This window comes from Cellulosimicrobium sp. AB352 (assembly GCF_049538415.1).
Classification (GTDB): domain Bacteria; phylum Actinomycetota; class Actinomycetes; order Actinomycetales; family Cellulomonadaceae; genus Cellulosimicrobium; species Cellulosimicrobium funkei.
This window is the reverse complement of record NZ_JBMVFX010000005.1, coordinates 1-115,343: the sequence shown is the minus strand read 5'-3', so window position 1 is coordinate 115,343 and position 115,343 is coordinate 1. Positions and strand designations below refer to the sequence as shown.

The following is a 115,343-nucleotide window of genomic DNA, read 5'->3' as shown; positions in this document are numbered from 1 at the left end:
CTCCTCGTCGGCACGGACTCACGAGACCCGGCCGACCTCACGGGCAACGCCGACACGATCCTGCTGATCCACGTGCCCGCCGACCGGCAGAACCTGTACCTCGTGTCCTTCACACGGGACATGTGGGTCGACATCCCGGGGCTCGGCGAGGGCAAGATCAACGCGGCGTTCTCGCGCGGCGGGACGGACACGCTCGTCCAGACGGTGTCCGGCCTGCTCGGCGGCGCGGAGATCGACTACGTCGTCCAGTCGAACTTCGCGGGGTTCATCGCCCTCACGCGCGCCCTCGACGGGTTCGAGGTGGACAACCAGCACGCGAGCACGGTGACCGTGCAGAGCACGGGACGCGTCGTCGACTTCCCCGAGGGGCGCATCACGCTGTCCGGCACGGACGGTCTCATCTACGTGCGCGAGCGCAAGCGGCTTCCCCTCGGCGACCTCGACCGCACCGAGCGCCAGCGCGCCGCGGTCGTCGGGATGCTCGACCGCATCGCCGAGCGGGCGGACGAGCCGGAGGTGCTCGCCGAGCTCGTGCCGATGCTCGTGCGCAACGTCAAGATCACCGGCGACCTCGACGTGGACGACGCGCTCGCGCTCGTCCCGCTCGCGGCCGAGCTCGAGCGCGAGGACGTCGTCGGGCTCATGGTGCCGATCACCGGGTTCGGCGAGAGGGGCGGCGCGTCGGTCAACCTCGTGGACGCGGAGCAGACCGCCGCGCTCGGTGACGCGGTGCGCACGGACACGCTCGACGCCTACGTCGCGACGTACGGCACGGCGTACGCGCCGACGGGATCCTAGGATGCCGCGATGACCGGAGAGACGAGCACCACCGAGAGCAGGTCCCCTCGCGGGGACCTGTACTCGATGCTGTTCGCAGGCCCGCCGTCGACGACGGAGGTCGTCTCCGCGGGTCGGCTCACCCGCGTCGGGGCACGTCCGCCGCTCGGGGTGTACCTCGGGCAGCTGTGGAACCGTCGGCACTTCCTGTGGGCCGAGGCCCGCGCGAAGGTGACGAGCGGGACGCGCGAGAACCTGCTCGGCACCGTGTGGCTCGTGCTCAGGCCCGTGCTCGACGGGCTGACCTACTTCCTCATCTTCGGCCTGCTGCTGCAGTCCTCGCGGGGGATCGACAACTTCCTCGGCTACCTCATCGTCGGCGTGTTCCTCTTCTCGTTCACGACGAAGGCAGTCACCGCCGGGGCGAACTCGATCAGGGGCGGGCGGAACCTCATCCGCGCGTTCGCCTTCCCCCGGGCGTCCCTGCCCATCTCGGTGATCTTGCGCGGGATGCTCGACATGATCCCCGTCCTCGCCGCGATGGTCGTGATCCTCGCCGTCCTTCCGCCCGCAGAGGTGTTCACCTGGCGCGTGGCACTCGTCCCGGGAGTGCTCGCGCTCCAGGTGCTGTTCACGACCGGCCTAGCGTTGTTCCTCGCACGCTGCGTCACCGTGGTGCCGGACCTCAACCAACTCATCAGCTTCGCCATGCGGCTCTGGCTCTACGGGTCGGGCGTCTTCTTCTCGTACGACCAGTTCATCGACCACCCGACGGCTCTCGCCCTCATGGAGGCGAACCCGATGTTCATGGTCCTGAGCATGTCCCGGGACTGTCTGCTGTACGGCGTGACGCCGGCGCTGTCGTCGTGGCTCGGGCTGGGCGCCTGGGCGGTCGGGACGCTCGTCGTGGGCTTCCTCTTCTTCTACCAGGGGGAGGAGTCGTATGGCCGAGCCTGACCCCTTCGCGTCCGCGACGGTCGCCGTCCAGGACGTGCACGTGCGCTACCGCGTCCCGTCGACGGACGCGGCCGAGCGTCGGCGCTCGAACCGGCTCGTCCGGGCCGCGAAGACCGTGCTCGGTCAGCAGCCCATGGTGCTCGTGCGGGCGCTCTCCGGGATCTCGTTCGTCGCGCGCTCGGGCGAGCAGATCGGCCTCGTCGGCCAGAACGGCTCCGGCAAGAGCACGCTCCTGCGGATCATCGCCGGGCTCGAGCGACCCGCCCGCGGGCGGGTGCTCGCCGAGAGCACGCCGGTCCTCATCGGGGTCAATGCCGCGCTCGTCCCTGACCTCTCGGGAGAGCAGAACGTCCGGCTCGGCTGCCTCGCCATGGGGCTCACCCCGGAGCAGACGGAGAAGGCGATCCCCGACGTCGTCGAGCTCGCCGGACTCGGCAAGTCGATCTACCTGCCGATGAAGACGTACTCGTCCGGCATGGGGGCACGGCTGCGGTTCGCCATCGCGACCGCCGCGAACCCGCACATCATGCTCATCGACGAAGCCCTCGCCACCGGCGACGCCGCGTTCAAGGAACGCAGCGAGGCCCGCATGAACAGGCTGCGGGAGAACGCCGGAACAGTGTTCCTCGTGAGCCACGCGGCGAAGACCATCGAGGAGACGTGCACGCGCGCGATCTGGCTCAACTACGGCCGTCTCGTGCTCGACGGCCCGGCCGAGGACGTCGCGCTGCGCTACCGCAAGTGGGCCTGGGCGATCGCCAAGGAGAAGCCCGACGAGGCGAAGAAGATCATCGAGGACGCCCTCGCGGAGAAGACCGAGACGCACGTGCAGGTGGAGGAGTCCCCTGGGCGCAACTACCGCGCCCGGCACGTCCGGGGACACGGCCGAGATGCGGCCGCAGCAGAGAAGAGAGAAGCATGACCGCTCGCATCATGACCGTCTACGGCACCCGACCGGAGGCGATCAAGGTCGCGCCCGTCATCAAGGCGCTCGAGGAGAGCCCCGACTTCGAGTCGGTGACCGTCGTGACCGGCCAGCACCGCGAGATGCTCGACCAGGTGAACGAGCTCTTCGACATCGTCCCCGACCACGACCTCGACATCATGAGCCACGGGCAGACGCTGGCGCAGATCTTCGCGCGGGTGATCGAGGGCCTCGACCCGATCCTCGAGAAGGAGAACCCCACCGCCGTCGTCGTCCAGGGCGACACCTCGACCTCGACGGCCGCCGCCCTCGCCGCGTTCTACCGGCAGGTCCCCGTCGTGCACCTGGAGGCAGGCCTGCGCTCCGGGAACATCCACTCTCCGTTCCCCGAGGAGGCGAACCGGAAGATCACGACCCAGCTCGCCGCCCTTCACCTCGCCCCCACCGAGACCAGCCGGGCGAACCTTCTCGCCGAGGGAGTGGACGGCTCCACGATCGTCGTCACCGGCAACACCGTCATCGACGCGCTGCTCGCCACGGTCGGCAAGGAGATCCCCTTCACCGACCCGCGCCTCGAAGACCTCGCCGCGTCGGGGCGGCGCGTCCTCCTCGTGACCACCCACCGCCGCGAGAACTGGGGTGGCGCGATGGAAGGCGTAGGGCGAGCGCTGGCACGCATCGCACGGTCGTTCCCCGACGTGGAGATCGTCCTCCCGGCGCACCGCAACCCCGTCGTGCGGGAGGCCGTCCTCCCCCAGCTCGAAGGCATCGGGAACGTGACCGTCACCGAGCCCCTCCCCTACGGCGAGTTCGCGCGCCTAATGGCGCTCAGCACCGTCATCCTCTCCGACTCGGGCGGCGTCCAGGAGGAAGCCCCGAGCCTCGGCAAGCCGGTACTGGTCATGCGGGAGAACACCGAGCGCCCTGAAGCGGTGGAGGCCGGCACCGTGAAGCTCATCGGGACCGACGAGGATCGCTGCGTGACCGAGGTCAGCAGGTTGCTGACCGACGACCGCGCGTACCGTGCCATGTCCACCGCGAGCAATCCCTTCGGCACTGGTGCAGCGGCGGCATCGACGCTCAGGGCGCTCACCACTCTCCGCCCGTGCCCGCAGGCAGGCGACACGGGGCGCGACCGGTGAACGTCTTCGCCTATGGGAGCAGCACAGCGCTCGAGACAGCACGCCACCTCTCGTCGGCAGACGCTCGGGTGATCGCCCACGTGGAGCGTCAGTCTCTTGTGAGCGCGTACAGCCCTCCGATCCCCAGCATCGACGACGGCGCCGAACCGCTCGCCGACCACGTCCTCGGCGACAGGCGCTCAAGCCTCATGCCTACCATCGCCGAGCACGCTTCCGACCTCTCCATCCTCCTGTGGGATCTCCACGACGAGATCTGGGGGGTGGCCAGAAGCGCCGGATCCACCACGACGCTGAACGAGATCCCTCCGGATGCCGGCGGCGCGGACGGGACGGTCCTCCGTTTCGGTGCGGAAGACCATTTCGTCGCGTGGCGGACGGCGGCGGAGTCCTTCGTCCGCGACCTCCGGGCTCTCGGAGTACTCTCTCGAGTTCGCGTCCTCGCCGTGGGACTCGCGCGCCGACGGGAAGACGGCCATCCCACGCTCGCACCCGAAAGCCTCGACATCGAGGCGGTCAACACGCACCTGAGTCGGTACCACGAGCATCTTCGCGCCCTCGATCTCGCGGTGATCACCGTTCCGGAGGTCGTCGTCCGGTCGTCCTCGCAGCACCCACGAGGTGACGGACCGACGAGCTATGCACCGGCCGTCTATGCCCATCTCGCCCGCCAGGTCGAGGCTCTTTCGGCAGCGCCCGGCCCGCGGCCTCACGGATGGGACTCACTGGTCGATCCTTGGGTCGACGCCTTGCCGATCAAAGCCGAGAAGCTGCCGAGCGCCTATCGCATCTGGCAGTCCGCGCACCGGTACTTCTTGGCCGGGGACCTGGAGCGGGCGGAGCATTGTGTGCAGCTCAACAAGCTCATTCACAACTCCCAGGTGCCCGCGGAACTCCGACTGGGCAAGGATGTGCTGTTCGGGTACGGGGGTATGGGAGTCGTGCTCCACAAGGACTGCGAGATCGAGGACGGCGTGACCATCGCCTCCCAGGTGACCCTGGGAGGCAACGGCCATCCCACGCGGTGGGACGAGCGCCTCGGACGCAGAAGCACCGTCCCGTCGATCGGCAGGTACGCCGTCCTCTCGGCGGGAGCCCGAGTTCTCGGAGGGGTTCGGGTCGGCGCGTTCGCCATCGTGGCGCCGAACTCCGTCGTGACGCGTGACGTCGCAGCGGGGTCCATCGTCGCGGGTGCTCCGGCACGGGAGATCGGCAGAGTCGATGCTTCGAACGCCCTCCGGTATCGCGCCAAGTATCTCCCTCTGCGGCGGACGGACGACGCCACGTTCATGTCGCTCTTCTCGGCAGAAACGCAGGGTACCGAGCTTGCAGACGGGGACGAGCCCACCTGAGCTCGTCATTGCCGGGCCTGGTGCGTCTCGGCTCAGACGAATCCATCGATCGACGACCCGGTCCGACGACGGCGAGCGCTCTCGGCACGCCTTCGGACGAACCAAGGAGAATCCGCATGACGGGACTGCCGTTCGTTCCGCACTACGACCCTCAGTCCGACTTCCTGATCACGCGCAGCGATTCCCCGGAGATCCGGGAGCGGATGCTGTCACTCGGTGCCACAGCGGCCGTGCGCGACGGGTTCACCGCCTACCTCTGGAACAGCCGGCTCGGCGACCGGTTCCTCCTCGGGGTCGGGGTCCTGGACGGTCAGCTCCTGCTGGGTCCGAGGCGCCTCGGCGTCTTCCCCGCACGCCTCGGTGCAGGGAACTACACCGTCGTCGAGCTGTCCGAGAGCGGCGCCGTCGTCCAGCCCGATCTCTTCGGGATGAACACGGTCTACTACTCCGAGTCCCTGGTCACGAACCGGCTGCATCTCGCGGCCATGGTGGCACGGCGTGTCGACGCGGACAACGCATTGTCGTCGACATACAACGACGGCGGCTTCTCGTTCAGCTTCAACACCTTCAAGACGCCTGTCCAAGGAGTCTCCCTGCTGCCTGCGGGCGCCCGGGTCGCCGTGTCTCGCGCTGCGCTGAGCGTTACTCGAACGGATTCGAGCGATGAGTTCGTCACCTGCGAGCCGGAGGACTACTGGGCGCTGATCGAACGCGGGGCCCAGGAAGTCGTCGACAACGTCGTGGCGGTCGTTGACTCCGGGCTCCCGGTGTTCGCCGACATCACCGGAGGCCGGGACAGCCGGGTGGTCTTCGGCGCGCTCGTCGCTGCGGGGAAGCAGCGGGAAGTCGTGTTCAACACGATCGCCAACCCTGCCACGGAAGGGCTCCGAGCGGATCTCGAGATCGGAACGGGCCTGGTCTCGCACTACGGCGGCACCTACTCGGAGCGACCGCGGGCGGCCGGGTATGCCGAGCACAGCGTCGACCAACAGCTCCAGCGCAGAAGGAGTCAGGTCTTCGGGGCATACCACTGGATCGTCCCGACGGATCTCCGCACCGTGACCTCGCTCGGCACATCACGGACGATACGAATGCTCGGCGGTGGCGGCGAGCTCTACCGCGACTACTGGAGGCCGATGCTCTTCACGTCGGTCGACCCCGATGAGCGCGCGAACGATGAGAACGTGTACGCGATGCTCTCTCGGCATCGGACCGGGGCACTAGGGCTACGGCACTTCGACAGATACTCCCGAGACCTCGTGGAGACCTTCCGAGATCTTCCGGGCGAGACGATGGGCCACAAGCTAGACGCTCACTACCTCAACTTCCGCAACCGTTTCCACTTCGGAAGCCGTCAAACCTCTGCCGAGTCGATGAGCACGCTCAACGTCGCGACATCTCCCGCCCTGCTGGCGGCCTCTCGGGCTCTCCCTGCCCGCGAGCGGGCGTCCGGGCGGGTGCTCTTCGACGTGATCAAGGAACTCGACGAGGAGTTGGCCTACCTGCCGTTCGACAAGCCCGAGGATCCAGCGATCCGCTCATCACGATTCCATCGACGATCGCGCTACGACACGACCGTGCTAGATCTCGCACCGGCAGTCCACCTGGCCAAGGACGTCGCCGACCGGCGTGGATTCCTGCGTCCTCGCCATCCGAACGTGGAGCCGTTGGACTTCGAGAGTGTGCTCGATTCCGAGATCACGGCGGCCGTCGGCATCATCTCCGACCCGGCGTCACCATTCTCGTTCGTCGTGGACGAAGAACTCGAGTCCTCTATCGAGTGGGCGAGGGCATACAGCCCTCGAAACCGCTCGTCGTTCGCTTCAAAGCTCAGGGCGTTCGCCGACTTCAGCCTTCTCTGACGGAGGGCGTGGGTCTCCACGCAACTTCGACCGCCGGGCGGCTCAAGACACCCACGGCGAACCGCCCGAGTCGCTCTCGTCAGCACCAGGCGGCGGTAGATCCACGGGGAGGATCGGTCACCGCCGGGAGAAAGACGCTGCGGACGGGATCCATGGCGATGCCCTCGCGCGATGTGCGGACCACCCAGCGGACCCGCGGCTCGGGGCAGATCCCGTCCGAGCCGCAGGCGCGGCCGCTGAGCGGGCGTCGCCGCCCCGCCACGTCCTGGCGGGTCGGGCGGCTACTCCATGGTCCCGAACCGGATCTCGACGGCCATCACCGTCTCACCCTCGCGAGGAAGGATCTCGAGCGTGCGGCACTGCTCGATCTGGTTCCACGCTCGAGACACCCAACCTCGAAGAGGATCGCGCGCACCGCAGAATTCTCGTGCAGCGCGTGCCGGGTCGTAGCCGATCTCCATCCATGCCCGACCATCAGCCGTCTCCACGCGGATGCGTCCGGCCGAGATCTCCAGCGATGCGCCGAGTGGTACGAGAAACCTCTGCAGGGCCCGCTCACCGTTCGGCGCACGGAACGTGTCGACGACGCTGAGCTGGCCTTCCTTGACGGCGACGACACGTTCGACCACATGAGATCCGTCGATCTCGACGGAGCACTTGATCCGATCCTCCTCAGCGCCACCCTCGAGTCGCTCCATCGTGCTGCGGACGCGTTCCGCCCCAGGACGGTAGAGAGTAGCCGGATAGAATCGGTCGAAACGCTCGAAGAAGACGCCGGAATGCCCGCGCTGCGACTTTACTACGGCAGTCCTCTCGTCCTTCCAGTCATAGTTGTACATGCCGCCGTCCAGGAGCAGCTCGCTTCCCGCGACCCTCAGGGTGAGGGCAGTATCGTCGCAGTGCTTGTGCACGATGCTCGAGTAGCCTCCACGAATCGAGAGGTATACCTCGTCCTCTTTCTTCACGAAGATCCCCGCGTCCGGCGCGAAGAGCACCCCGTCACGAGAACGCACCGAGCTCTTCTCCGCCCCGGAGTCGCCGATGGGCGGCAGCGTCCCGTCCTGCCACACCAGCAGCTCGATCACCTCGCTGGCCTTGGTCATGAGCGGGGCCAGCAAAGAATGTAGTGACCCGGCGGGGTAGTACTCTGCGGCGAACGGCAGCAGGTCGCGCATGAACCGCAGGTAGAACGCGTGATAAGAAGGCGTGTTCTCGAGACATACGCCCTGGTCGTCGAACGCACCCAGGATGATTCGGGCCAGGTCGTCCTCGGCCAAGCCGCTCTGTTCCTCGTCAACGAATCCTGGGAAGACGACACCCGCATGCAGCACCGCAGCGCACAGCATCATCCCGTGATTGTTGTTCTTGACGTGCCCGGGCTGACGGGCCCACTCCAGATCGGTCCGAACGAGTCGCAGAAGCTCCGGTGGTACGCCTCGGCCCGCGCGCTCCAGCATCACCGCAACCATGCACGAGGTTCGGAGCCGGACTGCGACGCAGTGGTCGTACGAGGTCATGAAATCGCGGACGTCCTTCGACACTGCACTCGTCATGAACGCCCAGTACGAGCTCAGCAGTGCGACGGCCTCTTCCGCGGCACCGTCGCGCTCGATCATCGACGGCAAGAACCCGAGGGAGTGCAACCACAGCAGCGAGCTCTGCGCCTGCTCACGGTCGGTTCGTCTCCAGCCCTCAGCATTCGCGGGGAGCTCCACCGTGACACGGTTGGGCAGCGTCACCTCACCGCGAGAACTGTCGATCACCCAACGTCCCGGTGCTGCACGAAGGGTGGGATCGCCGTGCCGCTCGAGGAAGTCGACTCCGAGGGGACGCAGCGCGAGCCCCTGGGTTCCCCGAACGGTCGCCGCAGCGTGCGCTGTCAGACCGAGCAGTACTGCGGAACCCGCAAGGTTCGCGAACCGTCGATATGTCGTCGTCACCGGTGTTCTGTCGGGGCGCTTCGACGTCTCGCCAGGATCTCCGACCGGGTCGATCCCTTCGAGGTGGTCGAGGGCCGCGTCGATCCCGCTCTCTGGGTGCCTACGGGGAAGAGCCCACGCGATCTCAGGTATCCGCACCCAGTCGCGCGACCACGACGGGGTCTCGAGGCGCTCGTCGAAGTCGGCGCTGAACGCGGTCGCGACCTGTTCAGAGGCCGCAAGGAGCACACCGGCGAGACGGTCTCGTCTCGTGTCGTCGACGTGAGGCAGGAGGAGGAGTCCGCACCCGACGATGGTCGCCTGGTAGGCCAGGCTCGTGCCCACGGCGTCCGATGTCGAGCCGAGTCCGACGCTGTAGGGCCACCAACCGGCAGAGGCGATCCCGAACTGCTGGATGAGACGTTCCACAGCAGCCTCGATCGGCTCACGCCGATCTGACGTCGGCGACACCTCCGCCGCACACGCGAGGGCAAGTGCCGCGTACGCGTCGGCGTTGAGGATGTCCTGCTCGAGCGCGTCGGCGTTCTTCATGAACGACCCCGGGACATCGCCACGTTCCTTGGCGCGGACGAAGTCAGCTCCCCGGAGGAGCGCGCCTCGAGCGACCTCGATCCCTGACCTTGCTGCCAGCAGCAAGGCAGGCGCAGCGGCGCCTACCTCGGCCAGGTCCCACCACTCCACCTCTTGCGGAGCCCGGTTGTACGGCAGGGCGAAGTGCCCGTCGGTGCCGACCGCGTCGCCCAGCGCTGAGGCCAGACGAGGCTGGAGAACACTCTTCACGTCGGCTGGCAGGCTCGGCGTTGAGACGACGTACCCGAGGAGTTGCGCCAAGGAGCAGGCGCTGGCGGGTCCGTCCAGCTCCTCGTCGTACGCGGCGTCCATACCTGACGCGGCTGTTCGCAGAAGCCACGCATCAAGCCTGGGCACCGGCCGCGTGGTGCCCAGGTCCGCCGGCTCGGGCGCCACCTGCGCCCACTGCGACGTCGTCACGAGCGCGTGCCCTGCGCTTCGAGCACGATGCGCCGAAGAACCCGGGCCGCACTCGCGCTGTTACCGAGCTCGCTCTTGTAGGCCACCTGCTGGCCGTCGAGAGCCGAGCCTGCCTCGACGAGCGCCCACACGGGGACACCCGCACCGCGGTAGTCCGAGATCTTCGAGGGAAGGAAGACGTTGCGACTCCCGTTCTCTGTCTGCACGTCGCTGACCACCAGAGCATCGAACTGTCGGGACAGGTCCAGGAACTCGGCATACGGGACGTAGTTCCTCGAGTGGACGTTCGACGTCAGGCCGAGCTCGGCCACCCGCTCCGTCACAGCGTCCTTCGCGTTGCTGAAGACGTGCACCCTGACCTTCCTGCGCAGGTCGCCGCCTAGATTGGCGAGTCCCACGAAAACCTCGTCGATGCCCCTGTTGGGATAGAAGGCTCCGAAGTACCCGATGTTCGTCTTGTCGGAGGGCAGCTCCACCGAAGACGTCGCGAGCTTGTATGCGTGCGGCGGAGGAGCCGGGTGTGGACGGACGGTCGACTTCGCGTGCGCTGCCGCTCGCAGCTTTCGGTCGGGGACCGCGTCCAGCATCGTGTCGCGCTGATTCACGTTCGTGAAGATCAGTTCGTCGGCGACCGCGTAGGTCGCGAACTCCACGAGATCGAACAGCGTGCTGACACCGCTGGTGGAGTAGCCACGCCGCTCGATGGCGCTCAGTAGCGTGGCACTGACGTCGTCCGGCACGATCTCGCCTGCGCGCGGGCTTCCGTCGACCCCGGTCCGCAGCGGGTCGGAGAACTCTGCCGACCATCGAACGGGCCAGTGTCTCGACTTGAAGAGCAGGGCAGCGACATGGGAGCCGACCCACAGTGCACGCGAGTAGAGCGATTCGTAGCCACCACGTCTCGCATGCATCTTCTCGGCCTCGGCCAGGGCTTCGGTCCCGAACTGGGCGATCCGCCGCCAGTCGTTGAATGCCACGGGAACAGAAAGCTCGTGGAACTCGTCGACCCACTCGGCTGCGATCCCCCAGAGCCGTGGGTCTGCGGAGCGCACCTTTGCCATGTCGTTCGAGATGACGTCGACCATCCGCGCACGGTCCGCCACGATCTTGGTCGCGACCACGGCGCTGGTGTCCATGTACGGCGCGAAGCAGTAGCAGATCACCAGCTCGCGCGCCGGGCCCCGTTGCAGCATGCCCCACGGAAAAGAGCTCACCCCGGATTCGTGCACGGCCGCCTTGACATCCGACAGCCGGTCCGGCATCTGCTCCAGATACCGCGAGACAAAACCCGCCTGCGCGCGGACGAGCTGGCTCCGCGCCTGTACGGCAGCCTTGTCGGTGAGGGAGAGCTTCTCGAGCTCGGCGATGACCGCCAGCCGCTGGACGACGTCGAAGTCGAAGCTCCCCACCCTCCGTGATACGGAACCTGGCCTGACCGTTCGCAGATAGGTCGCTCCCGGCGACTCGGCAGCACGAGCGACCTTGACGTCAGCATGCTGCAAGAGGTGGGCGAAGAATGCGACGTCCTCGCCGCTGCGCAGGTGGGTCTGATAGCGCGCATCGCGCAGGAGATCCCGGTGCACGAGCTTGCAGGCGTTGAAGCCGAGGACCCATGGGAACTGGTTCAGCGCGGTCGGCACCTCGGCAGGTAAGGCATCGATCCGGGCCTCGAGGGCGCTCTGCTCCACAGGCTGACCTTCCGCGTCGACAGAGCGGAGCTGGGCGAGCGCGATCGTCCTCGGAGTCGCCTGGTCGAGCAGCGCCTCCAGGAAGTGCGGCGTGACCCGGTCGTCATCGTCCACGAAGGTGATGTAGTCGTACTTCGCCGCGAGCAGGCCGATGTTGCGCGCACGCCCGGCGCCCGGTCGATCCGTCCGGACGACGCGCACGTCCACGTGACGGAGTGTGGCGCTTCGCGCGGCATCGATCGCCTTCGTCGTCCCGTCGTCCGGGCCGTTGGCGATGACGATGACCTCGAAGAGCTCACGTGCGAGGGACTGGAGGGCGAGAGCGTCCAGGCAGGCGATGATCCGGTCGTGGCCGCCGAACGTCGGCACGACGACAGTGACACCGAACCGGCCAGGGCGCGACGGTGGGGCGACGGGTTGCGAGAGCCTGGCGCGTTCCTCGGCCAGCGCCTCCGGGTCCTCGAGCAGCGATCGCGCAAAGTCGGCGTAGTTCTCGGGCTCAACGGTCTTCATCGTGCTCCTCGCCCGAGCTTCTTTCGTGCGCGCCAGTACGTTCGTGTGAGCCTGCCGAGATGTGAGCTGGCCAACGCCTCGTGCCGACGCTGAACCACCTGAAGCTCGCGACGCGTCGCGTCGAGCTCTGCCTGCGTCCGGGCCAGTCCAGAACTCGCGCTGTCCTGCGACGCCGTCACGGCGCGGATGCCGCCGTACAACTCCTCGAGCAGGTCGAGGAGGGACAACACCTTCTCGCGCAGCACGGCCTGCTCGTCAGGGTCTCGGCGGTTCCCACCGTCTCCGCCCCGCCCGCCGCCGAGCCGCGCACCCAGAGCCATCCCTTCCATGAAGACGGAAGCCGGGAGCCCTTCCGACGAGGGTCGCCGGAGGCGCATCCCGTGCAGGCCCTCTTCTCCCCACCACACCAGGTCGAGCATCACGCGAGAGTCGTGGAGAACAACCTCGAGAAGTGCCTGGAACGACGGAGCGTCGGTAACGACGGTGATCGTCGTCGTCCCGATCGCCGAGACCGAGCCGTCGATGAGGCCCAGCAGCTGTTCAGGCACCGTGGTGAGGATCGAGACCGGGACGTCCGCCTGAGGGTCGTACCGATCTACCGCATCGATGAGCGCCACACTGTCTCCTAGCGACCCCAGGCCCAGTCGCTGAGCGTGCCACTCGTCGCAGATCACCACCCCGTCGGCACGGGGCGCGCCGACGACGACACGGAGATTCGGCGACACGCACGAACGGTCCAGAGTCATCGCCAGACGCCCTTGGTGTCGATGACGATCTTCTCCCGCAGACGGAGCGGCTTGCGGTCCGCCTGCTTGAACTCGGTGTGGTCGACGAGCACCAGGACGATGTCGGCGTCGTCGACGGCGCTGTTGAGGTTCGTCAACCGGACGTCAGCTCGGTTTGCGAGCACGCGCGGCAGCTCAAGGATGTGCGGTTCGACCGCGTAGATCGTCGCGCCCTCGATCTCGTCGGCCAGGCGGGTCGTGATCGCGAGCGCGGGCGACTCGCGAAGGTCGTCGATGTCCGGCTTGAAGGCCAGGCCGAGCACCGCGATGCGCGGCGCCTTGAACCTGTCGGCGTGCGCCTTGACCCGCGAGATCACGTACTCGGGCTTGGCGTCGTTGACCTCGCGCGCCGTCCGGATGAGCTGTGCTCGCTCGGGGGCGGCGTCGACGATGAACCACGGGTCGACCGCGATGCAGTGGCCGCCCACGCCCGGGCCGGGCTGGAGGATGTTCACGCGCGGGTGGTGGTTGGCGAGGCGGATCAGCTCCCACACGTCGATGCCGAGGTCGGCGGAGATGAGGGAGAGCTCGTTGGCGAACGCGATGTTGATGTCGCGGTACGAGTTCTCCACGAGCTTCGCCATCTCGGCGGTGACCGCGTCGGTGAGCAGGATCTCGCCCTGGCAGAAGACCTGGTAGAGCTCCTTGGCCCGCTCGGCGGCGTCTGCCGTCAGACCGCCGACGATGCGGTCGTTCGTGACGAGCTCGATCATGACCCGGCCCGGGAGCACGCGCTCGGGGCAGTGCGCCACGTGGATGCGCGCGCGTCCCTCGGACCCGTCGAGCGACAGGTCGGGGCGCGCCGCGAGGATCCGCTCCGCCATCTGCTGCGTCGCCTGGGGCGGGGACGTCGACTCGAGGATCACGAGGGCCTCGGCGGACAGGTGCGGCGCGATCGCCTCGGCCGCGGCCTGGATGTAGGAGAGGTCCGGCTTGTGCCCGTCGGTGAACGGGGTCGGCACGGCGACGATGAAGGCGTCGGCCGGCTCGGGCTTCGTCGTCGCACGCAGCGTGCCCTGGGTGACGGCGCCGGCGACGTAGGTCGCGAGGTCGGGCTCCACGAAGGGCACGTCGCCACGGTTCACCGCCTCGACGGTGCGCTCGTTGATGTCGACCCCGATGACCTCCACGCCGTTCGACGCAAGGATCGCTGCGGTCGGGAGCCCGATGTAGCCGAGCCCGACGACGCACACGCTGGTGCTGCTCATGTTTCCCCTTAGATCAGGGCGTGCTGGTCGGCACGCCCGTAGAACTGGACCTCACCGCTCGCGAGCAGCTCGGCGTCGGACACGTCCCAGGTGTGCGCCGCTCCCGCGCGCACCTGCACGAAGTTGTACCGGTCGGCGGAGAAGACCCGCGCCCCGGCGTCGATCGCCGACCGGAGGAACCCGGTGTCCTCGCCCCGGCCGACGGACGCGAACGGCACCCGCTCGGCGAGACCGCGGGCCGCGACGATCGTCGGGCCCATGACGAAGTCCGTGTACCGGTGCTCCCGCTCGGCGAAGCGCAGCAGCGTCGCGTCGAGCGACGCCACGTACAGGTAGTGCGCCTGCTTGCCCACCACGTCGGCGTCGGAGTAGGCCAGGGCGTCGAGCTGGTCGGACAGGTAGTGCTCGCCGTACAGGTCGTCGTCGTCCATCTTCGCGACGACGTCGCCCTCCGACGCCGCGACGAGGCGGTTGAGGCACTCCCCCAGCGGCACGTCCTCACCTGCCGTGAGGAGGACGAGGTCCTCGACCCCGGCCTCCTTGGCGCGCAGCCGCACGTCCGCCTCGTCCACGGCGAACCCGTGCGTGAGGAGCGCGAGCTGCACGTCCACGTCGCGCTGCGCGCCGACGGTCCGCAGCACGTGGTCGAGCTGGCCCGGGCGGTTGGTCGAGACCAGGGCCGACACGCTCGGGCGGGCGACCGTCGCCGAGTCGGCCAGCCCGACGTCGTGCAGCACGCGCTGGACCCGCGCCCCGTACGTGTGCTCGCGCCAGATGCGGCGCTGCCCCCGGTGCGTGGCGCGGTCGCGCAGCTCGCGCGAGCGGACGAGCGCACGGATCGTGTGCGCCGCCTCGGCGCGCTCCCCGACGACGAACACCTCGTCGGGCGGGAAGAACTCGCGGATGGCAGCGCTCGGCGTCGTCACCACGGGCGTGCCGCACGCCGTGATCTCGAAGACGCGGCGAGCGCACATGCTGGGCGAGTCGACGACCGAGTTCACGTTGAGGAACACCTTGTACTCGCGGTACGCGGTGAGCATCCGGTCGTAGTCGAGCGACCCGACGACGCGCGACCCGAACGGCTCCGGAAACTGGTACCGCTCGTCCCCGCCCTGGAACCGGGAGAAGATCTCGAGACCGTGCTCCATGCGCGGCGAGACGTCGACGGCCGCGCCCAGCAGCAGGTCCATCTGCGCCCGACGCTTCCGGTACTTGTGCGCGAAGTACATGCCGCCGAACGCGACGTCGCCGGACGGCCCGTCTCCGTGCGCTCGCACCGGGTTGTGGATGGCGGGCTGCGCCCCGAACGCGAGGACGCCCACGCGGTCGTGGCCCAGCCGCTCGCGGTACGCGTCGACCCGCCCGACGTCGGTCGTGTACACGTGGTCGAACAGCGCCGCCGCGTCGAGGAAGTCCTCGAAGTGCGCGGGGTCCTCCTTGTTCCAGAAGACCGTGGGCACGCCGAGCTCGCGGCACGCGGCGACGAGCTCGACGAACGCGGGGCGGGGGGCCGAGGTCCCCGTGAGGTGGTACTGCCAGGCGCCCCCGTTCCCGTTCCACGCGGACTCGACGAACAGCAGGTCGAGCCCAGGGCGGCCGCCGCGGTCGCGGTCGAGCTCGTCGCGCCACGACGTCGGGGTGAGGGCGACCTGGTCCCACTCGAACCCGAAGGCGAGCCGGGAGAAGTCGTCGAGGATCACCCCGACCCGCAGGGTCGGGCGCGCGGTCGCGCGGTGCGAGACGGTCCAGGGCTCGAAGGTCACCCCGTGGTCGGAGCGGATCGCCCCCGAGGAGCCCGCGGGACGCGGCACGCCACGACGGCGGAGATACGTACGGAACTGGGACAAACCACCCCGGCGAAGGTGCCAGAGGGCTCTGCGTGCGTCATCGAGGCGAGAGCCCCCCCGTGCGTCCATGCCACCGTCTCGTCCGTTCTCAGCCGGCGCTCACATCGCACTCCGGCCGCGCACATGGTACGCCACCCGGTCCGCTTCGGTCCCGATCTACGGTGCCCTGCCATAGCCGCAACCACGCGCCGCGACACCTCGGGCACGGTCGCGCGCGCTCACGGGCGGCGCGAGTGCCACGACGGCGATGGCGTGCTCCGGCAGCAGCGCACCCCCTTCGCGGCATGCTCGAACGGCTCACCAACGCCACGAGGCTGTGTCGAGCACATGAGACACGCGACGAGAGGCGCGCCGCGACCGACCGCGTCGCGCGGACACGTGGAGCCTGCTCCTCCGAGGTGCGAATCGGCACGGCTGCTCTTCCCCCACGGGCTCGGTCGGTGACCCGCTCACGTCGCAGGCGTGTGCGGGACGCGCGGCGCGGAGCCTCACCACCTGAGCGCCTGGGGCTTCCCAGAGGTGCGGGCGCACCAGGAGCAGCGACCCGGACGAGCACGGGCGCCACTCGGGGGTGTGGCCCGGCGAGAGCGGTACCGCCTCTCGGCATACGCTGTGCGGCATGAGCGAGCCGAACGACAACGATCGGGTCCTTGCCGAGGTGGCCGAGCTGCGCAGAGAAGTCGCCCTCCTCCGCGACAGTCTCGGCGTCACAGCAACGCTGGCGGCGTTCGAGCAGCGCCCCCACGTGCACCTCGGCGAGGGGTGCAAGATCGCCCCGGGCGTCCGGATCATGGCTGACGACGACGCACACGCCGTGCACCTCGGGAACTACGTCAGCCTCTACCGCGGCAACGAGATCTGCGGACCAGTGGTCATCGGGGCGCTCTCGTACATCAATAGAGACGGATACGTCCGGTCCGGCACAGTGATCGGTGAACGTGTGTCGATCGGACCTTTCGTTCGTCTCGTGACCGACAACCACGAACTCGGCCCGTCCAGGCAGCGCGCTGGCCGCTTCCACACCGTCCCCCTCACCATCGAGGACGGAGTCTGGATCGGTGCCGGCGCCACCGTCATCGGCGGCGTCACGGTCGGCTCCGGAGCTGTGATCGCCGCTGGCGCCGTCGTGGTACGTGACGTCCCTCCGAACACGCTGGTCGCCGGTGTTCCCGCTCGCGTCGTCAAGCACCTCGACGACTCCGAGGCGAGGGGGAGGCCCGCCCCCTACAGAGCCGATACCCTCCGGCCCGTGCTCGTCGCTGCTGGTGTGCTGTCGGGGGCCAGCCCACGAGAAGCCGAAGTCACCGCCGATCGATTGTTGGCCGAGGCCTCGACCACCTCGGTGGGAGAGATGGTCGATCGCGCCCGAGACCTCGTCACGGAAGCCACCCCGTCGCCGACCACGGCGCCTGGACGCACCTCTTCGGGAGCTCGCCGCTGGATTCCAGGATGGGCTTTCCGGAGTCAGTGACGCATGCCCGACGGACGCTGGCCCATTGCGGGCCATCGGACCGCGTCGATGGAGAGCAGGGCTGCGGTGTTCGGTGCCCGGTGCTTGGTGCTCGCGAAGACACGAGCGGGACGCTGTTGACCTTTCATCATTGCGTCGCGGTTCAGTCGCCACACCGCACGTGAGGACATCCCGACGGCGCCTCCGCGCGCGAAGACGTGCGTCACAGGTCTCCGGCCCCGTTCAGGCGAGGTCGCCCCGCGATCTCGAGACGAGTCAGGGCACGTACGCGACGACGACGTCACCCTCGCCGCGCACGACGACGGCCCCCGTGCCGTGCGGGACGAACACGGACTCCCCCCGCACGAGCCGCGTCCCGGCCCCGGCGTCCGCGCGGTCGGCCGCGAGCGTCACCGCGCCGTCGAGGCACAGCACGACGCGCGGACCGGCGGCGGGCAGCGGCACCGCGCCCGCGACCCGGCCGGCCCGGAGCGCGAACTCCGCGACGGGCGGGCGGTAGGCGACGAGGCCGGTGCCGTCGTCGACCAGCCGCGGTCGCGCGGCCGGACCGGGCGTGCACGTGGCGCACTCGAGCAGGGCGTCGACGTCGACGAGCTTGCTCGTCAGCCCGGCCCGCAGCACGTTGTCGGAGCTCGCCATGATCTCGACGGCGCACCCGGACAGGTAGGCGTGCACGTGCCCCGACGGGACGAACATCGACTCCCCGGGCTCCAGGGTGACGCGGTTGAGCATGAGGGACACGACGGCGCCCGGGTCGCCGGGGTGCTGCTCCGCGAGCGCGAGGACGGTCGCGTCGGCGCGGCGCGACGTGCGTCGGCCGCCCGGCGCGGGCACCGCCGGCTCGCGCTCGGCGCGGGCCCGCACGGACGCGACGGTCAGCGCGAGGTCGGCCGCGACGTCGGGCTCCGCGCGGGCGTGGAGCGCGAGGGTGAACGCCTCGCGGACGCCCGCCTCGGTGGGGCGGGCGCGCAGGGTGTCACGCATCCGTCCGGCGAGCGCGCCGTCGAGCCCGTCGAGCAGCTCGAGGATGCGCGCGGGCCGGCGGAACCCGGAGAGGCCCTCGAAGCGGGAGACCGCCACGACCATCTCGGGCTTGTGCTGGTCGTCGTGGAAGCTGCGCAGCGGCGAGTCGCGCGCGACGCCCTCCCGGTTCTCGCGGTTGAAACCGGCGCGCGCGAGGTGCGGGCGCGGGTGGACCTGCAGCGAGAGCGCGCGGTCGGCGGCGAGCACCTTGAGGAGGTACGGCAGGCGGGGCCCGTACTGGTCGAGGACGCGCTGGCCCAGCACCCCCACCGGGTCCGCGCGCACCAGGTCCGCGAGCGTCGTGCCCGACGCCGTCTCCGCGCCCGGGTGCGACGTCCCGCCCGGGCGGGCGCCGCCGTCGGGCACGACGCGCGACGGCGCGAGCGGGTGCGCCCCCATCCACAGCTCGGCCGCCGGACGACCGTCCGGTACCACCCCCAGGAGGTCCTGGATCGCCGACGTCGAGCCCCAGTCGTACCGCTGGACGGTGTTCTCCAGCCGGTAGAACGCGGACGGACGAGCGCCGGGGAGGGCGTCGTCCACCGACGCCTCCCCCGACCGCTCGTCCGCCGCGCTCGTCATGGGCCGAGCCTAGAGGCCCAGGGCGTCCCGGATGGGGCCGAGGAGGAAGTACACGACGAACATCGCCGCCGCGACCCACATCAGCGGGTGGATCGCCCGGACCTTGCCGAGCGCGAGCTTGATGAGCACGAAGGCGAGGAAGCCCGCCCCGATGCCGTCCGCGATCGAGTACGTGAACGGCATGACGATGATCGTGAGGAACGCGGGGATGCCGATCTCGACGTTCTTCCAGGAGATGCCGGCGATCTGCGTCATCATGAGGAACCCGACGAAGACGAGCGCGGGCGCCGCGGCCTCGTACGGGACGAGGGCGACGAGCGGCGACAGGAACGTCGCGAGCAGGAACGCGACACCCGTGACGACCGACGCGAGGCCCGTGCGGGCACCCTCGCCGGCGCCCGTCGTCGACTCGACGAAGCTCGTGTTCGACGACACGGACCCGGCACCACCGGCCGCCGCGGCGATCGAGTCGACGACGAGGATCGCGCGCGAGCGCGGCGGGACGCCCTCGGCGTCGTTGAGGCGCGCCTCGGCGCCGACGGCGACCATCGTGCCCATCGAGTCGAAGAAGTCGGCGAGCAGGAGCGAGAACACCAGCAGGATCACGGTGACGGTCGCGATGTTCTGGAACGAGCCCAGGAGCGAGAACTGACCGAGGAGGCCGAAGTCCGGGACCTGCACGACGCCGTCGAACGTGGGCGCGTTGAGGTTGAAGCCGTCCGGGTTCGAGCCGTCGGGGGCCTTCGCCCCGATGTGGAGCGTGTTCTCCAGCACGACGGCGAGCAAGGTCGCCGTGAGGATCGCCACGAGCAGCGCGCCCTTGACCTTGCGGACCCACAGCACGATCGTCAGCACGAGGCCCACGACGAACACGAGGATCGGCCACGTGCCGAGGTTGCCGAGCGCGAGGAGCGTGCCGCTGCCCGCGGTGACGAAGCCCGCATTGACGAGGCCGATGAGCGCGATGAACAGGCCGATGCCGACGCTGATGGCGGTCTTCAGCTCGAGCGGCACGGCCCGGAAGACGGCCTCGCGGAACCCGGTCAGCACGAGCACGAGGATGATGAGGCCCTCGATGACGACGAGGCCCATCGCGTCCGCCCACGTGACCCCGGGCAGCGACGCGATCGAGTACGCGACCACCGCGTTGAGGCCGAGGCCGGCCGCGAGACCGAGCGGGAAGTTCGCGAAGACGCCCATGGCGAGCGTCATGACGCCCGCGACGAGCGCGGTGGCCGCAGCGATCTTGCCGAAGTCCGGCTCGGCGCCCCCGCCGAGGAACTGGCCCGTGCCGTCCTGGACGGTCCCGATGATCAGCGGGTTCAGCACGATGATGTAGGCCATCGCGAAGAACGTCACGAGACCGCCGCGGATCTCGGTGCCGATCGTCGAGCCGCGCTCGGTGATCTTGAAGAAGCGGTCGATCGCGCCGCGCGCAGGCGCGGGGGCGTGCTCGTCCTCACGGACGGAGGTGGGGGTGGACATGGGGAGAATGCTGCCAGAACCGTGTGACCGCGCGGTAACGCGCCGGACACGGTCGGGCATCGCCCGCCGGGGTCGTCCGTGCACGTCAGGCCGCGCCGACGGCGTCGGGCGCCGTCCGGGGTGTGCTCGACGCCACGTCGGTCCGCCCGGGCGTCGCGGCGACGTCGTGCGCGCGGGGCGCCCCGTGACCGTGCCCGAGGGACTCGGCCGTCGCGAGGTCGGTGACGCTGCGGGGCGCGCCCGAGGCGAGCTGGACCGCGTGGAGCACGTCAAGGATCGCGTTCGCCCGCTCCCCGGCGGGGCCCGCGGGGACGCCGTGCACGACCCGGGCGGGGTGCAGGAGGTCGACGACGGCGTGGCCCGGCCGGTGCTCGTCGGGCACCCAGGCGACCGTGGCCGGGACGCCGTCCGCGGCGAGGCACGCGGCGAGCAGCGCGGCGGTGCCCGCCGGGACGCGGGCCCGCCCGACGACGAGGTCGCCGGGGCCGAGGTGCGGGGCGAGGCCGTCGAGCGCGTCCCGCAGCGCCGCGACGCGCGCCGCACCGCCGGCGTCGGGCGTGGCCCCGGCGCCGACGCAGAGCAGGTGCACGCGCGCACCGGCCACGGCCGTGCGGTCGGTCGTCGGGCGCAGGCGCCCGCTCACGAGGCCGAGCGCGAGGAGCCGGGGCAGCCGCGGCTCAGGGGTCCTCGGACCCGACCGGAGCGCGGCGAGCGCGCGCGGGTCCGGGTCGAGGAGCACGACCTCGTGCCCGGCGGCGGCGAGGCAGGCCGCGTGCAGGACGCCGCGGCGACCGCCTCCCGAGACCGAGACCCGCACGACGCACCTCCTCCTGCCCGCCCCGACGTCCCGGCGGGCCTCAGTAGGCCCCGGAGCCGGAGAACACCGCGCGCGCCGTGCGCGCGAGGATGAGGAAGTCGCCGAACATCGTCCAGTTCTCCACGTAGTACACGTCGAGGCGGACGCTCTCCTCCCACGACAGGTCCGACCGGCCGCCGACCTGCCACAGACCCGTGAGGCCGGGCTTGACCAGGAGCCGACGGCGGACCTTCTTCTCGTACTTCTGCACCTCGCGCGGCAGCGGGGGCCGCGGGCCGACGAGGCTCATGTCGCCGCGCAGGACGTTGAAGAGCTGCGGCAGCTCGTCGAGCGAGTAGCGGCGCAGCACCCGGCCGACGGGCGTCACGCGCGGGTCGTCGCGCATCTTGAACAGGAGGCCGGAGCCGTCGTTCTGCTCCTCGAGGTGCTCGACCTCGCGGTCGGCGCCCACGCGCATCGAGCGGAACTTGTACATCGAGAACGTGCGGCCGTTGCGCCCGACGCGCTCCTGGCGGAAGAGGACGGGCCCGCGGCTCGTGAGCCGGACGGCGAGGGCGACCGCGACGAGCACGGGCAGGGCGGCGAGCGTGATGAGCGCCGCGCCCGTCCAGTCCACGACCGACTTCACGGCGAACTTGGGCCCCGTGAAGCGGGGCGCGTCCACGTGCAGGAGCGCGACGCTCTCGGCAGGCGTGATGGTGATGCGGGGGCCCGCGACGTCGGCGAGCTCCGCCGTGAGCATGAGGTCGACGCCGAACGGCTCGAGCTCCCAGCCCAGGCGGCGCACGACCTCGGCCGTGATGGCGTCCGAGCCGGAGACCGCGACGACGTCCGCGCCCACCCGGGTCGCGACCTCGCCCGCGTGCCGGAGCTCGCCGAGCACCGGGACGCCGTGGATCTCCTCGCCCGCCCCGAACCCGCCCGACGGGACGCACACGCCGACGACGCGGTAGCCCGACTCGTCGCGGGAGTTGAGGTCGCGGATGAGGCGCTCGGCCTGGTCGCGGTGCCCGATCGCGAGCACCGCGGACCGCATGCCGCCGTGGGCGCGCTGACGGTGCAGCCACTGACGCCACGCGTACCGGCCCGCGAGCAGCCCGCCGAGGCCGAGGGGGAACGCGAACGCGAGGTAGCCCCGGGTCTCCGGGAAGCGGAGCAGGAAGGCGAGGACGGCGAGCACCGCGAAGAGGCGCCACGACGCGTCGAACACGCGGTGGTACTCGGTAGGCCCGCTGCCCATGACGCGGGGGTCGCGCGTCCGGCTGGCCACGAGGGACACGGACCAGGCGACGCCCACGAGCACGGACAGGACGACGTAGGGCACGCGGGCCCGGCTCACGGGCTCGTCGATCACGGCGTCCCAGCGCAGGAAGTAGGCGACCAGCACGGCCACGACGATCACCACCGTGTCGGTGACGAGCAGCCGGCGGCGGTAGGCGACCTCCCAGCCCTGCGCGGCGAACGCGGCCCGGGCGGCGCGGATGCGCGCCGCGGGCGACGCGGTGAGAAGGGTGCGCAGACCTCGTCTCGTGTCGTCGGTGACGCTGTGGGACATGCGTCCACCTCCGGTCGGCTCCACACCCTGCATGGCGACTCATCCTAGGTTCGAGAATGTGCGATAACGAGGGTTGACGAGGGCTTTCACCCGGGTGAGAAGGCGTTCCGGACGACGGCTGTCCGGAAGGTCCTGAGCCGCAGGATCCTGCGGTTGGTGCACCGCTCGCAGGCCTCGGAGGAATTCACTGGACAGGTGTCCAGGTTCGACGTTCCCCCGCACGCGACGCAGCGTGCGGAGAAGTCACGGAGGAGTGCCCGCCCGGATTCCGGGGCGGTTCGAGCTGGACGGGCGACCACGAGCGGGAGAGCGTGGTGGGCCGCTTGCATCGTAGCGCGCGGTTGCGGGTGCTCCGGACGTGTGCTCACACGAGAGGGGAAGAGACGCAGGTCACGCCTGTGACGCGCCGTGGGGGTGAAAAAACCGGCGCGTCGCTACGATGCTCGGGTGCCCTCGGTCGTGACCCTCCTCCTCCACCCCGAACGCCGGCGCCCCGACCCGGCGCCCTGGCGGGTCGACCTGCGCGTCGTCATCCTCGCCGGCATGGCGCTCTGGACGGTCGCGCTCGTCGTGTGCGCCGTCCTGCTCGCCACCGGGACGCTCGCGCCCCGCGCGGTCGCGACGTGCGCCGTCGGGCTCGCGCTCGGCGCCCTCGGGCTCGGCTGGGAGCGGCGGAACCGGACGCGCTACCGTGCGTCCGCCGACGACTGAGGGTCGTCCCAGGCCGTCCGCGCCACCGCGCCCTGCGCCCCGCGCGGGTCGCGGAGCACCTCCTCGAGCACGTGCCGCGCGCCGTAGCGTCCCGCGACGACGACGGCGAGCGCCGCCGCGAGCCCCGCCGGGCCTGTCGCGTGCACGACGACGTCCGCTCCCGCACGACCCTCGACCCACCACGGGACCGCGACACCGTCGACACGGAGGTCGTCGTGCCGCTCCCAGGTGCGCGGCAGGGGCTCGCCGACGACGGTCCCCACCTCGGACGGGACGTCCTCGCGGTGCCCCGAGTCGTCCGGCGCGGGCGCGGGGCCCGTGACCGTCGCGACGTCGAGCAGGTCCGCGACCTCCTCGACCAGGCCCCGTCCGGCGGGCACGAGCGGTCGCAGTGGCGCCCACATCGGGTCCGGGGCCACCGCGACGTCGTCGGCCGCCGCGACGACGACCGTCCCGCCGTGCAGCGCGGGCACCCGCGCGGGGGCCGGGTCGAGCCGCACGCCGCTCTCCGCCAGCGCCTCCAGGGCGCGCCACAGGGACAGCGCGGCCGCGGCGTCGACCGGTGACCCGACGGGCGGCAGCCCGTCCAGCAGATCGGCCCACTCCTCCGGGTCGAGCTCGGCGAGGTCGTGCACGCCCCCGACGGCGGCGAGCGCCGCGTCGTCGAGCCCCGCCACCTCCGGCGGCGCCGGACGCAGGAACGCGGCGGCGGGGCCGCCGTCGAGCGCGAACGGCCCGCCCAGCTCCTCGCGCAGCCACCACGCCGTGTACGACCGGGCCGACGCCGCACGCCCGCCCTCCGCGCGCACAGGCGTGAGCATCGCCTCCCGCGCCGCGGGGTCGCCCGCGAGCCGGACGAGCACGTCGGGCCACGCGCCGTCGGCCACCGCGTCCAGGTCCGCGACGGCGAGCACGTCCCCCACGTACGCCTCGGGGCCGAGCGTCGTCGTGAGGTGCTCGAGGTACCCGGTCCAGTCGGAGAGCCAGCCCTCCGGCGCGTGCGGGTCCAGGTCGGGCTCGTCGTCGTCCGGCGCGGGTGTGAGCACGTCGCGCACCCGCAGCACGGTCGGTCCCGCCGCCGCGCCCACCGCGCGCAGCGTCGGCTCGCCCCAGCGGGCGACGATCCCCGGGTCGACGACGTCGAGCCCGTCGAGCACGTCCGCCGCCCAGGTGCCCGGCAGGGCGCAGCCGCGCGCGGGCGACCAGCCGCCGTCCGTCGTCGGGACCGGGAGCTCGCCCCACCAGAACGGCAGCACGTCGCCCGCCGGGTCCCGGACGTCGCGGAGCGCGGCGGCGACCAGCGCGAGCAGCCGCTCGACCTCCGCCGCGGGGTCGTCGCCCGCGTCCGCGGCGTCGGCAGCGGCGAGCACGCGCTCACGCACCGCGCCGTCGGCGAGCACCGCGCGCAGGTCCGTCGCGCGGGCGCCCAGCCGTTCGAGCAGCGGGTGCGCGGCCCGCGGGTCGACGACGCGCAGACCGAGGTCGACGGCATCCCGGGGGTCGAGCGCCCCGCCGTCCGTGCCGTCGTCCGTACCGTCGCCGATCAGCAGGAGGCCGCGGGCCCCGCGCACGACCTGACCGCCGAGGAGCGGGACCGGGAGCGCGCCCAGCGCCTCGAGCACCGACCGGTCCCCCGCGTGCGGCGCGAGCGCGTCGTACAGCGCCCGCCAGCGCTCGGGGTCGGCGACGAGCGGGAGGTCGTCCACGACATCGGCCAGATCCACGACCTGCGCCCCGAGCGACCGCGCGACCGCGCGCAGCGGGCCCGGCACGTCGACGAGGTGCGCCGCCCCGAGCTCGACACGCACGCGCGCATCGCCCACGTCCCCGGCGAGGACGCGCGCCTCGGCGGGCGCGAGGAGCCGCCGCTCGGCCCGCTGCGGCGCACCGTGCTCGTCGTGCTCGTCGTGCTCCCCGAGGATCCGCGGGTCTTCCCAGGTCTCGGCGAGCGCGAGACCGGGCTGGTCGGGCGGCAGGTCGAGCGGGAGGAGCGGCGTGCGGGCCAGGGCCGCCGTCGCCGCCGTGCGGACCGCCTCGTCGACCGCGCTCGCCGGCAGCCCGGTCGGGACGAGCGCGAGCACGTCGGCGCCGCGGTCGGCCGCGAGCGAGCCGAGGAGCGCCGCGAACGCACGACCCGCCTCGTGCGCGACGTGGTCCGTCACGGGACCGCGCGGGACGTGCCGGCGCGCGGGGTCGAGCGGGAACGTCGCCAGGAGCAGGGCCGGGAAGGTGAGCCGCTCGTCCGTCGGGGTGGGGGCGTGCAGCACGGTCGGTGCCACCGCGTCGTGGGGCAGCGCCCAGGTCACCGACCAGCGGCCCGCGCCGCGCTCCTCGACGGGACGGTCCGCGAGGAGCGCGGGGTCGAGCGTCCCCTCGCGCCGCAGCACCGTCCAGCGCTCGTCGACGTCCGCGACCCGGCGCTCCGCGACGCCGTCGCCCGCCACGACGACCTCCGTGAGCGCGGGCAGGGCGAGCAGCAGCGGGTCGCCGACGTCCGCGAGCTCGGCCCGCACGGCGTCGAGCGCCGCGTCGTCGCGCAGCTCGACCTCGACCACGGTGTCGTACCCCGCCGGCACCTCGACGCGCGCCGGGAACGGGAGGCGCAGCACCGGGAGCCGGTCGCCGCGCCCCGCGACCTCGGCGGCGAGGTCCGGGCGGTCCGCCACGACGTCGTCGAGCGCGGCGCGCGTGCGGTCGAGCGAGAGCTCGACGGCGTGGTCTCCCGCGCCGACGCGCACGCGGTCCGCGACCGAGCGGACCGCCGCGAAGCCGACCCCGAACCGACCCACCGTGCGCGGGCCACCGGCTGCGCCCGCGCCCCGACCGGTAGCCGAGGCCCGCATCGCGACGAGCGACGCGACGCCCGCCGCGTCGAGCGGCTCGCCCGTGTTGGCCGCGCGCAGCACCCAGCGCCCGTCGGGGTCGGACGGCGCGTGCAGGCTCAGCCGGAGGCGACCGGGGACACCTGCGCGGACGGCGGCGTCGGCGGCGTTCTGCGCGAGCTCGACGACGACCCGCCCCCGGTACGACCCGTGGGCGTGGTCCTCCTCCGTGTTCGCGTCCTCGCGCAGGCGCGTCGGCGAGGACCGCCACGCCTCCAGGACCGCACGACGCAGCGCGGCCGTCCCGAAGACGTCCTGCGTCACTCCCGCGGCTCGTCCGGCGCGGCGTCGACGGCGGGGTCCGGCGCGGTCTCGGGCTCGTCCGGCGTGGCGTCGGGGTCAGGGGTGGTCTCCGCGTCGTCCGGCGCGTCGTCGGGGACCGGCGCGGTCTCCGCGTCGTCCGGCACGGCGTCCGGCTCGACGGCCACGGCCGCGGGGGCCTCCGGCGCGGTGTCGGTCGGCGTCGGGGCGTCGGCCACCGGCGTCGGCTCGTCCTGCGCCGCCGGAACCGTCTCGTCCGGGGCGGTCTCGTCCGCGGCAGTGTCCGTCGGCGCGGCCCCGTCCCGGGCCGCCTCCTTCCGGGCGACCGCGGACTCGAGGAGCGTGACGATCTCGACGTGCAGCTCGTCGACGAGCGGGTCCGGGTCCGGCCACTCGCTGCGCTGCGGCTCGACGTCCGTCTCCGAGTGCGCGCCGCAGCCGTGGTCGAGGCTCACGACCTTGCCGTCGTCGGGCGACCACTCGTTCGCGCACACGCCGAAGACCTGGCCGAGGCTGCCCTGGAGCGGCACGAGGAAGCCGCACGACCCGCAGTCGGCCGCGGCGGCGACGGCGCCGCGCGTCGTCGGGCCGCGCGACCCGCGGTACCAGCGCTCCGCGGCCTCGTCGCGGCCCTGCGGCGACAGCACGCGGGCACGCGCGAGCGCGAGCTCCTCGATCGCGACGGCGTCCTGCTCCTCGTCGCCCGTGGGCACGTAGCCGGGCTCGAGGCGCGGGTCGTCGGCGCGGAAGGGCAGCACGTCGCCCGGGCCGACGTCGCCCGGGCGCAGGCGCTCGGACCACGGGAGCCACGACGGCGCGAGCAGCGCACCGTCACCGGGCAGGAGCTCGACCTCGCACACCGTGGCCGTCCGGCCGCGCGGCACGCGCGCGAGCGTCACGGTCCAGTGCCAGCCGCGGTAGCCGCGCATCGTGCACGCGAAGCGGTGGGAGATGAGCCGGTCCGCCTCGGCGACCGTGCCGAGGTGCTCGCCCACGTCCTCCGGGCTCTCGGCAACCTCCTGCGCCGCGGCGCGCGCGAGCTCGACCGCGCCCGTGAGCACGGCGTCCCGCGCCGCGCGTGCGGAGACTCCTCGGACGCGCTCCTCTGCGGCTGCCACGGCGGACATCGTCAGGCCTCGATCTCGTCCGCGACCGCGCGCAGGACCGCGGCGACCTTGGTGGCCTTGCCCTTCTCCGGGTAGCGGCCGCGGCGCAGGCCGTTGCCGATCCCGTCGAGCTCCTTGATGAGGTCCTCGACGATGACCGCCATCTCGTCCGCCGAGCGACGCTTCGCCTTGACGACCGAGGGCGCCGGGTCGAGGAACGTGACGGCGAGCGCCTGCGGGCCACGGCGCCCGTCGGCGACGCCGAAGTCGACGCGAGCGCCGGGCTTGGGCGCGGGGGCGTCCGCGGGCAGCGCGGAGGCGTGGAGGAAGACCTCGCCGCCGTCGTCGTTGGCGATGAAGCCGAACCCGCGTTCGGTGTCGAACCACTTGACCTTGCCGGTGGGCACGTGGACCTCGTTCGTGCTCGTAGGAACCAGAACCCCCAGGTTACCGGCCACGCGGCGGCAAAGCCGCATCCATACCGCGGGCGAGCCCAGGGCGAGCCCGGACGACCGGCCGCGTCCCCGCCGTCGTCCCGGTCAGCGCGGGGCCGACCGCGGGACCACCCCGGCGTCCGCCCCCACCCGCAGCGCGACGGCGTCGAACCAGTCGGCGTAGTCGGCGACCGTGCGGTGGAGGTGGCCGAACAGCTCGAACGACACCGTGCCGAACAGGGTCGTCCACGCCATGAGCGTGCGCACGACGGCCTCGGGCGGGACGTCGGGCGCTGTGAGCCCGCGGGCGCTCACGTACGCGACGGCGGGGGCGACGAGCACGGCCGCGTCCCCGCCCGACGGCGGTGCGGGCGCCGGGCCCTCGCCGTCCGCCCAGGAGTCGGCGACGACCCGGACCAGGGTCCGCACGACGCGCGTCGCGGGCTCGACCGTGTCCTGCGGCGCCGCGTACCCCGGCACGGGGGTGCCGTAGAGCAGCCCGAACTCTCCGGGCCGCGCGACGCACCAGGTGCGCAGCGCGCGGCACGCGGCGAGCCAGCGGCCGGGCAGGTCGTCCCGCGCGACGGCGACCTCCGCGGCCTCGACGGCAGCCCCGAGCTCGTCGTAGCACTCGACGAGGAGCGCGGTGAGCAGCGCGTCCCGGCTCGGGAAGTAGCGGTAGACGGCGGACGACACCATGCCGACGTCGCGCGCGACGGCCCGCAGCGAGAGCGCGGCGGGCCCGTCGGCCACGAGCCGCGCGCGGGCAGCGTCGAGGATCTCGCGCGTGAGGGTCTCGCGCGCCAGGGCGCGCGCCGTCCGAGGTGCCGTCATGCCGTCAGGGTCGCAGACGAGAGCGCCGCCCACCAACGAGAGCGGTGCTCTTGCTTTGTCATGGCCGTCGTGCCAGGCTGGCTCTCGGAACGAGAGCACTGCTCTCGGAAAGGAGTCCTCGTGTCCAGCACCTCGTCCTCCGACGACCGGCATGTCGTCGTCGGCGCCGGCCCCGTCGGTCGTCACGTCGCCGCCGAGCTCGCGGCCCGCGGGTCGCACGTCACCGTCGTCACCCGCAGCGGGCGTGACACCGGGCTCGCCGGCGTCACGCACCTCGCGCTCGACGCGTCCGACGCCGACGCGCTGACCCGCGCCGCGGACGGTGCCGCCGTGCTCTACAACTGCGCCAACCCCGGCGACTACACGCAGTGGGAGAAGGTCTGGCCGCCGCTCGCCGCCGCGCTGCTCACCACGGCGGAGCGGACGGGAGCGGTCTACGCGATCACGGGCAACCTCTACCCCTACGGGCCGGTCGACGGACCTATGACCGAGGACCTGCCGGACGCCGCGACCGACCACAAGGGCGTCCTGCGGGCCCGGCTGTGGGCCGACGCCCTCGCCGCGCACCGCGCTGGCCGTGCGCGGGTCGTCGAGGTGCGCAGCTCCGACTTCGTCGGGCCCGGCGTCGGCGCCAACGGCCACGTGTCGCGCGTCGTCCCTGCTGCGCTGCGCGGCCGGGCCGTGACGATGATCGGCCGCACCGACCTGTCGCACTCGTTCACCGACGTGCAGGACGCCGCGCGCACGCTCGTCGCGGCGGCCGCGGACCCGGGCGCGCTCGGCCGCACGTGGCACACCCCGAGCAACCCGCCGTGCACCCAGCGCGAGGCGCTGACCGACGTCCTCGCGAGCGTCGGGCAGCCGCCGGTCCGGGTCCGCTCGCTGCGCGGCCCCGGGCTCGCCGTCGCCGGGCTGTTCTCGCCGCTGCTGCGCGAGCTGCGCGACCTCGCCTACCAGTGGGAGCGCCCGTACGTCCTCGATGACACCGCGGCCCGCGACCGCTTCGGCATCGAGCCCACGCCCTGGGACGAGGTCTGCCGTCGGACCGCCCGCGGCTGACCGGTCGCGGCCCTCCGGGCGCGCGAGTCGGCACGTCGTGCGCTGTTCGGCACCTGGGGTTGCCGAGGTCCCGCACGCGGTGCCGAACCGCGTCCGCATCGCCGAAGCGTCTGACCGTCGCGCACAGGCGCCGTCGACCGGGGACCGTCCACAGGACCGGTCCGGACGACCCGCGCGCGCTCCCGGACCGGGCACGCTCGCCCGGTGCACGACGACGACCCTCTCGCCCCCGGCGGCCCTCGACGACCCGCGTTGCTGCTCGCGGCGGAGCACCCGCCCCAGCTCGTGCGGCAGGCCGCGTCCTCCGGGTCCTGGGAGCGGGTGCGTCGGGGCGTCTACCGCGAGACCGGCACCGGCAGGAGGATCGGGCCCGCCGACGAGCGCGACCTCGTGCTGGACCGGGCGACCGCGCTCCATCGCACCCTCCGCGCGGACCACGTCCTCAGCCACACCACCGCCGCCCTCGTCCACGGCCTGCGCCTGTGGACGGCGCCCCGTGACGTGCACGTGGTGCAGCCCTACCGGCGGTCCGGGCGCGCGGACCCCACGGTCGCGAGGCACCTCGGACTCGTCGACGCCGTCGACCGGTGCGTCGTCGGCGGTCTGCCGGTGACGACGCCCGCCCGCACCGTCGCCGACTGCCTGCGCACCCTGAGCCCGCTCGAGGGGCTGGTCGTCGCGGACGCGGCGCTCGCGCGGGGTCTCGCCCGCGAGGACGTCGCGGCCTGCCTCGCGCGACAGCCCCGGGCTGCCGGGGCACCTCGCGCCCGGCACGTCCTCCGGCTCGCGGACGCCGGCGCCGAGTCGGCCTGGGAGACGTGGTTGCGGTACCTCGTCCTCCGGCTCGGCCTCCCCCGCCCGTCGACGCAGGTCCCGGTCCGTACCTCGGTCGGCCGGGTCCGCGCGGACCTCGGGTGGGAGCCGTGGCGGCTGCTACTGGAGTTCGACGGGCTGGTGAAGTACCGCACGACGGGCGACGGCCTCGCTCCCCGTGAGGACCCGGGCCGCGTCCTCGTCGCGGAGAAGCGACGGCACGAGGCGATCGAGGCGACCGGACGTCGCGTGCTGCGGTTCACCGCGCGGGACGCGCCCGACGCCGTCGGCGAACGGGTCCTGCGCTGGGTGCCGTCGGACGTCGTCGCGTCGCTGCGCCCTGACCGTCACCTTCCCCCGCTGCGCTGACCGGTCGGCACCCCGGCGGCGGTTCGGCACTCGCAGCACTCGTCGGCACCTCGAGGTGCCGACGAACGACAGGAGGTACCGAACCGTCAGCACAACCCGCGTAGCATCGGACGGATGGCCACCTCCCGGCCCGAGCGGGCTCCGACGTACAGCGAGTCGCTGCGCCAGCGCGACGACGCCGCGCTGGTCGCCCTGCTCGCGGGGCGTCCCGACCTCGCCACGCCCTCCCCCTCGACGCTGCTCTCGCTCGCCGCGCGCGCGATGAACCGCACGAGCCTCGAGCGCGCGCTCGCCGGTCTCGACGAGCTGACGCTGCACGTGCTCGAGTCGGTGCTCGTGCTCGACTCGGTGGGCACGCCCGCGACGGCGGCCGCGGTCGCGCGCGCGACGGGCGTGGACCGTGCGTCGGTCACCGCGGCGCTCGCGCGCCTCGACGAGCTCGCGCTCGTGTGGTCGCCCGGCACGCGCTCGGCCGGGTTCCGCCCGGCGCCCGGGACGGCCGAGGTGCTCGGCCCGCACCCCGCAGGCCTGGGCCCGGTCTTGGGCGACGCGCGCGACGCCCCGGCACCGTCCGCCGTCCTGCCCGACGACGCGCCCCCGGGCGCGCGCGCGATCCTCGACGCGCTCGCGTGGGGGCCGCCCGTGGGCGTCGCGCCCCGCTCCGACGCGTCGGCACGCCGGGCGACGGCCTGGCTGGTCGAGCGGGGGTACCTCCGCACGACCGACGAGCGGCACGTCGTCCTGCCGCGCGAGGTGGGGCTCGCGCTGCGCGGCGGCCGCACCCACCGCGACGTGCGCACGGCGCCGCCCGTGCCCGACGTGCGCGAGCTCCCCGCGGCGACGGTCGAGGCGGAGTGCGCGAGCGCCGGGCTGGAGGCGGTGCGCCTCGTCGCGCGCCTCGTGACGCACTGGACCGAGCACCCGCCCGGCGTCCTGCGCGCGGGGGGCCTCGGGGTGCGCGACCTGCGCCGCGCGGCCCTCGCCCTCGAGGTCGACGACGCGACGGCGGCCGCGGTCGTCGAGGTCGCGGCGGCGGCGGGCCTCGTGGCCGACGACGGCGACGACCCGCCCACGTTCGCCCCGACCCCGACGGCCGAGGACTGGCTCGACGACGACCTGGGCGACCGGTGGGCCGCGCTCGCGCGCGGGTGGTGGCGGTCGCGCCGCACGCCGTGGCTCGTCGGGAGCCGTGACGAGAGGGGCGCCCTGCGCGCCGCGCTCGACCCCGAGCTGTGGCGGCCCTGGGTCCCACGGCTGCGTCGCTCGGTCCTCGACGTGCTCGCCCTCGCGCCCGACCGGCCGCTCGGCCCGGCGGACGTCGTCGCGGTCCTGCGCTGGCGCACGCCGCGCGCGGTGCCGCCGGAGCAGGCCGTCGCGGGGCTGCTGCGCGAGGCCGCGCTGCTCGGCGTGACGGGCGCGGGCGCGCTCGCTCCCCCGGGCCGCGCGCTCGTCGCGGGCGACGACCCCGCGCCGTCGTCGGAGCCCGTGGACCTGGGGGCCGCGTTCGAGGCCGTGCTCCCGCCCGAGGTGGACGACCTCCTGCTGCAGGGCGACCTCACCGGCATCGTGCCGGGCCGGCCGTCGCGCACCCTCGAGCGTCTCGTGGAGGTCGCGGCCGACGTCGAGTCGCGCGGCGCCGCGACCACGGTCCGGTTCACGCCGGAGTCGGTGCTGCGCGCGCTCGACCGGGGCGCGACGGCCGACGAGCTGCTCGCCGAGCTCGCGTCGCACTCCCGGACGCCCGTGCCCCAGCCGCTGGAGTACCTGGTGCGCGACACCGCGCGCCGCCACGGGCGCGTCCGGGTCGGGACGGCGTCGTCGTACGTGCGCGCCGAGGACCCGGTGCTCCTCGCGGGCATCGCGGAGGACCCCGCGCTGCGCGGCCTCGGCCTGGTGCTCCTCGCGCCGACCGTGCTCGCGTCCGGCGCACCGGCCGGGGAGCTGCAGGACGCGCTGCGGGCGCGCGGCGTGCCGTCGGTCGTGGAGGGCCCGGACGGGCGCGTGCTCGTCGCGGACCGTGCAGGCCGTCGCGACCTGCCCGACGCCGCGGGCCCGGCCCGGCGTGGACGGGCCGGGGCGGTCGTCGGGCGGCGCGGGAGCCGCGCCCGGACCGGCGTCGTACCGGGCTCCGGGGCCCGCGTCGACGAGGCGCGGGACGGGGCCGGGCGTGGCGAGCAGCGGTTCGCCGACCTCGTCGCCCGGCTGCGCGCCGCCGACGCGCGCTCGGCGGAGCAGGCCCGGTCCCGCGCGACCGGAGGGGTACGCGCGGACGGCGACGGGTCGCGCCGGGGCGGGGGGACGCCGTCGGGCAGGGCGGGACGCGGGGACGACGGCCCCGAGGGAACAAGCGACCCGGTGGCGGCGTTGGGGCTGCTGCGCGAGGCGATCGCGGACGGCGCCATGGTGTGGCTCGAGGTCGTCGGGTCGACGGGCGCGCCGGACCGCCGCCGCGTGCGGCCCCTCACGCTCGACGCCGGACGGCTGCGCGCGCAGGACCCGGCACGCGACGCCGAGCTCACGGTCGCGGTCCACCGCATCGCGTCCGTGACCCCGGACTGACCCCGGCCCGCCCCGGCACTACCCCCGGACCGTCACCCGACCGAGCCCGGACCACCACCGGCCCGCCCGGCGACCGCCCGGACCGCACGACCCTCGGCCACCCACGGCAAGGAGAACGCATGACCGACGGACCTCTCATCGTCCAGAGCGACAAGTCGCTCCTGCTCGAGGTCGACCACCCCCGTGCCGACGACGCGCGGCGGGCCATCGCGCCGTTCGCCGAGCTCGAGCGCGCCCCCGAGCACGTCCACACGTACCGGCTCACGCCGCTCGGCCTGTGGAACGCACGCGCGGCCGGGCACGACGCCGAGCAGGTCGTCAACACGCTCATCGAGTACTCGCGCTACCCGGTGCCGCACGCGCTGCTCATCGACGTCGCGGAGACCATGTCGCGGTACGGGCGGCTCACGCTCGCGCAGCACCCGACGCACGGGCTCGTGCTCGAGGCGACGGACCGCGCCGTCCTCGCCGAGGTGCTCAAGTCCAAGCGCACCGCGGGGCTGGTGGGCGACCGGGTCGACGACACGACCGTCGTCGTGCACCCGTCCGAGCGCGGCCACCTCAAGCAGGTCCTCGTGAAGCTCGGCTGGCCCGCCGAGGACCTCGCGGGGTACGTCGACGGCGAGAAGCACGCCATCGCGCTCAGCCCGACGACGCCGCCGCGCGCCGAGGGCGAGGAGCCGAAGCCGTGGGAGATGCGCCCGTACCAGGCGCAGGCGGTGGACGGGTTCTGGCACGGCGGGAGCGGCGTGGTCGTGCTGCCGTGCGGCGCGGGCAAGACGATCGTGGGCGCGGGCGCGATGGCGAAGTCCGGGACGACGACGCTCATCCTCGTGACGAACACGGTGAGCGCGCGCCAGTGGCGCGACGAGCTCGTGCGGCGCACGACGCTCACCGAGGACGAGATCGGCGAGTACTCCGGCGCGCGCAAGGAGATCAAGCCCGTCACGATCGCGACCTACCAGGTGCTGACGACCAAGCGGAAGGGCGTGTACACGCACCTCGAGCTGCTCGACGCCCGCGACTGGGGGCTCGTCGTGTACGACGAGGTGCACCTGCTGCCCGCGCCGATCTTCCGCATGACGGCGGACCTGCAGGCGCGCCGCCGCCTCGGGCTCACCGCGACGCTCGTGCGCGAGGACGGCCGGGAGGACGAGGTGTTCTCGCTCATCGGGCCCAAGCGGTACGACGCCCCGTGGAAGGACATCGAGGCGCAGGGGTACATCGCGCCCGCCGACTGCGTCGAGGTGCGCCTCACGCTGCCCGAGTCCGACCGCATGACGTACGCCGTCGCCGAGCCCGAGGACAAGTACCGGTTGGCCGCGACCGCCACGGGCAAGAACCGGGTCGTGGAGCAGATCGTCGCGCAGCACCCGGACGACCAGGTGCTCGTGATCGGCCAGTACCTCGACCAGCTCGAGGAGCTGTCGCAGCACCTCGACGCGCCGCTCATCACGGGCGCGACGACGGTCCGCGAGCGCCAGCGCCTGTTCGACGCGTTCCGTACGGGCGAGATCTCGCGGCTCGTCGTGTCGAAGGTCGCGAACTTCTCCATCGACCTGCCCGAGGCGTCCGTCGCGATCCAGGTCTCCGGGTCGTTCGGGTCGCGCCAGGAGGAGGCCCAGCGCCTCGGTCGCGTCATGCGCCCCAAGGCCGACGGCCGCACCGCGCACTTCTACGCCGTCGTCGCGCGCGACACGGTGGACCAGGACTTCGCGGCGCACCGCCAGCGGTTCCTGGCGGAGCAGGGGTACGCCTATCGCATCGTCGACGCGGAGGACCTGGGCGTCGTGCAGTGACGGGTGGGAGTCCCGCGACGTAGGAGCGCGGCACCCGCCCGGCACGGAACGACGCCCAGGGCCGACCAGGAACACGAAGGACCTGGGCGTCGTGCAGTGACAGAGGGCCCCGCGGCACCGATTGCGGGTCCTGGGCGGCTGGGAAAGGATCGGGCCGTGAGCACGGCCGATCGTCCCTGGCACCCCCGCGCGGCCGGGGGCCGCGGCGCCCGCGCGTTCCTCGCCCTCGTCGTCTCGACGCTCGTCGGGCTGCTGACGTGCGTCGCCCTCGTCGCCCCGGCGGGCCTCGCGCACGCCGTCCCGCCGATGGACGTGACGGACGAGATCACCGACCCGTCCGGCGTCCTCGGGGACCGCACGGACGACGTGCGCGCGGCGCTCGACCGCCTGGCCCAGGACACGGACCTGCAGCTCTTCGTCGTGTACGTGGACGACCTCGACGGCATGGACGGCGTCGACTGGGCGAACGCGACGGCGAACCAGTCAGGGCTGGGGGTCGACGACCTGCTGCTGGCCGTCGGGACGCAGGACCGGCGGTACGGGCTGTCGTACGACAACAACGTCCCGCTGTCGGACGCCGAGCTGGACCGGATCACGTCGGCCGTGGAGGACGAGCTGCGTGCCGACGACTGGGCGGGTGCGGCCATCGCGGCGGCGGAGGTGGCGCGGGATGCGAGCCAGGGCTCGGGCGGCGTGTCGTGGTTCTGGGTCCTGCTCGTCGGCGGCGTGCTCGTGATCGTGGTCGTGGTGGTCGCCCGAGCGGCGGGACGACGACGTCGGGCCGCGACCGCCGTCGGGCCGGCGGGCGACCCGCTCGCGGCGCTGCCCACGGCCGAGCTGGACCGCCGCGCGAGCGCGGCCCTCGTGGCGATCGACGACGCCGTGAAGACGTCCGAGCAGGAGCTCGGCTTCGCGCAGGCGCAGTTCGGGATCGAGGCGACGCAGCAGTTCTCCGCCGCGCTCGCCGAGGGCAAGCAGCGGGTCGCGGAGGCGTTCGCGCTGCGCCAGCAGCTCGACGACGACCAGCCCGAGGCGGAGCCCCAGGCGCGGCAGATGATGGCGCGCATCGTCGCCCTGTGCGACGAGGTCGCGGACTCGCTCGACGCCCAGTCCCGCACGTTCGACGAGCTGCGCGACCTGCAGGCCCGCGCGCCGCAGGTGCTGGACGAGACCGACCAGCGCGCGACCGAGGTGCTCGCCCGCGTCGAGCCCGCGCGCGCGACGCTCGAGGCGCTCGGGCGCTCGTACCCGTCGACGGCGCTCGCGTCCGTCGCGCAGAACCCCGAGCAGGCGCAGGCGCTCCTCACGGGCGCGCGCGAGTCGGTGGCGCGCGGTCGGGAGGCGCTCGCCTCCAAGGACCGGGCGACGGCGGTCGCGCTCGCCCGGGCCGCGCAGAACGCCGTCGGGCAGGCGGTGACGCTGCTCGACGCCGTCGACCGCGCGGGCACCGACCTCGCCGAGTCCGGTCCGCGCCTGGACCGGGGCGTCGCGTCGATCACGTCCGACATCGCGGACGCGGGGCGGCTCGCCCCCGGGGATCCCACGGTCGCGCCCGCGCTCGCGGAGGCGCAGGCCGCCGTCGCGGTGGCCGGGGCCGCGCGCGACGGCGGCGACCCGCTCGCCGCGCTCCGTCGCCTCACGGACGCGGAGGCGGCGCTCGACGCCGTCCTCGCCCCGTTCCGCGAGCGTGCCGAACAGGCGGCGCGCGCGAACGCGCTGCTGCGCGAGACCCTCGCGCGCGTCGACTCGCAGGTCCGCGCGACGAACGACTTCATCGAGACCCGGCGCGGCGCCGTCGGGCCGGAAGCACGGACCCGGCTCGCGGAGGCGATCCGCCTGCTCGGCGAGGCGCGCGCGCTCCAGCCGACCGACCCGGTCTCCGCGCTCCAGCGCGCGCAGCAGGCCGACGCGCAGGCGCAGTCCGCGGCCCAGCGCGCGCAGCAGGACGCGTCGAGCTGGCAGTCGTCCCAGGGTGGCGGGTTCGGCGGGGGTGGCGGCAGCAACGTCGGGGGCATGGTCCTCGGCGGGATCCTCCTCGACTCCATCCTCCGCGGCGGGGGTGGCGGCGGACGCTCCGGCGGGTTCGGCGGCGGCAGCTTCGGCGGCGGCTACGGGGGTGGCGGGTTCGGCGGCGGACGCTCCGGCGGACGGTCGGGCGGACGGTCGTCGGGCGGACGCTCCGGCCGCGGCGGACGCTTCTGAGCACGGCGGCACCTGACGCCCCGCACCACGGGACGACGGCACGACGGACACGACCAGCACCAGACGGCTCACGAGAGAGGGACGACCATGGCGGAGAAGCAGAGCATCTTCGGACGGATCGCGCAGCTCGCCCGCGCGAACATCAACGCGCTCCTGGACAGCGCCGAGGACCCGCAGAAGATGCTGGACCAGCTCGTGCGCGACTACACGAACAACATCGCCGAGGCGGAGCAGGCCGTCGCGCAGACCATCGGCAACCTGCGCCTCGCCGAGCAGGACTACAACGAGGACGTCGCCGCCGTCCAGGAGTGGGGCCAGAAGGCCGCGGCCGCGTCGGCGCAGGCCGACCGGTACCGCCAGCAGGGCGACGCCGCGAACGCCGACAAGTTCGACAACCTCGCGAAGATCGCGCTCGGCAAGCAGATCGCCGCCGAGAGCGAGGTCCGCCAGGCCGAGCCGCTCATCGCGTCGCAGCGCGAGTCGGTCGAGAAGCTCAAGTCCGGCCTCGCGATGATGAAGGACAAGCTCGGTCAGCTGAAGTCGAAGCGCGACTCGCTCGTGGCGCGGCAGAAGAGCGCGCAGGCGCAGCAGACCGTGCAGGGCGCGCTCAGCTCGATCAACGTGCTCGACCCGACGAGCGAGCTCTCCCGCTACGAGGAGATCGTCCGCCGCGAGGAGGCGCAGGCGCTCGGCCAGGCGGAGGTCGCCGCGTCGAGCATCGACGCCCAGTTCGCCGAGCTCGAGACGTCGGGCGAGGCCGTCGAGATCGAGGCCCGCCTCGCCGCGCTCAAGCAGGGCTCCGCCCCTGCCGCGCAGGTGTCGCCCACCCAGGTCACGCCCGCGATCGGTTCCGGGACGACCACCCAGGACGCCCCCTCGACCGACTGGTGACCTCGGTCCGGGTCAGGCGGGGACGCGTCGTCGGCTGACCCGGACCGCGGTGACGAACGACTCCGCGAGCCGGCGCCCGCCGTCGAGCAGCGCGGGGGCGTTGTCGTCGAACCCGGCGAGGGCCGCAGCGGTGTCGACGTCCTCGTACCGGTCGCACCAGGCCGCGAACCCGGCGCGCGACGCCTCGGGGTGGAACTGGACGCCGAGCGCGGACCCGAGGCGGAACGCCTGGTAGGGGTACATGTTCGACGACGCGAGCCAGACGGCGCCGTCCGGGAGCTCGACGATCGCGTCGCCGTGCATGCTCGTCACGCAGCGCACCGGGTCGTCGCCGGTCGCGAGCGGCGCCAGCACCGGGTCGGTGTCCGCCTCGGCACGCCAGAAGACGCGGGTCGCGCCGACCTCGCGCCCGGGCGGGGCGGCGACCGCCACCTGTCCCCCGCCCGCGACGGCGAGGAGCTGCGCGCCGAGGCAGATCCCGAGCGTGGGGACGCCCTGCGTCGCGGCGGCGACGAGGGTCTCGCGCAGGGCGGGCAGCCACGGGGCGCGCGCGTCGTCGTACGCGGACACGTGGCCTCCGAGGACGACGAGGCCGTCGCCGAGCTCGTCGAGCCGGTCCGCGGCGGGGACGGGCTCGCCGTCGTGCGCGCGGACGACGCGGAGCTCCGCGTCGAGGAGGTCGGCGTAGGCGTCGAGCGTGACGTCCGGGGAGTTCTCGACGACCGTGAGCCGGACGGGCCCGGTCGCGGTCGTGGCGTCGGTGTCGTGCGTGGTCACGAACCCTGACGGTACCCACTCGGGGGTGGGAGGACGCAAACACCCACGTCGTGGACAGTGCGGCGGGCGCACCGGGACGGAGCGCGGCGGGACGCGCGCGGATAGGCTGACCGGCATGTCCGACCTCCAGACCTCCGACGGCCGAGCGCTGACGACGCCGCGCCGCACCTACCTCGTCGTCGACGGCGAGAACATCGACGCGACGCTCGGTATGAACGTCCTCGGCCACCGCCCCGCCCCGGAGGAGCGGCCGCGCTGGGACCGCATCGTGGACTTCGCGCGCCAGGCCTGGGGCCAGGACGTCACGCCCCTGTTCTTCCTCAACGCGTCGTCGGGCCAGATGCCGATGTCGTTCGTGCAGGCGCTGCTCGCGATGGGCTACCGCCCGATCCCGCTGTCGGGGTCGAGCAACGAGAAGGTCGTCGACATCGGTATCCAGCGCATGCTGGACGCGATCGCCGGCCAGCCGGGCGACGTCCTCCTCGCGAGCCACGACGGCGACTTCCTGCCCCAGGTCGAGACGCTGCTCGACGACGAGGACCGGCGCGTGGGCGTCCTCGCGTTCCGCGAGTTCGTCAACGTGCGCCTCACCGAGCTCACGGGCCGCGGTCTCGAGATCTTCGACCTCGAGGACCACGCGGGCGCGTTCACGGCCGTGCTGCCGCGCGTGCGGATCATCCCGCTCGACGAGTTCGACCCGATGCGCTACCTCTGACCGCCCGTACCGCGGGCTCCGTCGCTCACGCGTGGAGCTCGCGGTACAGCGGCGTCGGGAACGACGCCGTCACGCCGTCGCCGCCGAGGAGCCCGGCGATCCGCTCGGCCTCGGCCGCGACGGCCCGCTCGCCGTCGGCGCCGACGTCGTCGAGGAGCCGCCACGCGGGCTCGCCGCCCGGCCGCACGACCCAGGCCCCGACGATCCGCCCTTCCCACCAGACGGTCGCGCCCGCGTTGCCGATCGTGTCGAAGACGGCGGCCCTGTGCGCCCCGAGGTACCAGTCGCGCGCGGTCCAGCCCATCGTCGTCGGGTCGAGCGACGGCAGGAGCGCGACGTGGCCCTCGATCGGCACCTCGTCCGGACCGGGCAGGTCCGTGCCCCGCAGCATGACGCCGGGTCGGGCGTCCTCGCCGTCCTGTGCACCGACCTCGACCTCCACCTCGACGACGTCGAGACCCGCGAGCGCTGCGAGCGTGTCGCGGCGGTTCCAGCCGGTCCACCACACGAGGTCCTCGACCGTCGCGGGCCCGAACACGTCGAGCCAGGCCCGCGCCAGCGCGGTGCGCGCCGCGGCCTCGTCGAGCTCGGGGATGCCGCCGGGGAACCAGTCCTCGACGGGTGACCAGACGTGCCGGTTGGACGACCACGTGCCCCGCGGCTCGCCGCGCACCACCACGCCCTCGGCGGAGAGCAGCGAGAGCAGCGGGGACGTCATGGTGCGGCGCACGTCCCACGTCTTGGTGGTCGTGGGCAGGAACGCCGTCCGCAGCAGCGGCGCGACCCGCGACAGGCTGGCGCCGTCGAGCGGGCCGTGCTCGGCGAGCGCCGCGTGCACCTGGGCCTCGACCGCGGCGAGGAAGGTCGCGGCGTCGTCGACCGGCGGGTCCGTGGGCAGGGTCGCGAGCTCCTTGAGCAGGCGCGTGCGCAGCCGTCGCGCGACGGCGAGGGCCGCCGCCGCGTGCACGACGGGCACCGTCTCGCGGCGCACGACGAACATCGTGCGTCGCATGGCGAGCACCTTGACGAGCGAGCGCCGCCGGAAGACGGCGTCCCGGACGTCGTCGAGCACGAGGCCGGGGACCCGCGCGAGCACCGACAGGTAGACGCTCGGGGCGTCGGTCGCGTGCAGCGCGAGCAGCCGGTCGACGACGTCCTCCGGGCTCCGGGCCGCCGGTCTGCCGGGCAGGTCCGCGGCGAGCGCGAGCTGCTGCGCGACGAGCCGACGCCGCCTCTGGTCCACCGTGATCCGCACGGCCGCCATCCTGCCCCGGACCGCCCACGGGCGCCCGGTGCCGCCGGGGTCGAGCACGTTCCCAGGCGTCTCCCAGACCGCGGGAGCACACTGGACGTATGAGCACCACCCCCGAGGCACGCCTCGTCGTCGTCGACGACGAGCCGAACATCCGCGAGCTGCTGGCCACGTCCCTGCGCTTCGCCGGGTTCGAGGTGCACGCCGCCGCGGACGGGCAGAGCGCCCTGCGGCTCGTGCGCGACGTCGAGCCCGACCTCGTCGTGCTCGACGTGATGCTCCCCGACATGGACGGGTTCACCGTGACCCGCCGCCTGCGCGAGAAGGGCCAGCACACGCCCGTCGTCTTCCTCACCGCGAAGGACGACACGCGCGACAAGGTCACGGGGCTCACCGTGGGCGGCGACGACTACGTGACGAAGCCCTTCAGCCTGGAGGAGGTCGTGGCGCGCATCCGGGCCGTGCTGCGCCGCACGCACGCCGAGCCGGTCGACGACGCGGTCCTGCGCTTCGCCGACCTCGAGATGGACGAGGACTCGCACGAGGTCCGCCGCGCCGGCGTCGACATCGACCTGTCCCCCACCGAGTTCAAGCTGCTGCGCTACCTCATGCTCAACGCGGGCCGCGTGCTGTCCAAGGCGCAGATCCTCGACCACGTGTGGCAGTACGACTGGGGCGGCGACGCGAACATCGTCGAGTCGTACATCTCCTACCTGCGCCGCAAGATCGACAACCTCACCGTGCCCGGCCCGGACGGCGAGCCCGTGACCCTCCCGCCGCTCATCCACACCAAGCGCGGCGTCGGCTACCTGCTGCGCCAGCCGCCCGCGGCGTCATGACGGCCGGCCCCGACCGCACGGCGGCCGGGTCCCCGCCGGTCCCGCCCCCTCCCCCGCCCCCCGGGGCGGCCTCGCAGCCCGGCCGCGCTCCGTCGGGCGAGCGCGCGACGTCCGCACCCGTCCCCGACGGCCCGACGGCGGAGCGCCCCTTCGGCCGGCCCGTCCCCACCGAGGGGTGGGGCTGGTTCGCGCGCGTGCCGCTGCGCGCGCGCCTCGTCGCGATCACCGTGCTCCTGCTCGCGGCGGGGCTCGGGCTGGCCTCGGTCGTGACGACGACGGTCGTGTCGAGCTACCTCGTCGAGCAGGTCGACCAGGACCTCCAGGGGTCGGCGACGACCGTCGCCCGCTCCTCGCTGCTCAGCAACCCCGAGACCGCGAGCCAGATCCCCAGCGAGTACTTCGTGCTGCTGCGGGAGTCGTCGGGTACCGAGAGAGGCATCGGCTGGGGCGAGACCGTGTCGCGGTACGGGAAGCCGGACATCCCGGCGCTGTCCGACCAGGAGATCGAGCGCCTCGCGGGCGAGCCCTTCACGGTGCGGTCCGTCGGAGGGTCCGACCCGGCGCAGTGGCGCGTGGTCGGGAGGTTCCTCTTCGTGGACGGCCAGCAGGCCGGGACCGTCTTCGTCGCCCTGCCGCTCACGGGCATCCACGAGACGGTCGAGGTGCTCGGCCGGGCGCTCGCGCTGTCGGCGCTCGGCATCGCGCTCGTCGGGGGTGCGGTCGCCTACCTCGCGGTCCACCGCGCGCTGCGCCCGCTGCGAGAGATCGAGGAGACCGCCGCCGACATCGCCGCGGGCGACCTGTCGCGTCGCGTGCGCCCCGCGCCGCCGACGACGGAGGTCGGCTCGCTCGCGGCGTCGCTCAACGCGATGCTCACCCAGATCGAGGAGGCGTTCGCCGTCCAGGAGGCGTCCGAGGAACGGATGCGGCGCTTCGTCTCGGACGCGAGCCACGAGCTGCGCACTCCGCTCGCGACGATCCGCGGCTACGGCGAGCTGTACCGGATGGGCGCGCTCGACACCCCGGACAAGGTCGACGACACGATGGGCCGCATCGAGGACTCGGCGACCCGCATGGGCATGCTCGTCAACGACCTGCTCGCCCTCGCGCGGCTCGACGAGGGCCGGCCGCTGCGCCACGAGCCGGTCGACCTCGTCTCCCTCGCGCGGGACTCCGCACAGGACCTGCACGCGCTCGACCCCGCGCGCGACGTGCGGGTCGTCGGGCTCGCGCCGGGTGCGGACGCTCCGGCGGCGCTGCGCGTCGTGGGCGACGAGGACCGGCTGCGGCAGGTGCTCGCCAACCTCGTCGGGAACGTCGCGCGCCACACGCCGTCGGGCACGCCGGTGGAGATCGCGCTCGGTGCGGCGCCTGCGCCCCGGTCCGACGACGCGCCGTCGGGCGACGGCGCGGGCGGGAGCGGCGCCCCGGCCGGCGACGCCGCGCGCGACGTCGCGGTGCTCGAGGTCCGCGACCACGGCCCGGGCGTCCCGACGACCCAACGGGGCCGTCTGTTCGAGCGGTTCTACCGGGCGGACACGTCGCGCAACCGCTCGTCCGGCGGGTCCGGGCTCGGTCTGGCGATCGTCGCCGCGATCGTCGGGGCGCACCGCGGCCGCGTGTCGGTCCGTGAGACGCCGGGCGGCGGGCTCACCGTCCGCGTGGACCTCCCGCTCGGCTCCTGACGGCCCGCACCCCGCCCGACCTGCGGGTTCGTCGACGACCGTCCGCGACGTCGCGTGGGAGCCCGCCGGGGCGTCCCGACGCGCCGCCGGCTGGGGCTACGATGGCGGGTCGTCCCGCGAGACCTAGGCTGAAGACGAGGCCGCGCGGCGACGCGGGGGCCTCCGCGCCGGGCAGCACGCCCGGCGACGACGACCTCCGTCCTGCTCGTCTCCGTCGAAGAAGGCTGAAGTTCATGGGCGTCAACAGCGCCGACGCACCGCAGTGGTTCCTCTCCTCGTTCGTCCGCAGCGCCCGGGGCGCCGGGGCGACCGCCCCGGACGACGAGATCCGCGCCGTCGGGCAGGGGCTCCTCGACCGCTGGGACCAGCCGGGACGCCACTTCCACAACCTGCGCCACCTGGCCGACGTCCTGGGCCGGGTCGACGAGCTCTCGCAGGAGACGCACGACCCCGACCTCGTCCGGCTCGCGGCCTGGTACCACGGCGCCATCTTCGACGCGAAGGGCCGCGCGACCTACGCCAACAAGGGCGGCGAGGACGAGACCGCGAGCGCCGCGCTCGCCGTCGCCGAGCTCACGCGGCTCGGCGTCCCCGAGCCCGCGGTGCGGCGCGTCGCGCACCTCGTCAACGCGCTCGTCCGCCACGCCCCGGACGCCTCCGACTTCGACTGCGCGGTCCTGTGCGACGCCGACCTCGCGATGCTCGCGGCCGAGCCGCAGCGCTACAAGGAGTACCTCAAGGACGTGCGCGACGAGTACGCGCACATCCCCAAGCCCGACTACGTGCGCGCCCGCATCGCGATCCTCACGAAGCTGCTCGACCGGCGCACGCTCTTCTCGAGCCCGCTCGGCGCGGCCTGGGAGGAGGCCGCGCGGCAGAACCTCGACGCGGAGCTCCAGCGCCTGCGCAAGGAGCAGGCCAAGCTCGCGGAGGCGTCGACGGCGTCCCCAGCCTCCGGCGCCTGAACCGCCGTCCACAGGCCTGACCGCCGCCCCTCCGGACCCGGGGAGGTCCGCCTACCGTCGTCGCCACGCCCCGGTGCTCACCGGGGCGAGGGACGGCCCGCGGGCCGAGGGACGACGGAGGTTCGGATGAGCCGGTACGAGGTGGACAGCGCGCGCGTCGCGCAGGCGAGCGCCGCGGTGCACGGGTCGGTCACGGCGATCCGTGCGGAGGTCGGCGCCATGATGCGGCACCTCACGGACCTGCAGACGTCGTGGCGTGGTGGGGCGGCGACGTCGTTCACGGGCGTCATGGCGCAGTGGCAGACGACGCAGACCCAGGTCGAGGTCGCGCTCGACGACATCACGGCCGCGCTCGGCGCCGCCGCGCAGACCTACGCCGACGCCGAGTCGCAGGCCGCGCGCCTGTTCACGGCGCGGTAGGCCCCGCCCGGGAGCTCTCTTCAGGGCACGACGAAGGCCGCCGGCCGGGCGAACCCGGCCGACGGCCTTCGGTGTCCTACGACTCCCCGTGAGGGGAGGCGGGTCGGCTCAGAAGTCCATGCCGCCCATGCCACCGGTCGGGTCGCCCGCGGGGGCGGCCTTCTCCGGCTTGTCGGCCACGACGGCCTCGGTCGTGAGGAACAGCGCCGCGATGGAGGCGGCGTTCTGCAGCGCGGAGCGCGTGACCTTGACCGGGTCGTTCACTCCGGCGGCGAGGAGGTCCTCGTACACACCGGTCGCGGCGTTGAGGCCCTGGCCCGACGGGAGGTTGCGCACCTTCTCCGCCACGACGCCACCCTCGAGGCCCGCGTTGACCGCGATCTGCTTGAGCGGGGCGTCGATCGCGGCGCGCACGATCTGCGCACCGGTCGCCTCGTCGCCCTCGAGCTCGAGCTTCTCGAACGCCACGGCACCGGCCTGGATGAGCGCGACGCCACCACCGGCGACGATGCCCTCCTCGACGGCAGCCTTCGCGTTGCGGACGGCGTCCTCGATGCGGTGCTTGCGCTCCTTGAGCTCGACCTCCGTCGCGGCACCCGCCTTGATGACGGCCACGCCGCCGGCGAGCTTCGCGAGGCGCTCCTGGAGCTTCTCGCGGTCGTAGTCGGAGTCCGACTTCTCGATCTCGCCACGGATCTGGTTGACGCGACCCTGGATCAGGTCGGCGTCGCCCGCGCCCTCGACGATCGTGGTCTCGTCCTTCGTGACGACGACCTTGCGCGCCTGGCCGAGCAGGTCCAGCGTCGCGTTCTCGAGCTTGAGGCCCACCGTCTCGGTGATGACCTGGCCGCCGGTGAGGATCGCGATGTCCTGGAGCATGGCCTTGCGGCGGTCGCCGAAGCCCGGGGCCTTGACGGCGACGGACTTGAACGTGCCACGGATCTTGTTGAGCACCAGGGTCGCGAGCGCCTCGCCCTCGACGTCCTCGGCGATGATGAGGAGCGAGCGGCCGGCCTTCATGACCTGGTCGAGGACCGGGAGCAGGTCCTTCACGTTCGAGATCTTGGACTCGACGATGAGGACGTACGGGTCCTCGAGCACGGCCTCCTGGCGCTCGGGGTCCGTCTCGAAGTAGCGCGCGAGGAAGCCCTTGTCGAAGCGCATGCCCTCGGTGAGCTCGAGCTCGAGGCCGAACGTGTTCGACTCCTCGACCGTGATGACGCCCTCCTTGCCCACCTTGTCGAGGGCCTCGGCGATGAGCTCGCCGATCGCGGGGTCGCCGGCGGAGATGGCGGCCGTGGCGGCGATCTCCTCCTTGGTCTCGATGTCCTTCGCGGCGTTGAGCAGCTGCTCCGTCACCGCGTCGACGGCCTTCTCGATGCCGCGCTTGACGGCGATCGGGTTGGCGCCGGCCGCGACGACACGCAGGCCCTCGCGCACGAGCGCCTGGGCGAGCACGGTCGCGGTGGTCGTGCCGTCACCCGCGACGTCGTCGGTCTTCTTGGCGACCTCCTTGACGAGCTCCGCACCGATCTTCTCGTACGGGTCCTCGAGCTCGATCTCCTTGGCGATGGAGACGCCGTCGTTCGTGATGGTCGGCGCGCCCCACTTCTTGTCGAGCACGACGTTGCGGCCCTTGGGGCCGAGGGTGACCTTGACGGTGTCGGCGAGCGTGTTGAGCCCGCGCTCCATGCTCCGACGAGCCTCCTCGTCGAAGGCGATGATCTTGGCCATGGGGAATGATCCTCCGCTGGTGGCGTATGGCGGTCGGCCGGCGCCCGCGACGGACGGCCCACGACGGCGGCGTTCATGTCACGCCGCCAGGGCGGGCCTCACCTGTCGACCTGGTGGGTTGCGCCGCAGCCGCCTGAGCGGCTGCCTGCGCTGGTCACTTCTGTCACTCTCGTGACGAGAGTGCTAACGCCATTATTGGCACTCGCACGGTGCGAGTGCAAGACAGCGGCGCGCCACGCCGCCGCGTATCGCGAGGGGCGAAACCGAGCGCCGCGCGGCTCGCTCTAGGATGCGCGGTGTGATCCGCGCAACACCGTCGTGGCGCTCCCTCGCAGCCCTGGCCGGCTTCGTGCTGGTCCCTGCCCTCGGCCTGACCGCCGCGACCGCGGTCGCGGCGCCCTCGGGCGAGCACATCGACCTCTACCAGGACGGCGTCGCGGTGACGACCGGGCCCGACGGCGGCCCCGCGGTGCTGCGCCTCGCGCCCGGCGTGGGCGCGACCTACCTCGAGGGCAGCCGCGTGCTCGACCCGGCGGCGCTCGACCCCGGCGCGCTCGCCGCGGGCGTCGACCCCGCGGACGGCGAGGCGGACCGGCTCGCGCAGGTCGCCGGGGCGCGCCTCGACGCGACGGCCCTCCTCGACCCCGGTCTCGCCCACCAGACCGCCACCGCGTCGCGGGCCTGGCTCGCGTCCGGCGTCGTACCGGGGACAGGCGGGCCGTTCGCCGCGCTCGGCGAGGCGGCCCTCCTCGACCTGCGCGCGCTGACGCTCGACGACGGCGCCGCCCTCGCCGCGCCGTCGCCCAGGTGGCGCTACGTGTGGCCGCGCGACGCGTCGTTCACCGCGGCGGCGTTCGCACGCACCGGTCACGTCGACGACGCGCGCGCCGTCCTCGGCTTCCTCGCCCGGGTCCAGGAGGACGACGGCTCGTTCCACGCGCGCTACCTCCCCGACGGGTCGGGGGTCCCGGACGACCGGGGCATCCAGTCCGACGGCGTCGGCTGGGTCCTGTGGGCCACCGACGTCGTGCTGGAGGAGACGCCCGCCGCGGACCGCCCCGAGGTGGCCGCCGAGCTGCGCCCGCTGGTCGACGCCGCGACGGACCACGCGCTCGGGCTCGTCGACGGCGAGGACCCGCTGCCGCCGCCGTCGAGCGACTACTGGGAGGTCGAGCCCACGTCCCTCACGCTCGGGACCGCCGGACCGCTGCTCGCGGGCCTGGAGGCCGCGGCGGACGTGTACGCGGCCGCGGGCGAGGCGCCGCGCGCGCACGAGGCGACCCTCGCCGCCGCCCGTCTGCGCATGGCGGTCGAGCGCTCGTTCGGGTCCCAGGGCTACCCGCGCCACGTCACGGGCGGCGCGCGCGACGCCTCGACCGCGTTCGTGCTGCCGCCGTTCCAGCCGGAGCCGCTCGCCGGGGCGGACGAGGCCTGGCGCGCGTCCGTGCGCGAGATGCTGCGCCCGGCCGGCGGGCTCGCGCCGGGCGCGGGCTGGCGCGCCGACGGCATCTCGTGGACCCCCCAAACCACGCTGTACGCGCTGGCGGCGGCGTCGTCGTCCGACCCCGAGGACCGCGCCGACGCCGAGGAGTGGCTCCGCTGGGTCGACGACCACCGCACCGCGTCCGGGGCCATCCCGGAGAAGGTCCTCGCCGACGGCTCGCCCGCCGCCGTCGCGCCGCTGTCGTGGAGCTCCGCGCTCGTCGTGCTCGCGCTCGTGGAGCTCGGCAACCAGGGCACGCCGGGCGGCGCGGGCTGACGGTCCTCCTGGGCTCTCCCGGTCCGCCGCGGCCGGCGCGCCGGGGCTACCGGGTGGTCGCGCCGCTCGTCGCGACGGGCGCCAGGTCGGGCGCGTCGCGCACGTCGAACTCGCGCCTCAGCACCCGTTGCGCGGCGTACCAGCCCCCGAGGCCGTGCACGCCCGGCCCGGGCGGCGTGGACGCCGAGCACAGGTAGACGCCCTCCAGCCCGACGGCGTAGGGGTCGAACCGGGGCGTGGGCCGCGCGACCATCTGCCACATGCTCACGGCACCGCCCGCGATGTCGCCGCCCACGTAGCTCTCGTCGTGCGCCGCCATCTCCGCCGCGGGCACGCAGCGCGACGCCACGACGACGTCCCGGAAGCCCGGCGCGAACCGCTCGACCTGCGCGACGACGTCCTCCGTCACGTCGCGCGTCGACCCCGCGGGCACGTGCGCGTAGGTCCACAGCGGGCGCAGCCCGCCCGCCCCGCGCCCGGGGTCGACGACGGTCGGGTCGCTCACGAGCACCACGGGCCGGGCGGCGTGGCGACCGGCCGCGACGTCGGCCTCGCTGCGCGCCATCTCGGCGCGCGTCCCGCCGAGGTGCACGGTCCCCGCGCGCCCCACCTCCGGGTCTGCCCAGGGCACAGGCCCGGAGAGCACGAGGTCGACCTTCGCGGCGGCGTCGCCGTGCCGGAACCGGCGCAGCGCGTCCTCCGCGCGCGGCGGGAGCCGGTCCGCGAACACGTCCGCGACGACGCGCGGCGTCGTGTCGAACACGTAGGCGCGAGCCCGCGGGAGGTCGGCGCGCGAGCCGACCCGGTGGCCCGTGACGACGTCGCCCCCGTGGGCGCGCAGGTCGTCCTCGAGCGCGGCGACGATCGCGCCGGAGCCGCCGCGAGGCAGCGGCCATCCGCCCGGCGCGTGGCCGAGCGACGCCAGCAGCACCGCCGTCCCGGCCGCGGCGAGCGACGGGAGGCGGGAGATCGCGTGCGCCGCGACGCCCGTGAGGAGCGCGCCCGCCTCGTCGGTGCGGAAGCGCCGCGTCCACGCGGGGCTCCCCTGCTCGAGCACCGCCGCGCCGAACCGGGCCGTCACACCGGCGCCGCTCGGCGTGAGCACGCGTCCCGGCACCGAGCGCTTGTCGCCGAGGGCGACCGCGACGACGTCGCGCCACCCCTCGGAGAGCGGGCCGAGCAGGGCGCGCCAGGCGGCGCCGTCGACCCCGAGCCGTTCGACCGTGCGCTCGAGGTCGTGATAGGCCACGCCCGCGCGACCCCCGTCGAGGGGGTGGGCGTACGAGACCTCCGGCGCGAGCAGCTCCACGCCGCGCGCGCCGAGGTCGAACGCCTCGAAGAACGGCGAGGCCCACGCCATCGGGTGCACCGCCGAGCACACGTCGTGCACGACGCCGTCGGCCAGCCCGAGGTCGAGCGTGCGGGCTCCGCCGCCCGACGTCGGCTGCGCCTCCAGCACGCGCACGGAGAGACCGGCGCGTGCGAGGGTCACGGCGGCGGCCAGGCCGTTGGGGCCCGAACCGACGACGACGGCGTCGAGATCCTCCGTCACGCGACCCTCGGAGCCGGGCTCAGAGCGGCCGCACCTGCTCGGCCTGCGGGCCCTTGCTGCCCTGGCCGAGCTCGAACTCGACCTCCTGGCCCTCGTCGAGCGTGCGGTAGCCGTCCGTCTGGATCGCGCTGAAGTGCACGAAGAGGTCCTGCCCACCCGCTGCGGGCGTGATGAACCCGTAGCCCTTCTCGGCGTTGAACCACTTCACGGTCCCCTGAGCCATGTACGTCTCCTCGTGCATCGTCACCCGCGAGGCGACCGCCGCCCCGTGGTAGCCCGAGCCTAGCCCGCAGGCGGCGTGCACGGAAGGTCGAACGGCAGGTGGCGCTCGTCGGACTCCGGGCCGAACGAGCAGGTCACGCGGGTGCAGCGTCAGGTCGTGGTGCCACGGCCGGGGCGGCCCGGGGGTCCGGGTCAGCCGACCGGCGCCAGCTCGGACTTGATGATCACCGCGACGTCGCCCTCGCGCAGGCTGTCGACCTGGACGACGTTCTCCGCGGGGATGCCCAGCGTCGCGGCGACGGCGGCGGCGGTGTCGCTCCGCTCGGGCACGTACCAGACCGTGGTGACGTCGACCGGCGCCGGCCCGTTCGTGTAGTCCGTGGCGACGGTGTTGCTGAAGCCCTGCGCGTCGAGGGCGTCCTTGCCCTTGGCCGCCTCGCCGCCGATGCCGCTGTCGTTCAGCACGCGGACGTAGGCGCTCGGGTCGGCCGCCGCCATGAGCGTCGCGAGGTCCGGGGTCTCGGGCGTCTCCTCGGTCGCGGGCGGCTCCTCCGCGGCCGGCGGCTCCTCGGTCGCGGGCGGCTCCTCCGCCGCGGGCGGCTCCTCGGTCTCCGCGGGCGGCGGCTCCGTGGACTGCGCCTGCGGCGGGTCGTCCGTGGCACCGTTGTCGGACAGCAGCGCGACGCCCCCGTACGCGAGGCCGGCGAAGACGACGGCGACCAGCAGGAACGGCCACGTCTTGCTCCACCCGCTGCGCGGCGTGCGGTGCACCCCCACGGGCGCACCCTGCGGCGCGGGCGCGTCGAACTCGTCGGGCGCGTACGGGTAGCGGCTCTTCGTCACGGCGACAGGGTAGCCCGGTCGGGGCTCTCGGCTAAACGCCCTGTTCGCCCGGACTTCACGCGCGGCCCGTCGTCCCGGGTCAGAGACCCTCGAGCCGGCGCGCCGTGCGCGCCCGCTGCCGGGTGGACCGCATCCGCCGCAGCCGCTTGACGAGCATGGGGTCGTGCGCGAGCGCGGCCGGGGAGTCGATGAGCGCGTTGAGCACCTGGTAGTAGCGCGTCGCGGACATGTCGAACAGCTCGCGCACCGCCTGCTCCTTGGCGCCCGAGTACTTCCACCACTGCCGCTCGAACGCCAGGATCTCCTGGTCCCGCTCGCTCAGGCCCGACGCCGGCGCCTCCGAGGTGGTCGGGTCGCCGACCGCGTCGGGTCCGTCGAGCACGTACGCCGCCTCGCTCATCGTTCCCTCCCTGCACTCTCTCGTCACCGGACCTGCGCACTCCCGCGCGCGGCCGCCTCCCAGCCTACGCACGAACCACACCCGTGTCATTCGTCCTCGCCGCACGCTCCGGACGTGCCGAGGACGCCGGTTAGGCTCGGGGCCGTGGAGAGCGCACCCGCCCAGCCCGTCGCCGTCGACCCGGTCGCGACCGCCTCGACGGCCGACCCCCGCCCGGCCCTCGCGAGCATCATGGCGCCCGACTGGGCCGAGGCCCTCGCGCCCGTCGAGCCGCAGCTGCACGCGCTCGGCGACTTCCTGCGCGCCGAGGTGGCGGCCGGACGGGAGTACCTCCCCGCGCCGTCGGCCATCCTCAACGCGTTCTCGCGCCCCCTGGCCGAGGTGCGGGTGCTCGTCGTCGGGCAGGACCCGTACCCCACGCCCGGGCACCCGATGGGGCTGTCGTTCTCCGTGCAGCCGCACGTGCGCCCCGTGCCCCGCTCGCTCCAGAACATCTTCGCCGAGCTCGCGGACGACGTCGGCGCCCCGACCCCCGCGAACGGCGACCTGTCCGCGTGGAGCGACCAGGGCGTCATGCTCCTCAACCGCGTGCTCACGGTCCGTCCGGGCGAGCCCGGGTCTCACCGCGGCCAGGGCTGGGAGGCCGTCACCGAGGCGGCGATCCGGGCGCTCGTCGCGCGCGACGCCCCGCTCGTCGCGATCCTCTGGGGTCGCGACGCCGCGACCCTGCGCCCGATGCTCGGCGACACCCCCGTCGTCGCGAGCGCCCACCCGAGCCCGCTCTCCGCGCGCCGCGGCTTCTTCGGGTCGCGCCCGTTCTCGCGGGTCAACGAGCTCCTCCTCGCCCAGGGCGCCGCCCCCGTCGACTGGACCCTCCCCACCACCTGACCTCCGCCCGCCCCCCGTCTCCGCCGAGCAGGTGGTCCTGGCTCGTCCGCGCCGCGTGACGCGCCAGGACCGCCTGCTCGACCCGCCAGGATCGCCGGGTCGACGGCGCACCGCCCTGCAGGAGCACAATGGGGCGGGTGACGACGCAGAACCCGACGACCACTCCCCTGGCCGGTGACACCGCCGACGCACGCCGACCCGACGACCCCGCTCCGCGCTGGACGAGCTACGTCGCGATCGGCGACTCGTTCACCGAAGGGCTGTGGGACCCGTACCCCGGCGAGGAGGACCACCAGCGCGGGTGGGCCGACCTTCTCGCTCAGCACCTTGCGACCCGCCGCGTCGCCGCCGGCGAGGACCCGCTGCGGTACGCGAACCTCGCCATCCGCGGGCGCAAGCTGCGCTCGATCCTCACGGAGCAGGTGCCGGCGGCGCTCGAGCTCCGGCCGGACCTCGTGAGCGTCATCGGCGGCGGCAACGACATCCTGCGGCCGAACGCCGACGTCGACCGCCTCGCGCGCAACCTCGAGCACGCGGTCTCGCGCCTGCGCGGCGCGGGGATCGACGTGCTCATGGCGACCGGCTTCGACGCCTCGCAGTCGCCGCTGGTCGGCCTCACGCGCCCGCGCGTCGGCGTGTACAACGCCCACATCTGGTCGATCGCGCGTCGGCAGGGCGCGTACGTGCTGGACCTGTGGGGCATGCGCGCGCTCCAGGACTGGCGCGTGTGGTCGGAGGACCGCATCCACCTGACGCCCGCGGGGCACGCCCGGGTCGCCCAGGCGGCGCTCGTCGCGCTCGGCCAGGCGCCCGACGACGCCGCGTGGGACGACCCGCTGGCTCCCCTCCCGCCCGCGCCGGCTCTCGACCGCGCCCGGCAGAACGCGCAGTGGGTGCGCACGCACGTCGTGCCGTGGGCGCAGCGGCGGCTGCGCGGGACGTCGTCGGGCGACGGGCGGCTCCCCAAGGCGCCCGAGCTCCTGCCCGTCCCGCTCGCCGACCGCTGAGCGCGGGCGACCTCGGCAGCACCTGCCGAGATCGGCTCGCGCCACCACCGATCCGGGCAGCGACTGCCGACCGACTGCTGACCCCGCGGTGCGCACCGGCACGACGACGCCCCCGGCTCCGTGGAGCCGGGGGCGTCGTGGTGGAGCCGCCTGTCGGATTCGAACCGACGACCGTTCGCTTACAAGGCGAGTGCTCTACCGGCTGAGCTAAGGCGGCGTTCCCGGGGCTGCCGGGCGAGCGAACAGACTACCTGCTCGCCCGGCGCGCCCCGGTCGGCGGCCCGCGCCGGTCACGGCGTGGGCGGCGCGGGTCAGGACACCGACGACGTGCCGGTCAGCCCTGGGCGGCGGTGACGGCCTGCGGGAGCGCGTTCGGGTCGCTCCAGTTGCCGTCCCACCGCTCGCCGTTGATCGTGATCGTCGGCGTGCCGAACCCGCGCTCGCCGTGCAGCGACGTGTCCTGGTTCACCAGGCTCGACGCCGTCGCGACCCAGTCGCCGAACGTCTCGACGGCCGTCCCGTCCTCGATGCCGGCAGCGACGTCGGCGGGCACGCCCGCCTGCTCCGCGATGTCGGCGATCTGGGCGTCGGTCAGGGTCTCGCTGCCCTCCTGGGGCTGGTTCTGGAACATCGCGGTGTTGAAGTCGTTCATCGACTCGGGCGCGCGGTCGGCGACCCAGGCCGCCGCGGCGGCGGAACGCGTCGAGAACTGCTGCGACTGCGCGACGCGGTCGAGGATCGAGATCGGGTGCAGCACGACGGTCACGTCACCGGACTCGCGGAGCTGGTCGAGCGTCGCGCCGTTCGTCTCCTCGAACTGGCCGCAGATGGGGCACATGTAGTCGAGGTAGACCCCGACCTCGACGGCACCCTCGTTCTGCGTCCCGGCGGCGCCGTCCGCACCGATCGGGATGCCGCCGTCCTCGGCGTCGCTCGTGGCGGGGCTCGTGACGTCGGCGAGGTTGCCCGCCGCGACGGCGTCGATCGTCTTGTTCCGGTCGTTCATGGCCGGGATCCACACGGCGAGGAACACGCCGACGAGGACGAGGACGCCCGCGACGAGCGCTCCGATCGTGATGAGGCGGTTGCGCTTGTCGCGCTTGGCCTGCGCCTCGCGCAGCGCGAGCGCCTCCGCGCGTGCGGCCTCGCGACGCTGGGCCTTGGTCTGGGTTTCGTTGCTGGGCATGGTCGTCCTCCGAGGGAGTGCCGAGAGCTGGGGATGTGGCAGGGTGCGCGCCGACGGGGTCGCGCGGGCCGTGCGTCCGACGACGTCGTCAGACGAGCGCGACCTGCGGAGGCCCGCGCCGGGTGCGCACCACCGTGTCGGCGAGGTGGTGCAGCGCGGTGGGGACGGCGTCGGGCACCGGGCGCACGACGCGGCGCGCGACCCCGACGAGCGACCCCACGGGGCGCAGCGCCCCCCGGAGCACGGCGCGCAGCGCACGCCCGGCCCCGGTCACGACGGCGCGGGAGCGCTCGTGCGCGCGTCGCGCCCACGCGGAGAGCCCCCACGCGACGGCAGCCGCCGCCGCGTGGGCAACGACGACGGGCAGCGCGAGCGCGCCCACGACGGTGACCATGGCGGCCGGGTCGCCCCCGAGCGCGGTGCCCGACGGGCAGTCCGGCACCTCGTGGACGAGCGCGAGGTGCATCCCGGCGGCTCCCCACACCCCCGGCACCGTCACGCACTGGTGCACGACGGCGTACCCGCGGTCGGCGAGGTGCGTCACCACGGCGGCGAGGAGGGTGAGGAGCAGGAGCGCGGGGCCGAGCAGACGGCCGGCTGCGGGCACGACGGACGTGCGCGTCACGCCGCGCGACAGGGCGCGCGGCACCGTCGTCCGGAGCACGGCGCCCATCCTACGCGCGCGGCCTGGCAGCGGGCTGGGAAGGGCCGGTGCCGGCTCAGCGCAGCGACGGCGGGCCGGGGAACGGCCACCAGGTGACGCCCGGGTCGCCCCCGAGGAGCACGAGGGACACGACGGTGAGCACGAGACCCAGGCCGGCGAGCACGAGCGTCCCCGTGCGGCCGGGGGCGAGCCGCGCCAGCGCGGTCCGCGTCCCGTACCGCGTGAGGTGCGTCAGGGGCCCGACCCAGGCCAGGGTCACCGCCGCGACCGCCGCGAGGCACAGCAGCGCGGTCGTCACGACGGGCGCGTTGCCGCCGTCGGGACCCTCGACGACGACCCAGCGGTCGGACTCGAGCAACCACCACCCGGCCACGACCACGAGCACCGCGGCGCACGCCGCGACCAGGAGGGACGGGAGCGCGCCGACGAGCGCGCGCACGACGTACCACGGCGACGCCGCGACCGCGCGCACCGTGTCCCGCGACGAGACGCCGCGCCGCTCGCGCCGCGCGTGCAGCGACTCGGTCGTCACGCCGACGACGCGCGCGAGCACGACCAGCACCGACAGCACGACGAACGCCACGCCGGGGTACGTCCCGCCGAGCAGCACGAGCGGCACGGCGAGCAGGAGCAGCGCGGTGCGCCGTGCCGCGGGCACGGGGCGCACGTAGAGCGGTTCGCCGTCCTCGCCGAGGGGAGGGGCGCCGAGGTCGTCCATGAGGTCGTGCCCGACGGGGACGGCCATCGTGCGGCCGTCGTTGACCTGCGCCTGCGACGTGGGCAGGGGCGGCGGCACGACCTGGGCCTGGCCGGTCCACGCGGACGCGCCGGTCCACGCCTGGGCCCCCGTGCCGCCGGGCACGACGGCGACGGGCGGCACCACCTGGGTCGGTCCGGTGGGCGGCGCGACCACCTGGGTCGCGGGCGCGGCGTCGCCGGTGTCGGCCGCGTGCCGCAGGGCGGCCACGACCTCGGTCGGCCCGAGGCGCTGTGCCGGGTCGGCGTGCAGCGCACGACCGATCGCGTGCGCGGTGACGGGCCCCAGGCCGGCGAGGTCGGGGCGTCCGCTGCGCGCGCGGGCGAGCACGACGTCCGTCGGGCGCACGCCGAACGGCGCCCGTCCGGTCGCCGCGTAGGCGAGCAGAGCAGCCCACCCCCACCAGTCGGTGTCCACGCTGGGGGCCGCGCCCTCGAGCAGCTCGGGCGCCAGGTACCCCGGGGTGCCCATGACGAGGCCCGTGGACGTGACGCGCGCGTCCTCGAGCCCCTGGGCGATGCCGAAGTCGATGAGCACGGGTCCCCGGGAGGACACCATGACGTTGCTCGGCTTGAGGTCGCGGTGCACGACGCCGGCCGCGTGCACGGCCTCGAGCGCCGCGGCGAGCTGGTCGGCGAGCTCGTAGAGGTCCCAGGCGTCGAGCGGCCCGCCCTCGGCGATCTCGTCCTCGAGCGTGGGTCCGTCGACGAGCTCGGTGACGATGAACGCGTCCGGGCCGTCGAGCTCGACGTCGAGGATCTGCGCGACGGCGGGGTGCCGCAGGCGCTGGAGGGCGCGGGCCTCGCGGCGCAGCCGTTCGCGGCCCTGCGCGGCGGCGTCGAGGTCGACGTGCGCGTGCAGGAGCTTGATCGCGACGAGGTTGCCGCCGCCGTCGTGCGCGCTGTGGACGGTGCCCATGGCGCCGGACCCGAGCCGCGCACCGATGTGGTAGCCCCCGACCTCGCTGCCGGGTGCGGGTCCGCGCGACGGCCCCCCGGCGACGTTCCGTGCCTCGACGCGCTGCGTGGGCTCCTCCATGGTGACAAGGTAGCCGCAGTGGACGGGCCGGCGCTGGAGGGTGCGGCCCCGACGGGACCGGTGGGCGACCCGGCCCGGGGCGGCGTCCGGCACGCGACCGGCACCGGACGACCCGTCCATGCGCCCGACGAGCGGACTACCCTGGGCCGCCCAGGCGCGATTCATCGAAGCTCAAGGAGAGGTCCATTGACAGGCAAAGAGGGATTCGATCTCGTCGTGGTGGCCAACCGGCTGCCCGTGGACTTCACGGTCGGCCCCGGCGGTGAGATCGAGTGGAAGCGGTCGCCCGGAGGCCTGGTCACGGCGCTCGAGCCCGTCATGCAGGCGTCCGACGGCGCCTGGGTCGGCTGGTCCGGCGCGCCCGACCTGGCGAGCGAGCCGTTCGACGCCGACGAGATGCGCCTCGTGCCCGTGACGCTCTCGGCCGACGAGATCGAGCGGTACTACGAGGGCTTCTCGAACGACACGCTCTGGCCGCTCTACCACGACGTCATCTCGCCGCCCACGTACCACCGCACGTGGTGGGACGCGTACCGCCGCGTCAACCAGCGCTTCGCCGACGCCGCCGTCGCGCAGGCGGCGCCGGGCGCCGTCGTCTGGGTGCACGACTACCAGCTCCAGCTCGTGCCGCAGATGATCCGCGCCCAGCGCCCGGACGTGCGGATCGGGTTCTTCAACCACATCCCGTTCCCCCCGCTCGAGCTGTTCCAGCAGCTGCCGTGGCGCCGCCAGGTGATCGACGGCCTGCTGGGCGCGGACCTCGTGGGCTTCCAGCGCGCGGGCGACGCCGCGAACTTCATCCGCGCGGTGCGACGGCTGCGCGCCCACACGACGCGCGGGCCGATCATCACGGTCCCGGGCGAGGACGGGCGCGACCGCCACGTCCGCGCCGCCGCGTTCCCCATCTCGATCGACTCGCGCCGGTTCGACGAGCTCGCCCGCACGCCCGAGGTCCAGCAGCGCTCGCGCGAGATCCGCGCGGACCTCGGCGACCCGGACATCATGATGCTCGGCGTCGACCGCCTCGACTACACCAAGGGCATCCGGCACCGCATCAAGGCGTACGGCGAGCTGCTGCAGGACGGCCGCCTCGACGTCGAGCACGCCACGCTCGTCCAGGTCGCGAGCCCGAGCCGCGAGAACGTCGACGCCTACCAGGAGCTGCGCGAGCACGTCGAGGGCGCGGTCGGGCGGATCAACGGCGAGTACGCAGAGATCGGGCACGCCGCGATCCACTACCTGCACCACTCCTACCCGCCCGAGGAGATGGCCGCGCTGTACCTCGCGGCCGACGTCATGCTCGTCACGGCGCTGCGCGACGGCATGAACCTCGTCGCGAAGGAGTACGTCGCGGCCCGCTCGGACGACCGCGGGGTGCTCGTGCTCTCCGAGTTCACCGGCGCCGCCGACGAGCTCTCGTCCGGCGCGCTCCTCGTCAACCCGCACGACATCGACGGGATGAAGGACATCATCGTCGCGGCCGCGCACATGGACCACCGCGAGCAGCGCAAGCGCATGCGCCGGCTGCGCCGCAAGGTCCTCACCGACGACGTCGCGCGGTGGTCGGAGTCGTTCCTCGGCGTCCTCACCGCGATGCCGTCCCGCGTGCCGCGCCGCCGCCCGGAGGACGACGAGCCGGGTGCGCCGCAGGACGCCCGCCAGGCCGCTGACGAGCCCGCGGAGCAGGGCGCGTGACCGCGACGCACCACCCCGCGCCCGTGCCCGGGCCGGTCGCCGACGCCGTGCGCGCCTTCGCGGCGGACGCGGACGGCGCACCCGCCGCGCGGCTCGTCGCGCTCGACTTCGACGGCACGCTCTCGCCGCTCGTCGACGACCCGCTCGCCGCGCGCATGGCGCCGTCCGCCCGGGCCGCCGTCGACCGGCTGGCCGCCGCGCTCGTCGGCACGACGACGCGCCTCGCCCTCGTCTCGGGCCGCAACCTCGCGGACCTCGCCGAGCGCAGCGAGCCGCCCGTCGGCACGTACCTCGTGGGCAGCCACGGTGCCGAGACCGGGCACGTGACCGAGGACGGGCTCGACGCCGTCCCGCTCGACCTCACGCCGGAGCAGGCCGACCACCTCGCCGCCCTGCGCGCGGGCATGGCCGAGGCCGTCGCGGGGCGGGAGGGCGCGTGGGTGCAGGAGAAGCCGAGCGCCGCCGTCCTGCACACGCGGCTCGCCTCGGCGGCGGACACGCAGGCCGCCGAGGACCTGGCCGACGCGGTGGCCGAGCGGCTCGGGCTGCACGCGATGCACGGGAAGGACGTCGTCGAGGTCGCGGTCGTCGAGACGTCGAAGGGCGAGGCGGTGGACCGGCTGCGGGACGTCGTCGGGCAGGACGCCGGGTGCCCCGACGCGCGCACGCGCGTGCTCTACGCGGGCGACGACACGACCGACGAGACGGCGTTCGCCGTGCTCGGCCCGGGCGACCTGGGCGTCAAGGTGGGCGACGGCGACACGCTCGCCGAGCAGCGCGTGCCCGACGCCGACGCGCTCGCCGCGGTGCTCGACCTCCTCGCGGACCTCCTGGAGCGCCGGGAGCGCCGGGAGGGCTGACCCCGGGGCGGGGTCCGCCGGGCGCGCGCCCGGCGGGCCCTGCCGCCCGCACCGAACCGCTACCGGATCGTGACCGACGCTGTGACGAAGCACTCAGGACCGGGAGTAGGATCGGGTCACGATGACGTCGGGTCCCCTGCTCGTTCCGGAGGGGGTCCGACTTCTTCTGTGTCGTCGAAGACACGCTCGTCCGCCATCGCGAACAGCTACGTCGACGTGGCACGTCACTGCACAACGGATCGTCCGGCACGTACCTGCCGGTGGAGGGATGTACCAGTCATGGCTACGGTCACCTACGACCACGCAACCCGCGTCTACCCCGGGACCGAGCGTCCTGCCGTGGACCAGCTCAACCTGCACATCGAGGACGGCGAGTTCCTCGTCCTCGTCGGCCCCTCGGGCTGCGGCAAGTCGACCTCGCTCCGCATGCTCGCGGGCCTCGAGGACGTCAACGGCGGACACATCTACATCGGCGACCGCGACGTCACGGACGTCCAGCCGAAGGACCGCGACATCGCGATGGTGTTCCAGAACTACGCGCTGTACCCGCACATGTCCGTCGCGGACAACATGGGCTTCGCGCTGAAGATCGCCGGCACGCCGAAGGCGGAGATCCGCCAGCGCGTCGAGGAGGCCGCGAAGATCCTCGACCTCACCGAGTACCTCGACCGCAAGCCGAAGGCGCTCTCCGGTGGTCAGCGCCAGCGCGTCGCGATGGGCCGTGCGATCGTCCGTCAGCCGCAGGTGTTCCTCATGGACGAGCCGCTGTCGAACCTCGACGCCAAGCTCCGCGTCCAGACGCGCACCCAGATCGCGTCGCTCCAGCGCCGCCTCGGTGTCACGACGGTCTACGTCACGCACGACCAGACCGAGGCCCTCACCATGGGCGACCGCATCGCGGTCCTCAAGGACGGTCTGCTCCAGCAGGTCGGCACGCCGCGCGAGATGTACGACACGCCGGCCAACGTCTTCGTCGCGGGCTTCATCGGCTCGCCGGCGATGAACATCGGCACGTTCGCGGTCAACAACGGCGTCGCCGAGGTCGGCCCCGCGCGCATCGCGCTCGAGCGCGAGACGGCCGCCAAGATCACCGAGGCCGACAACGGCAAGGTGACGATCGGCTTCCGTCCCGAGGCGCTCGACGTCGTGTCGCAGGCCAACGAGGCCGCGTTCCCGGTCGAGGTCAACATCGTCGAGGAGCTCGGCTCCGACGCGTTCGTCTACGGCACGCTCAAGGGTGACCTGGCCTCGCAGGCCGACGTCCACTCGGGCGCCGGCGACAACCAGGTCATCGTCCGCGTCGACCCGCGCAACGTCCCGGCCAAGGGCGAGCGCATCTACGTGACGATCCGCCCGGGTCAGTCGCACGTCTTCGGTGCCGCCTCGGGTCAGCGCATCAGCTGACACCTCGCACCACCGCCGCAGGGCGGGTCCTCCCGGTCGGGAGGGCCCGCCCTGCGGCGTTACGGGCTCGCGACGGCGAGGCACGCCCTCCCGCCGACCCGTCGGGTCCGTGCCCTTGACAGGGTCATGGGGGACCTCAAGACTGCTTTTGCACACACGACGCCAAAAGTCGTCTGTTCGTCACCCAAATCGACAACGCTGTCAATTGGAGCCTCATGCAGATCCCGTCCCCCTCCCCGCGCGCCCGGCGCCTCGGCGCGGCGCTGGCCACCGGCGCGCTCGTCGCGACCGCGCTCGCCACCGCGCCGGCCGTCGCAGCGCCCGTCGGGCCCGCGCCGTCCGCGGGTCCGTCGACCACCGCCGCCGTCACGTGCGACGCGGACGACGGCCTCCCCGACGCCAAGATCTCGATCCAGCTCTACACGCACGTGGGCGAGCTCGGCGGCTCGGGGACCCCGTCACCGGAGACCCTCGACCGCGTGCTCGGCGAGGTGGCCGCGGCCGGGTTCACGAACGTCGAGCCGTACAACCAGCCCTACGCGATGCCGGTCGACGACTACCGGGCGATCCTCGACCGGCACGGCCTCCAGGTGTCGTCGAGCCACGGCAGCACGGACCGGGCCACGTGGCCCGCGACGGTCGCGTACGCCGTCGCGCTGGGCCAGGACTACATCGGGACCGGCGGCATGGCGGGCGGCTACGGCACCTACGACGAGGCGGTCGCCACCGCGGCGTACGTGAACGAGCTCGGGAAGTACGCGCACGAGAACGGCGCGAACAAGATCGTGCTGCACAACCACCAGAGCGAGTTCACCACGCGGTACACCCACCCGGGGACGGGCGAGACGGTCAGTGCCTGGGAGGTCATCGAGGAGAACACCGACCCGCGCTACGTCACGTTCGAGCTCGACGTCGGCTGGGCCGCCGACGCCGGCCTCGACGTCCCGGCGTGGATCGAGGAGCACGGGGACCGCATCGAGCTGCTCCACATCAAGGACGCCGTGAACGTCGACGCGCCGGGCGACATGCGGCAGGTCGCGCTCGGCCGCGGCGAGCTCGACCTCCCGGCGATCATCGCCGCGGCCGAGCCCTACGTCGAGTACTTCACCTACGAGTGGGACTGGGCACCGTCGTTCGAGACCTCCGCGGAGTCCTACCAGTACCTGCGCTGCTTCCGGTCCGACGACGGGGGCGGCGAGGAGGACGAGGACTCGCTCGCCCTGGGCCGGCCCGTGACGGCCTCCAGCATCGACGAGGCCGGCCACGAGCCCGAGAAGGCGGTCGACGGCAACGCCGGGACCCGCTGGAGCAGCGCGTGGAGCGAGCCCGAGTGGATCGCGGTGGACCTCGGCGCGAGCTACGACCTGAGCCGCGTCGTCGTCGACTGGGAGACGGCGTACGGGTCGGGCTACGAGGTCCAGACGTCCCACGACGGCGAGACCTGGACCACGGTCCGCACCGTCACCGACGGTGACGGCGGGTTCGACGACCTGGAGATCACCGGGACGGGCCGGCACGTGCGGCTCTACCTCACCGAGCGCGCGACGCAGTGGGGCTTCTCCCTCTACGAGCTCGAGGTCTACGGCGCACCGGCCGGACAGCTCGACCTCGACGTCGAGGTGCAGGCCCGCTGCCTCGCCGGCCAGGCGTACGTCGCCGTCCGGGCGACGAACGGCGAGGACCAGCCCGTCGACGTGACGCTCGCGACGCCGTACGGCACCCGCGAGGTCGCCGACGTCGCCCCGGGCGCGAACGCGTACCAGTCGTTCGCGGTGCGTTCCACCTCCGTCGATAACGGGTCGGTGACCGTCACCGGCACCGCGACGGTCGACGGCGAGGACGTCACGTCGACGGTCGAGGTCGACCACGACGCGGTCGCCTGCGCCTGACCTGCGGCACCTCGTCGCGGGGCGGGTCCGACCTCACGGGTCGGGCCCGCCCCGCCCGGGCCCCACGACCATGGACAATGGACCCGTGACGGTGCACAACCTGCAGATCACCGCGTCGGCCCCCGACCCGGCGCTCCTCGACCTGCCCTGGGACGTCCCGCTCGAGGAATGGCCGGCGGAGACGCTCGCCGCCCTCCCCCGCGGCATCTCGCGGCACATCGTGCGGTTCGTCCGCCTCTCCGGGCGGGTGATCGCGATCAAGGAGATCGGCGAGACGGTCGCGTACCGCGAGTACGAGCTGCTGCGGCAGCTCCGCCGGCTCGAGGTGCCGAGCGTCGTCCCGGTGGGCGTCATCACCGGACGCCAGGACGCGAACGGCGAGCGGCTCGAGGCCGTGCTCATCACCGAGCACCTCCAGTTCTCGCTCCCCTACCGCGCGCTGTTCAGCCAGTCGCTGCGGCCGGACACGGCCACGCGCCTCATCGACGCGCTCGCCGTCCTCCTCGTGCGCCTGCACCTCGTGGGCTTCTACTGGGGCGACGTGTCGCTGTCGAACACGCTGTTCCGGCGCGACGCGGAGACGTTCGCCGCCTTCCTCGTGGACGCCGAGACGGGTGACCTGCACCGCGAGCTCTCCCCCGGCCAGCGCTCGTACGACGTCGACCTCGCGCGCACGAACATCATCGGCGAGCTCATGGACCTCGCCGCCGGCGAGCTGCTCGACGAGGACGTGGACGAGGTCGCGATCGGCGACGCGCTCGTCGCGCGCTACGAGGAGCTGTGGGAGGCGCTGACGACGTCCGAGTCGTTCGACGCGAACGAGCGGTGGCGCGTCGCGGCCCGCATCGAGCACCTCAACAACCTCGGGTTCGACGTCGACGAGCTCGCGATCACGACCGACATCGACGGCACGACCGTGCAGATCCAGCCGAAGGTCGTGGACGCGGGGCACCACTCGCGACGCCTGCTGCGCCTCACCGGCCTCGACGTGCAGGAGAACCAGGCCCGCCGTCTGCTCAACGACCTGGACTCGTTCCGCGCGGCGGCCGAGCGGCAGAACGACGACGAGGAGTTCGTCGCGCACGACTGGCTGAGCGGCGTGTTCGAGCCCACGATCCAGGCCGTGCCGCGGAACCTGCGCCGCAAGCTCGAGCCGGCGCAGCTCTTCCACGAGATCCTCGACCACCGCTGGTTCATCTCGGAGCGCGCCGGTCGCGACGTGCCGATGGCGGAGGCGACGCAGTCGTACGTGGAGAACGTCCTGCGCCACCGCCCGGACGAGAAGGCGATCCTCGGCCTCGCACCGGGCGAGAAGGACCCCGAGTACTACGGCTGACGGACGCGCGTCGCCCCGCCGTCCGAGGACCGGCGGGGCGACGCGGGCACCGCGTGGCGTTGTGTGCTGCCGGGCGCGCCGGCGTCAGGCCTCGCGCCGCAGGCGCGCGACCTCGTAGAGCGAGATGCCCGTCGCGACGGCGGCGTTGAGCGACTCCGTGTCCGACCCGATGGGGATGGACGCGACGACGTCGCACGCCTCGCGCACGAGGCGGGACAGGCCCTTGCCCTCCGACCCCGCGACGACGACGAGCGGCTCGGTCGCGAGCTCGAGGTCGCCGATCGCCGTGGTGCCGCCCGCGTCGAGCCCGACGACGAAGCACCCCGCCTTCTTCAGCTCGCCGAGCGCGCGCACGAGGTTGGTCGCCCGGGCGACCGGGACGCGCGCGGCGGCACCCGCCGAGACCTTCCACGCGGACGCGGTGACGCCCGCGGCGCGGCGCTCGGGCACGAGGACGCCGTGCGCGCCGAACGCGCCCGCGGAGCGGAGCACCGCGCCGAGGTTGCGCGGGTCCGTGACGCCGTCGAGCGCGACGACGAGCGGCGGCCGCCCCGACTCCTCGGCGGCGTCGAGCAGGTCGTCCACGTCCGCGTACTCGTACGGCGGGACCTTGATCGCGACGCCCTGGTGCACGGCCCCGTCGGTGAGACGGTCGAGCTCGGGCTTGCCCACCTCGAGGAGGTCGTAGCCGCGGCCCGCGACGATGTCGACGATCTCGCGCGTGCGGTCGTCGGCGTCGAGGCGCGACGCGAGGTAGACCACCTCGACGGGGATGCGCGCGCGCAGCGCCTCCAGGACGGAGTTGCGACCCGCGACGACCTCCTGGACCGACCCGCGGCCCTTGGGGCCGCCGCCGCGCGAGGCCCCGCCGCGCGACGTGCCGGCACGCTCGGTGCCGCGCGCCGGGCCGCCGCGCCCGGTCGCGCGCTTCTCGTCGGCCACCTTGCGCTTGTGCGCCGCGTGGTAGACGCGGTCCTCGGCCTTCGGGGTCGGCCCGCGGCCCTCGAGGCCCTTGCGCCGCTGCCCGCCCGAGCCGACGGTCGCGCCCTTCTTGCTTCCGGGCTTGCGGGTCGCGCCGCGTCGTTGTGAGTTGCCAGCCATGGTGCACCGATCGTGTCGTCGTTCAGGTCAGTTCAGGTCAGTCCACGTCGGGTTCGGCGCCCGGCGTGCGTGTCTCGCTCCTGGGTCCAGTGTCCCCCAGACACCCCGCCGAAAGGGAACCGTGGTCGTCACCAGGGTTCTCCCGCGCGCTACCAGAGCTCTACCTCGCGTTACCGGAGCTCTGTCTCGTGCTACCGGAGCTCTGTCTCGTGCGCCGGCGGGTGGCTCCCGGCCGTCGTCCGGTGGGCGTCAGGCGAGGGTCCAGCGCGCGCCGTCGGCCGAGTCCTCGACCGCGACGCCCGCCGCGGCGAGCCGGTCGCGGATCGCGTCGGCCGTCGCGAAGTCCCGCGACGCGCGCGCCTCGGCCCGCGCCGCGAGCTCCGCGCCGACGACGGCGTCGAGCACCGCCGCGTAGCGCGAGTCACCGCGGTCGGCCCACTGCGCGTCGCCCGGGTCGAGTCCGAGCACGTCGAGCATCGCGCGCACCGCCACGAGGTGGTGGCGCGCGACGGCGTCCGCGGCCGTCGTCCGGTCCGCGAGCGCCGCGTTGCCCGCGCGCAGGTGCTCGTGCACGACGGCGAGCGCCGCCGGCACGTTGAGGTCGTCGTCCATCGCCGCGGTGAAGGCGGTCGGGAGCTCGGCGTCGCGCACGTCGTCGACCTCGCCCACCCGCTCGGTCGCCCGCTCGACGAAGCCCGCCAGCCGCTCCCACGTCGCCTCGGCCTCGACGACCGTGGCGGGGGTCCACTCGAGCATCGAGCGGTACTGCACGGACGCGAGCGCGTAGCGCAGCACGGCGGGGCTCGTGGTCGCGAGGACCTCGCGCACGAGCAGCCCGTTGCCGAGCGACTTGCTCATCTTGGCGCCGCCCTGCGTGACCCACGCGCTGTGCAGCCAGTGCTGGGCGAACCCGTAGCCCGCGGCGCGCGACTGGGCCTGCTCGTTCTCGTGGTGGGGGAACCGCAGGTCGAGGCCGCCCCCGTGGAGGTCGAACGTGTCGCCGAGGTAGCGGCGCGCCATCGCGGAGCACTCGAGGTGCCAGCCCGGACGGCCGCGCCCGAACGGCGTGTCCCACGACGCGGTCTCCGGCTCGCCCGGCTTCGGGGCCTTCCACAGCGCGAAGTCGCGCGGGTCGCGCTTGGCGGCGGCCTCCTCGGCGTCGGCGGGGACGTCGTCGGGCACGGGGTTGAGGTCCTCGAGGCGCTGGTTGGTGAGCGCGCCGTACTCGGGCCAGGACCGCACGTCGAACCACACGTCGCCGGGGCCCGTGGTGTAGGCGTGGCCGCGCTCGACGAGGCGCTGCATGAGCTGGACCATGTCCGGGACGTGGCCCGTCGCGCGCGGCTCGTACGTGGGGGGCAGCACGCCCAGGGCGTCGTACGCGGCGGTGAACGCGCGCTCGTACGTCGCGGCCCAGGCCCACCAGGGCTCGCCCGCGTCGGCCGACTTCGCGAGGATCTTGTCGTCGATGTCGGTGACGTTGCGGATGAGCGTCACCCGCGCGCCGCCGCGCCGGAGCCAGCGCACGAGCACGTCGAACGCGACGGCCGAGCGCATGTGCCCGATGTGGGGGGCGGCCTGGACGGTGGCGCCGCACAGGTAGATGCCGACCTCGCCCGGGGTCAGGGGGACGAAGTCGCGCACGTCCCGCGTGGCGGTGTCGAACAGGCGAAGGGTCACGCCGCAAGGGTACCGGGGACGCACCGTCGCGGCCGAAGCGACGCCGGGGCGACGGCCGGCCCGTCCCCGCCGCGTCAGCCGAAGCTCTTGCCCTCCCCGCGGTACGTCGGGACGACGTCGACCACCTCGTCGCCGCGCACGAGGTGCACGCGGTCGAACCGCTCCATGGCCTCGCCGGCCTTGCCGTGGCGGAACCAGACGCGGTCCCCCACGCCCAGGTCGGGCGCCCCGGCGGCGCCGCGCGACCGGTGCAGCGGCGTCTGCACCTCGCCCGCGCCCTCGCGGCCCGTGAGCGACCAGCCCGGCGTCACGACGCGCGGCAGACGGCTGCGGGTCGCCGGGCCGGACGCGACGTACCCGCCGCCGAACGCCGTCGCCCAGCCCGGGCCCGGGACGCGCACGACGTCGAGGCCGAAGAACGCCGACGGCCGGGGCCGGAACGCGCGGTACTCGTCGAACAGGCCCGGGACGTACAGGCCCGACCCGGCCGTCACCTCGGTCACGACCGCGTCGGCGGACGACGTCTCGAGGGACCCCGTGCCGCCCGAGTTCACGAGCTCGAGGCCGTGCCCGACGACGTCCCGCACCGCCGCGACGACCTCGCCCCGGCGCTCGCCCAGCTCGAGCACCGAGAGCCGCTTGACCGCGCGGACGGCGAGGCTGGAGTCCGGCATCCCGGCGACCTGCGCCTCGTAGAACATGAGGCCCCGCAGCGCGAGACCGGGCGTCGAGACGACCCGGGCGGCGAGCGACGCGACGTCGCGCGCACCGTGCAGGGGCGAGCGGCGCGTGCCCAGGTGGACCGTCACGAGACCGAGGCCCACGCGCAGCGACGCGTCCACGTCGAGGCACACCCGCACGGGCGGCTCGTCCCCGGTGCCGGTCTCGGCGAGCGCGTGGCGCACGAGCTCCAGGTGCGCGGCGTCGTCGACCATGAGCGTGACCTCGCGCCGGCCGGCCTCGTGGCGGGCGAGCGCCGCGAGCGCCCCGCGGTCGACCGACGGGTAGCCCACGAGGACGTCGCGGACGCCCGACTCGACGAGCCACAGCGCCTCGCGCACCGAGTACGCCATGACGCCCTGGAAGCCCCGCTCGCCCGCGCGCGCGACGAGCGAGCGCACCCGCACGGACTTCGACGCGACCCGCACGGGGACGCCGCCCGCGCGCGCGAGCAGCTCGTCGGCGTTGGCGTCGAACCGGTCGAGGTCGACGACGGCGAGCGGGCCGTCGAGCGTCGCGGTCGCGCGGGTCAGGCGGGCCAGGAGCGACGGCGTCGCGCCCCGCTCGTCACCGTCCTGCGGGCCCGCGCCCTGGTCCGCCCCCGGTGCCGTGTGGGTCGTCATGGGGAGAACGTACGCCACCCGCCGGGCGTGAGACAGTACGACCTGTGAGCAGCGACGACGCCCTCTCCTGGACCAACTGGGCCCGCACGGCCTCCGCGACGCCGCGCCGTCGGGCCTCGCCGCGCGACGAGGCGGAGCTGGGCGGCCTCGTCGCCCGCGCCGCGGCGGAGGGCATGCCCGTCCGCGCAGTGGGTGCCGGGCACTCGTTCACCCCGGCTGCGGTCACGGACGGCCTCCTGCTCGACCTCGACCGGCTCAGCCTCGTCGAGCGCATCGCGCGCGGCGGGGCGGACGGCACCGACGGCGACGCGATCCTCGTGACCGTCGGGGCGGGCATCCGCCTGCACCGGCTCAACGAGGCGCTCGCCGCCGCGGGGCTCGCGATGCGCAACCTCGGGGACATCGACCGGCAGTCGGTCGCGGGCGCGATCTCGACGGGCACCCACGGCACCGGGGCACGCCTCGGCGGTCTCGCGACGCAGGTGCGCGGCGTCCGCGTCGTGGGGGCCGACGGCGAGGTGCGCGAGGCGTCGCCCGCGCACGAGCCGGGCCTGTTCGAGGTGAGCCGGCTCGGGCTGGGGGTCACGGGCATCCTGTCCGCGGTGACGCTCGAGGTGGTCCCGGCGTTCCTCCTGCGCGCGCAGGAGGAGCCGTGGCCGCTCGACCGCGTGCTCGAACGGCTCGGCACGCCCGACGACCCCGACGGGCTCGTCGGCGGCAACGACCACTTCGAGTTCTACTGGTTCCCCCACACCCGCCGGGCGCTGACCAAGCGCAACAACCGCCTCGCGCCCGACGAGGAGGCCGTCGAGCTCGAGCGGCTGCGCACCACGGGCCCCGGGCCGGTCGCGCGGGCGCGCACGTGGGTCGACGAGGAGCTCCTGTCGAACGGCGCGTTCGAGCTCGTGAACCGGCTCGCGACCGCGGTCCCGCGCGTCACGCCGCGCCTCAACGCCGTCTCTGCGCGGGCGCTCGCGCCGCGCACGTACGTCGCGCCGTCGCACCACGTGTTCGTCACGTCGCGCCGCGTCCGGTTCCGCGAGATGGAGTACGCCGTGCCGCGCGAGCACCTCGTCGACGTGCTGTCGAGCATCGACGCGTGGCTGGACCGGTCCGGCGAGCACGTGCCGTTCCCCGTCGAGGTCCGGTTCGCGGCGCCCGACGACGTGTGGCTCTCCACGGCCCACGGTCGCGAGACCGCCTACGTCGCCGTGCACCAGTACGCGCGCCTGCCGCACGAGCGGTACTTCGACGCCGTCGAGCGCATCGTCGCCGAGGTGGGGGGCCGCCCGCACTGGGGCAAGATGCACGGCCTGGCGGCGGACCGGTTCCGGGAGCTCTACCCGCGGTTCGACGACGCCGTCGCCGTCCGCGACGCGACGGACCCCGAGGGCGTGTTCGCGAACGGCTACACCGACCGCGTGCTCGGCCCGGCCCCGGCCGCGCGGCGCTGACCGGCGACGTCCCGGACCCGCCAGGGGACGGGACGTCGTCCGCCCGTCAGGGGACGGGCTCGGGACCGTGCTCCCGCACCGGCGAGCCGTCGGGGCGCACCATCATCGACAGCACGTACTCGGCGAGCGCGTGGAAGCTGCGGACCGCCGTCTCGTCGTCCTGCTCGACGAGCCACGCGATCTCGATCCCGTCGATGTACCCCGCGACGACCCGGGACAGGAACCCCATGTCCATCGTGTAGCTGACGTTCCCCCGCTCGGCCACGTTCTCGAGGAACCCGCGCGTCATCGCCCAGGTCTGCTCGAGGTGCGTGTGCGCGACGGAGCGCAGCGCGCGGCTGCGCACGCCCGCCGTCGCGAACTCGAAGGTGAGGAGCCGCATGTGACGACGCGGCGTCAGCCCGCTCCACAGGCCGTCGGCGGCGGCGTGGGCGAGCGCCACGACGTCGCCCTCGACGTCGAGCGCGGACCGGACGGGCTCGGAGGCCACGAGCGCGAGGCTGTTGCCCATCGCCTGGAGGAGCTCGTCCTTGTCCTCGAAGCAGTAGTGCACGACGCCGAGCGAGACCCCGGCCTCGGCCGCGACGCCGCGGATGGTCACGGCCTCGACGCCCTCGCGGACGGCGATGGTCATCGCGGCGTCGACGAGCTGGGCTCGGCGTTCCTCGACGGACATTCGGTTCATGTGCGATTCATCCCATGTGTCGTTCTTGGGAAAGTCAAACACATCGATGCGCTTCCAGCGATCGTAGAGGCAGGTGGCGGGCCTGGCACGCCGGACGGGAGCGGGCGAGAATGACGAGCCGGACCAGCCCCGGCCCCACCCCCGACGAAGGACTCCCGTGCCCCGACCGCGCCTGCCCCGCTCCCCCTGGACGCTCGCCCTCACGGCGGCCGTCGCGCTCGCCCTCGCGGGCTGCGGCGGGCCCGAGGACGCCGCCGGCGGCACGGAGCCGGTCGTGCACGACGTCCCCGAGATCCCGGTCCAGGTGACCGCGCCCCCGGACTGGGAGCGCGGCACGCGCGACGGCGCGTTCCTGCTGCGCGCGCCGAGCCGCACGGGTTCCGAGGACTTCCGGGCGAACGTCGTCGTCACGGGCGAGGAGTCGACGCACACCGTCGACGAGGCGGGCGCCGCGACGACGGCGGCGGTCGCCTCGATCCCCGGCTGGGTGCCCGACCCCGACGGGCAGGGCCCCACGACCCTCGCCGGGCTGCCCGCCTACCGCGTGGCCGGGACGTACGACGCCGCGGGCACCGCCGTCGCGCAGGAGATCGTGGCCGTGCGGACGGGCGACGGGCCGGGCGCGTGGGTCGTCGACCTCACGGCGTCGTACGCCGTCGACGACGCCGACGGCGCCGCGCAGGCGCGCGCGATCCTCGAGAGCGTCCAGGTCGCGCCCGCGGGCTGACGTCAGGCGGACGGCGCGACCCGGGCCACGAGGGCCGTGGCGACCGCCGCGACGCCCTCGCCGCGACCGGTGAGGCCCAGCCCGTCCGTCGTGGTCGCCGTGAGGGTCACCGGGGCCCCCGCGGCCGCCCCGAGCGCCGCCTCCGCCTCCGCGCGGCGCGGCCCGAGGCGCGGCCGGTTGCCGATCACCTGGACGGCCACGTTCCCGATCTCGAACCCCGCGGCCCGCACCCGGCGCGCGGCCTCCGCGAGCAGGCTCGCACCGCTCGCGCCCGCCCACTCGGGCGCGCTCGTGCCGAAGTTGGAGCCGAGGTCGCCGAGGCCTGTGGCCGAGAACAGCGCGTCCGCGGCGGCGTGCGCCGCGACGTCGGCGTCGGAGTGCCCGGCGAGCCCGCGCTCGCCCGGCCAGTGCAGACCGCCCAGCCACAGCGCTCGATCCTCGCCCTCGGTCGCGAACGCGTGGACGTCCACCCCGACGCCCGTGCGCGGGAGCGCCGGGACGGGGCCCGCGGCGGCCGGTGCGGTGGTGGGCGTCTCGGCCGGTGTCCCGGTGGAGCCTGCAGGGGTGGTCATCGGTCCTCCCGGAGCGTGAGCGCCGCGACCCGCAGGTCGTGCGCGGTGGTGATCTTGGCCGCCGCGGCGTCGCCGGGCACCACATGGACCGGGACGCCGAGCGCCTCGACCAGCCCGGCGTCGTCGGTCGCGGCGACGGACTCGTCGTCCGCGCGGTGCACCGCTGCCGCGTGCGCGCGGGCCAGGAGCTCGCCCTCGAACCCCTGCGGGGTCTGGACGGCGCGCAGCGCGCTCCGGTCGACCGTCTCGACCACGGGCTCCGCGCCGGACGCGTCTTCCGCGCCCGCGGGGGCGACGCGCTTGATCGTGTCCGTGACGGGGAGCCCCGGCACGACGGCCCCGTGGCCCGCGCGCACGGCCGCGACGACGCGGCGGACCAGCGACGGCGGCGCGAGGGGCCGTGCGGCGTCGTGGACGAGCACGACGTCGGCGGGCACGTCGCCCTCCGAGAGGTCGCGGCCGGCCCGGAGACCAGCCGCCACGGAGGCCTGACGGGTCCCCGCGCCCTCGACCACCCGGACCGGCCGGTCGACCGCGGGGTCGTCGGCCAGGAGCGTCGCGACGTGGTCGCGCAGCCCGGGCGGCGCGGTCACGACGAGCGCGTCCACGACCCCGGACGCGCACAGCCGTCGGGCGGCGTGCGCCACGAGCGGGAGGCCGTCGAGCTCGACGAGGGCCTTGGGCAGGTCCAGCCCGAGGCGGTTCCCGGAGCCTGCGGCGGTGAGGACGGCGAGAGTCGGCACGCGCACACGCTACCGGGCACTACGACGGGGAGGGCGCCGTCCGTACGGACTGCGCCCTCCCCGGTGGTCTGTGGCGCTGACTGCGCGGGCCGCGGCCCGGGACGTCAGGAGGCGAGCACCTCGTCGAGGATCGCCTCGGCCTTGTCCTCCTCGGTGTGCTCGGCCAGCGCGAGCTCCGAGACGAGGATCTGCCGTGCCTTCGAGAGCATGCGCTTCTCGCCGGCGGACAGACCGCGGTCGGCGTCGCGGCGGGAGAGGTCGCGCACGACCTCGGCGACCTTGATCACGTCGCCCGACGCGAGCTTCTCGAGGTTCGCCTTGTACCGGCGCGACCAGTTGGTCGGCTCCTCGGTGTAGGGTGCACGAAGCACCTCGAACACGCGGTCGAGACCCTCCTGGCCGACGACGTCACGCACGCCGACGAGGTCGACGTTCTCGGCTGGGACTTCGATGGTCAGGTCGCCCTGCGCGACCTTGAGCTTGAGGTAGATCTTGTCCTCTCCGCGGATGGTGCGCGTCTTGATCTCCTCGATCAGTGCGGCTCCGTGGTGCGGGTAGACAACGGTCTCGCCTACTGTGAACGTCATCTGCAGATGTCCCCTTTCGCGGTGGTCCACCTTACCACGCGGAAGGGCGGAAATCCGAGCCCCCGCGCCCCTTGACAAGCCCGTCACCAGCACGTTCGCCCAGGTCAGAGCCGTGTCAGCGCGCCTGACGAATCTCGAGGAGGGGCCCCTTCGGCCCCTCGGGAGCGCTCCGCGGGCCCTTTCAGGACCTTCACCTCGCACGACGACCACCGTCCCGGCGCGCCCGGAGCCACGTGACGCCGCTCACGCCGCGGTCGCGAGCCGGCCGTTCCGGCCGCCCCCGCCCTCCCGACGCACTAGGCTGGGCGCGGAATCCCGTCCCCCTTCTTGCAGCCCTGGAGTGCACGTGACCCGCATCCCGACCCCCCGAGCCTCGACCCGTGCGGAGTCCCGAGCGACCGGCCGTGCGCGCGCCTGGGCCGTGCCCCTCCTGGTCGCCGGTGTGGCCCTCGCGTCCGCCTGCTCCCCCATCGAGACGAACCGCCCGTACTCCCCCTCCGACGGCCTGCGGGTCGACCTCACCAGCGAGCTGCGCGGGCTCAACCTGCTCGTCGTGAGCGCGGAGGACGGCGAGCCGGGCGCCCTCGTCGGGGCCTTCGCCAACGACTCGACGGAGGACGTGGAGTTCGACGTGACGCCCGAGGGCGGCGCGCCGGTGACGATCCCCGTCGCGGCGGGCGAGACGGTCTACCTCGGCGCCGAGGACGGCTTCGACGCGCAGATCGGCCGCGTCGACGCGGAGCCGGGTGCGATGCTGCCCGTCACCGTGAGCGCGACGACGGGCGAGGAGCAGACCCTCTCCCTCCCCGTCCTCGACGGCACCCTCGAGGAGTACGCGCACCTCCTGCCGTGACGTCGTGCCGTGCTCTGGAACCGGCGGGGGGACCGCGTGGTCCGGTGCGTCCTCGACACGAACGGCACCGACGTCACGGGCTCGCTCCAGGGCAGCGCGACCTGATCCCCTGATCCGTCCCGCACGCCCGACGGCGCCCCTCCCCGCGCGGGGAGGGGCGCCGTCGGGCGTCGGGCCGGGGCCGTGACGGACGGGCTCAGGTCACCCGAAGCGGCCGGAGATGTAGTCCTCGGTGGCCTGCTGCGTGGGCGAGGAGAACATCGTCGCGGTGTCGTCCATCTCGATGAGGCGCCCGGGCTTGCCGGTGCCCGCGATGTTGAAGAACGCGGTGCGGTCGCTCACGCGCGCCGCCTGCTGCATGTTGTGCGTGACGATGACGATCGTGTACTCGTCCTTGAGCTCGGCGATGAGGTCCTCGATCGCGAGCGTGGAGATCGGGTCGAGCGCCGAGCACGGCTCGTCCATGAGGAGCACCTGGGGCTTGACGGCGATCGCGCGCGCGATGCACAGGCGCTGCTGCTGGCCGCCGGAGAGGCCCGAGCCCGGGCGGTCGAGGCGGTCCTTCACCTCGTTCCACAGGTTCGCGCCGCGCAGCGACGACTCGACGAGGTCCTCGGCGTCGGCCTTCGAGATGCGCTTGTTGTTGAGCTTCACCCCCGCGAGCACGTTCTCCTTGATGGACATCGTGGGGAACGGGTTCGGCCGCTGGAAGACCATGCCGACCTGGCGGCGGACGGCGACCGGGTCGACGTCGTCGCCGTAGAGGTCGACGCCCTCCATCGCGACGGTCCCCTCGACGCGTGCGCCGGGGATCACCTCGTGCATGCGGTTGAGCGTCCGCAGGAACGTCGACTTGCCGCAGCCGGACGGGCCGATGAAGGCCGTCACGGACTGGGGTTCGATCGTCATGCCGACGTCCTGCACCGCGAGGAAGTCGCCGTAGTAGATGTTGAGGTCCTTGACGTCGATGCGCTGTGCCATCGGGGCTGTCCTGTTCTAGCGGAGGGTCTTGGGCGCGAACCAGCGGGTGACGAGTCGCCCGACGAGGTTGAGCAGCATGACGATGAGGATCAGCGTCAGGGCGGCCGCCCAGGCCCGGTCGTAGTTGATGTCGGGGAGGCACACGGCGTCGGTGACGTTGCTGCAGGGCACCAGGCCCTGGCTGTACTGCCGGTAGACGTACACCGGGAGCGTCATCATGCGGCCCTCGAAGAGGTTGCCGTTGATCGAGTCGACGACGCCGACCGTGATGAGGAGCGGCGCCGTCTCGCCGATGACGCGCGCGACGGCGAGCATGACGCCCGTCGTGATGCCGGCGATCGACGTGCGGAGCACGACCCGCACGACGGTGAGCCACTTGGGCACGCCGAGCGCGTAGGCGGCCTCGCGCAGCTCGTTCGGCACGAGCCGGAGCATCTCCTCGCACGAGCGCACGACGACCGGGATCATGAGGACGGACAGCGCGACCGAGCCGACGATGCCCATGCGCACCCCCGGCCCGAACAGCACCGCGAAGAGCGCGTACGCGAAGAGGCCCGCGACGATCGACGGGATGCCGGTCATGACGTCGACGAAGAACGTCACGGCGCGCGCGAGCGGCCCGCGCCCGTACTCGACGAGGTAGATCGCGGCGAGCAGGCCGATCGGCACCGAGATCACCGCGGCGCCGAGGGTGATGAGGAGCGTGCCGAGGATCGCGTGGTAGATGCCGCCCGCGTCCATGCCGCCGAACACGCCGCGCATGGAGTGCGTCAGGAAGTAGACGTCGAACCGCTCCATGCCGTGCACGACGACGGTCCACGCGACGGACACGAGGGGCACCATCGCGAGCGCGAACGCGCCCCACATGAGGACCGTCATGGTGCGGTCCTTGCGGCGACGTCCGGCGTCCGCGCCGCGCAGGAGCGCGCGCACGGACGCGGTGCGCTCCGGGTCCGGTGCGGAGGCCCCGCGCGCGGGGCTGGTGCTGAGGGCGCTCATCAGTTGGCTCCCGAGAAGTCCTTGCGCCGCGCGACGATCGCGCGGGCGCCCATGTTGACGAGCAGGGTGATGACGAACAGCGCGAGGCCCGTCGCGATGAGGGCGCTCACCCCGAGCGGGTTCGCCTCGGGGAAGTCCGCCGCGATGTTCGCGGCGATCGTCTGCTGCTGCCCCGCCTGCAGGATCTTGAACGAGTAGAGGAGCCCGGGCGAGAGGATCATGAGCACGGCCATCGTCTCGCCGAGCGCGCGCCCGAGGCCGAGCATCGCGGCCGAGATGACGCCCGACCGCCCGAACGGGATGACCGCGGTGCGGATCATCTCCCAGCGCGTCGCACCGAGGGCGAGCGCGGCCTCCTCGTGGAGCTTCGGCGTCTGGAGGAACACCTCCCGGCTCACGGCCGTGATGATCGGCAGGATCATCACGGCGAGCACGAGCGCGACGGTGAGCAGCACACGACCGGTCGGCGACGCCGGGCCGGCGAAGAGCGGGAACCACCCGAGGGTGTCGGCGAGCCAGGACCACACCGGCACGACGACCGGCGGGAGGACGAGCGAGCCCCACAGGCCGTAGACGACGCTCGGGATCGCCGCGAGGAGGTCGACGACGTAGCCCAGGGTCGAGGCGAGCCGGCGGGGCGCGTAGTGGGAGATGAACAGCGCGATGCCCATCGCGACGGGCGTCGCGAGCACGAGCGAGAGCGCCGCCGCGAGCAGCGTGCCGAAGATCAGCGGCCCCACGAACGACAGGAGCGACGCGCCCTCGGGGAACCACGCGACCTGCTCGCTCAGCTCGGCCCCGCCCGCGCTGAGCGCGGGCCACGCCCGCAGCAGCAGGAAGATCGCGACCGCGGCCAGCACGGCGAGGATGAGCGCGCCGGCACCCGTCGCGGTCCAGCGGAACGCGCGGTTCACGCCGCGGTCGCTGTTGCGGGTGCGGCGGCGCGAGGTGCCCGCGCGACGCGCGGGCTCGGACGAGCCGCCCGGCGCGGGGCCCGGCGTCGTGGGTGGGGCTGTGGTGGTCACTCTCGTGCTCCCGGTGTGCTGTCCTGCGGCGTACGGTCTGGTCGCGGGTCGGGGGCGACGGGGCCCGCAGGCCCCGCCGCCCCCCGGCGCCCGGCGGTCGTCAGCCGGCGGCGCCGACCGTGATGGCCTCGACGGCCGCGTGGACGTCCGTGCGCAGGTCCTCCGAGATCGGCGCGCTGCCCGCGGCCGACGCGGAGGCCGACTGGCCCTCCTCGCTCGAGACGTAGGTGAGGAACGCCTTGACGAGGTCGCCCGTCGCCTCGTCCTCGTAGTTGAGGCACGCCACCGCGTACGAGACGAGCACCAGCGGGTAGGCGCCGGCCTCGGTCGTGGTGCGGTCCAGCTCGACCGCGATGTCGTGCTCGTGCCGGCCCTCGACGCGCGGCGACGCGTCGACGACCTTGGCAGCGGCCTCCGGGGAGTAGGCGACCCACTCCTCGCCGACCTTGATCTTCGCGGTGCCGAGGTCGCCGGCCTTCGAGGCGTCGGCGTAGCCGATGGTGCCCTCGCCGCCCTGGACGGTCTGCACGACGCCGGACGTGCCCTGCGCGGACTCGCCGCCCTGCGTCGGCCAGTCGCCGCTCGGCTCGTGGCCCCACGCGTCGCCCGCGGTCGCGGCGAGGTACTCGGTGAAGTTCTCGGTGGTGCCCGACTCGTCGGAGCGGTGGACGGGCGTGATCGCCACGTCGGGGAGCGTCGCGTCGGGGTTGTCGGCGGCGATCTCCGGCGCGTTCCACTGCGTGATGGTGCCGTTGAAGATGCCCGCGATCGTGGCCGGGGCGAGGTTCAGCTCGGCGACCTCCGGCAGGTTGTAGATGATCGCGATCGGGCTGACGTAGACGGGGAGGTCGATCGCGCCGTCGGGGCCGCACACGGCCTGCGACTGGGTGATCTCCTCCTCCTTGAGCACCGCGTCGGAGCCGGCGAACGCGACGCCGCCCTCGAGGAACTGGGTGCGGCCACCGCCGGAGCCGACCGGGTCGTAGTTGACCGTGACGTCGGGGTTCGCGCTCTGGAACCCGGCGCGCCACGCCTCCATGGCGGACTCCTGCGAGCTCGCGCCCGCACCGTTGAGCTCACCGCTGAGGTCGCTCGCGGTCTCGGACGAGCCCTCGGAGGAACCACCGGTGGAGCCGTCGGCGCCGCCGACGGGGTCGTCCGACCCGCACGCGGCGAGGGTCAGGGCGAGCGCGCCGACCGCGACGGCGGATCCTGCACGGGAGAATCGGCTGAGCTTCACTCTTCGTTCCATCCTGTTCACGCGTCTCGTGCCACCAGCGAGCGCCGGTGACGATCCCGACGCTAGGAGCGCCGGGTGACGCGTTCCCCGAGAGCGGGTGAACGACGGATGAACAGTGCACAGACCTTACGTGCCGGGCTGCCGGCTCGCACGACGGGCTCCGCGGCGTCGGACGACGACGGCCCCGGCGCGTCCGCGAGGGACGCACCGGGGCCGTCGTCGTGCCGGTCGTTCGTACTGGTCCGCGCCGGACGTCCGCGCCGGACGTCCGCGCCGGACGGGACCGCCGGGTCAGGCCTGCCCGACGCCGTCGGCGATCTTGTAGCCGAGGCCCCGCACCGTGAGGAGGTAGCGCGGGCTCGCGGGCTCGGGCTCGATCTTCGAGCGGATGCGCTTGACGTGGACGTCGAGGGTCTTGGTGTCCCCCACGTAGTCCGTGCCCCACACCCGGTCGATGAGCTGCCCGCGCGTGAGCACGCGGCCGGCGTTGCGCAGGAGCAGCTCGAGGAGCTCGAACTCCTTGAGCGGGAACGGCACGACCTCGCCGTCCACGCTCACGGTGTGCCGCTCGACGTCCATCCGGACGGGGCCGACCTCGAGCGCGCTCTCCGCGACCGGTTCGACGCCGGCCTCCCCGCCCTTGCGCCGCAGCACGGCGCGCACGCGCGCGAGCAGCTCGCGGAACGAGTACGGCTTGGTCACGTAGTCGTCCGCGCCCAGCTCCAGGCCGACGACCTTGTCGATCTCCGAGTCCTTCGCCGTGAGCATGATGACGGGGACGTCGCCGCGCTGGCGCAGCTCCCGGCACACCTCCGTGCCGCTCAGGCCGGGGAGCATGAGGTCGAGCAGGACGAGGTCCGCGCCGTCGGCGTCGTACCGCTCCAGGGCCTCCGTACCGGTCGCCGCCTCGACGACGTCGAAGCCCTCGCGCCGCAGCTGGTACGTCAGCGGGTCGCGGTACGACTCCTCGTCCTCCACCACCAGGATGCGCGTCACGCGCCTACCTCCTTGTTCCGTGCGCCCGCGTCCGGGGCGCCGTCGTCCGACGCGTGCTCGTGCGGCACGCGCTCGTGCTCGTCCGGTGCGCGACCCTCCGTCGCGTGCCCGTCGGGTGCCTGCTCGGCCACCCGGTCGGTCACCGTGCCGCGCGTCCGCGCGGCCGGGACGTTCGCCGCCGGGATGCGGAGCGTGAAGGTCGACCCGCGGCCCGGCTCGGACCACATCGTCACCTCGCCGCCGTGGTCGGCGGCGACGTGCTTGACGATGCTCAGCCCGAGGCCGGTGCCCCCCGTGTCGCGCGAGCGCGCCGGGTCGACGCGGTAGAACCGCTCGAAGACCCGCGCCTGCTCGTCGGCCGCGATCCCGATGCCCTGGTCCACGACGGCGATCTCGACGAGGTCGCCCGACCGCGTCACGCCGACGCCGACGCGCGTGTTCTCGCCCGAGTAGGCGACCGCGTTGTCGAGGAGGTTGCGCACCGCGGTGACGAGCAGGTTGTGGTCGCCGTAGACCGCGGCGTCCAGCTCGCCGCCCGTCGTGAGCACGATGCCCTTGCCCTGCGCGGTCGTGCGGGCGCGGTCGACGGCCTCCTCGACCACGCCGCGCACCGGCACGACCGTCACCTCCTGCAGGGCTCCCGCGACCTGGAGCCGCGACAGCTCGATGATCTCCTGCACGAGCGCGGACAGGCGCGTCGCCTCCGACTGCATGCGCGCGGCGAACCGGCGCACCGCCACCGGGTCGTCCGCGGCGTCCTGGACCGTCTCCGCGAGCAGCGCGAGCGCGCCCACCGGCGTCTTCAGCTCGTGGGACACGTTGACGACGAAGTCGCGGCGGATCGCCTCGACCCGACGCGCCTCCGTCCGGTCCTCCGCGAGCACGAGCACGTGGTGCGGGCCCACCTGGGCCACGCGCACCTGGAGCATCACCGTGCCCCGGCCGACGGGGCCGCGCGGGAGCTCGAGCTCCTCGTCGCGGATCACGCCGTCCCGGCGCACGTCGTCGATCATGTCGCGGATCGCGGCGTGCGCGATCGCGTCGCCGCGCACGACCCCCAGCGCGTACGCGGGCGGGCTGGCCCGCACGACCTCCCCCTCGCCGTCGAGCACGACGGCGGCGGACCGCAGCACGGCCAGCACCCGGACGAGGCCCTCGTCGAGCTCCGGCGCGGTCTCCTCGCGCACGGCGCGCTGCTGCCGCTCGCTCACGCGGAACGCGATCGCGGCGATCACGCCGACGACGATGCCCACGACACCGGCGAGCAGCACGGTCACGCCCTCGATCAGACTCTCGGCTTGCACCCGTCCAGCGTACGGTCGCGAGCGCTCCCTCCCGGCCCCACCGGACCCTGGGCGGGCCCGAGCCGCCAAGAGTTCACCTGACGGCGCACTGGTGTTCACCGGCCGGTCGACCACGCCTGGGAGCGTGTCAGGAGCCGACGGCGTGCCCGGGCGCCTCCCGGCGCGTCGGGGCGCACGCCGTCACGGACCGGACCGACCGGTCACGACGAGAGGGAAGCGATGCGGGAGATCTTCGAGGCCGAGCTGAAGCAGGTCGGCGACGACCTGGCCGAGATGAGCCGGCTGGTGGAGTCGGCCGTGAACCGCGCCGGGCAGGCGCTCCTCACGGCGGACCTGCAGCTCGCGCAGTCGGTGATCGGCGACGACCACACGATCGACGCCCTCGAGCGCGAGCTCGACGAGCGCTGCGTGCTGCTGCTCGCGCAGCAGCAGCCCGTCGCGACCGACCTGCGGGTCGTCGTCAGCGCGCTGCGCATGAGCGCCACGCTGGAGCGCATGGGCGACCTCGCGCGCCACATCGCGCAGGTCGCGCGCGGCCGCTACCCGGGCCGCGCGATCGAGCCGTCGCTGCACCGCACGTTCGAGCAGATGCACGACGCCGCCGTCCGCGTCGCGCGGCGCACCACGACGCTCCTCACGACGCGCGACCTCACCGTCGCCGCGAACATCGAGCGTGACGACGACCTGCTCGACAAGCTGCACCAGGACACGTTTAGCGCGCTGCTCGACGGCACGTGGACGGGCACGCCGCAGGAGACGGTCGACGTCACGCTCGTGGGCCGCTACTACGAGCGCTTCGGCGACCACGGGGTGTCGATCGCCAAGCGCGTGACGTACCTCGTGACGGGCGAGTTCGCCGACGACCGCGGCGCCCCGGCGGGCACCACGCGCGCGACCGCCTGACCCAGCGCCGGGAGCACCCGCTCGACCGACGCAGACGACCGTGGCCCGTCCGGATCTCCGGACGGGCCACGGTCGTGCGCGGGGTGGGGCCGGTCAGCGGCCCTGGTTCGCGACCGCCGCGGCGGCCTCGGCGGCGGCCTCGGGGTCGAGGTAGCGGCCGCCCTTCGTGACGGGCTTGAGGTCCTCGTCGAGCTCGTAGAGCAGCGGGATGCCGGTCGGGATGTTGAGCGCGGCGATGTCCTCGTCGGAGATGCCGTCGAGGTGCTTGACGATCGCGCGCAGCGAGTTGCCGTGCGCGGCGACCAGCACGGTCTTGCCCGCCTTGAGGTCGGGGACGACCTCGCCGTCCCAGTACGGCAGGGCGCGCTCGAGCACGTCCTTGAGGCACTCGGTGCGCACGACGGGGGCGTCGGCGTAGCGCGGGTCCGTGTCCTGCGAGAACTCGGAGCCGAGCTCGATCTCGGGCGGCGGGACGTCGTAGGAGCGGCGCCAGAGCATGAACTGCTCCTCGCCGAACTCCTCGAGCGTCTGCTTCTTGTTCTTGCCCTGGAGCGCACCGTAGTGCCGCTCGTTGAGGCGCCAGGACCGCTTCACGGGGATCCAGTGGCGGTCGGCCGCGTCGAGCGCGAGGTTCGCCGTCGTGATGGCGCGGCGCAGGAGCGAGGTGTGCACGACGTCGGGCAGGACGCCGGCCTCCGTGAGGAGCTGACCGCCGCGCTTCGCCTCCTCGGTGCCCTTCTCCGACAGGGCGACGTCCACCCAGCCGGTGAACAGGTTCTTGGCGTTCCATTCGCTCTCGCCGTGGCGGAGCAGCACGAGGGTGTAGGTCATGCCTCCATCCTGCCGCACGGCCTGGCGCCGCGGCACGCGCGTCCCACGTGGTGGTGACCGTCGCCGCGTGGCGTGGGACGAAGGTCCGGCCGGTACGGCACTGCCCGGAGCGCCGCGCCGTCCCGTGCGGGAGGGCCGGGAATCAGCGCGCCGTCGCGCACGTTCTCTCCCGCATGCCGATCGACGGAGAGTACGCACCGAGCCCGAGCACCTGGTCCCGCGAGCAGGCGGAGGCCTACGAGTCGTCCGGCGGGACGCGCAGCACGACCATGAACGGGATGCCCGTCGTCGTCCTCACGACGCTCGGGCGCCGCAGCGGCAAGGTCCGCAAGACCCCGCTCATGCGGGTCGAGCACGACGGCGCGTACGCGGTCGTCGCGTCGCTCGGCGGCGCGCCGAAGCACCCGGTCTGGTACCTCAACGTGCTCGCGCACCCGCGGGTCGAGCTGCAGGACGGCACCGAGCGGCACGACTACGTCGCGCGCGAGGTCCACGGCGAGGAGAAGGCGCTGTGGTGGGAGCGCGCGGTCGCGGCCTACCCGCCGTACGCCGACTACCAGGAGAAGACGTCGCGGGAGATCCCCGTCCTCGTGCTGGAGCGCGCGAGCGACTGACCCGCCGCGCGGCCCGTGCCGGTCCGCGCGGTCAGCGCGCCGCGCGGACCTTGCGCGCCTGCGCGTAGACGTCGAGCATCCGGACCGCCGCGACGTCCCACCCGAACCGCTCCCCCGCGCGTCGGGCGCCCTCGCCGAGGGTCGCGAGGCGGGCGTCGTCGGCGAGCAGGTCCGCGAGGACGCGCGCCCAGGTCGCCGGGTCGTGGTCGGGCACGAGGACGCCGGAGACCTGGTCCTCCACCACGGTCCGCAGCCCGCCGACGGCGGCCGCGACCACGGGCGTGCCGCTCGCCTCCGCCTCGGCCGCGACGAGCCCGAACGTCTCGTTGTGCGAGGGGACGGCGACGACGTCGGCCGCCCGGTACCAGCGCACGAGCTCGTCGCGCGGGACGGGCGGGCGCACGACGAGCCGGTCGCTCACGCCCACCTGGTAGGCGAGGGCCTCGAGCTCGCGGACGGCCGTCGGGCGGCCGCTGGGGCCACCGAGCACGACGAGCGTCGGCACGGGCTCCCCGCGCGCGGCGAGGACGCCGAGCGCTCGGACGAGCACGTCCGGGCCCTTGAGCGGCTGCACGCGCCCGGCGAAGAGGACGAGTCCGCCGTCCGCCGGCAGGCCGAGCCGGGCCCGCAGCGCGCGTCGCCGCTCGCGACGCGCCCGGGCGTCGCCGTTCGTGGCGCCCGGCGCCGGGGAGAACAGCTCGAGATCGACGCCCGGCGGCACGACGTGCACGCGCGCCGGGTCGGCCGCGTAGTCGCGCACGAGGTCCTGCGCCTCCGCGTCCGTGCTCGCGACGAGCGCGTCCGCCTCCGCGACGACCTGCTCCTCGCCGATGATGCGCCCGAGCGGCTCGGGCGCGTCGCCCGGCGCGAGCGCCGCGTTCTTCACGCGCGCGAGCGTGTGCATGGTGTGGACGAGCGGGACGTCCCAGCGGTCGGCGGCGAGCCACCCGACCTGCCCCGAGAGCCAGTAGTGCGTGTGCACGACGTCATACCAGCCCTCGCGGTGCCGCGCCTCGGCCCGGAGCACCCCGGCCGTGAACGCGCAGAGCTGGCCCGGGAGGTCGTTCTTGTCGAGCCCCTCGAAGGGCCCGGCGGCGACGTGGCGCACCGTCACGCCGTCGGACACCTCGACCACGGGCGGCTGGCTCGACGCCGTCGCGCGCGTGAAGATCTCGACCTGCGTGCCGCGGCGCGCGAGCGCGTGCGCGAGCTCGGTGACGTACACGTTCATGCCGCCCGCGTCGCCGGTGCCCGGCTGGTCGAGCGGCGACGTGTGCACCGAGAGCATCGCGACCCGCAGCGGGTCCGACGGGTCGGGGGCGGTTCCGCCCGGCAGGTCGAGCGTCGTCACGGCGGGTCAGGCCTCCACGACGCACGCCGGGGCCGGGAGCGCGAGCACGTCGAGCACCTGGGCGGCGCCGTCAGAGCGGCGCACGCGCAGGAGCGCGAGGTTCGACGTCGGGGCGTCCGGGCCGGCCACGGCGGGCCGCTCGATGAGCGGGTCGTCGTTCTGGTTCGCCACGACGACGAGGTCGTGGAGGGGCGCGTCGGCGTCCCCCTGGTCGGCCTCGGCGGCCGACCCCGCGCCGGTCGCGCCCCCGAGGATCGCGAAGTGGCGCGGCCACGCGCCGCCCACGGGCGAGTCGGCGAGGTGGCGCAGCGTCGGCACGCCGCCGTCCGGCCCCGGCTCGACCGCGTGCACCGCGAGCACGTCGGCGCCGCGCACCGCGGCGAGGACGCGCGTGCCGTCCGCCGTGACCGCGACGTGCGAGGGGTAGTTCCCGCCGTCGGCAGGAGCCGCGGCGTGCGTGACGTCGTAGCGCGCGACGACGTCGTAGGTGCGCACGCCGTCCGGCCCGTCCACCGGGGACAGCAGGAACAGCGCCGGGTCCAGCTCGCCGACGACGACGAGGTGCCCCGACGGCAGCGCCGCGAGGTGGCGCGGGCCCGTGCCGGGCGGGAAGGTCGCGACGACGCGGGCCGTCGAGCCGTCGGGCGCGGCCGGGTCGTGCCGGCGCAGCTCGTCGGTGCCGAGGTCGACGACGAGCACCGCGCCGCTGCCGTCGTCCGCCGCGCCGAGGTGCGCGAGGGGCGCGACGAAGTGCGCGTGCGGCCCCTCCTGGCGGTCGGCGACCGGGCCGGTCCCCGCGTGCCGGTGCCGGCGCGGCCCGACGTCGGACGCGGTCGCGTCGAGCGCGCCGTCGTCCGTCGTCGGCACGACCGTGAGGACGCCGTCGCCGTAGTTCGCGACGAGCACGTCACCGCTCACGGCGACGTGGCACGGGTACGAGCCGCCCGTGGCGACCGGGCCGCCCCGAGGGGCGAGGGCGCCGTCGGGCCCGACGGCGAACGCCGAGACGGAGCCGGCCTCCGTCTCCCCCACCGCGTAGAGCGTGTCGCCGTCGAGCGCCAGGAACGACGGCGACCCCGACGCGGCGGCGAGCGTACCGCCCCCGAAGGAGCCGGTGCCCGCGGCCGGGTCGACGTCGAGCTCGACGCGCCACACGCCCTCCGCGCCGCTCGGGTGCGGGTAGGTGCCGATCCAGAGGGCGCGGGTCGTGGAGGTCATGCCCCGAGCCTAGTTCTCCGCGCGGGCGGCTCGGCACGAGCGCCCCGGTGCTCGGTGAGACGACGCGTCAGTGCGCGGCGTCGTACGCGGTCTGGATCTCCTGGGAGATGCGCCCGCGGTCGTTGACCGTGTAGCCGTTGGCACGGGCCCACTCGCGGACCTCGGTCGCACGGGCCGAGCCGGACGAACGGCCGCCACCGCTGCGGCGGGCCGGCCGGGCCGAGCTCGTGCGGGACGAGACCTTGCGCGCGTTGCCGACCCACGAGGCAAAGGCGTCGCGCAGCTCTTGGGCATTCTTCGTGCTGAGGTCGATCTCGTAGGAGACGCCGTCGAGTGCGAACGTGACGGTCTCGTCGGCCGCACCCCCGTCGAGATCGTCGACGAGAATTACCTGGACTTTCTGGGCCACTGTGGTTTCCTCACGCTTCACAGGAATTGCTGTCGTCGTCAGGATGCCACCGCGAATGGCGAGCGTCAATTGAACACGCCGCGCCGACGGAACGTGCGCACCGTACCTGACGGGCAATTCTTGGACGGCGGTCCATCATTTCGGGACGCCGCCCGGCGGCCTTCCGCGAAGATCAGGAGTCGTGCGCGGGAGCAGCATTCCCGCGCGCGGCGGATTCCTGTTCCGCGTCGAGACGCGCTAGCGCGGCGCGCTCGTTGCGGTCCGCGCGCACGATCGCGCGCATCGCGACATAGAAGAGCACGCCGACGCCGATCGACGGGATCAGCGCCGCGAGGGTGGGCCAGATGTCCATGCTGTCGGTCCTAGGTTCTCGGCCGCGCTACTGCGCGGGCTTCACGAGCGGGAAGAGGATGGTCTCGCGGATGCCGAGACCGGTGAGCGCCATGAGCAGGCGGTCGATGCCCAGGCCCATCCCGCCGGACGGCGGCATCGCGTACTCCATCGCGGTGAGGAAGTCCTCGTCGATGCGCATGGCCTCCTCGTCGCCGGCCGCGGCGAGCAGGGCCTGCGCCTCGAACCGCTGCCGCTGGACCACCGGGTCCACGAGCTCGGAGTACGCCGTCGCGAGCTCGACGCCGCGCACGTAGAGGTCCCACTTCTCGACCTGCCCGCGCACCGTGCGGTGGTCGCGCGTCAGCGGCGAGGTCTCGACCGGGAAGTCCCGCACGAACGTGGGTGCCACCAGGTGGTCTCCCACGAGGTGCTCCCACAGGCCTTCGACGAGCTTTCCGTGATTGACGTTCTTCGGGTCGAAGGAGAGCTCGTGCTTGTCCGCGAACGCTCGCAGCGTCTCGACCGACGTCTCGGGGGTGATGTGCTCGCCCAGCGCGTCCGAGAGCGAGTCGTACATCTTCAGCTGCGTCCATTCCCCGCCGAGGTCGTACTCCGTGCCGTCGGCGAGCGTCACGAGCGTCGTGCCGAGAGCGTCCTGCGCGGCGCGCTGGACGAGGTTCTGGGTGAGCACGGCCATCGTGTCGTAGTCGCCGTAGGCCTCGTACGCCTCGAGCATCGCGAATTCCGGCGAGTGCGTGGAGTCCACGCCCTCGTTGCGGAAGTTGCGGTTGATCTCGAACACCTTCTCGACGCCGCCGACGGCCGCGCGCTTGAGGAACAGCTCGGGCGCGATGCGCAGGAACAGGTCGATGTCGAACGCATTCATGTGCGTCTCGAACTGACGCGCGGCGGCACCCTCCGGACGCGTCTGGAGCATCGGGGTCTCGACCTCGACGAAACCGCGCTCCCAGAAGTTCTCGCGGATCGAGCGCACGACGGCGGCGCGCAGGCGCACGGTGTCGCGTGCGGCCGGGCGGGCGATGAGGTCGACGTAGCGCTGGCGCACGCGCGCCTCCTCCGAGAGCTCCTTGTGGAGCACCGGGAGGGGACGCAGCGCCTTCGCGGCGATCTGCCACGCGTCCGCGAACACGCTCAGCTCGCCGCGGCGCGAGCTGATGACGCGGCCGTGCGCGAACAGGTGGTCGCCGAGGTCGACGTCGGACTTGAACGCCGCGAGGGACTCCTCCCCCACCACGGCCTGGCTGAGCATGACCTGCAGGCGGTTCCCCTCGCCGTCCTGCAGCGTGGCGAAGCACAGCTTGCCGGTGTTGCGCAGGAACACCACGCGGCCGGCGACGCCGACCTCGTCCTGCGTCTCCTCGCCCGTCTCCAGGTGCGCGTACGCGGCACGGACCTCGGCGATCGTGGTCGTGCGCGGCACCGAGACGGGGTAGGGCTCGTCGCCGCGCGCGAGGATCCGCTCGCGCTTCTCGCGGCGGACCTGCATCTGCTCGGGCACGTCGTCGACGTGGTCCTCGGGCTCGGGCACGGCAGGAGAGGGGGTTCCGGCGGGGGAGGTCACCCCTCGATTCTACCGACGCTCCCGCGTCCCCGAGGTAGAGCCGTGGTCGCGCGAGGTAGAGCCGTGGTCCGCCGAGGTAGAGCCGTGGTCGTGACCGGGGCTCTACCTCGCGGGACCGGGGCTCTCCCTCGGCGGGAGGGTGGGGAGGAGGTCGAGCGCGAGGTCGAGGATCGGGGCCGAGTGGGTGAGCGCGCCGACGGACAGGTAGTCGACGCCGGTGCCCGCGACCTCGCGCGCGCGGTCCAGCGTGAGGTTGCCCGTCGCCTCGAGCTCCACCTTCGCCGGGACGCCGTCCGTCCCCTCGCGCGCCCGCACGGCCGCGACCGTGTCGGCGAGGACCGGCGTCGGCATGTTGTCCAGGAGCAGGAAGTCGGCGCCCGCCGACAGCGCCTCGAGCGCCTGCGCGGTGGTGTCGGCCTCGACCTGCACGAGCACGTCCGGGAACGTGCGGCGGATCGCCTCGATCGCGGCGCTCACCGACCCCGCGGCCACGACGTGGTTGTCCTTGACCATCGCGACGTCGTACAGGCCCATGCGCTTGTTCGTGCCCCCGCCCGCGCGGACGGCGTACTTCTCGAGCGCGCGCAGCCCCGGGGTCGTCTTGCGCGTGTCGAGCACCTGGGCGCCGGTGCCGGCGAGCTCGCGCGCCCACGCGCGCGTCGCCGTCGCGACGCCCGACGCGCGGCTCGCGAGGTTGAGCAGCGTGCGCTCCGCCGCGAGCAGCACCTGGACCGGGCCGGTCAGCGCGGCGAGGACGCGGCCCCGGCCCACGGCCTCGCCGTCGGACGCGACGAACGTCACCTCGACGGGCGGGAGGCCGAACCGCTCCGCGACCTGGCGCGTCACCTCCTCGACCACCACGAGGCCCGCGACGACCCCGTCCGCGCGGGACACGAGGTGCGCGGTCCCGGTGGCCGACGCCGGCACCGTCGCCTGGGTGGTCACGTCGCGCCCGGGCACGGGGCCCAGGTCCTCGTCGAGCGCCCGCGCGACGGTCTCGGCGATCCACGCCGGGTCGAGGCCGGGCTCCACGCGGGACGGGACGGCGGACGGTGCTCCGCCGTCGGCGGGACGGGCGGGCACGGGCTCGGCAGGGCTGCTCACGGTCCCCCACGCTATCCGCTCGCGTGCCTGCAGCGCGCCGCTGCCCGGCGGCTCCCGGCCGCCGCCCGCCCACGCCGTCGCGCTGGACCGCGGTCGTGCAGGCCCGCGGTCGTGCGGGCCCGCGGTCGCGCGCCGCGCCTCAGCGGACGAGCAGGGTCCCGTCCGCGCCGAGCGAGACGAGCACGCGCCGCTCCCACGCGGGGTCGCTCGCCGGGAAGTCGGTGCGGAAGTGGCCGCCGCGGCTCTCGGTGCGCAGCGCCGCCGCGGCGGTGAGCGCGGTCGCGACCTGGTGCACGTTCGTCGTCTCCCACTCCGCGGCCTGCGGCTGCGCGACGACGTCGCTCGCCTCGTGCGCGTCGGTGCGGACCGCGGCGAGGCGGGCGGCGGCGGCCGCGAGCCCGTCGCCGTCGCGCAGGACGCCCGGGCCCGCGGACGCGATCGACTGGATGCGCGAGCGCGCGGCCGCCGCCACGAGGGCCGACGGCCCCGGACGGTCGACGGGCTCGCCCACCTCGAGCTCGCCCGCGGCCACGCGCTCCGTGATCTGCCGCGCCGCCCGTTGGGCGAAGACGAGCCCCTCGAGCAGCGAGTTCGACGCGAGGCGGTTCGCGCCGTGCACGCCCGTGCACGCGACCTCGCCGATCGCGTAGAGACCGTCGACGGTGGAGCGACCGTGCAGGTCCGTCACGACGCCGCCCGAGTGGTAGTGCTGGGCGGGCGCCACGGGGACGGGCTCCTCGGTCCAGTCGAGCCCGTTCTCGGCGAGCCGCTCGGTGATCGTCGGGAAGCGCGCGCGCAGGAACTCGGCACCGAGGTGCCGGGCGTCGAGCAGCACGTGGTCCGAGCCGGTCGCGGCCATCTGCCGCACGATCGCGTGCGCGACGACGTCGCGCGGCGCGAGCTCGGCCATGGGGTGCTGCGCGGGCATGAACCGGTGGCCGTCGGTGTCGAGGAGGATCGCGCCCTCGCCGCGCACGGCCTCCGAGATGAGCGGGAGCTGCCCCTTGGCGCCGAGGCCGAGCCACAGCACCGTGGGGTGGAACTGCACGAACTCGAGGTCGCCGAGCGTCGCGCCCGCGCGGAGCGCCGCGGCGATGCCGTCGCCCGTGGCCTGCGGCGGGTTCGTCGACGAGCGGAACACCTGCCCCACTCCCCCGGTCGCGAGCACGACGGCGCGCGCGAGGACCGCACCGACGCCGTCGCGCGAGCCCTCGCCGCGCACGTGGAGGGTCACGCCGCACGCGCGGGGAGCGCGGTCGCCCGAGCCGTCGGTCGTCAGCACGTCGAGCACGAGCGCGTTCTCGATGACCTCGATGCCCGGGTCGCGCCGCACGGCCTCGAGCTGCGCGACGAGCGCGCGCGAGATCTCCGCGCCCGTGGCGTCGCCGCCCGCGTGCGCGATCCGGTCGGCGTGGTGCCCGCCCTCGCGCGTGAGGGCGATGTCGCCGTTGGCCGCCCGGTCGAAGTTCGCGCCGCGCGCGACGAGCTCGCGCACGCGCGCGGGGCCCTCGGTGACGAGCACCTCGACGGCCGCCGGGTCGCACACGCCGGCCCCTGCGACGAGCGTGTCCGCGAGGTGCGCCTCAGGCGAGTCCTCGGGGTCGAGCGCGGCCGCGATGCCGCCCTGCGCCCAGACCGTCGACCCGGACGACAGCTCGCCCTTGGTGACGAGCAGGACGTGGGGCACGCGCGTGCGCAGCTCGAGCGCGGCCGTGAGGCCGGCGATGCCCGAGCCGACGACCACGACGTCCGCCGTCGTCGTCCACCCCGGTGCGGGGGCGGCGAGGGACCGGGCGAGGTGGGGCGCGGACGCCCCGCCGGCCCGGGTCACGCGGGGCGCACCGCGGAGGCCACGCCGCCGTCGTCGACCGCGCCGCGGAACGGGGCGAACGGCAGGCCGCTCGCCTCGAGGCCGTGGCCCGCGGGCACGAGCCCGGGCTCGTCGGAGAGCTCGACGATGCGGTTCTGCTCGTCCACGAAGACGACGTTCGGCAGGTAGGTGCGCGCGTCGGCGTCGTCGAGCATGCCGTAGGCGATGAGGATGACGACGTCGCCCGGACTCACGAGGTGCGCGGCGGCGCCGTTGATGCAGATCTGGCCCGCACCGCGCTCTCCCGGGATGACGTACGTCGTCAGGCGCGCGCCGTTGGTGACGTCCACGACGTCGACCTGCTGGCCCGGGTAGAGGTCCGCGGCGTCGAGCAGGTCGGCGTCCACGGTGATCGAGCCGACGTAGTGCAGGTCGGCCTGCGTCACCGTCGCGCGGTGGATCTTGCCGATCATCATGGGTCGCTGCAGCGACGCCGGACGTCGCGGCGGGCTCGGCGGGGTCTGCGCGGTCACGCGGTTCCTCCAGGTGCGGGGGCACGGCCCGCGGGGTCCGCCGCCCGGGTCGCGGGCGGCACGATCTCGACGGCCGTGTTGTCGATGAGACGCGTGGTGCCCACGCGTGCCGCGACCAGGAGGAGCCCGGGGCCGACGGCGCCGGGCGCCAGGTCCTCCACGGTAGCGGGATCGACGAGCACCACGTAATCGACATCAACGCCGTCGGTGGCCTCCAGGATTCCCCGCGCCGCGGCGAGCACGGACGGCGCGCCCTCCCCCGCGGCCGCGGCATCCCGCCCGGCGCGCAGCGCGCGGCTCAGCGCGAGCGCGTGCTCGTGCTCGGCCGGGGACAGGTACGCGTTGCGCGACGACCGCGCGAGGCCGTCCGCCTCGCGCACGGTCTCGACGGCCACGACCTCCACGTCGAGGTCGAGGTCGGCGACCATGCGGCGCACCGCGAGCAGCTGCTGCGCGTCCTTCGCCCCGAACACGGCGACGTCCGGCCGCACGAGGTGGAGCAGCTTGAGCACGACCGTGAGCACCCCGTCGAAGTGCCCGGGCCGCGACGCTCCCTCCAGCACCGTCCCGATGCGCCCCGACGTCACCCGGACGATCGGACCGTCGGCCGAGCCCAGGTCGGGGTAGAGCTCGTCGACGGGCGGTGCGAAGACGACGTCCGCGGCAGTGTCCGGGCCTGCCGCGGCGAGCAGCGCCACGTCGGCCGCGACGTCGCGCGGGTAGCGCTCGTAGTCCTCGCCGGGGCCGAACTGCAGCGGGTTGACGAAGTCGGTCACGACGACCTGGCCGTCGGGGCCCGCCTCCGCGCGCGCCCGGCGCACGAGCTCGAGGTGCCCGGCGTGCAGCGCGCCCATGGTCATGACGACGACGCGGCGCCCGTGCGGGTGCTCGGCGCGCCACGCGTCGAGCGCGGTGCGCAGCGCGGCGCGCGTCGTCACGACGGCCGGGGGCTCGGGTGCGACCGCTCCGGCGTCCGGGCGGGGGGTGCTCGTCATGCTCGTCCTTCGTCGTGCGGGTCCTGCGGGTCGTGCGGGTCGTGCGGGTCCTGCGGGTCGTACCGGTCCTGCGGGTCGTGCGGGTCCCGCGCGTCGAGCGGGGCGGCGTCGAGCGCGTCGAGGAGCTCGCGGGCCGCCTGCTCGCCCAGGCGACCGCCCGCGAGCGCGCGGTGCGTCGCCGCGCGGCTCAGCGCCCGGTACGACGGCGGCACGTCCCCCGCGTCGCTCGTCGCGGCGAGGGCGTCCAGTGCGGCGAGGTGCTCGCGGACGGTGCCGACGTCGCCCCGCGCCACCGGCCCGGTGAGCCCGAGGAGCGCGCCGGCGCCCGCGCCCGTCCCCGACTCGGCGCCCGCGTCGGCGCCCCGCGTCGCACCGTCGAGGGCGGCCGCGAGGAGCGGCGCGAGCGCGCGCCCGGGCTGGTCGACGCCCGCGGCCTCGAGCGCCTGCGCGGCCTGCGCCACGAGCACGACGAGGTGGTTCGCGCCGTGCGCGAGGGCCGCGTGGTAGAGCCCGCGCGACTCCTCCGCGACGACGACGGGCTCCCCGCCGAGCTCGACGACGAGCGCCTGCCCGATCGGCAGGACCGGGCCGGGCGCGGTGACGGCGAACGTCGTGCCCTCGAGCCGCGCGAGGTCGAGCGACGTGCCGGTGAACGTCATGGCGGGGTGCAGCGCGAGCGGGATGGCACCGGCGGCGCGCGCCGGGTCGAGGACGGCCGTGCCGTAGCGGCCCGAGGTGTGCACGACGATCTGGCCGGGCTGCCACGCCCCCGTCTCGGCGAGGCCGCGGACCAGGGCCGGGAGCGCGTCGTCGGGCACGGCGAGGAGCACGAGCTCGGCGCGCTCCACGACCTGCGGGACCTCGAGGACGGGCACCCCCGCGAGGAGGGTCTCGATGCGGTCGCGCGACGCGTCGGACACGCCGCTCGCGCCCACGACCGCGTGGCCGACGGCACGCAGGGCGCTGCCGAGGACCGCCCCGACGCGGCCGGCCCCGACGACGCCGACCCCGAGCCGCCCGGGGCGGCGACCGCCGTCCGCGGCGCTCACGCGTTCTCCTCGAGCGGGACGTCGTCGCGGCGCATCCAGAGCTCCGGCCCCGCGTGCGCGCGGGCCTCGCGGGCGCGCTCGGCCTGGGTGTCGAGGAGGCGCGCGGCGTCGCCCGCGTCGAGGTGCCGCACCTGGGGCGAGACCGGACCGGGCGTCGAGTGCACGGTGAACGACGCGACGTCGAGCCGGCGCTGCAGCGGGCCCTGCTCGAGCCCGAGCGACTGGGTGCGCTCGTGGGGCACGACGACGAGGGTGCGGAACACGCGCCCGCCGCGCAGCAGGAGGGCGCGGTCGGTGACGCTGAAGCCGTTCCGCCGCCACGCGACGAGGTCCAGGAGGCGCGCACGGCGCGGGGACGCGACGAAGTGCTGCCCGGCGTCGAGCCCGGACAGGCCCTCGTCGAGCAGGCCGCGGGGGTCGGGCGTGCCGAGGTCCGGCAGCACGAGCCACAGGGCCGCGAGCGCCTCGTCGCGCGTGCCGACGGGCAGGAGCACGCTCGTGCTGTCCGTCCCGTCGGTGCTGACGCCGTAGCCCGCGACGTTGACGTCGACGCGCCACCAGTCGGGGCCGCGCCAGAACGGGCCCTGCCGCAGCCGCACGGCCTGGACGCGACCGGGCGGGATCGTCTGCGAGCGGGTCTCCAGCAGCCCGTGGCGCAGGCGGATGCCGTCGGGCGAGATGGCGGACCGGAAGCCGAACTCCCCCGTGAACCGGGAGAACAGGAACCCGCCGAAGCCGAGCACGGCGGGCAGCGCGCTGAACAGGATCCCGATCTCGCGCGTGCCGACGACGACGCCCGCGATGCCGAGCACACCGAGGACGAGGCCGACCGTCGCGCCCGACCGCAGGAGCGAGGCGACGAGCCGACCCGGCCCGACGGCGGTCACGGGCTGCTCGGGCGCCTCGGCGACGAACGCCGGCGCGTCCGCCCCGGGCGCCTGGACGTCCCCGGCCGGCGCCCCGACGGCGCCGGGAGCACCCGGGACCGCGGGCGCACCGGCGACGCCGGGCGCCGTCGCGGCGGCCGGGCGCTCGCGCGCGACGCGCAGGCCCGCGGCACGCGCGAGGAGGTCGTTGCGCAGCCGGTTCGCCTCCGCCTCCTTGAGGAAGCCGAGCTTCACGCCCGAGTCCGCTCCCCCGGCGACCTCGAGCTTGAGCTCCGCGAGCCCGAAGAACCGGGCCAGGAGCGGCTGCACGACGTCGACCGCCTGGAGCCGGTCGAGGCGCGCCTTGCGCTGCTGCCGGAACAGCACGCCCGTGCGCAGGTGCACCGACTCGTCGTCGACCGCGTAGCTCGTCATGCGCCACGCGACCGCCGAGTACCCGAGCCCCACGAGCCCCACCACGAGGATGCCGAGGAGAATCATCCACCAGCGGTCGCCCTCGAGGAGGTTCTCCCCCTCGGGCAGCCCGTTGAGCGTCTGCTGGCCGACGACGACCAGGAGCACCGCGATGACCGTCCAGCCCCGCACGAGCGGGGTGACCGGGTGCACCCGGTGCCACACGAGGTCGTCGGTGGCCGGTGCGTCGTTCACAGGCCCGCCAGCCTCGCCTCGCCGCGCGACGCGAGCCGGTCGCGCAGGCGCTCCGCCTCGGCGGGCTCGAGACCGTCGATCGTCGCGTCGGTCGACGCGGACGCCGTGTGGAGCTGGACCTGGGCGATGCCGAGCTTGCGCGCGAGCGGCCCGGCCTGGACGTCGACGTACTGCATGCGGCCGTAGGGCACGACGACGAGCGTGCGGAACATGATGCCGTGGCGGATCAGGAGGTCGTCGTCACGCTCCGCGTAGCCGATCGCGCGGACCTGGCGCGGCACGAGGACGGCCGCCCACAGGCCCAGGAGCGCGAGCACGCCGAGCACGAGCCACTGCCACCAGTGCGGGAAGAGGATCGCGAGCACGACCACGGCGACGGCCGGGACCGCGAGCGTGATGCCCACGGACAGCAGGCGCGCCGTGACGAGCCGCGGCGACACGCGCGTCCACTCGATGCCGGGCGGGTCGAAGGGGCCGGTGCCGCGGGGGTCCTGGTCCCGTGCAGGGTCGGTCATGCGTCGATTCTCCCATCCCGTCCCGGTGCGGACCGGGTCGTGCACAGGCCGGGGCGGAGGGCGCGTCTCAGGCGGGCGTGCCCGCGCCCGGAGTCTCCGGGTCCTCGCGCGTCACCGAGCCCTCGCGGCCCTCCCGGCCCTCGCCGCGGTCGTCGGGCGGGAGCTGGCAGAACCGCTCGGCAACGAGCCCGACGACGGCCAGCACCACCGCGCACGCGGCGGCCACCCCGGCCGCGAGGGCCCGGTCGCGGAACGCGTCGATCGAGAGGTCGGGCAGGGCGGCGAGCACCTGCGCGCCGTACCAGCCCGTCAGGAGTGCGCCCGTCAGCGCGGCCGCCTTCGCGAGGACGAACGTGCGCGCCGCCCGGATCGCGTCGAGCGACGGACGCTTGCCCTGCTGGTACGCGCGCACGGTCCAGCCCGCCCAGAAGACGGCTGCCGCGAGCGCGAGGACGGTGACGTCCACGATCCACGGCACCGCCGGCAGGAGCGTGCCGCGGCTCTGGAGCAGGCGCACGACGAACCACCCGCCGACGGCGGTCGCGACCGCCACGAGCAGCAGGGTGCGAACAGAGGTGCGCCGCATCAGCGCTCGTCGTCGCGACCGTCGCCGGACACCGGCCCGAACGGCGGCCACGGGTCGTTCGCCGGGAGCCCCGCGTCCGCGAGCGGGCCGGGGGCGGACGCCGGTCCGCCGCCCGAGACCGGCGGGAACGGCACCGACCGGATGATGTCGTCACCGGACGACGCGGCGTCCGCGGGCGGCTGCGGGTGCGCGGGCTGCGCGACCGGCTGCTGCGGCGCCGTCGGCACGGGCTCGGGCGCGTGGACCGGCGGGAAGACCGGGTGCGCGGGTGCGCCGTGCTCGGGGAAGCGCGCCGCGTCCTGAGCCGGGGCGGGCCCGGCGTCCGGGGCGTGCCCGGCGTCGGGCGACGACGGCACGGGGTGCGACGGCGGCCGGTTCGACGGCCCGGGGAACGGGGCGACGGGGACGCCCGCGTCCTCGCGCGGGTCGAACGAGCCGTCGGGGACGATCGGCGGGGCCGCCCCCTCGGGCGCGACGCCCTCGGAGACGGGCGCGAAGACCGGCCGTGCCGGGAGCGCCTCGCTCGGCGTCACGGTCTGCGGGAGACCGGCCGGCTGCGGCACGACCGCGGGCTGCGGCGGGGCGGCCGGGGGCGCGGGCTCCGGTGCGGGCGGCTGCGGCGGCTCCGCCTGCTGGACGTGCGGCGGCTGCTGCGGGACGGGCTGCTGCGGAGCCGCGGGCTGCTGCGCGAGGGGCTCCTGCGCGAGCGGCTGCTGCGGCGCCGGGTGCGGCTCGTGCGGCGGCACGGGCTGCTGCGGTGCCGACTGCTGCGGTGCCGGGTGCTGCGGTGCCGGCGCGCCGTCGGGGGCGGGCACGCCGCCGCCGGGCGTCGCGGGACCGTCGTACGGGGCGGCGACGGGACCGGTGTGCGCCTGCTGGTAGGGGTCGGGCACGTCGACGGGCGCGGGCGGCGGCGCGGCGTCCGTGCTGCCCGTGGTGACGGGCACGGCGCCCGTCGGGTCGGGAGCAGGGTCCGTCAGCCAGTCGAGCGCGAGCCACCGGATGCCCCCGCGGTCGGGCGCGGTCGCCGCGAGGGCCGCGACGGGGCCGCCCCCGAGGCCCGGGAGCACCGCGTCCGGGTCGATCTGCGACCACGGCTCGAGCACGAACGCCCGCTCGTGCGCGCGGGGGTGCGGCAGCTCCAGGTCGTCGGCGACGGCCGTCAGCGTGCCGTAGACGATGAGGTCGACGTCGAGCGTGCGGGGGCCCCAGCGCTCGTCGCGCACCCGGCCGTGCGCCTGCTCGACCGCCTGGCACGCGTGCAGCAGGTCGCGCGCCGACAGGCGCGTGCGCGCGAGGAGGACGGTGTTGAGGTAGTCCGGCTGGTCGGGGCCACCCACGGCCTCCGTCCGGGCCAGCGGCGAGACCTCCGTGATCTCGAGACCGGAGATCCGGTCGAGGTCCGTGATCGCGTCGCGCAGCGTCTGCTGGGCGTCGCCGAGGTTCGCGCCCAGCGCGAGCACGACCTCGACGAACCCGGCGGGCACGTCGTCCATCCGGTCGTGCTCGACGGGCGCGGCCACCTCCGCGGCGTCGTGCGCCCCGCCGTGGGCCTCGTCGTGCGCCGGGGCGGGCTCGGCCGCGGCGCCGTACGGCAGCGGCTCGGCCTCGGGGGCGGCGTGCTCGACGGGCGCGGCGTCGCCGGGGACGGTCTGCTGCTCGCCCGACGGCGCGCCGGGCGCGACCGGCGGCGCGTCGTGGTGCAGCACGTGCTCGGCGGGGCCGGCCGCGGGGACCGACCCGGCGACGAGCTCGTCGCACGACGCCGCCTGCTGCGGGTGCGGTGCCGCGTCGTCGTGCGCGGGCTCGCCGCGGTCGTCGTGCGCGGGCTCCGCGTACGGCGCCTCCCCGTACGGGGCCTCGCCGTGCGGTGCCTCCGCGGGGGTCTGCTGCTCGGAGCGGTCGTCGCCGGGGACGGCGTCGTCCCGGACGGCGGGAGCCTCGCGGGTCGCGTCGAGCGCGTCCTCGGGTGACCCGGCGGCCACCGCTCCGGTCTCGGCCGCGGTGCGCGCGTCCTCGACCGGGGCACCGGCCGAGCCCGGGAGGATGCTGGGTGGCATGACCTCGGGCGCGGGGGCGAGCGGGGTCCGGTCGTCGGGCGCGGGCACGTCGCCGACGCCGTGGATGAGCGCGGGGGCCACCGACCCGACCGGGATCGGCCCGACGGGCTGCGCGTCGCGCGACTGCTCCGCACGGCGCGACAGCGGTGCGACCACGGGGACGACCACGCGGTCGCGTCGGATGACGACCTCGACGTCCTCGAACGGGACCGTGATCGGCGCCTGCGGCTTGTGCACCGCGACGTCGACGGCCACGACGTCGTCGTGCGTGAGGATCGTCGCGGCGATGCGCTCGGCGACGGTCTCGACGAGGTCGGCGGGCGACCCGGCGAGGACGGCGACGACGTCCTCGGCGACACCCGCGTAGCTGACCGTCCGGGAGAGGTCGTCCCCGCTCGCCGCGGCGCGCGTGTCCAGGTGGAGCACGACGTCGGCCCGGAAGAGCTGGCCCTGCGCCTTCTCGTGCTCGAAGACGCCGTGGTGGCCCGTCGCGCTCAGGCCCGTGAGGCGGATCCGGTCGAACGGCCGTCCGTCCGCGTCGAGGACCGCTCCTGCGAACGCTGTGGTCACGTCGTGCTCCCGTCCGGTGCTGCGTCGTCGCCCACGGGGGCGGGTCGTCGTCACCGTGTCTCGTTGCGTGTGTCGTGCTGCGCCGGGCCGCCCCGCGCCGCGGGGCCCCTCGCCCATCCTGCTAGGTCGTGGGCCGCGCCGTCGAGTCGCTCCCGGCCCTCGGTCGATCCGTCGGCTCCGCCGCGGCGCCGTCCCCGGGACCCACGACCTCGTCGCGGGCCCGGCCCCAGGCGGCGGCGACCCGCACGGCGTCGGCGGACGCCCGGACCGCGTGGACCCGCACGCACCACGCGCCCGACGCCGCGGCGAGGGTCGTGACCGCGGCGGTCGCGTCGTCGCGCAGGAGCGGCGGGACGGGCCGCCCGTCGGAGCGCGCGAGGAGGTGCCCGAGGAACCGCTTGCGGGACGCGCCCACGAGGACGGGCAGGCCCAGCGCCTCGAGCTCGCGCAGGCGCGCGAGCAGCGGCCAGTTCGACGACCCGGCCTTCGAGAAACCGAGACCCGGGTCGAGCACGACCTGCTCGCGCCGCACGCCCGCCGCGAGGAGCACGTCCACGCGCGCGGCCAGCTCGTCGCGCACGTCCGTGACGACGTCGTCGTAGTCCTCGAGGTCGTCCATGACGTCAGCGTGCCCGCGCCAGTGCATGCAGACGTAGGCGACGCCCGTGCGCGCGACGACGTCGGCCATCGCCGGGTCGGCGAGACCGCCGGAGACGTCGTTGACGAGCCGGGCGCCCGCCGCGACCGCGCGCTCCGCGACGACCGCGCGCGTCGTGTCGACGCTGACGACCGCCCCCTCGGCCGCGAGCGCGGAGATCACGGGGAGCACGCGCGCGAGCTCCGCCTCGACGGGAACCCGGCCCGCCCCGGGGCGGGTCGACTCCCCGCCGACGTCGAGGATGTCCGCGCCCTCGCCCAGCAGCTCGCGCCCGTGGGCGATCGCGGCGTCCGGCTCGAACCACTCGCCGCCGTCGGAGAACGAGTCGGGCGTGACGTTGACGACGCCCATGACGAGCGTGCGTCCGACGTCCGCGAGCTCCTCGAGCCCCGCGACCACGAACCGGTCCACGGGCCTAGCGCCCCAGGATGAGGCTCATCGCCTCGGCCCGCGTCGCGCCGTCGCGCATCTGGCCCCGCACCGCCGACGTGACGGTGCGCGCGCCGGGCTTGCGCACGCCGCGCATCGACATGCACAGGTGCTCGCACTCGACGACGACGATCGCACCGCGGGGCTTGAGGTGCTCCACGAGCGCGTCCGCGACCTGGGACGTGAGCCGCTCCTGCACCTGCGGGCGGCGCGCGTACACCTCGACGAGGCGCGCGAGCTTCGACAGGCCCGTGATGCGGCCGTCCACGTTGGGGATGTACCCCACGTGCGCGACGCCGTGGAAGGGCACGAGGTGGTGCTCGCACGTCGAGTACACCTCGATGTCCTTGACGAGCACCATCTCCTCGTGGCCGAGGTCGAAGGTCGTCGTCAGGACGTCCGCGGCCTCCTGGCGCAGGCCCGCGAAGATCTCGCGGTACGCGCGCGCCACGCGGGCCGGCGTCTCGCGCAGCCCCTCGCGGTCCGGGTCCTCGCCGACGGCGAGCAGCAGCTCGCGGACGGCGGCCTCCGCGCGGTCCTGGTCGTACGGCGGGACGTCCGCGGGGGCGCGCAGGCCCTCCGCCGACCGGGCCGGGGTGATCGCGCCCGTGCCCGCCGAGGCGCCCGTGGGGGTGCCCATCAGTCCTGCCCCGGCTCGCGCACGTCCGTGACGTCCGTGGTGGTGTCGCGGCCGAGCGCGCGGTCGAGCGGGCTGTCCGCGGGCACCTCGCCGATCCGCTCCGGGGGGAGCTCGTCGTTCGCGGCCGCGGCCTCGTCCTGCGGGATCACGGGCGCGCCGTTCTGCGCCGCCTTCTCGGCGTCGGTGAGCACGGGCCCGCGCTGGGAGACGGCCCGCTGCTCGCTCGAGAGCCAGACGTCGCGCGGGGCGCGCTTCTCGACCGGGGAGAACACGCGCGCGAGCTCGGCCTGGTTCAGCGTCTCCTTCTCGAGGAGCTCGAGCACGAGGGCGTCGAGCACGTCGCGGTACTGCGTGAGCACCTCCCACGCCTCGTCGTGCGCGGCCTCGACGAGCTTGCGGACCTCGTGGTCCACCGTGCCCGCGACCGACTCCGAGTAGTCGCGCTGGTGGCCCATGTCGCGGCCGAGGAACGGCTCGCCCGAGCCGGAGCCGAGCTTGATCGCGCCGACGCGCTCGCTCATGCCGTACTCGGTGACCATCTTGCGCGCGATCGCGGTCGCCTTCTCGATGTCGTTCGAGGCGCCCGTCGTGGGGTCGTGGAAGACGAGCTCCTCGGCGACGCGACCGCCCATCGCGTACGCGAGCTGGTCGAGCAGCTCGTTGCGCGTCGTGGAGTACTTGTCCTCGGTCGGCATGACCATCGTGTACCCGAGCGCCCGGCCGCGCGGCAGGATCGTCACCTTCGTGACGGGGTCCGTGTAGCGCATGGCCGCCGCGACGAGGGCGTGGCCGCCCTCGTGGTACGCGGTGATCTTCTGCTCCTTGACGTTCATGACGCGCGTGCGCTTCTGCGGACCGGCGATCACGCGGTCGATCGCCTCGTCGAGCGCCCGGTCGTCGATGAGCTGCGCCCCGCTGCGGGCGGTGAGGAGCGCCGCCTCGTTGAGCACGTTCGCGAGGTCGGCACCGGTGAAGCCGGGCGTGCGACGCGCGACGGCCGCCAGGTCGATCTCCGGGACGATCGGCTTGCCCGCCGCGTGCACCCGCAGGATCGCCTCGCGACCCTTGAGGTCGGGCGCCTCGACCGCGATCTGGCGGTCGAAGCGGCCCGGGCGCAGGAGCGCCGGGTCGAGGATGTCGGGGCGGTTGGTCGCGGCGATGAGGATGACGTTCGTCTTGACGTCGAAGCCGTCCATCTCCACGAGGAGCTGGTTGAGCGTCTGCTCGCGCTCGTCGTGGCCGCCGCCCATGCCGGCGCCGCGGTGGCGGCCGACGGCGTCGATCTCGTCGACGAAGATGATCGCGGGCGAGTTCTCCTTGGCCTGGTTGAACAGGTCGCGGACGCGGCTCGCGCCCACGCCGACGAACATCTCGACGAAGTCCGAGCCGGAGATCGAGTAGAACGGCACGCCCGCCTCGCCGGCGACGGCGCGGGCGAGCAGCGTCTTGCCCGTGCCGGGAGGGCCGTAGAGCAGGACGCCCTTGGGGATCTTGGCGCCGACGGCCTGGAACTTCTCGGAGTCGGAGAGGAACTCCTTGATCTCGTGGAGCTCCTCGACCGCCTCGTCGGCGCCCGCGACGTCCGCGAACGTCACCTGCGGGGTGTCCTTCGAGACGAGCTTGGCGCGCGACTTGCCGAAGCCCATGACGCGCGAGCCGCCGCCCTGCATGCGCGACAGCAGGAACCAGAACAGCACGCCGATGATGAGGAACGGGATGAGCAGCCCGAGCAGCGAGGACCAGAACGAGGGTTGCGCGACCTCGGAGTTGTACCCGTCCTTCGGCTCCGCGGCGACGACGGCGTCGACGACCGCCTCGCCCTGCGGCTGGACGTAGTAGAACTCGACGTTCTTGCCCTTGTTCTCCTCGGTGTCCGTGCCCTCGTCGGCCACGTAGTCCTCGGACAGCGTGAGACGCACGCGCTGGTCGCCGTCCACGATGAGCGCCTGCTCGACCGTGTCGCCCGAGAGCAGCTCGAGGCCCGCGGACGTGTCGATGCGCTGGACCGTGGGGCGCGACAACGTCGCGAACGCGATCCACAGGATCACGAGGCCCAGGACGATCCAGACGATCGGCCCACTGAGAATCTTCTTGATGTTCATCGGCGACGGGGCGTGCGCCCCGGATCCCTCCGCTCGCGCAAGTGTTCGGGCTCGAAACTACACTCTGGACCTTGGCGCCTGCTGGGGATCTTCCCTCTGTTCGCCCAGGGCGTGGTCCGTACTTCCTGAGCAGCTCCCTGGGCGGTCCGGGCGGGCTCGTGGCCCGCCGCCGCCCGGCTCAGCTCGAGTAGACGTGCGGCGCGAGCGTCCCGACGAACGGCAGGTTGCGGTACTTCTCCGCGTAGTCGAGGCCGTAGCCGACGACGAACTCGTTGGGGATGTCGAAGCCGACGTAGCGCACGTCGACCTCGGTCTTCGCCGCGTCGGGCTTGCGGAGCATCGCCGCGATCTCGACCGACGCCGGCCCGCGCGAGCGGAGGTTCGACAGCAGCCACGAGAGCGTGAGGCCCGAGTCGATGATGTCCTCGACGATGAGCACGTTGCGGCCGGTGAGGTCGGCGTCGAGGTCCTTGAGGATGCGCACGACGCCCGACGACTTGGTGCCCGAGCCGTACGACGACACGGCCATCCAGTCCATCTCGACGTGGCTGTGCAGGCGGCGCGCCAGGTCCGCCATGACCATGACGGCGCCCTTGAGCACGCCGACGAGCAGGAGGTCCTTGCCCGCGTAGTCACGGTCGATCTGCGCGGCGATCTCGTCGAGCCGCGCACCGAGCTGGTCCTCGGTGAGCAGGATGTTCTCGAGGTCGCCTGCGACGTCCGATGCTTCCACGGGGGTCACTCCTGAGCTGGGGGGAGGGGGGAGGTGCCGGCCCGGCGCGTTGGTCCCGGGCCCAGGGAAAGCCTGCCACACGCGCGCGACGCCCTGCGGTCGCCCGGGAGGTGCACCGGGCCTTGGCCGCGCCACGCGGTGACGAGCGCGTCGAGCGCGTCGACGTGGACGGCGAACAGGTCGCTCCCCGGGCACCCCACGCGCAGCGCCGCGGACCGCAGCGCCCGACGCCGCAGCGCCGGGTGCGCGGCGGCGAGCGGGCCGACGTCGAGCACGACCGTCGCGCGGGGCGACGCTCCCCCGCCGCGGCCGGGGGCCGCGCCGGGGCCGGGGTCCGCGCCGGAGGCGGGGTCCGCGCCGGGTGGGACGAGCGCCGCGGCGAGGAGGTCGGCCGCGAGCGCGTCGAGGAGGTCGGCGTCGTCCCGCAGGAGGTCGGCGCTGCGCGCGAGCGCCGGCACCGCGCCCGGGCCGAGGACCTCGACGAGCGCCGGCACGACCCGTCCGCGGACCTGCGAGCGCAGCGGCGGGCCCGTGTTCGTGGGGTCGTCCCACCAGTCGAGCCCGAGCGTGCGGCACACCGCCTCGGTCTGCGTGCGCCGCAGGGCGAGGAACGGGCGCCGGTACGCCCCGCGCCGCGGCGCCATGCCGGCGAGCGAGCGCGCCCCCGCCCCGCGGGCGAGGCCGAGCAGCACCGTCTCGGCCTGGTCGTCGAGCGTGTGGCCCAGGAGCACCGCGCCGGCGCCGTGGGCCGCCGCGGCGTCGTCGAGCGCGGCGTACCGGGCCGTCCGGGCGTGGGCCTCCGGGCCGTCGCCCGCCGTCGGGACGACGACGCGGCGCACCTCCACCGGGTCGAGCCCCAGGTCGCGGCACCGCTCGGCGGCGGCCGCCGCGACGGCGGCGCTGCCGTCCTGGAGCCCGTGGTCCACGACGACGGCGCCCGCCCGCAGCCCGAGGCGCGGCGCCACGAACGCCGTGGCGGCCGCGAGTGCCGTCGAGTCGGCGCCGCCGGAGCAGGCGACGAGCACCGTCGCCCCTGCGGGAAGGTCCGCGAGCGCGCCGCGCACGGCGTGGCGCGCGGCGGCGACGACCGGCGCCGGCCCGCCCACGGCTCAGCCGTGCACGCGGCGCACCCAGGCGCGCGCGTCGGCGATCTCGCGGGCCGTGGGCAGGTTCTCCGGGGACGCCCAGACGGCGTTGAAGCCGTCGCGCCCGACGTCCTTCTCGACCGCGCGGACGAACGCCGCCCCGTCGCGGTACTGGGCGATCTTGGCGTCCATGCCGAGCAGGCGCCGCAGCACGACGTCGAGGCCGGAGCTGCCCTCGCCGTCGCGCCGCGCGTCGAACTTGCGCCGGATGCTGCGCACGGTGCGCACGGTGCGGGGCCCGACGGCGTCCATGGCGACGTCCGCGTGGCCTTCCAGGAGCGCCATGACGGCCGTGACGTCGGCGAGCCGGTCCTGCTCCTCGGGCGTGAGGAGGCCGTCGAGGAGGGTCGTGCCCTCGCCGCGCACCGCGTGCAGGACGGCGCGCCCCACGGCGACGAGCTTGTCGCGCAGGCGGGCCTCGGCGAGGCGTCGCGACGACGCGGAGAGCTCGGTGAGGAGGTCGCCCGCGCGCGTGCGCAGGTGGTCCGCGAGCCACGGCGCCGCCGCGAACTGGAGGGCGTGCGTCTGCTCGTGCAGGCACACCCAGAGGCGGAAGTCGGCGGGCCGCAGGTCGAGCGCGCGCTCCACCTGGAGCACGTTGGGCGCGACGAGCACGAGCCGGCCGGGGCCCGCCCCCGCGGCGGCCTGCCCGCTGTACGGGTCGAACTGGCCGAGGACGCGGCTCGAGAGGACCGCAAGGACCGACCCGACCTGCGCGGCGCCGACGAGGGCGGTCGCCTGTGGCACGCGCCCGCTCTCCCCCACGAGCGCCTCGGTGACGCCCGTGGTGAGCGACGCCATGATCTCTGTGTTGGCGCGCGCCCAGCGGGGCCGGTCCACGACGTGCACCGTGCCCAGCGTCTCCGGGGTCCCCGCGACGGGCGTCATGCGGGTCACGTCGAGCACGTGCGGGACGGCCTCGCCCGCCGCGGTGCGCAGCCCCTCGACGAGGTCGGCCAGCTCGGCGCGCGACGCCTGGGGCCCCGGGCGCGCGAGGCGCCCGGCGATCTGCGCGGCGGCGGACCAGTCGACGACCGACCGGTCGCCGCGCGACGGGCCGTGGGGTCGGCCGTCCTGCTCGACGAGAGTCACCGGCCCACGGTAACCCGCTCGCCCGGCCGACGGGTTCGAGCACGCCCGGAGGATATACTCTCGGGATATACGACGGGAGGTCGGCATGGTGCGCACGACGGTGTTCCGCAGCAACCGGACGCAGGCGGTCCGGCTGCCCAAGGCGGTCGCGCTGCCCGACGACGTCCGGGAGGTGGACGTCCGGGCCGTCGGCCGGTCACGGGTCATCACCCCGGCCGGCTTCGGGTGGGACGAGTGGTTCGAGCACGGCCTACGCGCCGGTCCCGGGTTCCTCGCCGAGCGCGACCAGGGCACCGCGGACGAGCGCGAGGCCCTGTGAGCACCCTCTACCTGCTGGACACGAACGTGCTCGTCGCCCTCCTCCGCGGGCACGGCGCGGCCGCGCGGCCGAGGCTGCGCGAGGCAGAGGGGCGCGTCGCGGTCTCGACCGTGAGCGAGATGGAGCTGGAGTACGGCGTGGAGCGCTCGCAGGACCCGGCCCGCAACCGTCAGGCGGTCGACGAGCTGCTGTCGCTCGTCGACGTGCTGCCCTTCGACAGCCTGGCGGCGATGCACGCCGGCAGGGTCCGCGCCGTCCTCGCGGCCCGCGGCACCCCTGTCGACCCGTACGACGCGCTCCTCGCCGGGCACGCCCGGTCGCTCGGGCTCGTGCTGGTGACGAACGACGTCCGCGAGTTCTCCCGCGTGCCCGGCCTGGAGGTCGAGGACTGGCTGGCGGACGCGACGCACGGCCCCTGAACCGGGAGCCCTCCCCCAGACGTGGCGCGGCCCGTCAGGCGCTGCAGCCGCACTCCGCGAGCGACGCGACGAAGTCGTCGAGGATCAGGCGCGCGCCGTAGGTGCCGCCGTCCGGGACGGCGTCGGCCATGAGGGAGAACACGAGGAGGCGGTCGTCCGCGGTGACGACCGTCCCGGCGAGCGACGTGACGTTCGGCAGGCTGCCGGTCTTCGCGCGCACGACGCCGCGGCCCGCGTTGGCGAGGTAGCGCTCGTCGAGCGTCCCGGACAGCCCCGCGACGGGCAGGCCCACCGCGCCGGGCCGCAGCCGCGGGTGCGCAGGGTCGGCCAGGAGGCCCACGACCTCGTCGAGCTGTGCGGGCGTGACGACGGAGCCGTCGCCGAGCCCGGACAGGTCCGCGAGCGTCGCGCCCGCGAGGTCGACGCCGAGGCCCTCGACCGCCGCCCGCACGGCCTGGGTCGCGCCGGCACCCGAGCCGGGCAGGCCCGCGTCGAGCGCGACGACCCGGCCGACGACCTCGGTGATCGTGTTGTCCGAGTGCTGGAGCAGGTACGCGACGACGTCGCCGAGCGGGGCGGACTCCACCTCGCCCACCGTGCGCCCCTCGCTCGGCGCCGGGGCTCGCACGACGTCCCCGGAGACGGTGACGCCCTCCTGCGCGAGCGCGGCCACGAACGCCTCGGCTGCGGCGAGGGCCGGGTCCTCGGCGCGCGGCGCGTACTCCTCGTCGGTGAGGCGCGCGATGTTCACCGCGAGCGCCGCGACGGGCGCGACGTAGCCGTTGCGCACGCTGGCCGGGTCGACGGTCGGGGCGACCGCGGGCCCGGTGAACAGCGTGTCGTCGAGGCGCAGCGAGATCGTCGTGCGTCCCGTCAGCCGCAGCTCGCCCGCGACCTGCGCGGCCAGGTCGCCGAGCCCGGCCCGGCCGTTGACCGCCGTCGGGTCCCCGGCACCGGCCGCGAGCATCATGTCGCCCCCGCCCACGAGGTACACCGTCTCCTGCCCCTCGAGGACGGCTCGGGTGGGCAGCGTGGTGTGCGCTCCCGGCGAGGTGAGCGCCGCCGCGGCGGTGAACGTCTTGAGGGTCGACGCCGGGACGTGCCCCACGCTCTCGCCGGCAGCGCCCAGCACCTCGCCCGTCACCGCGTCGGTCACGAGGACGCCCACGCGCGGGCCGAGCCGCGTGTCCGCGACGAGCCCGTCCACGAGCGTCTGCACCGCGCCGGTCGCGGGGACGGGCGCCGCGTCGTCGAGCGCCGGCAGCTCCACCTCGAGCGGCGGCGCGGCGGCCGCGCCCGGCGCCTGCGGGAACGGCGGCGGCTCCGGGACGGGCGGCTCGAGCGTCAGCACGCCGGGGACGACGTCGTACGCGTCCGCCACGGCGTACCCGCCCGCGAGCGCGAGCACCACGCCGACGGCCACGCCCGTGCGCGTCGCCCAGCCCATACCTCTCCCTCGGTCCGCCCCGGTCACCGGGGCGCGTCGTCCGCCCGCCCGTCCCGACCGGTCGCCGGTCGTCCGACCCACCCCCGGGGCGGCGGGCACGTGCGCATTATCACTCACGGCGTCGCCCGCCCAGGGCCGTACGGACTCTTGTGGGCGGACGTCCCGTGTCACACTAGTTCCCGCACGACGGCGTCGTCCGTCGATCATCCGACACCAGCCACCGCCCGAGCGCCGCGGTGCCGGTACGACTGGAGGAAGCAGTGGAGTTCGACGTCACGATCGAGATCCCCAAGGGGCAGCGCAACAAGTACGAGGTGGACCACGCGACCGGTCGCATCCGCCTCGACCGCATGCTCTTCACCTCGACCCGCTACCCCGACGACTACGGGTTCATCGAGGGGACGCTCGGCGAGGACGGCGACCCGCTGGACGCCCTCGTGCTGCTCGAGGAGCCCACGTTCCCGGGCTGCCTGATCCGCTGCCGCGCGCTCGGCATGTTCCGCATGCGCGACGAGGCCGGCGGCGACGACAAGGTGCTGTGCGTCCCGACGGGCGACCAGCGTGCCGCGTGGCGCCAGGACATCGACGACGTGTCCGACTTCCACCGCCTGGAGATCCAGCACTTCTTCGAGGTCTACAAGGACCTCGAGCCCGGCAAGTCCGTCGAGGGCGCCCACTGGGTCGGCCGCGCCGACGCCGAGGCCGAGATCGAGCGCTCCCTGCAGCGCGCCATCGACTCCGGGTACCACACGCCGGGCCACTGACCGGCTCGTCCCCCCGTACGACGGCGGCCGCCCACCTCACGAGGTGGGCGGCCGCCGTCGTGCGTCGGGCTACGGTCGGCCCGCGTACGGCATCGCGTCGGCCCAGCGCATCGCGACCTCGTGCACGGGGCTGCCGGGCTGCCGCGCCTCGATCATCATCCCGCCGCCGGTGTACATCGCGACGTGGCGGATGGTCGACGGGTTCGACGTGTCGTTGGCGTAGAAGATGAGGTCGCCCGGGCGGAGGCGGTCGTAGGAGATCTTCTGCACGCGCTGGTACTGCGAGCGCGACGTCCGGGTGATGTCGACGCCCGCGGCGGCCCACGCGCGGGACGTGAGGCCCGAGCAGTCGTAGCCCGGCCCGGTGCCGCCGAACACGTACGGCGCGCCGATCTTCGTGCGCGCCCACGCGACGGCGGCCTGGCCCTGGGCGCCGTTCCCCACGCCCGTGCCGGGCGGCGGCGTGACGACGGGCGGCGGGGCAGGAGTGGGCTGAGGCGCCGGAGCCGGGGCAGGCGCTGGGGCCGGAGCCGGGGCGGGAGCGGGAGCGGGAGCCGGTGCGGGGGCAGGAGCCGGAGCCGGGTTCGGCGCGGCCGGGGCGGACGGCGCGGCCGGGGCGGACGGCGCGGCCGGGGCGGACGGCGCCGCCGCCGGCGTCCCCGCAGCGGGCGGTGCGACCCGCTCCCGGGCCGCGCTCTCGCGCGCGCTCGCGGCCTGCGCGTCGAGCGCGTCCTGGCGCTCCCGCTCGACGTCGACGCTCGTGGTCCGGGCCTGCGCGAGCTCGGCGAGCAGCGTCTCCCGGCGTGCCGCCGACTCCTGCACGGCCTCGTCGAGCGCCCCGGAGGAGACCTGGGCGGCGGCGAGCGCGTCGCGCGCGCGGTCCTCGACCTCGGCCTGGTGCGCGAGCGCCGCGTCGGCCCGCGCGCGGGCCGTGCCGGCGACGGCGCGCGCCGTCGCGTGCGTCTCGACCGCACGTCCGGCGGTGCGGCCCGCGACGCGCTCGGCGTTCTCGCGCGCGACGACCTGCTCGACGCCGTCCGCGTCCAGGACCGTCCGCAGGGCGTCGAGCTCCGTCGAGCCCTGGCGTGACGCGCGGAAGAGGGCACCGACGGAGGCCCGCGCGTCGGACTCGCCCGACCGGGCCGTCGCGAGCGCCGCCTGGGCGTCGCGCACCTCGGCGTCGGCGGCCTCGAGCTCGCCCTGCGCCGCGGCGTACTCCTCCGCCGCCGTCTCGACGGCCGCGACCGCGGACGCGTGCCGGTCGCGCAGCGCCGCGAGCTCGCGCTCGACCGTCGCGACGTCCCGTGACGCGCCGTCGGCGGCCTCGCGCGCGGCGCGCACGTCGTCGTCCGACGGCGCGGACGACGCGGTCGGCGCGAGGCCCACGCCGAGCGCGAGCACGAGCGCTCCGGCGGCCCCCGCCGCGGCGACGCGACGGCGCGGCGCGCTCCGGGTCACGCGGTTCATCAACCCCTCCTCGGCGTGTCTCGTTGACAGCACTCGCACGAGTCTGCCCGGAACGTCCGCTCCGCGCGATCCGAGCAGCCGGGGCCTTCTCAGAATGTGGTCTCGAATGGTGAGAAGGGCCTACCGGGTCGCCGACGACGCGCCTAGCCTCAGCCTCATGTCCCGTCGAATGTGTCGCTGACCCGAGCGCACGTTCGCCTGCCCGCGAGCCGTCGTCGACGACGCCCTCGCCGCGGCATCCCGTCCCGCGTGCGCCTCTCGCCGCGGTCGACGACCCCGTCCCCGCCGCACCCGCCCCGGTGCACCCGCACGCCGCCGTCCCACCCCACCCGCAGGAGAGCAACCATGAGCACCGACACCGCCCCCGCCTGGTCCTTCGAGACGCGCCAGGTCCACGCCGGCCAGACCGCCGACCCGACGACCGGCGCCCGCGCGCTCCCGATCTACCAGACCACGTCGTTCGTCTTCCCGGACGCCTCAGTCGCGGCCGACCGGTTCGCGCTCAAGGACCTCGGCCCGATCTACACGCGCATCGGCAACCCGACGCAGGAGGTCGTGGAGAACCGCATCGCCTCGCTCGAGGGCGGCGTCGGCGCGCTGCTCCTCGCGTCCGGGCAGGCCGCGACGACGTTCGCGATCCTCAACGTCGCCGAGGCGGGCGACCACGTCGTCGCCTCCCCGAGCCTGTACGGCGGCACCTACAACCTCCTGCAGTACTCGCTCGCCAAGCTCGGGGTCGAGACGACGTTCGTCGCCGACCCGCACGACCCGCAGGCCTGGCGCGACGCCGTGCGCCCGAACACCAAGCTGTTCTTCGGCGAGACGATCCCGAACCCGCAGGCCGACGTCCTCGACATCGAGGCCGTCGCGGCGGTCGCGCACGAGGTCGGTGTCCCGCTGATCGTCGACAACACGGTCGCCACGCCCTACCTGCTGCGCCCGCTCGAGCACGGGGCGGACGTCGTCGTGCACTCCGCGACGAAGTACCTCGGCGGCCACGGCTCCGCGATCGGCGGCGTGATCGTCGACGGCGGCACGTTCGACTACGCGGCGCACCCGGAGCGGTTCCCGAACTACAACACGCCCGACCCCTCGTACAACGGTCTCGTCTACGCGCGCGACCTCGGCGTGGGCGGCATCCTCGGTGCCAACCTCGCGTACGTGCTCAAGGCGCGCGTCCAGCTCCTGCGCGACCTGGGCTCGGCGATCTCGCCCTTCAACGCGTTCCTCATCGCGCAGGGCATCGAGACGCTGTCGCTGCGCGTCGAGCGCCACGTCGCCAACGCGCAGAAGGTCGCCGAGTGGCTCGAGGCGCGCGACGACGTCCGGACCGTCCACTACGCGGGCCTGCCCTCGAGCCCGTGGCACGCGAACGCGCAGAAGTACCTGCCGCGCGGCGCGGGCGCGGTCCTTGCGTTCGAGCTCGACGGCGGCAGCGACGCCGGGCAGGCGTTCGTCTCCGCGCTGCAGCTCCACTCGAACGTGGCGAACATCGGCGACGTCCGGTCGCTCGTCATCCACCCGGCGTCGACGACGCACGCCCAGCTCAGCCCCGAGGAGCAGGCGAAGTCCGGCGTGACGCCGGGCCTGGTCCGCCTCGCGGTCGGCATCGAGCACGTCGACGACATCCTCGCCGACCTCGAGCTCGGGTTCACCGCCGCCAAGTCGGCGCTGGGCTCCTGACCGGCCGACGACGGGCGCGACGATGACGGATCTGGACAGCCGGGGCGCCCTGGGCGCCCCGGCCGTACAGTGGCCGACGGTGACTCCGGTGAACGACGAGCTCCTCTCCCCCGCCCCCGACGCCCGCTCCGGCGCGCGGCCGGGCGACTCGTCGACGCACGGCGTGGCGCCGTCGCGCGCGCGGGTGAAGGCCCCGGTCCCGGCGACCGGGGCGTGGCGCGAGGGCGACCCGGCGGGCCGGCGACGCTTCGCCGACGTCGGCACGTTCGACCTCGAGTCCGGCGCCCGCCTGCCCGACGTCCGGGTCGCGTACGAGACGTGGGGCACGCTCGCGCCCGACGGGTCGAACGCCGTCCTCGTGCTGCACGCCCTCACCGGCGACTCGCACGTGAGCGGCCCCGCCGGCCCGGGGCACGTCACCGCGGGCTGGTGGGAGTCGCTCGTCGGGCCCGGCGCCCCGATCGACACCGACCGCTGGTTCGTCGTCGCGCCCAACGTGCTCGGCGGCTGCCAGGGCACCACCGGACCGGCGTCGACCGCGCCCGACGGCCGCCCGTGGGGCAGCCGGTTCCCGCGCGTCACGACGCGCGACCAGGTCGCGGTCGAGATCGAGCTCGCCCGGACGCTCGGCATCTCGTCGTGGGCGTTCGTCGTCGGCGCCTCGATGGGCGGGCACCGCGTGCTGGAGTGGGCGCTCCTCGGGCCCGAGGCGGGGGTCGACGTCGTCTCGCTCGCCGCGATCGCGACCGCCGCCCAGACCACGGGCGACCAGATCGCCTGGGCCCACCCGCAGCTCGGCGCCGTCCGCGCGGACCCGGGCTTCCGCGGCGGCGACTACTACGACGCCGCGGACGGCGACGGCCCGCACGTCGGGCTCGGCATCGCGCGGCAGATCGCGCACGCCACCTACCGGTCCGCGCGCGAGCTCGACGACCGCTTCGGCCGGCTGCCGCAGGGCGGCGAGGACCCGTTCACCGACGGCCGCTACGCCGTGCAGTCCTACCTCGACCACCACGGGGACAAGCTCGCGCGGCGGTTCGACGCGAACTCGTACGTCGTGCTCACCGAGTCGATGCTCACGCACGACCTCGGGCGCGACCGCGGCGGCGTCGAGGCGGCGCTCGCGCAGATCACCGCGCACGCGCTCGTCGTCGCCGTCGACACCGACCGGCTGTTCCTCCCCGCCGACTGCGCGCGCATCGCCGCCGGCATCCCCGGCGCCGAGCCCCTGCGGACGCTCACGAGCGACTTCGGGCACGACGGCTTCCTCATCGAGTTCGACCAGCTCGGACCGATCGTCGCCGACTTCCTCGGCGAGCGGGCGCGCGTGCGCGACTGACGCGCTCGCCGTCGGGGCAGGTCCTGGGGGGATCCTCCCGGGCGGGCCCCGTGGTCGGAGCACGGGCCGGACCGTAGGTTGGTCCCATGCTCGCCGCCTACGCCGACCGCACCGACCCCGACGACCCCCTGGCCGGCCTCGTCGTCGGGGACCGCCCCGAGCCCGCGTCCCGTGAGCACTGGACCACGGTCGACGTGCGCGCCGCGTCGCTCAACCACCATGATCTCTGGTCGCTGCGCGGCGTCGGGCTGCCCGCCGACCGCCTGCCCATGATCCTCGGGACCGACGCCGCGGGCGTCGCCCCCGACGGCTCCGAGGTCGTCGTGCACGCGGTCGTCGGCGCGGACGGGCACGGCGTCGGGCCCACCGAGCGTCGATCCCTGCTGTCCGAGCGGTACCCCGGCACCCTCGCGGAGCGCGTCGCCGTCCCGAGCCACAACCTCGTCCCCAAGCCGCCCGAGCTGACCTTCGTCGAGGCCGCGTGCGTCCCGACGGCGTGGCTCACCGCCTATCGCATGCTGTTCACCGCCGGTGGCGCCGCCCCCGGCGACCGTGTCCTCGTGCAGGGCGCGGGCGGCGGGGTCGCGACGGCGGCCGTCGCCCTCGGCGCCGCCGCGGGGCTCGAGACCTGGGTGACGTCTCGCTCCGCGGCGAAGCGCGCCGGAGCGGCCCGCCTCGGGGCGGCGGCGACGTTCGAACCCGGCGCCCGCCTGCCCGCGCCCGTCGACGTCGTCGTCGAGACGGTCGGGCAGGCCACGTGGAACCACTCGCTGCGGTCCGTGCGGCCGGGCGGCACCGTCGTCGTGGCGGGCGCGACGAGCGGCGACGCGTCGCCCGCCGAGCTCACGCGCGTGTTCTTCCACGAGATCCGCGTGCAGGGCGTGACCATGGGCTCGCGCGACGACCTCGCCGCGCTCCTGCGGTTCCTCGCACGGAGCGAGGTGCGCCCCGTCGTCGACCAGGTGCTCCCCCTCGCCCGCGCGCGCGACGGCCTCGCGCGGCTCGCGGCCGGCGACCACTTCGGCAAGGTGGTGCTCACGCCGTGACGTCCCCGGCCTGGGCCCCCGACGTGCTCGGGGCGGAGTTCGAGCAGCGCACCGTCGAGCTGGAGCCCGACGACGAGGGCGACGTCGTCGTCACGGTCGTCCGGCACGTCCCGCCCACGGAGGAGCCCCTGCGCCCCGCGCGCGCGGTGCTCTACCTGCACGGCTGGAGCGACTACTTCTTCCAGACCGAGCTCGCCCAGACCTGGCACGGCCTCGGCGCCGCGTTCTACGCCGTCGACCTGCGCAAGTACGGTCGCAGCCTGCGTCCGCACCAGACCCCCGGGTACGCGGACCACCTCGAGGAGTACGACGCCGACATCGCCGCCGCGCTTGACGTCGTGCGGGAGGACCTCGGGGCGCACGTCGCGATCATGCTCATGGGGCACTCGACCGGCGGTCTCGTCGCGGCGCTGTGGGCGCACCGGCACCCCGGCGTCGTGCGCGGCCTGGTGCTCAACAGCCCGTGGCTGGAGCTGCAGGGGTCGTCCGTGGCGCGGACCGTCTCCGGTCCCGCGATCCGTCAGCTCGCCCGCTTCCAGCCCCGTGCCCCGCTCCCCAACGTCGATCCCGGCTACTACGCCCGGACGCTGCGGGACCGGGAGGACGGCACGTGGACCATCGACGACGCGTGGCGTCCGGTCCCGTCGTTCCCCGTCCGCGCGGGATGGCTGCGCGCGATCATCTCGGGCCACGCGCGCGTCGCCGCCGGCCTGGCGATCGACTGCCCCGTGCTGGTGCTCCTCGCCGAGAGGTCGCTGTTCAGCACGCGATGGACGGAGGACATGCGCGCCGCCGACATCGTGCTCGACGTCGAGCCGCTCGCCCGCCGGGCCTCGCACCTGGGGCGCGTCGTCACCCTGGTCCGTATCCCCGGCGGCATGCACGACCTGTCGCTCTCGGCGCCGGAACCCCGGGCACGCTTCTTCGCGGAGATCGTCCGCTGGTCGGCCGCGTACGGCTGGTCCTGAGGGCTCCTCGGCCGCTCTCGCGTCCCGGTCCCGCCATCCGTGGGGCCGACGACGCCCCCGGACGTACCGGCACCGGTTCGT

The 115,343-nt window shown here is 74.3% G+C and carries 98 protein-coding genes and 1 tRNA gene (1 of these 99 running past the window's edge); 39 read left to right on the top strand and 60 right to left on the bottom strand.

Annotated elements, in window-relative coordinates; translation table 11 throughout:
- The 6 genes from ACPCUX_RS05380 to ACPCUX_RS05355 form a co-directional block, all read left to right on the top strand.
- Positions 1-798, top strand: the 3' portion of a protein-coding gene (locus ACPCUX_RS05380) for an LCP family protein (protein ID WP_423388300.1). The gene continues 198 nt to the left of window position 1, outside the view; the window shows 798 of its 996 coding nt (coding positions 199-996); the start codon falls outside the window, past its left edge; its stop codon occupies positions 796-798.
- Positions 799-807: 9 nt separating this feature from the next.
- A complete protein-coding gene (locus tag ACPCUX_RS05375) occupies positions 808-1,734 on the top strand; it encodes an ABC transporter permease (protein WP_423388299.1) in 927 nt (308 codons plus the stop codon).
- A complete protein-coding gene (locus ACPCUX_RS05370; protein WP_423388298.1) occupies positions 1,721-2,656 on the top strand; it encodes an ABC transporter ATP-binding protein in 936 nt (311 codons plus the stop codon). Before ACPCUX_RS05375 ends, ACPCUX_RS05370 begins: the two co-directional genes overlap by 14 nt.
- The gene (gene wecB, locus ACPCUX_RS05365; protein WP_423388297.1) at positions 2,653-3,801 is read left to right on the top strand and encodes a non-hydrolyzing UDP-N-acetylglucosamine 2-epimerase; all 1,149 of its coding nucleotides are present in this window, start codon (positions 2,653-2,655) and stop codon (positions 3,799-3,801) included. The genes ACPCUX_RS05370 and wecB overlap by 4 nt, the downstream gene beginning before the upstream one ends.
- Positions 3,798-5,150, top strand: coding sequence for a DUF6270 domain-containing protein (locus ACPCUX_RS05360; RefSeq protein WP_423388296.1), 1,353 nt, complete (start codon positions 3,798-3,800; stop codon positions 5,148-5,150). The genes wecB and ACPCUX_RS05360 overlap by 4 nt, the downstream gene beginning before the upstream one ends.
- A 116-nt stretch (positions 5,151-5,266) precedes the next feature.
- A complete protein-coding gene (locus tag ACPCUX_RS05355) occupies positions 5,267-7,012 on the top strand; it encodes a hypothetical protein (RefSeq protein ID WP_423388295.1) in 1,746 nt (581 codons plus the stop codon).
- A 281-nt stretch (positions 7,013-7,293) separates the two neighbouring features.
- On the opposite strand, the gene ACPCUX_RS05350 is transcribed toward ACPCUX_RS05355, so the two are convergent.
- Genes ACPCUX_RS05350 through ACPCUX_RS05330 form a run of 5 tightly spaced genes read right to left on the bottom strand, consistent with a single transcriptional unit; the run spans position 7,294 to position 16,052 of the window.
- Entirely contained in the window at positions 7,294-9,942 is a 2,649-nt protein-coding gene (locus tag ACPCUX_RS05350) for a heparinase II/III domain-containing protein (protein ID WP_423388294.1), read from the bottom strand.
- Complete coding sequence (locus ACPCUX_RS05345) at positions 9,939-12,143, bottom strand: glycosyltransferase (RefSeq protein WP_423388293.1); 2,205 nt, start codon at positions 12,141-12,143, stop codon at positions 9,939-9,941. The genes ACPCUX_RS05350 and ACPCUX_RS05345 overlap by 4 nt, the downstream gene beginning before the upstream one ends.
- Entirely contained in the window at positions 12,140-12,868 is a 729-nt protein-coding gene (locus ACPCUX_RS05340; RefSeq protein ID WP_423388292.1) for a hypothetical protein, read from the bottom strand. The genes ACPCUX_RS05345 and ACPCUX_RS05340 overlap by 4 nt, the downstream gene beginning before the upstream one ends.
- Positions 12,869-12,885: 17 nt before the next feature.
- Entirely contained in the window at positions 12,886-14,136 is a 1,251-nt protein-coding gene (gene wecC, locus ACPCUX_RS05335) for a UDP-N-acetyl-D-mannosamine dehydrogenase (RefSeq protein WP_423388291.1), read from the bottom strand.
- An 8-nt stretch (positions 14,137-14,144) separates the two neighbouring features.
- The gene (locus ACPCUX_RS05330) at positions 14,145-16,052 is read right to left on the bottom strand and encodes a glycosyltransferase family protein (RefSeq protein WP_423388290.1); all 1,908 of its coding nucleotides are present in this window, start codon (positions 16,050-16,052) and stop codon (positions 14,145-14,147) included.
- 550 nt (positions 16,053-16,602) lie between these two features.
- Between ACPCUX_RS05330 and ACPCUX_RS05325 the strand changes: the two genes are divergently transcribed.
- Positions 16,603-17,454 (top strand): acyltransferase, encoded by an 852-nt coding sequence (locus ACPCUX_RS05325; protein ID WP_423388289.1) that lies wholly within the window; start codon positions 16,603-16,605, stop codon positions 17,452-17,454.
- A 255-nt stretch (positions 17,455-17,709) separates the two neighbouring features.
- On the opposite strand, the gene manA is transcribed toward ACPCUX_RS05325, so the two are convergent.
- The 4 genes from manA to ACPCUX_RS05305 all read right to left on the bottom strand — a co-directional run bounded on the left by manA (position 17,710) and on the right by ACPCUX_RS05305 (position 22,916).
- Complete coding sequence (gene manA / locus ACPCUX_RS05320; protein ID WP_211932952.1) at positions 17,710-19,059, bottom strand: mannose-6-phosphate isomerase, class I; 1,350 nt, start codon at positions 19,057-19,059, stop codon at positions 17,710-17,712.
- Between the two features lie 9 nt (positions 19,060-19,068).
- Positions 19,069-20,544, bottom strand: coding sequence for an NCS2 family permease (locus ACPCUX_RS05315; RefSeq protein WP_423388288.1), 1,476 nt, complete (start codon positions 20,542-20,544; stop codon positions 19,069-19,071).
- 85 nt (positions 20,545-20,629) lie between these two features.
- Positions 20,630-21,361: a hypothetical protein gene (locus ACPCUX_RS05310; protein ID WP_396052662.1), complete on the bottom strand. Its 732-nt coding sequence runs from the start codon at positions 21,359-21,361 to the stop codon at positions 20,630-20,632.
- Between the two features lie 40 nt (positions 21,362-21,401).
- Positions 21,402-22,916 (bottom strand): sugar transferase, encoded by a 1,515-nt coding sequence (locus ACPCUX_RS05305; RefSeq protein WP_051028379.1) that lies wholly within the window; start codon positions 22,914-22,916, stop codon positions 21,402-21,404.
- A 447-nt stretch (positions 22,917-23,363) separates the two neighbouring features.
- Here ACPCUX_RS05305 and ACPCUX_RS05300 point away from each other — a divergent pair, with 447 nt between their 5' ends.
- Entirely contained in the window at positions 23,364-23,627 is a 264-nt protein-coding gene (locus ACPCUX_RS05300) for a DUF2530 domain-containing protein (protein ID WP_051028378.1), read from the top strand.
- On the opposite strand, the gene ACPCUX_RS05295 is transcribed toward ACPCUX_RS05300, so the two are convergent.
- The 4 genes from ACPCUX_RS05295 to ACPCUX_RS05280 all read right to left on the bottom strand — a co-directional run bounded on the left by ACPCUX_RS05295 (position 23,603) and on the right by ACPCUX_RS05280 (position 29,144).
- A complete protein-coding gene (locus tag ACPCUX_RS05295; RefSeq protein ID WP_423388287.1) occupies positions 23,603-26,773 on the bottom strand; it encodes a sacsin N-terminal ATP-binding-like domain-containing protein in 3,171 nt (1,056 codons plus the stop codon). The two genes, ACPCUX_RS05300 and ACPCUX_RS05295, sit on opposite strands and share 25 nt — an antisense overlap.
- Positions 26,770-27,897, bottom strand: coding sequence for a DUF3027 domain-containing protein (locus ACPCUX_RS05290; protein WP_415296955.1), 1,128 nt, complete (start codon positions 27,895-27,897; stop codon positions 26,770-26,772). Before ACPCUX_RS05290 ends, ACPCUX_RS05295 begins: the two co-directional genes overlap by 4 nt.
- Before the next feature lie 2 nt (positions 27,898-27,899).
- Entirely contained in the window at positions 27,900-28,283 is a 384-nt protein-coding gene (locus ACPCUX_RS05285) for a cold-shock protein (RefSeq protein WP_034651071.1), read from the bottom strand.
- Between the two features lie 132 nt (positions 28,284-28,415).
- Positions 28,416-29,144, bottom strand: a complete 729-nt coding sequence (locus ACPCUX_RS05280) for a TetR/AcrR family transcriptional regulator (RefSeq protein ID WP_144723035.1) — start codon at positions 29,142-29,144, stop codon at positions 28,416-28,418.
- Positions 29,145-29,264: 120 nt separating this feature from the next.
- Here ACPCUX_RS05280 and ACPCUX_RS05275 point away from each other — a divergent pair, with 120 nt between their 5' ends.
- The 6 genes from ACPCUX_RS05275 to ACPCUX_RS05250 all read left to right on the top strand — a co-directional run bounded on the left by ACPCUX_RS05275 (position 29,265) and on the right by ACPCUX_RS05250 (position 38,836).
- Positions 29,265-30,203, top strand: a complete 939-nt coding sequence (locus ACPCUX_RS05275; protein ID WP_144723034.1) for an NAD-dependent epimerase/dehydratase family protein — start codon at positions 29,265-29,267, stop codon at positions 30,201-30,203.
- Positions 30,204-30,407: 204 nt separating this feature from the next.
- Positions 30,408-31,385 carry a hypothetical protein gene (locus ACPCUX_RS05270; RefSeq protein WP_423388286.1) on the top strand — a complete coding sequence of 326 codons (978 nt, stop codon included), beginning with the start codon at positions 30,408-30,410 and terminating at the stop codon, positions 31,383-31,385.
- A 114-nt stretch (positions 31,386-31,499) separates the two neighbouring features.
- The gene (locus ACPCUX_RS05265) at positions 31,500-33,944 is read left to right on the top strand and encodes a helicase-associated domain-containing protein (RefSeq protein ID WP_423388285.1); all 2,445 of its coding nucleotides are present in this window, start codon (positions 31,500-31,502) and stop codon (positions 33,942-33,944) included.
- 119 nt (positions 33,945-34,063) lie between these two features.
- Positions 34,064-35,743, top strand: coding sequence for a DNA repair helicase XPB (locus ACPCUX_RS05260; RefSeq protein WP_043659946.1), 1,680 nt, complete (start codon positions 34,064-34,066; stop codon positions 35,741-35,743).
- Between the two features lie 156 nt (positions 35,744-35,899).
- On the top strand, positions 35,900-37,945 hold the full coding sequence (locus ACPCUX_RS05255) for a TPM domain-containing protein (protein ID WP_396052677.1): 2,046 nt from the start codon (positions 35,900-35,902) through the stop codon (positions 37,943-37,945).
- 87 nt (positions 37,946-38,032) lie between these two features.
- Positions 38,033-38,836: a PspA/IM30 family protein gene (locus tag ACPCUX_RS05250; protein ID WP_051028097.1), complete on the top strand. Its 804-nt coding sequence runs from the start codon at positions 38,033-38,035 to the stop codon at positions 38,834-38,836.
- A gap of 12 nt (positions 38,837-38,848) precedes the next feature.
- On the opposite strand, the gene ACPCUX_RS05245 is transcribed toward ACPCUX_RS05250, so the two are convergent.
- Positions 38,849-39,613, bottom strand: coding sequence for a type 1 glutamine amidotransferase (locus ACPCUX_RS05245; protein WP_423388284.1), 765 nt, complete (start codon positions 39,611-39,613; stop codon positions 38,849-38,851).
- A 115-nt stretch (positions 39,614-39,728) separates the two neighbouring features.
- On the opposite strand from ACPCUX_RS05245, the gene ACPCUX_RS05240 reads away from it, so the two are divergent.
- Positions 39,729-40,328, top strand: a complete 600-nt coding sequence (locus tag ACPCUX_RS05240) for an NYN domain-containing protein (protein WP_051028098.1) — start codon at positions 39,729-39,731, stop codon at positions 40,326-40,328.
- Positions 40,329-40,353: 25 nt separating this feature from the next.
- Here ACPCUX_RS05240 and ACPCUX_RS05235 read toward each other — a convergent pair whose 3' ends face one another.
- On the bottom strand, positions 40,354-41,583 hold the full coding sequence (locus ACPCUX_RS05235) for a winged helix DNA-binding domain-containing protein (protein ID WP_423388283.1): 1,230 nt from the start codon (positions 41,581-41,583) through the stop codon (positions 40,354-40,356).
- Positions 41,584-41,681: 98 nt separating this feature from the next.
- Here ACPCUX_RS05235 and ACPCUX_RS05230 point away from each other — a divergent pair, with 98 nt between their 5' ends.
- The 4 genes from ACPCUX_RS05230 (at position 41,682) to ACPCUX_RS05215 (ending at position 45,489) form a co-directional block, all read left to right on the top strand.
- A complete protein-coding gene (locus tag ACPCUX_RS05230) occupies positions 41,682-42,419 on the top strand; it encodes a response regulator transcription factor (RefSeq protein ID WP_085387381.1) in 738 nt (245 codons plus the stop codon).
- A complete protein-coding gene (locus ACPCUX_RS05225; RefSeq protein WP_423388282.1) occupies positions 42,416-44,104 on the top strand; it encodes a sensor histidine kinase in 1,689 nt (562 codons plus the stop codon). The genes ACPCUX_RS05230 and ACPCUX_RS05225 overlap by 4 nt, the downstream gene beginning before the upstream one ends.
- A 233-nt stretch (positions 44,105-44,337) precedes the next feature.
- Positions 44,338-45,069, top strand: coding sequence for an HD domain-containing protein (locus ACPCUX_RS05220; RefSeq protein ID WP_021479889.1), 732 nt, complete (start codon positions 44,338-44,340; stop codon positions 45,067-45,069).
- 126 nt (positions 45,070-45,195) lie between these two features.
- Positions 45,196-45,489, top strand: a complete 294-nt coding sequence (locus ACPCUX_RS05215; protein WP_114553804.1) for a WXG100 family type VII secretion target — start codon at positions 45,196-45,198, stop codon at positions 45,487-45,489.
- Positions 45,490-45,597: 108 nt separating this feature from the next.
- On the opposite strand, the gene groL is transcribed toward ACPCUX_RS05215, so the two are convergent.
- A complete protein-coding gene (gene groL / locus ACPCUX_RS05210) occupies positions 45,598-47,223 on the bottom strand; it encodes a chaperonin GroEL (RefSeq protein ID WP_031315159.1) in 1,626 nt (541 codons plus the stop codon).
- Between the two features lie 289 nt (positions 47,224-47,512).
- Here groL and ACPCUX_RS05205 point away from each other — a divergent pair, with 289 nt between their 5' ends.
- Positions 47,513-48,982 (top strand): glycoside hydrolase family 15, encoded by a 1,470-nt coding sequence (locus ACPCUX_RS05205; protein WP_423388281.1) that lies wholly within the window; start codon positions 47,513-47,515, stop codon positions 48,980-48,982.
- Positions 48,983-49,028: 46 nt separating this feature from the next.
- Here the strand turns inward: ACPCUX_RS05205 and ACPCUX_RS05200 are convergent, their stop codons facing one another.
- The 4 genes from ACPCUX_RS05200 to ACPCUX_RS05185 all read right to left on the bottom strand — a co-directional run bounded on the left by ACPCUX_RS05200 (position 49,029) and on the right by ACPCUX_RS05185 (position 51,999).
- A complete protein-coding gene (locus tag ACPCUX_RS05200) occupies positions 49,029-50,534 on the bottom strand; it encodes a phytoene desaturase family protein (RefSeq protein WP_423388280.1) in 1,506 nt (501 codons plus the stop codon).
- 19 nt (positions 50,535-50,553) lie between these two features.
- Positions 50,554-50,757 (bottom strand): cold-shock protein, encoded by a 204-nt coding sequence (locus ACPCUX_RS05195; RefSeq protein WP_021482750.1) that lies wholly within the window; start codon positions 50,755-50,757, stop codon positions 50,554-50,556.
- Positions 50,758-50,948: 191 nt separating this feature from the next.
- The gene (locus ACPCUX_RS05190) at positions 50,949-51,599 is read right to left on the bottom strand and encodes a LytR C-terminal domain-containing protein (RefSeq protein ID WP_157446603.1); all 651 of its coding nucleotides are present in this window, start codon (positions 51,597-51,599) and stop codon (positions 50,949-50,951) included.
- A gap of 79 nt (positions 51,600-51,678) precedes the next feature.
- Positions 51,679-51,999, bottom strand: coding sequence for a DUF3263 domain-containing protein (locus ACPCUX_RS05185; protein WP_021482752.1), 321 nt, complete (start codon positions 51,997-51,999; stop codon positions 51,679-51,681).
- Positions 52,000-52,227: 228 nt separating this feature from the next.
- On the opposite strand from ACPCUX_RS05185, the gene ACPCUX_RS05180 reads away from it, so the two are divergent.
- The gene (locus ACPCUX_RS05180) at positions 52,228-52,887 is read left to right on the top strand and encodes a uracil-DNA glycosylase (RefSeq protein WP_256380374.1); all 660 of its coding nucleotides are present in this window, start codon (positions 52,228-52,230) and stop codon (positions 52,885-52,887) included.
- Positions 52,888-53,015: 128 nt separating this feature from the next.
- Positions 53,016-53,894, top strand: coding sequence for an SGNH/GDSL hydrolase family protein (locus tag ACPCUX_RS05175; RefSeq protein WP_083711973.1), 879 nt, complete (start codon positions 53,016-53,018; stop codon positions 53,892-53,894).
- 141 nt (positions 53,895-54,035) lie between these two features.
- On the opposite strand, the gene ACPCUX_RS05170 is transcribed toward ACPCUX_RS05175, so the two are convergent.
- From ACPCUX_RS05170 to ACPCUX_RS05155, 4 genes are all read right to left on the bottom strand, one after another.
- Positions 54,036-54,111: transfer RNA gene (locus tag ACPCUX_RS05170), tRNA-Thr, on the bottom strand.
- 117 nt (positions 54,112-54,228) lie between these two features.
- Positions 54,229-55,080 carry a DsbA family protein gene (locus tag ACPCUX_RS05165; RefSeq protein WP_076406173.1) on the bottom strand — a complete coding sequence of 284 codons (852 nt, stop codon included), beginning with the start codon at positions 55,078-55,080 and terminating at the stop codon, positions 54,229-54,231.
- Between the two features lie 88 nt (positions 55,081-55,168).
- Positions 55,169-55,744, bottom strand: a complete 576-nt coding sequence (locus tag ACPCUX_RS05160; protein ID WP_423388279.1) for a hypothetical protein — start codon at positions 55,742-55,744, stop codon at positions 55,169-55,171.
- Between the two features lie 55 nt (positions 55,745-55,799).
- Positions 55,800-57,539 (bottom strand): serine/threonine-protein kinase, encoded by a 1,740-nt coding sequence (locus tag ACPCUX_RS05155; RefSeq protein ID WP_308821572.1) that lies wholly within the window; start codon positions 57,537-57,539, stop codon positions 55,800-55,802.
- Between the two features lie 216 nt (positions 57,540-57,755).
- Here ACPCUX_RS05155 and ACPCUX_RS05150 point away from each other — a divergent pair, with 216 nt between their 5' ends.
- The 5 genes from ACPCUX_RS05150 to ACPCUX_RS05130 all read left to right on the top strand — a co-directional run bounded on the left by ACPCUX_RS05150 (position 57,756) and on the right by ACPCUX_RS05130 (position 64,723).
- Positions 57,756-59,234 carry an alpha,alpha-trehalose-phosphate synthase (UDP-forming) gene (locus tag ACPCUX_RS05150; protein WP_319946782.1) on the top strand — a complete coding sequence of 493 codons (1,479 nt, stop codon included), beginning with the start codon at positions 57,756-57,758 and terminating at the stop codon, positions 59,232-59,234.
- Positions 59,231-60,094, top strand: a complete 864-nt coding sequence (otsB, locus tag ACPCUX_RS05145) for a trehalose-phosphatase (protein ID WP_423388278.1) — start codon at positions 59,231-59,233, stop codon at positions 60,092-60,094. Before ACPCUX_RS05150 ends, otsB begins: the two co-directional genes overlap by 4 nt.
- Positions 60,095-60,373: 279 nt before the next feature.
- Positions 60,374-61,498 (top strand): ABC transporter ATP-binding protein, encoded by a 1,125-nt coding sequence (locus ACPCUX_RS05140; RefSeq protein WP_021483311.1) that lies wholly within the window; start codon positions 60,374-60,376, stop codon positions 61,496-61,498.
- A gap of 215 nt (positions 61,499-61,713) precedes the next feature.
- Positions 61,714-63,387 (top strand): discoidin domain-containing protein, encoded by a 1,674-nt coding sequence (locus ACPCUX_RS05135; protein ID WP_423388277.1) that lies wholly within the window; start codon positions 61,714-61,716, stop codon positions 63,385-63,387.
- 70 nt (positions 63,388-63,457) lie between these two features.
- On the top strand, positions 63,458-64,723 hold the full coding sequence (locus ACPCUX_RS05130; RefSeq protein WP_034654006.1) for a DUF4032 domain-containing protein: 1,266 nt from the start codon (positions 63,458-63,460) through the stop codon (positions 64,721-64,723).
- Between the two features lie 84 nt (positions 64,724-64,807).
- Here the strand turns inward: ACPCUX_RS05130 and rlmB are convergent, their stop codons facing one another.
- The 3 genes from rlmB to ACPCUX_RS05115 form a co-directional block, all read right to left on the bottom strand.
- Positions 64,808-65,824: a 23S rRNA (guanosine(2251)-2'-O)-methyltransferase RlmB gene (gene rlmB / locus ACPCUX_RS05125; RefSeq protein WP_034654007.1), complete on the bottom strand. Its 1,017-nt coding sequence runs from the start codon at positions 65,822-65,824 to the stop codon at positions 64,808-64,810.
- Between the two features lie 249 nt (positions 65,825-66,073).
- The gene (cysS, locus tag ACPCUX_RS05120) at positions 66,074-67,504 is read right to left on the bottom strand and encodes a cysteine--tRNA ligase (RefSeq protein ID WP_034654010.1); all 1,431 of its coding nucleotides are present in this window, start codon (positions 67,502-67,504) and stop codon (positions 66,074-66,076) included.
- A 74-nt stretch (positions 67,505-67,578) separates the two neighbouring features.
- The gene (locus ACPCUX_RS05115) at positions 67,579-68,847 is read right to left on the bottom strand and encodes an alanine racemase (protein ID WP_137281512.1); all 1,269 of its coding nucleotides are present in this window, start codon (positions 68,845-68,847) and stop codon (positions 67,579-67,581) included.
- A 44-nt stretch (positions 68,848-68,891) separates the two neighbouring features.
- On the opposite strand from ACPCUX_RS05115, the gene ACPCUX_RS05110 reads away from it, so the two are divergent.
- Positions 68,892-70,301, top strand: coding sequence for a D-arabinono-1,4-lactone oxidase (locus tag ACPCUX_RS05110; protein WP_354807056.1), 1,410 nt, complete (start codon positions 68,892-68,894; stop codon positions 70,299-70,301).
- A gap of 46 nt (positions 70,302-70,347) precedes the next feature.
- Here the strand turns inward: ACPCUX_RS05110 and ACPCUX_RS05105 are convergent, their stop codons facing one another.
- The gene (locus tag ACPCUX_RS05105; protein ID WP_081599891.1) at positions 70,348-70,986 is read right to left on the bottom strand and encodes a TetR/AcrR family transcriptional regulator; all 639 of its coding nucleotides are present in this window, start codon (positions 70,984-70,986) and stop codon (positions 70,348-70,350) included.
- 157 nt (positions 70,987-71,143) lie between these two features.
- Between ACPCUX_RS05105 and ACPCUX_RS05100 the strand changes: the two genes are divergently transcribed.
- Complete coding sequence (locus tag ACPCUX_RS05100) at positions 71,144-71,713, top strand: LpqN/LpqT family lipoprotein (RefSeq protein ID WP_423388276.1); 570 nt, start codon at positions 71,144-71,146, stop codon at positions 71,711-71,713.
- A gap of 2 nt (positions 71,714-71,715) precedes the next feature.
- Here ACPCUX_RS05100 and ispF read toward each other — a convergent pair whose 3' ends face one another.
- The 3 genes from ispF to ACPCUX_RS05085 all read right to left on the bottom strand — a co-directional run bounded on the left by ispF (position 71,716) and on the right by ACPCUX_RS05085 (position 73,615).
- The gene (ispF, locus tag ACPCUX_RS05095; RefSeq protein WP_423388275.1) at positions 71,716-72,285 is read right to left on the bottom strand and encodes a 2-C-methyl-D-erythritol 2,4-cyclodiphosphate synthase; all 570 of its coding nucleotides are present in this window, start codon (positions 72,283-72,285) and stop codon (positions 71,716-71,718) included.
- Complete coding sequence (ispD, locus tag ACPCUX_RS05090; protein ID WP_423388274.1) at positions 72,282-73,028, bottom strand: 2-C-methyl-D-erythritol 4-phosphate cytidylyltransferase; 747 nt, start codon at positions 73,026-73,028, stop codon at positions 72,282-72,284. The genes ispF and ispD overlap by 4 nt, the downstream gene beginning before the upstream one ends.
- 104 nt (positions 73,029-73,132) lie before the next feature.
- A complete protein-coding gene (locus tag ACPCUX_RS05085) occupies positions 73,133-73,615 on the bottom strand; it encodes a CarD family transcriptional regulator (RefSeq protein WP_031315710.1) in 483 nt (160 codons plus the stop codon).
- A 442-nt stretch (positions 73,616-74,057) separates the two neighbouring features.
- On the opposite strand from ACPCUX_RS05085, the gene ACPCUX_RS05080 reads away from it, so the two are divergent.
- Entirely contained in the window at positions 74,058-74,468 is a 411-nt protein-coding gene (locus ACPCUX_RS05080) for a hypothetical protein (protein ID WP_081895923.1), read from the top strand.
- Positions 74,469-74,669: 201 nt separating this feature from the next.
- On the opposite strand, the gene pstB is transcribed toward ACPCUX_RS05080, so the two are convergent.
- The 6 genes from pstB to ACPCUX_RS05050 form a co-directional block, all read right to left on the bottom strand.
- Positions 74,670-75,449: a phosphate ABC transporter ATP-binding protein PstB gene (gene pstB, locus ACPCUX_RS05075; protein ID WP_034654020.1), complete on the bottom strand. Its 780-nt coding sequence runs from the start codon at positions 75,447-75,449 to the stop codon at positions 74,670-74,672.
- A gap of 15 nt (positions 75,450-75,464) precedes the next feature.
- Positions 75,465-76,448, bottom strand: a complete 984-nt coding sequence (pstA, locus tag ACPCUX_RS05070) for a phosphate ABC transporter permease PstA (RefSeq protein ID WP_021481980.1) — start codon at positions 76,446-76,448, stop codon at positions 75,465-75,467.
- Entirely contained in the window at positions 76,448-77,473 is a 1,026-nt protein-coding gene (gene pstC, locus ACPCUX_RS05065; RefSeq protein WP_423388273.1) for a phosphate ABC transporter permease subunit PstC, read from the bottom strand. The genes pstA and pstC overlap by 1 nt, the downstream gene beginning before the upstream one ends.
- Positions 77,474-77,573: 100 nt before the next feature.
- Positions 77,574-78,713, bottom strand: coding sequence for a phosphate ABC transporter substrate-binding protein PstS (gene pstS, locus ACPCUX_RS05060; protein ID WP_021483683.1), 1,140 nt, complete (start codon positions 78,711-78,713; stop codon positions 77,574-77,576).
- A gap of 291 nt (positions 78,714-79,004) precedes the next feature.
- Complete coding sequence (locus ACPCUX_RS05055) at positions 79,005-79,709, bottom strand: response regulator transcription factor (protein ID WP_034650424.1); 705 nt, start codon at positions 79,707-79,709, stop codon at positions 79,005-79,007.
- Positions 79,706-81,013 carry a sensor histidine kinase gene (locus ACPCUX_RS05050; RefSeq protein ID WP_228485070.1) on the bottom strand — a complete coding sequence of 436 codons (1,308 nt, stop codon included), beginning with the start codon at positions 81,011-81,013 and terminating at the stop codon, positions 79,706-79,708. Before ACPCUX_RS05050 ends, ACPCUX_RS05055 begins: the two co-directional genes overlap by 4 nt.
- 219 nt (positions 81,014-81,232) lie before the next feature.
- Between ACPCUX_RS05050 and phoU the strand changes: the two genes are divergently transcribed.
- Positions 81,233-81,916 carry a phosphate signaling complex protein PhoU gene (gene phoU / locus ACPCUX_RS05045; RefSeq protein ID WP_021482507.1) on the top strand — a complete coding sequence of 228 codons (684 nt, stop codon included), beginning with the start codon at positions 81,233-81,235 and terminating at the stop codon, positions 81,914-81,916.
- A 93-nt stretch (positions 81,917-82,009) separates the two neighbouring features.
- Here the strand turns inward: phoU and ACPCUX_RS05040 are convergent, their stop codons facing one another.
- On the bottom strand, positions 82,010-82,747 hold the full coding sequence (locus tag ACPCUX_RS05040) for a phosphoglyceromutase (RefSeq protein WP_021482508.1): 738 nt from the start codon (positions 82,745-82,747) through the stop codon (positions 82,010-82,012).
- Positions 82,748-82,920: 173 nt separating this feature from the next.
- On the opposite strand from ACPCUX_RS05040, the gene ACPCUX_RS05035 reads away from it, so the two are divergent.
- Positions 82,921-83,361: a nitroreductase family deazaflavin-dependent oxidoreductase gene (locus ACPCUX_RS05035; protein ID WP_423388272.1), complete on the top strand. Its 441-nt coding sequence runs from the start codon at positions 82,921-82,923 to the stop codon at positions 83,359-83,361.
- A 31-nt stretch (positions 83,362-83,392) separates the two neighbouring features.
- Here ACPCUX_RS05035 and mshA read toward each other — a convergent pair whose 3' ends face one another.
- The 20 genes from mshA to ACPCUX_RS04935 all read right to left on the bottom strand — a co-directional run bounded on the left by mshA (position 83,393) and on the right by ACPCUX_RS04935 (position 105,810).
- Complete coding sequence (mshA, locus tag ACPCUX_RS05030; protein ID WP_423388331.1) at positions 83,393-84,649, bottom strand: D-inositol-3-phosphate glycosyltransferase; 1,257 nt, start codon at positions 84,647-84,649, stop codon at positions 83,393-83,395.
- Between the two features lie 69 nt (positions 84,650-84,718).
- On the bottom strand, positions 84,719-85,930 hold the full coding sequence (locus tag ACPCUX_RS05025) for a lactonase family protein (protein WP_423388271.1): 1,212 nt from the start codon (positions 85,928-85,930) through the stop codon (positions 84,719-84,721).
- A 67-nt stretch (positions 85,931-85,997) separates the two neighbouring features.
- Positions 85,998-86,339: a histone-like nucleoid-structuring protein Lsr2 gene (locus ACPCUX_RS05020; RefSeq protein ID WP_021483784.1), complete on the bottom strand. Its 342-nt coding sequence runs from the start codon at positions 86,337-86,339 to the stop codon at positions 85,998-86,000.
- Positions 86,340-86,511: 172 nt separating this feature from the next.
- Positions 86,512-86,691, bottom strand: coding sequence for a hypothetical protein (locus tag ACPCUX_RS05015; protein ID WP_021483783.1), 180 nt, complete (start codon positions 86,689-86,691; stop codon positions 86,512-86,514).
- A 27-nt stretch (positions 86,692-86,718) separates the two neighbouring features.
- Positions 86,719-88,179, bottom strand: a complete 1,461-nt coding sequence (gene lysS, locus ACPCUX_RS05010) for a lysine--tRNA ligase (RefSeq protein WP_082774819.1) — start codon at positions 88,177-88,179, stop codon at positions 86,719-86,721.
- Positions 88,180-88,356: 177 nt separating this feature from the next.
- A complete protein-coding gene (gene nadC / locus ACPCUX_RS05005; RefSeq protein WP_051027897.1) occupies positions 88,357-89,337 on the bottom strand; it encodes a carboxylating nicotinate-nucleotide diphosphorylase in 981 nt (326 codons plus the stop codon).
- Between the two features lie 160 nt (positions 89,338-89,497).
- Entirely contained in the window at positions 89,498-91,189 is a 1,692-nt protein-coding gene (locus ACPCUX_RS05000) for an L-aspartate oxidase (RefSeq protein ID WP_423388270.1), read from the bottom strand.
- Positions 91,186-91,644, bottom strand: a complete 459-nt coding sequence (gene panD / locus ACPCUX_RS04995; RefSeq protein WP_051028700.1) for an aspartate 1-decarboxylase — start codon at positions 91,642-91,644, stop codon at positions 91,186-91,188. The genes ACPCUX_RS05000 and panD overlap by 4 nt, the downstream gene beginning before the upstream one ends.
- Before the next feature lie 53 nt (positions 91,645-91,697).
- On the bottom strand, positions 91,698-92,696 hold the full coding sequence (gene panC / locus ACPCUX_RS04990) for a pantoate--beta-alanine ligase (RefSeq protein WP_396052707.1): 999 nt from the start codon (positions 92,694-92,696) through the stop codon (positions 91,698-91,700).
- A complete protein-coding gene (locus ACPCUX_RS04985; RefSeq protein WP_423388269.1) occupies positions 92,693-93,745 on the bottom strand; it encodes a Rossmann-like and DUF2520 domain-containing protein in 1,053 nt (350 codons plus the stop codon). Before ACPCUX_RS04985 ends, panC begins: the two co-directional genes overlap by 4 nt.
- Complete coding sequence (locus ACPCUX_RS04980; RefSeq protein ID WP_423388268.1) at positions 93,742-95,280, bottom strand: PH domain-containing protein; 1,539 nt, start codon at positions 95,278-95,280, stop codon at positions 93,742-93,744. Before ACPCUX_RS04980 ends, ACPCUX_RS04985 begins: the two co-directional genes overlap by 4 nt.
- Entirely contained in the window at positions 95,277-95,795 is a 519-nt protein-coding gene (locus ACPCUX_RS04975) for a PH domain-containing protein (RefSeq protein WP_043660504.1), read from the bottom strand. Before ACPCUX_RS04975 ends, ACPCUX_RS04980 begins: the two co-directional genes overlap by 4 nt.
- A 67-nt stretch (positions 95,796-95,862) precedes the next feature.
- On the bottom strand, positions 95,863-96,381 hold the full coding sequence (locus ACPCUX_RS04970) for a DUF3180 domain-containing protein (protein WP_021483259.1): 519 nt from the start codon (positions 96,379-96,381) through the stop codon (positions 95,863-95,865).
- Positions 96,381-99,011 (bottom strand): 2-amino-4-hydroxy-6-hydroxymethyldihydropteridine diphosphokinase, encoded by a 2,631-nt coding sequence (gene folK, locus ACPCUX_RS04965; protein ID WP_423388267.1) that lies wholly within the window; start codon positions 99,009-99,011, stop codon positions 96,381-96,383. The genes ACPCUX_RS04970 and folK overlap by 1 nt, the downstream gene beginning before the upstream one ends.
- A 121-nt stretch (positions 99,012-99,132) precedes the next feature.
- Positions 99,133-100,020 (bottom strand): dihydropteroate synthase, encoded by an 888-nt coding sequence (gene folP / locus ACPCUX_RS04960; protein ID WP_082774821.1) that lies wholly within the window; start codon positions 100,018-100,020, stop codon positions 99,133-99,135.
- Between the two features lie 64 nt (positions 100,021-100,084).
- Entirely contained in the window at positions 100,085-100,738 is a 654-nt protein-coding gene (folE, locus tag ACPCUX_RS04955) for a GTP cyclohydrolase I FolE (RefSeq protein ID WP_051876749.1), read from the bottom strand.
- Positions 100,738-102,840, bottom strand: coding sequence for an ATP-dependent zinc metalloprotease FtsH (ftsH, locus tag ACPCUX_RS04950; protein WP_043659730.1), 2,103 nt, complete (start codon positions 102,838-102,840; stop codon positions 100,738-100,740). Before ftsH ends, folE begins: the two co-directional genes overlap by 1 nt.
- A gap of 178 nt (positions 102,841-103,018) precedes the next feature.
- A complete protein-coding gene (gene hpt, locus ACPCUX_RS04945) occupies positions 103,019-103,573 on the bottom strand; it encodes a hypoxanthine phosphoribosyltransferase (RefSeq protein WP_021479810.1) in 555 nt (184 codons plus the stop codon).
- Between the two features lie 5 nt (positions 103,574-103,578).
- Positions 103,579-104,679: a tRNA lysidine(34) synthetase TilS gene (gene tilS, locus ACPCUX_RS04940; protein ID WP_391515932.1), complete on the bottom strand. Its 1,101-nt coding sequence runs from the start codon at positions 104,677-104,679 to the stop codon at positions 103,579-103,581.
- A 3-nt stretch (positions 104,680-104,682) separates the two neighbouring features.
- Positions 104,683-105,810 carry a zinc-dependent metalloprotease gene (locus ACPCUX_RS04935; protein WP_232322706.1) on the bottom strand — a complete coding sequence of 376 codons (1,128 nt, stop codon included), beginning with the start codon at positions 105,808-105,810 and terminating at the stop codon, positions 104,683-104,685.
- 85 nt (positions 105,811-105,895) lie between these two features.
- Between ACPCUX_RS04935 and vapB the strand changes: the two genes are divergently transcribed.
- Together vapB and ACPCUX_RS04925 are read left to right on the top strand one after the other, a co-directional pair.
- Positions 105,896-106,129: a type II toxin-antitoxin system VapB family antitoxin gene (vapB, locus tag ACPCUX_RS04930; RefSeq protein ID WP_043659681.1), complete on the top strand. Its 234-nt coding sequence runs from the start codon at positions 105,896-105,898 to the stop codon at positions 106,127-106,129.
- Complete coding sequence (locus ACPCUX_RS04925) at positions 106,126-106,548, top strand: type II toxin-antitoxin system VapC family toxin (protein ID WP_396052720.1); 423 nt, start codon at positions 106,126-106,128, stop codon at positions 106,546-106,548. The genes vapB and ACPCUX_RS04925 overlap by 4 nt, the downstream gene beginning before the upstream one ends.
- Before the next feature lie 34 nt (positions 106,549-106,582).
- Here ACPCUX_RS04925 and dacB read toward each other — a convergent pair whose 3' ends face one another.
- Complete coding sequence (gene dacB / locus ACPCUX_RS04920; protein ID WP_423388266.1) at positions 106,583-107,995, bottom strand: D-alanyl-D-alanine carboxypeptidase/D-alanyl-D-alanine endopeptidase; 1,413 nt, start codon at positions 107,993-107,995, stop codon at positions 106,583-106,585.
- A 260-nt stretch (positions 107,996-108,255) separates the two neighbouring features.
- On the opposite strand from dacB, the gene ACPCUX_RS04915 reads away from it, so the two are divergent.
- A complete protein-coding gene (locus ACPCUX_RS04915) occupies positions 108,256-108,759 on the top strand; it encodes an inorganic diphosphatase (RefSeq protein WP_034655165.1) in 504 nt (167 codons plus the stop codon).
- Positions 108,760-108,828: 69 nt separating this feature from the next.
- On the opposite strand, the gene ACPCUX_RS04910 is transcribed toward ACPCUX_RS04915, so the two are convergent.
- Positions 108,829-110,226 (bottom strand): NlpC/P60 family protein, encoded by a 1,398-nt coding sequence (locus ACPCUX_RS04910; RefSeq protein WP_423388265.1) that lies wholly within the window; start codon positions 110,224-110,226, stop codon positions 108,829-108,831.
- A 345-nt stretch (positions 110,227-110,571) separates the two neighbouring features.
- Between ACPCUX_RS04910 and ACPCUX_RS04905 the strand changes: the two genes are divergently transcribed.
- From ACPCUX_RS04905 to ACPCUX_RS04890, 4 genes are all read left to right on the top strand, one after another.
- Positions 110,572-111,909: a bifunctional o-acetylhomoserine/o-acetylserine sulfhydrylase gene (locus ACPCUX_RS04905; RefSeq protein WP_086150990.1), complete on the top strand. Its 1,338-nt coding sequence runs from the start codon at positions 110,572-110,574 to the stop codon at positions 111,907-111,909.
- A gap of 88 nt (positions 111,910-111,997) precedes the next feature.
- Positions 111,998-113,248 (top strand): homoserine O-acetyltransferase MetX, encoded by a 1,251-nt coding sequence (gene metX, locus ACPCUX_RS04900; protein ID WP_423388264.1) that lies wholly within the window; start codon positions 111,998-112,000, stop codon positions 113,246-113,248.
- Between the two features lie 86 nt (positions 113,249-113,334).
- The gene (locus tag ACPCUX_RS04895; RefSeq protein ID WP_423388263.1) at positions 113,335-114,294 is read left to right on the top strand and encodes a zinc-binding dehydrogenase; all 960 of its coding nucleotides are present in this window, start codon (positions 113,335-113,337) and stop codon (positions 114,292-114,294) included.
- The gene (locus ACPCUX_RS04890; protein ID WP_396052729.1) at positions 114,291-115,262 is read left to right on the top strand and encodes an alpha/beta hydrolase; all 972 of its coding nucleotides are present in this window, start codon (positions 114,291-114,293) and stop codon (positions 115,260-115,262) included. The genes ACPCUX_RS04895 and ACPCUX_RS04890 overlap by 4 nt, the downstream gene beginning before the upstream one ends.
- Positions 115,263-115,343: the final 81 nt, after the last annotated feature.

Bases quoted from the DNA above. Each gene is read 5' to 3' on its own strand.
- wecB (WP_423388297.1), top strand. From the start codon at position 2,653: ATGACCGCTCGCATCATGACCGTCTACGGCACCCGACCGGAGGCGATC.
- lysS (WP_082774819.1), bottom strand. From the start codon at position 88,179: ATGCAGGTCCGCCGCGAGAAGCGCGAGCGGATCCTCGCGCGCGGCGAC.
- ftsH (WP_043659730.1), bottom strand. From the start codon at position 102,840: ATGAACATCAAGAAGATTCTCAGTGGGCCGATCGTCTGGATCGTCCTG.
- folP (WP_082774821.1), bottom strand. From the start codon at position 100,020: ATGGGCGTCGTCAACGTCACGCCCGACTCGTTCTCCGACGGCGGCGAG.
- phoU (WP_021482507.1), top strand. From the start codon at position 81,233: ATGCGGGAGATCTTCGAGGCCGAGCTGAAGCAGGTCGGCGACGACCTG.
- ACPCUX_RS05165 (WP_076406173.1), bottom strand. From the start codon at position 55,080: ATGCCCAGCAACGAAACCCAGACCAAGGCCCAGCGTCGCGAGGCCGCA.
- ACPCUX_RS05205 (WP_423388281.1), top strand. From the start codon at position 47,513: ATGCGCGGTGTGATCCGCGCAACACCGTCGTGGCGCTCCCTCGCAGCC.
- ACPCUX_RS05375 (WP_423388299.1), top strand. From the start codon at position 808: ATGACCGGAGAGACGAGCACCACCGAGAGCAGGTCCCCTCGCGGGGAC.
- ACPCUX_RS05115 (WP_137281512.1), bottom strand. From the start codon at position 68,847: ATGACGACCCACACGGCACCGGGGGCGGACCAGGGCGCGGGCCCGCAG.
- manA (WP_211932952.1), bottom strand. From the start codon at position 19,059: ATGACGAGCGCGGCGGACGAGCGGTCGGGGGAGGCGTCGGTGGACGAC.
- wecC (WP_423388291.1), bottom strand. From the start codon at position 14,136: ATGAGCAGCACCAGCGTGTGCGTCGTCGGGCTCGGCTACATCGGGCTC.
- ACPCUX_RS05130 (WP_034654006.1), top strand. From the start codon at position 63,458: ATGGACAATGGACCCGTGACGGTGCACAACCTGCAGATCACCGCGTCG.
- groL (WP_031315159.1), bottom strand. From the start codon at position 47,223: ATGGCCAAGATCATCGCCTTCGACGAGGAGGCTCGTCGGAGCATGGAG.
- ACPCUX_RS04905 (WP_086150990.1), top strand. From the start codon at position 110,572: ATGAGCACCGACACCGCCCCCGCCTGGTCCTTCGAGACGCGCCAGGTC.
- ACPCUX_RS05260 (WP_043659946.1), top strand. From the start codon at position 34,064: ATGACCGACGGACCTCTCATCGTCCAGAGCGACAAGTCGCTCCTGCTC.
- ACPCUX_RS05355 (WP_423388295.1), top strand. From the start codon at position 5,267: ATGACGGGACTGCCGTTCGTTCCGCACTACGACCCTCAGTCCGACTTC.
- ACPCUX_RS05240 (WP_051028098.1), top strand. From the start codon at position 39,729: ATGTCCGACCTCCAGACCTCCGACGGCCGAGCGCTGACGACGCCGCGC.
- mshA (WP_423388331.1), bottom strand. From the start codon at position 84,649: ATGCTCTCGGTGCACACGTCGCCGCTCGACCAGCCGGGCACCGGCGAC.
- ACPCUX_RS05040 (WP_021482508.1), bottom strand. From the start codon at position 82,747: ATGACCTACACCCTCGTGCTGCTCCGCCACGGCGAGAGCGAATGGAAC.
- ACPCUX_RS05325 (WP_423388289.1), top strand. From the start codon at position 16,603: ATGAGCGAGCCGAACGACAACGATCGGGTCCTTGCCGAGGTGGCCGAG.
- ACPCUX_RS05290 (WP_415296955.1), bottom strand. From the start codon at position 27,897: ATGTCCGCCGTGGCAGCCGCAGAGGAGCGCGTCCGAGGAGTCTCCGCA.
- ispF (WP_423388275.1), bottom strand. From the start codon at position 72,285: ATGACCACCCCTGCAGGCTCCACCGGGACACCGGCCGAGACGCCCACC.
- ACPCUX_RS04975 (WP_043660504.1), bottom strand. From the start codon at position 95,795: ATGACCGACCCTGCACGGGACCAGGACCCCCGCGGCACCGGCCCCTTC.
- panD (WP_051028700.1), bottom strand. From the start codon at position 91,644: ATGATGATCGGCAAGATCCACCGCGCGACGGTGACGCAGGCCGACCTG.
- panC (WP_396052707.1), bottom strand. From the start codon at position 92,696: ATGACGAGCACCCCCCGCCCGGACGCCGGAGCGGTCGCACCCGAGCCC.
- ACPCUX_RS05185 (WP_021482752.1), bottom strand. From the start codon at position 51,999: ATGAGCGAGGCGGCGTACGTGCTCGACGGACCCGACGCGGTCGGCGAC.
- dacB (WP_423388266.1), bottom strand. From the start codon at position 107,995: ATGGGCTGGGCGACGCGCACGGGCGTGGCCGTCGGCGTGGTGCTCGCG.
- ACPCUX_RS05035 (WP_423388272.1), top strand. From the start codon at position 82,921: ATGCCGATCGACGGAGAGTACGCACCGAGCCCGAGCACCTGGTCCCGC.
- ACPCUX_RS05265 (WP_423388285.1), top strand. From the start codon at position 31,500: ATGGCCACCTCCCGGCCCGAGCGGGCTCCGACGTACAGCGAGTCGCTG.
- folE (WP_051876749.1), bottom strand. From the start codon at position 100,738: ATGGGCACCCCCACGGGCGCCTCGGCGGGCACGGGCGCGATCACCCCG.
- ACPCUX_RS04895 (WP_423388263.1), top strand. From the start codon at position 113,335: ATGCTCGCCGCCTACGCCGACCGCACCGACCCCGACGACCCCCTGGCC.
- ACPCUX_RS05015 (WP_021483783.1), bottom strand. From the start codon at position 86,691: ATGGACATCTGGCCCACCCTCGCGGCGCTGATCCCGTCGATCGGCGTC.
- ACPCUX_RS05105 (WP_081599891.1), bottom strand. From the start codon at position 70,986: ATGAACCGAATGTCCGTCGAGGAACGCCGAGCCCAGCTCGTCGACGCC.
- ACPCUX_RS05220 (WP_021479889.1), top strand. From the start codon at position 44,338: ATGGGCGTCAACAGCGCCGACGCACCGCAGTGGTTCCTCTCCTCGTTC.
- ACPCUX_RS05175 (WP_083711973.1), top strand. From the start codon at position 53,016: ATGGGGCGGGTGACGACGCAGAACCCGACGACCACTCCCCTGGCCGGT.
- ACPCUX_RS05280 (WP_144723035.1), bottom strand. From the start codon at position 29,144: ATGACGGCACCTCGGACGGCGCGCGCCCTGGCGCGCGAGACCCTCACG.
- ACPCUX_RS05345 (WP_423388293.1), bottom strand. From the start codon at position 12,143: ATGAAGACCGTTGAGCCCGAGAACTACGCCGACTTTGCGCGATCGCTG.
- pstB (WP_034654020.1), bottom strand. From the start codon at position 75,449: ATGGCACAGCGCATCGACGTCAAGGACCTCAACATCTACTACGGCGAC.
- ACPCUX_RS05315 (WP_423388288.1), bottom strand. From the start codon at position 20,544: ATGTCCACCCCCACCTCCGTCCGTGAGGACGAGCACGCCCCCGCGCCT.
- ACPCUX_RS05085 (WP_031315710.1), bottom strand. From the start codon at position 73,615: ATGACGTTCACAGTAGGCGAGACCGTTGTCTACCCGCACCACGGAGCC.
- ACPCUX_RS05330 (WP_423388290.1), bottom strand. From the start codon at position 16,052: ATGGACGCACGGGGGGGCTCTCGCCTCGATGACGCACGCAGAGCCCTC.
- ACPCUX_RS05025 (WP_423388271.1), bottom strand. From the start codon at position 85,930: ATGACCTCCACGACCCGCGCCCTCTGGATCGGCACCTACCCGCACCCG.
- ACPCUX_RS05155 (WP_308821572.1), bottom strand. From the start codon at position 57,539: ATGGAGGAGCCCACGCAGCGCGTCGAGGCACGGAACGTCGCCGGGGGG.
- ACPCUX_RS04910 (WP_423388265.1), bottom strand. From the start codon at position 110,226: ATGAACCGCGTGACCCGGAGCGCGCCGCGCCGTCGCGTCGCCGCGGCG.
- pstA (WP_021481980.1), bottom strand. From the start codon at position 76,448: ATGAGCGCCCTCAGCACCAGCCCCGCGCGCGGGGCCTCCGCACCGGAC.
- vapB (WP_043659681.1), top strand. From the start codon at position 105,896: ATGGTGCGCACGACGGTGTTCCGCAGCAACCGGACGCAGGCGGTCCGG.
- ACPCUX_RS05225 (WP_423388282.1), top strand. From the start codon at position 42,416: ATGACGGCCGGCCCCGACCGCACGGCGGCCGGGTCCCCGCCGGTCCCG.
- ACPCUX_RS05305 (WP_051028379.1), bottom strand. From the start codon at position 22,916: ATGTCCCACAGCGTCACCGACGACACGAGACGAGGTCTGCGCACCCTT.
- ACPCUX_RS05230 (WP_085387381.1), top strand. From the start codon at position 41,682: ATGAGCACCACCCCCGAGGCACGCCTCGTCGTCGTCGACGACGAGCCG.
- ACPCUX_RS05135 (WP_423388277.1), top strand. From the start codon at position 61,714: ATGCAGATCCCGTCCCCCTCCCCGCGCGCCCGGCGCCTCGGCGCGGCG.
- ACPCUX_RS05370 (WP_423388298.1), top strand. From the start codon at position 1,721: ATGGCCGAGCCTGACCCCTTCGCGTCCGCGACGGTCGCCGTCCAGGAC.
- ACPCUX_RS05215 (WP_114553804.1), top strand. From the start codon at position 45,196: ATGAGCCGGTACGAGGTGGACAGCGCGCGCGTCGCGCAGGCGAGCGCC.
- ACPCUX_RS04970 (WP_021483259.1), bottom strand. From the start codon at position 96,381: ATGCGGCGCACCTCTGTTCGCACCCTGCTGCTCGTGGCGGTCGCGACC.
- ACPCUX_RS05140 (WP_021483311.1), top strand. From the start codon at position 60,374: ATGGCTACGGTCACCTACGACCACGCAACCCGCGTCTACCCCGGGACC.
- ACPCUX_RS05250 (WP_051028097.1), top strand. From the start codon at position 38,033: ATGGCGGAGAAGCAGAGCATCTTCGGACGGATCGCGCAGCTCGCCCGC.
- rlmB (WP_034654007.1), bottom strand. From the start codon at position 65,824: ATGGCTGGCAACTCACAACGACGCGGCGCGACCCGCAAGCCCGGAAGC.
- ACPCUX_RS05195 (WP_021482750.1), bottom strand. From the start codon at position 50,757: ATGGCTCAGGGGACCGTGAAGTGGTTCAACGCCGAGAAGGGCTACGGG.